This window comes from Salegentibacter mishustinae, assembly GCF_002900095.1.
In the GTDB taxonomy this organism is placed as follows: Bacteria; Bacteroidota; Bacteroidia; order Flavobacteriales; family Flavobacteriaceae; genus Salegentibacter; species Salegentibacter mishustinae.
Map to the genome: position 1 here is coordinate 1,499,455 of NZ_LLKN01000002.1, position 115,343 is coordinate 1,614,797.

Annotated in this window: 115 protein-coding genes and 1 pseudogene (2 of these 116 only partly in view); 60 read left to right on the forward strand and 56 right to left on the reverse strand. The window is 36.2% G+C overall.

All coding sequences use genetic code 11. The annotated features are described in order from the left end of the window. Positions 1-50 carry the 3' portion of a dicarboxylate/amino acid:cation symporter gene (locus tag APB85_RS09705; RefSeq protein WP_057483165.1) on the forward strand. The gene continues 1,303 nt to the left of window position 1, outside the view, so 50 of the gene's 1,353 nt are visible here — the last part of the coding sequence; its start codon lies beyond the left edge, outside the window; its stop codon occupies positions 48-50. Here the strand turns inward: APB85_RS09705 and APB85_RS09710 are convergent. Both APB85_RS09710 and APB85_RS09715 read right to left on the reverse strand, forming a co-directional pair. Further along, a complete protein-coding gene (locus APB85_RS09710; protein WP_057483166.1) occupies positions 47-460 on the reverse strand; it encodes a thiol-disulfide oxidoreductase DCC family protein in 414 nt (137 codons plus the stop codon). The two genes, APB85_RS09705 and APB85_RS09710, sit on opposite strands and share 4 nt — an antisense overlap. A 1-nt stretch (position 461) precedes the next feature. After that, positions 462-2,648, reverse strand: a complete 2,187-nt coding sequence (locus APB85_RS09715; RefSeq protein ID WP_057483167.1) for an endonuclease MutS2 — start codon at positions 2,646-2,648, stop codon at positions 462-464. Positions 2,649-2,694: 46 nt separating this feature from the next. On the opposite strand from APB85_RS09715, the gene APB85_RS09720 reads away from it, so the two are divergent. Then, positions 2,695-3,360 (forward strand): uracil-DNA glycosylase, encoded by a 666-nt coding sequence (locus APB85_RS09720; RefSeq protein ID WP_057483168.1) that lies wholly within the window; start codon positions 2,695-2,697, stop codon positions 3,358-3,360. A gap of 2 nt (positions 3,361-3,362) precedes the next feature. On the opposite strand, the gene APB85_RS09725 is transcribed toward APB85_RS09720, so the two are convergent. From APB85_RS09725 to APB85_RS09755, 7 genes are all read right to left on the reverse strand, one after another. Further along, entirely contained in the window at positions 3,363-3,938 is a 576-nt protein-coding gene (locus tag APB85_RS09725; protein WP_057483169.1) for a hypothetical protein, read from the reverse strand. A 28-nt stretch (positions 3,939-3,966) separates the two neighbouring features. Beyond that, complete coding sequence (locus tag APB85_RS09730) at positions 3,967-4,818, reverse strand: substrate-binding domain-containing protein (protein ID WP_057483170.1); 852 nt, start codon at positions 4,816-4,818, stop codon at positions 3,967-3,969. Beyond that, on the reverse strand, positions 4,815-6,869 hold the full coding sequence (ppk1, locus tag APB85_RS09735; RefSeq protein WP_057483171.1) for a polyphosphate kinase 1: 2,055 nt from the start codon (positions 6,867-6,869) through the stop codon (positions 4,815-4,817). The genes APB85_RS09730 and ppk1 overlap by 4 nt, the downstream gene beginning before the upstream one ends. A gap of 148 nt (positions 6,870-7,017) precedes the next feature. Continuing rightward, the gene (locus APB85_RS09740; protein WP_057483172.1) at positions 7,018-7,887 is read right to left on the reverse strand and encodes a nucleoside phosphorylase; all 870 of its coding nucleotides are present in this window, start codon (positions 7,885-7,887) and stop codon (positions 7,018-7,020) included. A gap of 1 nt (position 7,888) precedes the next feature. After that, positions 7,889-8,821, reverse strand: a complete 933-nt coding sequence (locus APB85_RS09745) for a DUF1835 domain-containing protein (RefSeq protein WP_057483173.1) — start codon at positions 8,819-8,821, stop codon at positions 7,889-7,891. Positions 8,822-8,846: 25 nt separating this feature from the next. After that, on the reverse strand, positions 8,847-9,197 hold the full coding sequence (locus APB85_RS09750; protein WP_057483174.1) for a translation initiation factor: 351 nt from the start codon (positions 9,195-9,197) through the stop codon (positions 8,847-8,849). Positions 9,198-9,200: 3 nt separating this feature from the next. Next, complete coding sequence (locus APB85_RS09755; RefSeq protein ID WP_057483258.1) at positions 9,201-10,151, reverse strand: isopenicillin N synthase family dioxygenase; 951 nt, start codon at positions 10,149-10,151, stop codon at positions 9,201-9,203. A gap of 127 nt (positions 10,152-10,278) precedes the next feature. Here APB85_RS09755 and APB85_RS09760 point away from each other — a divergent pair, with 127 nt between their 5' ends. The 14 genes from APB85_RS09760 to APB85_RS09825 all read left to right on the forward strand — a co-directional run bounded on the left by APB85_RS09760 (position 10,279) and on the right by APB85_RS09825 (position 23,461). Beyond that, a complete protein-coding gene (locus tag APB85_RS09760; RefSeq protein ID WP_057483175.1) occupies positions 10,279-12,285 on the forward strand; it encodes an alpha-ketoacid dehydrogenase subunit alpha/beta in 2,007 nt (668 codons plus the stop codon). 130 nt (positions 12,286-12,415) lie between these two features. Continuing rightward, on the forward strand, positions 12,416-12,577 hold the full coding sequence (locus APB85_RS09765; RefSeq protein ID WP_070055250.1) for a DUF1328 domain-containing protein: 162 nt from the start codon (positions 12,416-12,418) through the stop codon (positions 12,575-12,577). A 94-nt stretch (positions 12,578-12,671) separates the two neighbouring features. Next, positions 12,672-13,151 (forward strand): lipocalin family protein, encoded by a 480-nt coding sequence (locus APB85_RS09770; protein WP_057483176.1) that lies wholly within the window; start codon positions 12,672-12,674, stop codon positions 13,149-13,151. A 15-nt stretch (positions 13,152-13,166) separates the two neighbouring features. Further along, positions 13,167-13,865, forward strand: a complete 699-nt coding sequence (locus APB85_RS09775) for an OmpA family protein (RefSeq protein WP_057483177.1) — start codon at positions 13,167-13,169, stop codon at positions 13,863-13,865. Positions 13,866-13,940: 75 nt separating this feature from the next. Then, a complete protein-coding gene (locus tag APB85_RS09780) occupies positions 13,941-15,068 on the forward strand; it encodes an NAD(P)/FAD-dependent oxidoreductase (RefSeq protein WP_057483178.1) in 1,128 nt (375 codons plus the stop codon). Continuing rightward, positions 15,065-15,784 carry a methyltransferase domain-containing protein gene (locus APB85_RS09785; RefSeq protein ID WP_057483179.1) on the forward strand — a complete coding sequence of 240 codons (720 nt, stop codon included), beginning with the start codon at positions 15,065-15,067 and terminating at the stop codon, positions 15,782-15,784. The genes APB85_RS09780 and APB85_RS09785 overlap by 4 nt, the downstream gene beginning before the upstream one ends. Continuing rightward, on the forward strand, positions 15,781-16,833 hold the full coding sequence (locus tag APB85_RS09790) for a type III polyketide synthase (RefSeq protein ID WP_057483259.1): 1,053 nt from the start codon (positions 15,781-15,783) through the stop codon (positions 16,831-16,833). The genes APB85_RS09785 and APB85_RS09790 overlap by 4 nt, the downstream gene beginning before the upstream one ends. Beyond that, the gene (locus APB85_RS09795; protein WP_057483180.1) at positions 16,827-17,621 is read left to right on the forward strand and encodes an enoyl-ACP reductase FabI; all 795 of its coding nucleotides are present in this window, start codon (positions 16,827-16,829) and stop codon (positions 17,619-17,621) included. Before APB85_RS09790 ends, APB85_RS09795 begins: the two co-directional genes overlap by 7 nt. Positions 17,622-17,628: 7 nt before the next feature. Next, complete coding sequence (locus APB85_RS09800; protein ID WP_057483181.1) at positions 17,629-18,096, forward strand: 3-hydroxyacyl-ACP dehydratase FabZ family protein; 468 nt, start codon at positions 17,629-17,631, stop codon at positions 18,094-18,096. A gap of 97 nt (positions 18,097-18,193) precedes the next feature. Beyond that, a complete protein-coding gene (locus APB85_RS09805; RefSeq protein WP_057483182.1) occupies positions 18,194-19,456 on the forward strand; it encodes a beta-ketoacyl-[acyl-carrier-protein] synthase family protein in 1,263 nt (420 codons plus the stop codon). Positions 19,457-19,562: 106 nt separating this feature from the next. After that, a complete protein-coding gene (locus APB85_RS09810) occupies positions 19,563-19,817 on the forward strand; it encodes an acyl carrier protein (RefSeq protein WP_057483183.1) in 255 nt (84 codons plus the stop codon). Continuing rightward, entirely contained in the window at positions 19,814-20,377 is a 564-nt protein-coding gene (locus APB85_RS09815) for a 4'-phosphopantetheinyl transferase family protein (protein ID WP_057483184.1), read from the forward strand. Before APB85_RS09810 ends, APB85_RS09815 begins: the two co-directional genes overlap by 4 nt. Positions 20,378-20,451: 74 nt before the next feature. Continuing rightward, entirely contained in the window at positions 20,452-21,168 is a 717-nt protein-coding gene (locus APB85_RS09820; RefSeq protein WP_057483185.1) for an MBL fold metallo-hydrolase, read from the forward strand. 271 nt (positions 21,169-21,439) lie between these two features. Continuing rightward, entirely contained in the window at positions 21,440-23,461 is a 2,022-nt protein-coding gene (locus APB85_RS09825; protein WP_057483186.1) for an aconitate hydratase, read from the forward strand. Positions 23,462-23,539: 78 nt separating this feature from the next. Here the strand turns inward: APB85_RS09825 and hpf are convergent, their stop codons facing one another. Beyond that, entirely contained in the window at positions 23,540-23,845 is a 306-nt protein-coding gene (hpf, locus tag APB85_RS09830; RefSeq protein ID WP_057483187.1) for a ribosome hibernation-promoting factor, HPF/YfiA family, read from the reverse strand. Between the two features lie 245 nt (positions 23,846-24,090). On the opposite strand from hpf, the gene APB85_RS09835 reads away from it, so the two are divergent. After that, positions 24,091-24,585: a DUF4251 domain-containing protein gene (locus APB85_RS09835; RefSeq protein ID WP_083482236.1), complete on the forward strand. Its 495-nt coding sequence runs from the start codon at positions 24,091-24,093 to the stop codon at positions 24,583-24,585. A gap of 156 nt (positions 24,586-24,741) precedes the next feature. Here APB85_RS09835 and APB85_RS09840 read toward each other — a convergent pair whose 3' ends face one another. Beyond that, positions 24,742-25,635 (reverse strand): AraC family transcriptional regulator, encoded by an 894-nt coding sequence (locus APB85_RS09840; RefSeq protein ID WP_057483189.1) that lies wholly within the window; start codon positions 25,633-25,635, stop codon positions 24,742-24,744. A 182-nt stretch (positions 25,636-25,817) separates the two neighbouring features. Here APB85_RS09840 and APB85_RS09845 point away from each other — a divergent pair, with 182 nt between their 5' ends. From APB85_RS09845 to APB85_RS17490, 5 genes are all read left to right on the forward strand, one after another. After that, a complete protein-coding gene (locus APB85_RS09845) occupies positions 25,818-27,008 on the forward strand; it encodes an aldo/keto reductase (RefSeq protein WP_057483190.1) in 1,191 nt (396 codons plus the stop codon). Positions 27,009-27,087: 79 nt separating this feature from the next. Continuing rightward, positions 27,088-28,200: an alpha/beta hydrolase gene (locus APB85_RS09850; protein WP_057483191.1), complete on the forward strand. Its 1,113-nt coding sequence runs from the start codon at positions 27,088-27,090 to the stop codon at positions 28,198-28,200. 6 nt (positions 28,201-28,206) lie between these two features. Then, positions 28,207-28,680, forward strand: coding sequence for a cupin domain-containing protein (locus APB85_RS09855; protein ID WP_057483192.1), 474 nt, complete (start codon positions 28,207-28,209; stop codon positions 28,678-28,680). Between the two features lie 20 nt (positions 28,681-28,700). Then, the gene (locus APB85_RS09860) at positions 28,701-29,306 is read left to right on the forward strand and encodes a flavodoxin (RefSeq protein ID WP_103294450.1); all 606 of its coding nucleotides are present in this window, start codon (positions 28,701-28,703) and stop codon (positions 29,304-29,306) included. 4 nt (positions 29,307-29,310) lie between these two features. Beyond that, on the forward strand, positions 29,311-30,441 hold the full coding sequence (locus APB85_RS17490; RefSeq protein WP_057483194.1) for a carboxymuconolactone decarboxylase family protein: 1,131 nt from the start codon (positions 29,311-29,313) through the stop codon (positions 30,439-30,441). 5 nt (positions 30,442-30,446) lie between these two features. On the opposite strand, the gene APB85_RS09870 is transcribed toward APB85_RS17490, so the two are convergent. Then, positions 30,447-31,019 (reverse strand): hypothetical protein, encoded by a 573-nt coding sequence (locus APB85_RS09870; RefSeq protein WP_103294451.1) that lies wholly within the window; start codon positions 31,017-31,019, stop codon positions 30,447-30,449. 67 nt (positions 31,020-31,086) lie between these two features. On the opposite strand from APB85_RS09870, the gene APB85_RS09875 reads away from it, so the two are divergent. After that, positions 31,087-31,308, forward strand: a complete 222-nt coding sequence (locus APB85_RS09875; protein WP_057483196.1) for a helix-turn-helix domain-containing protein — start codon at positions 31,087-31,089, stop codon at positions 31,306-31,308. A 626-nt stretch (positions 31,309-31,934) separates the two neighbouring features. Further along, positions 31,935-32,444, forward strand: a complete 510-nt coding sequence (locus tag APB85_RS09885) for a hypothetical protein (RefSeq protein ID WP_103294452.1) — start codon at positions 31,935-31,937, stop codon at positions 32,442-32,444. A gap of 46 nt (positions 32,445-32,490) precedes the next feature. Here APB85_RS09885 and APB85_RS09890 read toward each other — a convergent pair whose 3' ends face one another. The 8 genes and pseudogenes from APB85_RS09890 to APB85_RS09935 all read right to left on the reverse strand — a co-directional run bounded on the left by APB85_RS09890 (position 32,491) and on the right by APB85_RS09935 (position 39,189). Further along, positions 32,491-33,003 (reverse strand): peptide-methionine (S)-S-oxide reductase, encoded by a 513-nt coding sequence (locus tag APB85_RS09890; protein WP_057483199.1) that lies wholly within the window; start codon positions 33,001-33,003, stop codon positions 32,491-32,493. A 35-nt stretch (positions 33,004-33,038) separates the two neighbouring features. After that, on the reverse strand, positions 33,039-34,283 hold the full coding sequence (locus APB85_RS09895; protein WP_057483200.1) for an NAD(P)/FAD-dependent oxidoreductase: 1,245 nt from the start codon (positions 34,281-34,283) through the stop codon (positions 33,039-33,041). Between the two features lie 149 nt (positions 34,284-34,432). Continuing rightward, a complete protein-coding gene (locus APB85_RS09905) occupies positions 34,433-34,888 on the reverse strand; it encodes a KTSC domain-containing protein (protein ID WP_057483202.1) in 456 nt (151 codons plus the stop codon). Between the two features lie 282 nt (positions 34,889-35,170). Further along, a pseudogene (locus APB85_RS09915) lies at positions 35,171-35,386 on the reverse strand (VF530 family protein). 6 nt (positions 35,387-35,392) lie between these two features. Then, complete coding sequence (locus APB85_RS09920) at positions 35,393-36,694, reverse strand: DEAD/DEAH box helicase (RefSeq protein WP_057483204.1); 1,302 nt, start codon at positions 36,692-36,694, stop codon at positions 35,393-35,395. Between the two features lie 197 nt (positions 36,695-36,891). Further along, the gene (locus APB85_RS09925) at positions 36,892-37,344 is read right to left on the reverse strand and encodes a cold-shock protein (protein WP_057483205.1); all 453 of its coding nucleotides are present in this window, start codon (positions 37,342-37,344) and stop codon (positions 36,892-36,894) included. A 217-nt stretch (positions 37,345-37,561) separates the two neighbouring features. Further along, positions 37,562-38,266: a TVP38/TMEM64 family protein gene (locus tag APB85_RS09930; RefSeq protein WP_057483206.1), complete on the reverse strand. Its 705-nt coding sequence runs from the start codon at positions 38,264-38,266 to the stop codon at positions 37,562-37,564. A 5-nt stretch (positions 38,267-38,271) separates the two neighbouring features. Beyond that, positions 38,272-39,189, reverse strand: coding sequence for an SdiA-regulated domain-containing protein (locus tag APB85_RS09935; protein WP_057483207.1), 918 nt, complete (start codon positions 39,187-39,189; stop codon positions 38,272-38,274). Positions 39,190-39,925: 736 nt separating this feature from the next. Between APB85_RS09935 and APB85_RS17315 the strand changes: the two genes are divergently transcribed. Further along, positions 39,926-40,063, forward strand: a complete 138-nt coding sequence (locus APB85_RS17315) for a hypothetical protein (protein ID WP_160319261.1) — start codon at positions 39,926-39,928, stop codon at positions 40,061-40,063. A gap of 185 nt (positions 40,064-40,248) precedes the next feature. Next, the gene (locus tag APB85_RS09940; RefSeq protein ID WP_057483208.1) at positions 40,249-42,552 is read left to right on the forward strand and encodes a penicillin-binding protein 1A; all 2,304 of its coding nucleotides are present in this window, start codon (positions 40,249-40,251) and stop codon (positions 42,550-42,552) included. Between the two features lie 198 nt (positions 42,553-42,750). Here the strand turns inward: APB85_RS09940 and APB85_RS09945 are convergent, their stop codons facing one another. Beyond that, a complete protein-coding gene (locus tag APB85_RS09945) occupies positions 42,751-44,265 on the reverse strand; it encodes a DEAD/DEAH box helicase (protein ID WP_057483209.1) in 1,515 nt (504 codons plus the stop codon). Positions 44,266-44,422: 157 nt separating this feature from the next. On the opposite strand from APB85_RS09945, the gene APB85_RS09950 reads away from it, so the two are divergent. Both APB85_RS09950 and APB85_RS09955 read left to right on the forward strand, forming a co-directional pair. Then, the gene (locus APB85_RS09950; protein WP_057483210.1) at positions 44,423-45,121 is read left to right on the forward strand and encodes a Crp/Fnr family transcriptional regulator; all 699 of its coding nucleotides are present in this window, start codon (positions 44,423-44,425) and stop codon (positions 45,119-45,121) included. Positions 45,122-45,242: 121 nt separating this feature from the next. Further along, positions 45,243-45,806, forward strand: a complete 564-nt coding sequence (locus APB85_RS09955) for a hypothetical protein (protein WP_057483211.1) — start codon at positions 45,243-45,245, stop codon at positions 45,804-45,806. Positions 45,807-45,862: 56 nt separating this feature from the next. On the opposite strand, the gene cysM is transcribed toward APB85_RS09955, so the two are convergent. Next, on the reverse strand, positions 45,863-46,747 hold the full coding sequence (gene cysM / locus APB85_RS09960; RefSeq protein ID WP_057483212.1) for a cysteine synthase CysM: 885 nt from the start codon (positions 46,745-46,747) through the stop codon (positions 45,863-45,865). Further along, positions 46,747-47,535: a serine O-acetyltransferase EpsC gene (epsC, locus tag APB85_RS09965; RefSeq protein WP_057483213.1), complete on the reverse strand. Its 789-nt coding sequence runs from the start codon at positions 47,533-47,535 to the stop codon at positions 46,747-46,749. Before epsC ends, cysM begins: the two co-directional genes overlap by 1 nt. 476 nt (positions 47,536-48,011) lie before the next feature. Between epsC and APB85_RS09970 the strand changes: the two genes are divergently transcribed. Further along, positions 48,012-49,223, forward strand: a complete 1,212-nt coding sequence (locus tag APB85_RS09970; RefSeq protein ID WP_057483214.1) for an MFS transporter — start codon at positions 48,012-48,014, stop codon at positions 49,221-49,223. Here the strand turns inward: APB85_RS09970 and APB85_RS09975 are convergent. From APB85_RS09975 to APB85_RS09985, 3 genes are read right to left on the reverse strand one after another with little or no spacing between them, the layout of a single operon-like run. Beyond that, entirely contained in the window at positions 49,212-51,065 is a 1,854-nt protein-coding gene (locus APB85_RS09975) for a T9SS type B sorting domain-containing protein (RefSeq protein ID WP_057483215.1), read from the reverse strand. The two genes, APB85_RS09970 and APB85_RS09975, sit on opposite strands and share 12 nt — an antisense overlap. 18 nt (positions 51,066-51,083) lie before the next feature. After that, the gene (locus APB85_RS09980) at positions 51,084-51,605 is read right to left on the reverse strand and encodes a DUF6155 family protein (protein WP_057483216.1); all 522 of its coding nucleotides are present in this window, start codon (positions 51,603-51,605) and stop codon (positions 51,084-51,086) included. Beyond that, complete coding sequence (locus APB85_RS09985; RefSeq protein WP_229792216.1) at positions 51,606-53,849, reverse strand: FUSC family protein; 2,244 nt, start codon at positions 53,847-53,849, stop codon at positions 51,606-51,608. Positions 53,850-54,168: 319 nt separating this feature from the next. Here APB85_RS09985 and APB85_RS09990 point away from each other — a divergent pair, with 319 nt between their 5' ends. Further along, a complete protein-coding gene (locus APB85_RS09990; RefSeq protein ID WP_057483217.1) occupies positions 54,169-55,164 on the forward strand; it encodes an NADP-dependent oxidoreductase in 996 nt (331 codons plus the stop codon). A gap of 82 nt (positions 55,165-55,246) precedes the next feature. Here APB85_RS09990 and APB85_RS09995 read toward each other — a convergent pair whose 3' ends face one another. From APB85_RS09995 to APB85_RS10015, 5 genes are all read right to left on the reverse strand, one after another. Then, on the reverse strand, positions 55,247-55,993 hold the full coding sequence (locus APB85_RS09995; protein WP_057483218.1) for an SDR family oxidoreductase: 747 nt from the start codon (positions 55,991-55,993) through the stop codon (positions 55,247-55,249). A 143-nt stretch (positions 55,994-56,136) separates the two neighbouring features. Continuing rightward, entirely contained in the window at positions 56,137-57,192 is a 1,056-nt protein-coding gene (locus APB85_RS10000) for an ArsO family NAD(P)H-dependent flavin-containing monooxygenase (RefSeq protein WP_057483219.1), read from the reverse strand. Further along, entirely contained in the window at positions 57,192-58,241 is a 1,050-nt protein-coding gene (gene arsB / locus APB85_RS10005) for an ACR3 family arsenite efflux transporter (RefSeq protein ID WP_057483220.1), read from the reverse strand. The genes APB85_RS10000 and arsB overlap by 1 nt, the downstream gene beginning before the upstream one ends. A gap of 66 nt (positions 58,242-58,307) precedes the next feature. Then, positions 58,308-58,640: an ArsR/SmtB family transcription factor gene (locus APB85_RS10010; RefSeq protein WP_057483221.1), complete on the reverse strand. Its 333-nt coding sequence runs from the start codon at positions 58,638-58,640 to the stop codon at positions 58,308-58,310. Positions 58,641-58,836: 196 nt separating this feature from the next. Then, the gene (locus tag APB85_RS10015; protein ID WP_057483222.1) at positions 58,837-59,547 is read right to left on the reverse strand and encodes an SDR family oxidoreductase; all 711 of its coding nucleotides are present in this window, start codon (positions 59,545-59,547) and stop codon (positions 58,837-58,839) included. Between the two features lie 266 nt (positions 59,548-59,813). Between APB85_RS10015 and APB85_RS10020 the strand changes: the two genes are divergently transcribed. The 4 genes from APB85_RS10020 (at position 59,814) to APB85_RS10035 (ending at position 62,199) form a co-directional block, all read left to right on the forward strand. Beyond that, positions 59,814-60,188 (forward strand): hypothetical protein, encoded by a 375-nt coding sequence (locus tag APB85_RS10020; protein WP_057483223.1) that lies wholly within the window; start codon positions 59,814-59,816, stop codon positions 60,186-60,188. A gap of 288 nt (positions 60,189-60,476) precedes the next feature. Beyond that, the gene (locus APB85_RS10025) at positions 60,477-61,094 is read left to right on the forward strand and encodes a YqaA family protein (protein WP_057483224.1); all 618 of its coding nucleotides are present in this window, start codon (positions 60,477-60,479) and stop codon (positions 61,092-61,094) included. Between the two features lie 82 nt (positions 61,095-61,176). Further along, positions 61,177-61,950 carry a DUF1206 domain-containing protein gene (locus tag APB85_RS10030; protein WP_057483225.1) on the forward strand — a complete coding sequence of 258 codons (774 nt, stop codon included), beginning with the start codon at positions 61,177-61,179 and terminating at the stop codon, positions 61,948-61,950. A gap of 90 nt (positions 61,951-62,040) precedes the next feature. Then, positions 62,041-62,199: a YqaE/Pmp3 family membrane protein gene (locus APB85_RS10035; RefSeq protein ID WP_057483226.1), complete on the forward strand. Its 159-nt coding sequence runs from the start codon at positions 62,041-62,043 to the stop codon at positions 62,197-62,199. Between the two features lie 74 nt (positions 62,200-62,273). Here APB85_RS10035 and galE read toward each other — a convergent pair whose 3' ends face one another. Then, the gene (gene galE / locus APB85_RS10040; RefSeq protein WP_057483227.1) at positions 62,274-63,314 is read right to left on the reverse strand and encodes a UDP-glucose 4-epimerase GalE; all 1,041 of its coding nucleotides are present in this window, start codon (positions 63,312-63,314) and stop codon (positions 62,274-62,276) included. Between the two features lie 155 nt (positions 63,315-63,469). On the opposite strand from galE, the gene APB85_RS10045 reads away from it, so the two are divergent. The 6 genes from APB85_RS10045 (at position 63,470) to APB85_RS10070 (ending at position 70,332) form a co-directional block, all read left to right on the forward strand. Continuing rightward, positions 63,470-63,754, forward strand: coding sequence for a DUF3817 domain-containing protein (locus APB85_RS10045; protein ID WP_057483228.1), 285 nt, complete (start codon positions 63,470-63,472; stop codon positions 63,752-63,754). A gap of 3 nt (positions 63,755-63,757) precedes the next feature. After that, on the forward strand, positions 63,758-65,059 hold the full coding sequence (locus APB85_RS10050; protein ID WP_057483229.1) for a mechanosensitive ion channel family protein: 1,302 nt from the start codon (positions 63,758-63,760) through the stop codon (positions 65,057-65,059). Between the two features lie 107 nt (positions 65,060-65,166). Next, on the forward strand, positions 65,167-66,255 hold the full coding sequence (locus APB85_RS10055; RefSeq protein WP_057483230.1) for an endonuclease/exonuclease/phosphatase family protein: 1,089 nt from the start codon (positions 65,167-65,169) through the stop codon (positions 66,253-66,255). Positions 66,256-66,494: 239 nt separating this feature from the next. Next, entirely contained in the window at positions 66,495-68,342 is a 1,848-nt protein-coding gene (locus tag APB85_RS10060; RefSeq protein WP_057483231.1) for a flavohemoglobin expression-modulating QEGLA motif protein, read from the forward strand. Next, on the forward strand, positions 68,339-69,388 hold the full coding sequence (locus tag APB85_RS10065; RefSeq protein WP_057483232.1) for a glutathione synthetase: 1,050 nt from the start codon (positions 68,339-68,341) through the stop codon (positions 69,386-69,388). The genes APB85_RS10060 and APB85_RS10065 overlap by 4 nt, the downstream gene beginning before the upstream one ends. Before the next feature lie 23 nt (positions 69,389-69,411). Beyond that, positions 69,412-70,332 (forward strand): succinylglutamate desuccinylase/aspartoacylase domain-containing protein, encoded by a 921-nt coding sequence (locus APB85_RS10070; protein ID WP_057483233.1) that lies wholly within the window; start codon positions 69,412-69,414, stop codon positions 70,330-70,332. Between the two features lie 118 nt (positions 70,333-70,450). On the opposite strand, the gene APB85_RS10075 is transcribed toward APB85_RS10070, so the two are convergent. Continuing rightward, a complete protein-coding gene (locus APB85_RS10075) occupies positions 70,451-71,593 on the reverse strand; it encodes a lactonase family protein (protein ID WP_057483234.1) in 1,143 nt (380 codons plus the stop codon). Further along, positions 71,584-72,660 carry a magnesium/cobalt transporter CorA gene (gene corA, locus APB85_RS10080; RefSeq protein ID WP_057483235.1) on the reverse strand — a complete coding sequence of 359 codons (1,077 nt, stop codon included), beginning with the start codon at positions 72,658-72,660 and terminating at the stop codon, positions 71,584-71,586. The genes APB85_RS10075 and corA overlap by 10 nt, the downstream gene beginning before the upstream one ends. 227 nt (positions 72,661-72,887) lie before the next feature. Here corA and nhaA point away from each other — a divergent pair, with 227 nt between their 5' ends. From nhaA to APB85_RS17595, 10 genes are all read left to right on the forward strand, one after another. Beyond that, on the forward strand, positions 72,888-74,213 hold the full coding sequence (gene nhaA / locus APB85_RS10085; RefSeq protein WP_057483236.1) for a Na+/H+ antiporter NhaA: 1,326 nt from the start codon (positions 72,888-72,890) through the stop codon (positions 74,211-74,213). Positions 74,214-74,290: 77 nt separating this feature from the next. Next, the gene (locus tag APB85_RS10090) at positions 74,291-76,696 is read left to right on the forward strand and encodes a heavy metal translocating P-type ATPase (protein ID WP_057483237.1); all 2,406 of its coding nucleotides are present in this window, start codon (positions 74,291-74,293) and stop codon (positions 76,694-76,696) included. 60 nt (positions 76,697-76,756) lie between these two features. Further along, positions 76,757-76,951: a cbb3-type cytochrome oxidase assembly protein CcoS gene (gene ccoS / locus APB85_RS10095; protein ID WP_057483238.1), complete on the forward strand. Its 195-nt coding sequence runs from the start codon at positions 76,757-76,759 to the stop codon at positions 76,949-76,951. 2 nt (positions 76,952-76,953) lie between these two features. Next, positions 76,954-79,155 carry a cytochrome-c oxidase, cbb3-type subunit I gene (ccoN, locus tag APB85_RS10100; protein ID WP_057483239.1) on the forward strand — a complete coding sequence of 734 codons (2,202 nt, stop codon included), beginning with the start codon at positions 76,954-76,956 and terminating at the stop codon, positions 79,153-79,155. A gap of 2 nt (positions 79,156-79,157) precedes the next feature. Beyond that, entirely contained in the window at positions 79,158-79,346 is a 189-nt protein-coding gene (locus APB85_RS10105; RefSeq protein WP_057483240.1) for a CcoQ/FixQ family Cbb3-type cytochrome c oxidase assembly chaperone, read from the forward strand. Beyond that, positions 79,343-80,224, forward strand: a complete 882-nt coding sequence (locus tag APB85_RS10110; protein WP_057483241.1) for a cbb3-type cytochrome c oxidase N-terminal domain-containing protein — start codon at positions 79,343-79,345, stop codon at positions 80,222-80,224. The genes APB85_RS10105 and APB85_RS10110 overlap by 4 nt, the downstream gene beginning before the upstream one ends. A 107-nt stretch (positions 80,225-80,331) precedes the next feature. Next, a complete protein-coding gene (gene ccoG, locus APB85_RS10115; protein WP_057483242.1) occupies positions 80,332-81,747 on the forward strand; it encodes a cytochrome c oxidase accessory protein CcoG in 1,416 nt (471 codons plus the stop codon). Positions 81,748-81,822: 75 nt separating this feature from the next. After that, the gene (locus APB85_RS10120) at positions 81,823-82,269 is read left to right on the forward strand and encodes a FixH family protein (protein ID WP_057483243.1); all 447 of its coding nucleotides are present in this window, start codon (positions 81,823-81,825) and stop codon (positions 82,267-82,269) included. Then, on the forward strand, positions 82,270-82,971 hold the full coding sequence (locus APB85_RS10125) for a sulfite exporter TauE/SafE family protein (RefSeq protein ID WP_057483244.1): 702 nt from the start codon (positions 82,270-82,272) through the stop codon (positions 82,969-82,971). 16 nt (positions 82,972-82,987) lie between these two features. After that, on the forward strand, positions 82,988-83,122 hold the full coding sequence (locus APB85_RS17595) for a hypothetical protein (RefSeq protein WP_262506283.1): 135 nt from the start codon (positions 82,988-82,990) through the stop codon (positions 83,120-83,122). Between the two features lie 191 nt (positions 83,123-83,313). Here APB85_RS17595 and hemN read toward each other — a convergent pair whose 3' ends face one another. Beyond that, positions 83,314-84,669 (reverse strand): oxygen-independent coproporphyrinogen III oxidase, encoded by a 1,356-nt coding sequence (hemN, locus tag APB85_RS10130; RefSeq protein WP_057483245.1) that lies wholly within the window; start codon positions 84,667-84,669, stop codon positions 83,314-83,316. 289 nt (positions 84,670-84,958) lie between these two features. Here hemN and APB85_RS10135 point away from each other — a divergent pair, with 289 nt between their 5' ends. The 4 genes from APB85_RS10135 (at position 84,959) to APB85_RS10150 (ending at position 89,132) form a co-directional block, all read left to right on the forward strand. Beyond that, positions 84,959-86,029, forward strand: coding sequence for an AI-2E family transporter (locus APB85_RS10135; protein WP_057483246.1), 1,071 nt, complete (start codon positions 84,959-84,961; stop codon positions 86,027-86,029). A gap of 11 nt (positions 86,030-86,040) precedes the next feature. After that, positions 86,041-86,871 carry a DUF1853 family protein gene (locus APB85_RS10140; RefSeq protein WP_057483247.1) on the forward strand — a complete coding sequence of 277 codons (831 nt, stop codon included), beginning with the start codon at positions 86,041-86,043 and terminating at the stop codon, positions 86,869-86,871. A gap of 116 nt (positions 86,872-86,987) precedes the next feature. After that, positions 86,988-87,866, forward strand: a complete 879-nt coding sequence (locus tag APB85_RS10145) for a cation diffusion facilitator family transporter (protein WP_057483248.1) — start codon at positions 86,988-86,990, stop codon at positions 87,864-87,866. Positions 87,867-87,971: 105 nt separating this feature from the next. Next, positions 87,972-89,132, forward strand: coding sequence for a baeRF7 domain-containing protein (locus tag APB85_RS10150; protein ID WP_057483249.1), 1,161 nt, complete (start codon positions 87,972-87,974; stop codon positions 89,130-89,132). 73 nt (positions 89,133-89,205) lie between these two features. On the opposite strand, the gene tnpA is transcribed toward APB85_RS10150, so the two are convergent. After that, positions 89,206-89,637, reverse strand: a complete 432-nt coding sequence (gene tnpA / locus APB85_RS10155) for an IS200/IS605 family transposase (protein WP_103294424.1) — start codon at positions 89,635-89,637, stop codon at positions 89,206-89,208. Between the two features lie 261 nt (positions 89,638-89,898). Here tnpA and APB85_RS10160 point away from each other — a divergent pair, with 261 nt between their 5' ends. Beyond that, a complete protein-coding gene (locus tag APB85_RS10160) occupies positions 89,899-90,639 on the forward strand; it encodes an NYN domain-containing protein (protein ID WP_057481838.1) in 741 nt (246 codons plus the stop codon). A 66-nt stretch (positions 90,640-90,705) separates the two neighbouring features. On the opposite strand, the gene hisIE is transcribed toward APB85_RS10160, so the two are convergent. The 20 genes from hisIE to APB85_RS10260 all read right to left on the reverse strand — a co-directional run bounded on the left by hisIE (position 90,706) and on the right by APB85_RS10260 (position 111,195). Beyond that, positions 90,706-91,323: a bifunctional phosphoribosyl-AMP cyclohydrolase/phosphoribosyl-ATP diphosphatase HisIE gene (gene hisIE / locus APB85_RS10165; RefSeq protein WP_057481837.1), complete on the reverse strand. Its 618-nt coding sequence runs from the start codon at positions 91,321-91,323 to the stop codon at positions 90,706-90,708. Between the two features lie 139 nt (positions 91,324-91,462). Further along, the gene (hisF, locus tag APB85_RS10170; protein WP_057481864.1) at positions 91,463-92,218 is read right to left on the reverse strand and encodes an imidazole glycerol phosphate synthase subunit HisF; all 756 of its coding nucleotides are present in this window, start codon (positions 92,216-92,218) and stop codon (positions 91,463-91,465) included. Between the two features lie 49 nt (positions 92,219-92,267). After that, positions 92,268-93,005, reverse strand: coding sequence for a 1-(5-phosphoribosyl)-5-[(5-phosphoribosylamino)methylideneamino]imidazole-4-carboxamide isomerase (gene hisA / locus APB85_RS10175; RefSeq protein ID WP_057481836.1), 738 nt, complete (start codon positions 93,003-93,005; stop codon positions 92,268-92,270). A gap of 99 nt (positions 93,006-93,104) precedes the next feature. Beyond that, the gene (gene hisH, locus APB85_RS10180) at positions 93,105-93,686 is read right to left on the reverse strand and encodes an imidazole glycerol phosphate synthase subunit HisH (RefSeq protein WP_057481835.1); all 582 of its coding nucleotides are present in this window, start codon (positions 93,684-93,686) and stop codon (positions 93,105-93,107) included. Positions 93,687-93,766: 80 nt separating this feature from the next. Then, positions 93,767-94,909, reverse strand: a complete 1,143-nt coding sequence (hisB, locus tag APB85_RS10185; protein WP_057481834.1) for a bifunctional histidinol-phosphatase/imidazoleglycerol-phosphate dehydratase HisB — start codon at positions 94,907-94,909, stop codon at positions 93,767-93,769. A gap of 35 nt (positions 94,910-94,944) precedes the next feature. Beyond that, entirely contained in the window at positions 94,945-95,991 is a 1,047-nt protein-coding gene (gene hisC, locus APB85_RS10190) for a histidinol-phosphate transaminase (RefSeq protein ID WP_057481863.1), read from the reverse strand. Positions 95,992-96,112: 121 nt separating this feature from the next. Next, on the reverse strand, positions 96,113-97,396 hold the full coding sequence (gene hisD, locus APB85_RS10195; RefSeq protein WP_057481833.1) for a histidinol dehydrogenase: 1,284 nt from the start codon (positions 97,394-97,396) through the stop codon (positions 96,113-96,115). 1 nt (position 97,397) lies between these two features. After that, positions 97,398-98,261, reverse strand: coding sequence for an ATP phosphoribosyltransferase (gene hisG / locus APB85_RS10200; RefSeq protein WP_057481832.1), 864 nt, complete (start codon positions 98,259-98,261; stop codon positions 97,398-97,400). A gap of 295 nt (positions 98,262-98,556) precedes the next feature. Further along, positions 98,557-99,855: a serine hydrolase domain-containing protein gene (locus tag APB85_RS10205; protein WP_057481831.1), complete on the reverse strand. Its 1,299-nt coding sequence runs from the start codon at positions 99,853-99,855 to the stop codon at positions 98,557-98,559. Positions 99,856-99,865: 10 nt separating this feature from the next. Beyond that, the gene (locus APB85_RS10210; RefSeq protein ID WP_057481830.1) at positions 99,866-100,684 is read right to left on the reverse strand and encodes a prohibitin family protein; all 819 of its coding nucleotides are present in this window, start codon (positions 100,682-100,684) and stop codon (positions 99,866-99,868) included. Positions 100,685-100,696: 12 nt separating this feature from the next. Then, positions 100,697-102,727: a hypothetical protein gene (locus tag APB85_RS10215; protein ID WP_057481829.1), complete on the reverse strand. Its 2,031-nt coding sequence runs from the start codon at positions 102,725-102,727 to the stop codon at positions 100,697-100,699. 77 nt (positions 102,728-102,804) lie between these two features. Continuing rightward, on the reverse strand, positions 102,805-103,551 hold the full coding sequence (gene fabG, locus APB85_RS10220; RefSeq protein ID WP_057481828.1) for a 3-oxoacyl-[acyl-carrier-protein] reductase: 747 nt from the start codon (positions 103,549-103,551) through the stop codon (positions 102,805-102,807). 131 nt (positions 103,552-103,682) lie between these two features. Next, positions 103,683-104,558 (reverse strand): succinate--CoA ligase subunit alpha, encoded by an 876-nt coding sequence (gene sucD / locus APB85_RS10225; protein ID WP_057481827.1) that lies wholly within the window; start codon positions 104,556-104,558, stop codon positions 103,683-103,685. 140 nt (positions 104,559-104,698) lie between these two features. Then, positions 104,699-105,094: a nuclear transport factor 2 family protein gene (locus APB85_RS10230; RefSeq protein WP_057481826.1), complete on the reverse strand. Its 396-nt coding sequence runs from the start codon at positions 105,092-105,094 to the stop codon at positions 104,699-104,701. A gap of 6 nt (positions 105,095-105,100) precedes the next feature. Continuing rightward, positions 105,101-106,030, reverse strand: coding sequence for a UDP-3-O-(3-hydroxymyristoyl)glucosamine N-acyltransferase (locus APB85_RS10235; protein WP_057481825.1), 930 nt, complete (start codon positions 106,028-106,030; stop codon positions 105,101-105,103). A 123-nt stretch (positions 106,031-106,153) separates the two neighbouring features. Next, positions 106,154-106,720: an elongation factor P gene (efp, locus tag APB85_RS10240; protein WP_057481824.1), complete on the reverse strand. Its 567-nt coding sequence runs from the start codon at positions 106,718-106,720 to the stop codon at positions 106,154-106,156. An 11-nt stretch (positions 106,721-106,731) separates the two neighbouring features. Then, complete coding sequence (gene lpxA / locus APB85_RS10245) at positions 106,732-107,517, reverse strand: acyl-ACP--UDP-N-acetylglucosamine O-acyltransferase (protein WP_057481823.1); 786 nt, start codon at positions 107,515-107,517, stop codon at positions 106,732-106,734. Positions 107,518-107,522: 5 nt separating this feature from the next. Further along, on the reverse strand, positions 107,523-108,923 hold the full coding sequence (locus tag APB85_RS10250; protein WP_057481822.1) for a bifunctional UDP-3-O-[3-hydroxymyristoyl] N-acetylglucosamine deacetylase/3-hydroxyacyl-ACP dehydratase: 1,401 nt from the start codon (positions 108,921-108,923) through the stop codon (positions 107,523-107,525). Further along, on the reverse strand, positions 108,913-109,941 hold the full coding sequence (gene lpxD, locus APB85_RS10255; protein WP_057481821.1) for a UDP-3-O-(3-hydroxymyristoyl)glucosamine N-acyltransferase: 1,029 nt from the start codon (positions 109,939-109,941) through the stop codon (positions 108,913-108,915). The genes APB85_RS10250 and lpxD overlap by 11 nt, the downstream gene beginning before the upstream one ends. A gap of 24 nt (positions 109,942-109,965) precedes the next feature. Next, positions 109,966-111,195 (reverse strand): HD domain-containing protein, encoded by a 1,230-nt coding sequence (locus tag APB85_RS10260; RefSeq protein ID WP_057481820.1) that lies wholly within the window; start codon positions 111,193-111,195, stop codon positions 109,966-109,968. Positions 111,196-111,383: 188 nt separating this feature from the next. On the opposite strand from APB85_RS10260, the gene porX reads away from it, so the two are divergent. The 5 genes from porX to APB85_RS10280 form a co-directional block, all read left to right on the forward strand. Further along, complete coding sequence (porX, locus tag APB85_RS10265) at positions 111,384-112,934, forward strand: T9SS response regulator signal transducer PorX (RefSeq protein ID WP_057481819.1); 1,551 nt, start codon at positions 111,384-111,386, stop codon at positions 112,932-112,934. A gap of 83 nt (positions 112,935-113,017) precedes the next feature. Continuing rightward, complete coding sequence (gene tsaE, locus APB85_RS10270; protein ID WP_057481818.1) at positions 113,018-113,422, forward strand: tRNA (adenosine(37)-N6)-threonylcarbamoyltransferase complex ATPase subunit type 1 TsaE; 405 nt, start codon at positions 113,018-113,020, stop codon at positions 113,420-113,422. Positions 113,423-113,703: 281 nt separating this feature from the next. After that, on the forward strand, positions 113,704-113,850 hold the full coding sequence (locus APB85_RS17320; RefSeq protein ID WP_169929155.1) for a hypothetical protein: 147 nt from the start codon (positions 113,704-113,706) through the stop codon (positions 113,848-113,850). Between the two features lie 232 nt (positions 113,851-114,082). Continuing rightward, entirely contained in the window at positions 114,083-114,382 is a 300-nt protein-coding gene (locus tag APB85_RS17495; protein WP_229792198.1) for a hypothetical protein, read from the forward strand. Positions 114,383-114,441: 59 nt separating this feature from the next. Continuing rightward, positions 114,442-115,343, forward strand: the 5' portion of a protein-coding gene (locus APB85_RS10280) for an alanine dehydrogenase (RefSeq protein WP_057481816.1). 298 nt of this gene lie beyond the right edge of the window; 902 of the gene's 1,200 nt are visible here — the first part of the coding sequence; the start codon lies at positions 114,442-114,444; the stop codon falls past the right edge of the window.

Here is a 115,343-nt window from a genome sequence, read left to right on the forward strand (position 1 = left end):
GTAATACAGGGGAAAATAAAACTGAATTAGAGAAAAAAGAAAAAGCTTAATCCAGGAATTTAGATTTTAACTCCGGGGTGGGGATCATACAGGATTCTTTTTTTCCATACCAATTATAGCGGTTCCTGGCTACTAAATTGTAGATACCATCTCGTAAGCCTTCAGGAATAAACAGGAAGTTTTTAAGAAGAGAATATCCGCCGGAAAGTTCCCTGGAAATCTCCAGGGCAGCGGTAGATTTTTGGTAATAAGCTACTCCGGGATCGATTAAGATTATTGAATCAAGTTCCTCGGGATCCATACCTCTTTCTGAAACCAGCTTTTTACCAATTTCACTTTGCAAAGAAGCAAAACGGAAAGAATCTTTTTTGTCGTGTTTAATAATAAAGGTAACTGCGCCGTTACAAAGATTACACACGCCATCAAAAAGAATAATTTTTTTATCTTTTGGTAATTCCATCTTATTTCTTTTTCATTGCCTGCACCAGTTCCAGTTTCTCTACATCTACCTGCGTGGTAAACATCCCGTAGTTTACCGTGGCTTTTCCTTTTTCTATTTTATCTAAAGTCCCTACAGAACGGCTGTCTTCTAATCTAACTCTATCACCTATTTTTGGATTAATCTTTGGTTTATTCGCTTCCTGGCGTTCTTTTTCAGAGATTTTAGCTTTTTCTTCTTTTTTCTTTTTCCGTATTACCGAAACCTCTTTCTTAACTTCTTGCTGAACCTTTTTCTCTTTTTCTTTTTGGATCCTACGTTGCTTAGCTGATTCTTTTTTACGCTTAGAATTTTCTATTTCTACAAACTTTAGAAACTCGCCAATGAGTTCTTTTTTCTTTTTATTCTGAAAATATTTCTCACTCAGTTCATTCACCTTTTGGCCCATATTAATGAGTCGCTGGTTGCTATCATATAATTCCTGGTAGCTTTCCAGCTTCTGCTGAATCCTGCTATTGGTTTCTTCAAGTTTATCCTTTTCCTGCGCTGCCTTTAATTCCTTAGTCTTTAAAGAATCTGTTGTTTTCTGAAGTTTGGAACGTTCTTTCTGAAGCTTCGCAATACTTCTGTCAAATCGAATTTTTCCTTTTTCAACTTTTTTACGCGAGCGATTAATCAGGCTATAAGGAATACCATTTTTTTGAGCCACTTCAAAAGTGAATGAACTACCGGCTTCCCCAACCTGAAGTTTATAAATAGGTTCCAGGCTATTGGAATCAAAAAGCATATTGGCATTGCTCATATTAGGCATCTCGTTGGCCAGCTTTTTTAAGTTTGCATAATGCGTGGTTAGGATGCCAAAAGATTCTTTTTCATAAAAAACTTCCAGGAAAGTTTCAGCTAAAGCACCGCCGAGTTCTGGATCACTTCCGGTTCCAAATTCATCGATAAGAAAAAGCGTTCTATCATCACATTTCCGAAGAAAATAATTCATATTCTTAAGTCGGTAGCTATACGTACTCAAATGGTTTTCTATAGATTGATTGTCTCCAATATCAGTAAGTATTTTTTCAAAAAGACACATCCTACTGTATTCGTGCACCGGCACTAAAATCCCGCTTTGCAGCATTACCTGTAATAAACCCACGGTTTTTAAAGTAATACTTTTACCACCGGCGTTAGGACCCGAGATCACAATAATCCTGTTATCTTTTGCCAGTTCAATACTCTGCGGATAAGTTTTATCGCCTTTCTTCTTATTGCTTAAATAGAGTAGCGGGTGATAGGCATCTTTTAGCTGCATTTCCCGCTCCTTTGTGATTTTTGGCAATAGACCATTGGTCATTTCAGCATATTTTGCTTTTGCTGCAATTACATCTATTTCGCAAAGCAAATTCTGATAATCTATTAAAAGCGGTTTAAAAGGCCGTATTCTATTAGTTAACTCCTTTAAAATCCGTTTTATTTCTTCTTTTTCTTCATACTCAAGATTATTAAGCTCTCGTATATACTGATAAGTGGCTTCCGGTTGAATATAAACTATGCTACCGGTTTTTGAATTGCCTAAAATTCCGCCTTTAACTTTACGGCGGTGCATGGCGCTCACGGCTAAAACCCTAACATTTTCCACTACACTTTCCCGAATTTCATCTAAATATCCGTAAGAATGATAAGTGGTAAGCGCTTTGGCAAAACTGGAGTTAATCTGTCCTTTTACAGAATTAATAGAGCGTCTAACCGATTGCAATAGGGGAGAAGCATCATCTTTTAATTCCCCAAATTTATCGATCACACGGCCAATATTATCTACAATTTCTTTGGTATATTCTACTTCTGCAGTAGTTTTATATAAACTGGGATAATACTCCTCAAATTTTCTAAAAAACTTAATGTGAGTATTTACCGTTTCTGAAAGGCTTGAAATTTTTCTAAAGCTACCAACTTCTAAAATAGAGTCTTCAATTTCTAGAGTGCGCAGCTCGTTTTTAATAGTTTCAAAACCATGATTTGGAATTCGGCTTTCCCTGGTTTTAGAACTTAAATATTCATTGGTTTGGTGAAGTCCGAAAAGTGTTTCATTTCCTGTTTTATAAGGCTGAAGTTTTAAAGCTTTCTCCTTGCCGGGTCCTGTGATGCATAAATCTGAAATTTGTTGACAAACAACAGGAAATTCAAGGTCTATAAGGCTTTTTGGTGCAATTTTAATCATAAATAAATTTCCCTACTTTTGAGGTTCTGCAAATTTACTTAATAAAATGAAGGTAGCGATACACCCCAGCTGGAAAAAAGAATTGGCTGATGAATTTGAAAAAGATTATTTTAAAAATCTTACAGAATTTGTAAAAGCGGAATATAGTGAAAACACCTGCTATCCTAAGGGAAGTGATATATTTTCAGCCTTTGATCATTCTACATTTTCAAATACTAAAGTGGTAATTTTAGGTCAAGATCCTTACCACGGGGTGGGACAGGCTAACGGACTTTCCTTCTCGGTTAATGATGGTATTCAAATACCTCCTTCACTGCAAAACATTTTTAAGGAAATAGCTGAGGATCTTGGAAAGCCGGTTCCAAATTCCGGAAACCTGGAACGTTGGGCGAACCAGGGTGTTTTATTGCTAAATGCTACTTTAACTGTTAGAGCTCACCAGGCGGGATCTCACCAGAAGAAAGGCTGGGAGCAATTTACCGATAGGGTTATAGAAATTATTTCTTCAGAGAAGGAAAACGTGGTGTTCTTGCTTTGGGGTGGCTATGCGAAAAAGAAAGGAGCCAAAATTGACTCCTCTAAGCATCTTATTTTAACCAGTGGGCATCCTTCCCCTTTAAGTGCGAACCGCGGATATTGGTTCGGTAATAAGCATTTTAGCAAAGCAAATGAATACTTAAAAGAAAACGGAAAAGAGCCTATTGATTGGTAATCTTAGAATCTGAATCCAAGATTTACATTAAACTGGCCCACAATGGTAGGGGATTTTTCGGTAAACAAATTTCTACCTATTCCTGCGCCCAGATCTAAAAAGAAACCACCGGTGGAAACAAACTTGCCGCCAACTCCAAATCCAAGTGCGAAATCGGTGTAATCTTGATCTTCATACGAACCGTAACCAGAAGTTGAATCGTAAACATAGGAATCATATTCACCGCTGGAAAGCATTCCAAAACCATGAACATAGAATCCGCGGGAATAGCGGTCTCCGAAGAAATATTTGTATTTTCCTGTTAGCGAAAAATCTTTATAAAAAGCATCATCTACGGCTTCCCTGTCTTTGTTTAGAGCCTGGATGAAGGCCTCGATGGCCCAACTGGAATTTTTGTCTATAATACGCTCATAAGTTAGGTCTAAAGCGCCAAAAGCAACCAGGTTAAGCGCACCGATGCTTAATTCGTTTTGAGTGATATCTCTTTTGTCGGGAGTTTGATTTTGCTCAGCTATGCTGTCTTGTGCAAAAGTTAAGGTAGAAATAAATAAAAATAATGGTAAAAATAAATTTTTCATTTAATGGGGGATGATTGATGAATAATGGCTACAAATTATGAATAAATTCTGAAGTGGGCTGTTTTTTTGAAATTAAATTAAGTTCTAGTAGTTTATCCTGTACTTTTTCTAACTCTTCTTCGGATATTTGTTCCTGACTCCAGGAAGTGATTTCCAACCATTTTTTAATATCTTCTAATTGCTGATCATATCTTTCGGCTAATTTTTCTGCAATTTTAGGAAGATCCTTAAAGCGATTTGTTTCTTTATTTAAAACTTCAAGCATTCTCTTAATACGCTCTGGTTCATTTTTTAAAGTTTCGTTTCTTGCTGCGATAACAAAACAAGGCCAGGGCGTTGGGCAATCTGCCAATCTCCTAAAAACGCGTTTATCTACCAATGGTTTTGTGGTAAAGTGCTCCCACATAAAGTATTGAGCTTTATCTTCTTTTAAAGCTTTTACAGCGCCATCCAGATCCTTTACAATTTCAAATTTAAGATCATCGGTATTCCATTCGTGATTTTGCGCATTTACATAAGACATAAGATGGGAACCACTGCCTTTTCTACTAATGGCGGCCTTTGTATTTTTAAGTTCTTCAACCGATTTATATTTTGAACCGGCAGCCACATGAATCCCCCAGACTAATGGACTCCCAATATAAGTTTGAATAATCTTGCTTTCATTTCCCGAAATAACATCCTTTACAATTCCTTCAGTTAAAATTACAGCAACATCAATTTCCCCCGAACGTAATGCTTTATTCATTTCACCCGTTCCACCTGGAAAATCTTTCCAAATCACATTTAGATCTTTATCCTCAAAAAGTTTTTCTTCAATACATAAATGCCACGGAAGATTAAAATGTTCGGGTACGCCACCTACTTTTATTGTTTTCATAAGCTATGTTTTTCCTGTAAGTAATTATAAATCTCATACTGTGACCGCACCGACTTTTCGTTTTCTCCTTTTTTCACATATTCATTCTTTTCATCGGCATCCTGAATCCTCGCTTTTACATTATCCTTAAGCTGAATATCAAGAATTTCTTTAAATTCCTGTGCAACATCTTTATCTAGAATAGGGGAGAGCACCTCTATGCGGCGCGAGAGATTACGAGACATCCAATCTGCGCTACCGTAATATATCTTTTCGTCGCCTCCATTTTCAAAAATATAAATTCTACCGTGCTCTAAAAAACGATCAACAATACTGGTAATATAAATATTTTCACTTAAACCTTCAATTCCTGGAACTAAACAGGTAAATCCGCGAACCAATAATCTTATTTCTACGCCGGCATTACTTGCTTTGTAAAGTAACTCGATCATTTCGGGATCTTCAAGACTATTCATTTTGGCCGTGATCTTTGCCTTTTTGCCTTCTCTCGCGTTATCAATTTCGTTATAAATGAGTTTAATAAATTCCTGACGGGTGGAAAACGGTGAGATTAATAAGTTCTTTTCCCGTGGAATAATTAATTCTCCCTCCAATACTTTAAATAGGCGAGATAATTCTTTCGCTATTTGTTTATTAGAAGTGAAAATTGCGTGATCACAGTATATTTTGGAAGTCTCACTATTAAAATTCCCCGTACCTATGTATGAATAATTAACCAAATCTTCCCCTTCCATACGCTGTACCAGCATAATTTTGGAGTGAACCTTAATTTTTGGGTAGGAGTAAATTACATTAGCACCTTTTTCTTCAAACTTACGTCCCCAAATTATATTATTTTCTTCGTCAAACCTCGCTTTTGCCTCTACGAATACAGTAACTTGTTTTCCATTTTCTAAGGCTTTTAGTAACAAACTGGTTAGTCTAGACTCATCTGCCACACGGTAAAGAGATATTTTAATTGCAGTTACGTCTTTATCCTTAACCGCTTGTTCCAGAAATTTTTCAACGTAGGAAAAAGACATATATGGGAAATGAACCGCCTGGTCTTTTTCTGAAATTGTCTCGAAATAATTCTTGGAATTAGTTAAAACTTTGTGTTCTATTTCGGGCATTTCCTTATAGTGCAGCTCGGGATTATTTGTAGGATCGGGGAAGGAAAAGAAATCGTTGAAATTATGATATTTTCCACCGGGCATCATATCTATTTTTCCCAACTTCAGAAGTTTTCTTATTTTCTTATGAAGAAAATCTGGCATTTTAGCATCATATAGCAAACGGGTAGGCTGGCCATCGGTTCTTTGAGCCAGGGAATCATAAATTTTTTCAGCTAAGACTCCTTCATAAATATCTTCAATATAAAGCTCGGCATCTCGTGAAAGTTTAATTTCATAAACACCTTCTATACTTTGATCTTTAAAAATATCACTTACCTGACTTCTAATAATTTCGTCTAAATAAGTGATTGAGTTCTCTTCACCATCACCTTCAAGTTTAACGAATCTTCCGCAGGCATCTACGGGAATATTTACAAGCCCAAGCTTTTCCTTATTCGTAAAGCTTACCACCAGGTATAATTCGGCATTTTCCAGGAACAATTCATTTTCTTCTTCAAGATCAATTATTTCTGGTTTGATATGCTCTTTTATTTTCTGCTGAAAAAAGTCAGCCGCAAATTCTTTTTGAACCTTATTAAAATGATCGGCATCTATTAAATAAATTCCATTTTTAGCAAGTTCTGGTAGAATTTGTTTCTGGTAGATTTCCCCAAATTTATGTTGCTGAAGTTTAACCTCTTCAAGAATTTCTTTGGTGGTTCTTGTGGGTTTTAAAGCGAGTTTTTTGCGAATACTTTTCTCTACACGCTTCATTTGCCGAAGCTGCGCCACTCTTACTCTAAAATATTCGTCTAAATTTGATGAAAAAATGGCCAAAAAACGAATCCGCTCGTAAAGCGGATTGATCTTATCTTCAGCCTCCTGTAAGACTCTCGCGTTAAAACTCAACCAGTTAAGGTCTCTATGCCTTAATGGAATTTCTTGTGGTTCCTGCATTATTGATTAGTGGTTTAATCAAAAATACAAATAAGGGCAGAGGTTTGCTTTTAATATTGTGTTAAATGCTCACGACGGGAGATTGTAATAAAATTAGGTAGATAGCAATTCTTTACTAATTATTTTAACCCAAGAAACCGGAAAAATTTTATTTTATCAATTGTTCCAAACTGTACTTAATCAAATCGTCTACCACTTTTTTAGGATCTTTTGAGAAAGTTCCCGCAGTGCGATTAGCAATAATAGCATTCATTGAAAGTGCATTATGACCAAGCAATTTCGATAAACCGTAAATGGCTGAAGTTTCCATTTCAAGATTAGTGACCTTTTTATTATTAAAAGAAAATGAGGCCATTTTATCATTCATTTTGTCATCTTGTAACGCTAAACGTAAAATTCTACCTTGTGGACCATAAAACCCTATATTGGTACCCGTAACCCCTTTATGGACGTCGGGACCTTCCATTAGATTAATTAAATTTTCACTGCCGTCAACAACGTAAGGCGCTGCTTTTTGCTTAGACCAGTCTAAATGTTTGATGAACGCCTCAGCAAATTCCTTATTCTGCACATGCTCACTATCATAAAAATGCAGAAGTCCGTCAAAACCAATGGCGCTTTCACTAATTAAGAAAGAATCTACCGGAATTTCCTCCTGAATAGAACCGCTGGTACCAATTCTAATAATATCAAGGCTTGTAGTTTCCTTTTTTAATTCCCGGGTTTTAAAATCTATGTTTACCAGCGCATCTAGTTCGTTTATTACAATATCAATATTATCAGGTCCTATTCCTGAAGAAATTACACTAATGCGTTTTCCTCTATAATAACCGGTTTGGGTATGAAATTCTCTTTTTCTTACCTTAAGTTCAACTTTATCAAAATGTCTTGTAATTCTTTCTACACGATCTGGATCGCCTACAGTAATTACAGTATCCGCAAGATGCTCTGGTAATAAGTTTAAATGATAAACGCTACCATCGGGATTTTGAATAAATTCTGAAGCTTTTATTGGCATATTATAGTTTTAAAACCTTGTGTGAATCTGAGTCGTATAAAAAATCGTAAATTTTGGCTCCTCCATAGTACTCATCATTTATAAGGTCACGGTAAAAATTCTTTTTCTTTTCTAGAACATCGATACCATCCTGGGTTAAGATGATCTTATCATTTTCCATAGTATAGAAAATCTTTAATTTTTCCAGCACTCTTTCCATTTGAGAATCGCTGTATCCATAGTAACCCTGGTACTGTAAGGCATAACCCAATAACTGATTATAAGAGGTTATATGATGATTTTTAACTAATTTAAGCACGTTTTTTTCCAGGGAATTAATGCCTGTTCTGCTATTAGGGAATCGCTCAATATGAGCCCTCATGCAGCTGGAAAGGTATTCGAAATTGGAAGTTTTCTTTATTTGTTTCTTTAGTTTCAAGGGATCGTTACTACAATAAAGTTCCCAAACCAGGCTAGCGATCTCTAGATCTTGTTCTTTCAGCTCAATTTTATGCTTAAAATGATTCAATAAATTTTTTTCTGAAAGGCTCGAAAGTGGTAAAAATTCATCTTCTCCTTTAAGACGCTTGCTACATACCAGGTAGAAGGGAACTTCCTTTTTATGTTCCAAATAAAAACTTATAGCCGCTATCATATTGATATGGCAAAAAAGATCGAATTCAAACCAAAGTACTACGTGATCGTAATCTTTGGCTGCTTTCAATTTTTTAAGCTGAGAAACAAAGCGCTCCTGATAATTTTCGGCAGAAATATCGTAAGCTTCCTTTAAAAACTTTTCACGTTGTTTAATGAATTCTTTAGATCCAACCTCTTTAGTACAGGGGCCTTCGCATAATAATTCCCGCCAAACAATAATTTCGCCTGGGAGATTAAGTTCTTCAACCTGTGCAGTTAAACTATCTCCATTTACTATATGTAAAGCCTTTTTAGTCATAGGGGGAAATTAATACAGGTAGCTATTAACCACCTACTCGTTTTACATTATATCCATCTTTTTTGAGAAGTTCCATAATTTTTTCACGATCATCTCCCTGTATTATTATCTCACCATCTTTAGCCGAACCACCAACACCGCATTTTTTCTTGAGTTTTTTGCCCAGAACAACTAAATCATCGTTAGTTCCCTGGAAACCTTTAATAATGGTCACGGTCTTTCCTCCACGTCCCTTACTACTAAAATGAGCTTCTAAGTACTGGTCTTCGGGAGCTAAAGTTTCATCGGATTCTTCCTGCTCGTTTCCATCAAAATCATCATTTGTAGAAAAAACAAAACCACCCAAATCCTCAAGTCCGAGTTTTTTCTTGGCCATAATTTATTTTTTTAGGAGTCCGATTTCAACCAGGCGTTGATGTAGAAAATCACCGGCGGTAATATCTTCGTATTGTTTTGGGTTTTCTTCATCTATACATTCCTCTAAACAATCTAAACGCATTTCGCTTCTAGGATGCATAAAGAAAGGAATAGAATATCTTGGTTTGTCCCATTGGTCCTTCGGTGGGTTGATCACACGGTGAATGGTAGAACGTAATTTATTATTGGTATGTCTTTCTAACATATCTCCAACATTTATTACCAACTCATCTTCCTGCGGTACAGCATCAATCCATTCTCCATCTTTTCTTAAAACCTGTAAACCTCCTGTAGAGGCTCCCATAAGTAAAGTGATAAGATTTATATCACCATGAGCACCTGCTCTAACCGCACCTTTAGGCTCCTCGGTAATTGGAGGGTAGTGGATAGGTCTTAAAATACTATTTCCGTTGCTCGCCCAATGATCAAAATAATGTTCTTCCAGTCCAATATATAAAGCTAATGCTCGTAGTACATAAATACCGGTTTTTTCCAGCATTCGGTAAGCTTCAATTCCAACTTTATTGAAATTTTTCAGTTCAGCTACCTGTACGTTTTCAGGGTATTCTTCGGTAAGATTGGCATCGGCTGCCGGTTCCTGGCCAAAATGCCAGAATTCTTTAAGATCACCTTCTTTTTTACCTTTGGCGTGTTCTTTCCCAAAGGAGATATAGCCACGTTGCCCGGCAAGGCCTTCAATCTCATATTTTTTCTTTACCTCTAATGGAAGGTCAAAAAAGGTCTTTACTTCTTTATATAAATTTTCTTCTAGGTCATTATCTAAAAAATGGTTTTTTAAAGCTACAAAACCAATTTCCTCATAAGCCTTCCCAATTTCATCAACGAATTTTTGTTTTCGTTTTGGATCTCCAGAAATAAAATCAGCAAGATCTACGCTGGGAATATTATTCATCGCCATAATATGCTTTCTTTTTTGATAAATTAACACACAAAGTTAAATAAAAATACGGGAGCTGCCGAGGCTTTTTATATTTCTTAGCATTTATATTTTTGGTTACATTTGATAAACAAACATTCTTATGCAGCCAAATTCTTCAGTACAGTCACCTATAAAATTTGAGAGAGAAAATCTTTCTTCAGCTCAGTTATTAGATCTATATGTAGCTCTTTTAAAGCCTCGATTAATTGAGGAAAAAATGCTCATTTTACTCAGACAGGGAAAAATCTCAAAATGGTTTAGCGGAATAGGCCAGGAAGCTATTTCGGTTGGAGTGACAAAAGCATTAAATCCTGATGAATATATTCTACCAATGCACCGAAACCTGGGTGTGTTTACAACGAGAAATGTTCCTTTAAACCGACTTTTCTCGCAATGGCAGGGAAAGCAAAACGGCTTTACAAAAGGTCGTGATAGGAGTTTTCACTTTGGAACCCAGGAATATAAAATTGTTGGGATGATCTCTCATTTGGGCCCTCAACTGGGTGTAGCCGATGGGATTGCTCTGGCACATAAACTAAAGAAAGAAAATAAACTTACCGCGGTATTTACCGGGGAAGGAGGCACCAGTGAAGGCGATTTCCACGAGGCGCTTAATATTGCTTCGGTTTGGGATTTACCGGTTATGTTTTGCATAGAAAATAACGGATACGGGCTTTCAACGCCTACTAACGAGCAATACCGCTGTAAAGATCTTGCCGATAGAGCTAAAGGCTATGGAATGGAATCCTTTATTATAGACGGGAATAATATCATTGAAGTTTATTCTAAGGTTTCTGAGATTGCGGAAAGTATAAGAGAAAATCCCCGTCCCGTTTTACTGGAGTTTAAAACCTTTAGAATGCGTGGCCACGAAGAAGCAAGTGGCACTAAGTATGTACCTGAAGAATTAATGCAATTCTGGGAGCAAAAAGATCCTGTAGAAAATTTCAGACAGTTTTTAAAAGAAGAAAATATTTTAAATGAAGATCAGGAAATTCATTCTAAAGATGAAATCAAAGCTGAAATAGACCTTAATTTAAAGGAAGCAAATGAAGAAACTCCTATAGAATTCATTAAAACTAAAGAAATAAGTGATGTTTACCAGGAGTTTATATATCAGAAAGTTAACCCTGGTAGTAATACTGAAAATGTTCGCTTTATAGATGCTATAGCCCAGGCTGTAAAACAATCTATGCAAAGGCATAATTCCCTGGTTTTAATGGGGCAGGACATTGCAGAATATGGCGGCGTTTTTAAAATTACTGAAGGCCTTATATCGGAATTTGGTAAAGAACGGGTAAGAAATACGCCTATATGTGAATCTGCAATTGTTGGAACGGCCATGGGACTTTCTATTAGTGGAATGAAGGCTATGGTAGAAATGCAGTTTGGGGATTTTGTGAGTTCCGGTTTTAATCCTATTGTAAATTACCTGGCCAAAAGCAATTATAGATGGAATCAAAATGCCGATGTGGTTATAAGAATGCCCTGCGGCGCTGGGGTAGGGGCAGGACCATTTCATAGCCAAACTAATGAAGCCTGGTTTACTAAAGTTCCGGGATTAAAAGTTGTTTACCCAGCTTTTCCTTACGACGCTAAAGGTCTTTTAAACACTGCTTTTAATGATCCCAATCCCATCTTGTTTTTTGAGCACAAGGCATTGTATAGAAGTATTCGCCAGGAAGTTCCGGTAGACTATTATACCTTACCATTAGGTAAAGCCTCAATTTTAAAAGAAGGGGGAAAACTTACAATTATCACTTATGGCGCCGGGGTTCACTGGGCTCTTGATACTATTGATGAAATGGAGTTGGAAAATGTAGACTTGATTGATCTACGCAGCCTTCAACCATTAGATAAAGAGGCTATAATGAATTCGGCTAAAAAAACAGGAAAAGTATTAGTACTAACCGAAGATTCAACTTTTGGAAGTTTGGCTTCAGAAATTTCAGCAATTATTTCAGAAGAATGCTTTGAATATCTGGATGCGCCTGTTATGCGTTTGGGCAGTGCTGAAACCCCAATTCCTTTTGCGGCAGCCCTTGAAGAAGGCTATCTTCCGAAGACAAAATTAAAAGAGAAAATACAGCAATTAATAGACTATTAATAATAAAAAGCTATTAAATTAATGATTTTAAGATTTCTTAACAGTCACGTTGTTAAAGTATTAATAATCTTTTGTCTCGGTTCCAGACCTACTGTAATTTAGATCATAACTAATCAAAAAATCTAATATTATGATACGTTTAATCGTTATTTTCTTAATCATTGCTTTGGTAGCTGCCATCTTCGGATTTGGTGGAATTGCAGAAGGTTTTGCTGATATTGCTAAAATTATATTCTACATCTTCCTTGTTTTATTGGTGATTTCGCTAGTAAGTCGATTATTCAGAAGATAAAAATAAATTAAATTATAAAATAAAAATCCAATGTATTGCGCCAGATGATAATCGGCAAACATTGGGTTTTTGCGTATAACCCAAATAACTAACAATGAAAAAGATATTTATACTTGGCTTTGTAGCCGTACTTTTGGCAGCTTGCGGTCCAAGCAAAACCGCAAAAGAAGCCAGAAAAACCTTTAATGGAAACTGGACACTTACAAGCGTAACTTACCCTAACAGTTCTGGTGAATTTGATGTAACCTTGTTGAACGATGCGAATGCCTCTTGCTTCGAAAATAGTACCTGGAATTTTGTTTCCAACAATAATAGAGGCGCGTACTCAGTTCAGGGTGCTAACTGCAGCCAGGGTCAGCGTTATTTTATCTGGTCTATAGACGAGGAAAATACTCCTGAGGGAATCTATGATTTCTTATTAAAACCAACTGACGAAGATTATAACTCAACTACAGGAAACCAGGGGTTCCGTATGAATTTAAAATCACTTTCAGAAAACCAAATGGTATGGGAGCAATCTGTAATGCTAGAAGGCTCTCCGTTTGTGATTAGAATGAATTTTTCTAAACTTTAAATAAATCAATTTACTATGAAGACTACTATAAATAGAATGTTTGCGATATTTTTTGCAGCTACTTTACTAATTAGCTGTGATGCTGTAAAAAATGCGAATAATAAACAAAAAGGAGCCGTAATTGGCACTACAGGAGGTGCTGCAATTGGTGGTGTAATTGGAAATAATACCGGAGATGGAAATACCGCACTTGGAGCCATAATTGGTGGAGTTGTAGGTGGTGCTGCCGGCGCTATTATTGGCGATAGAATGGATAAGCAAGCCAAGGAAATAGAGCAGGAAATTCCCGGTGCCGAAGTAGAACGAGTGGGGGAAGGGATTAATGTAACTTTTGATGAAAGTAGCGGTGTATATTTTGATACGGAGAAATACAACATCAATTCAAAATCACAGGCTACACTAAATAAATTAGCTGATATTTTTAAAGAATATCCAGATTCTAACATTCTTGTCGAAGGTCATACCGACAACACAGGAAGTGAAACTTATAACCTTACCCTTTCTAAAAATAGAGCCCAGGCTGTAACCAATTATTTAACAAGTCAGGGATTAAGCAGTGGCAGGTTAAATACCAAATGGTATGGTGAATCTCAACCAAAATATGATAATTCAACTGCCGAAGGTCGTGCTAAGAATAGAAGAGTTGAATTAGCAATTGTGGCTAATGAAGAAATGAAAGAAGAAGCCAGAAGAAAAGCCGAAGAACAGAATTAATCCTTAAGTTCTCAAACAAGTATTAAATCCCGGAAATTTCCGGGATTTTTTTATGCTTTTATTTATCTTCAACCAATGGCAGATTTTCAAGTAATTATTGTGGGGGCAGGACTGGCGGGTTTAACTGCTGCCATTCATCTTTCTCAAAAAGGAAAAAACGTCCTGCTTATTGAAAAAAAAGCCTATCCGCGCCATAAAGTTTGCGGTGAGTACCTGTCTAACGAAGTGCTGCCTTATTTTAATTCGCTTAATATTGATCTTGAAAAAGATTTGAAGCCGGTAAAAATTAATAACCTGCTTTACAGCACCCAAAATGCTAAATCTATTGAAGCGCCATTAAATCTTGGAGGTTTGGGACTAAGCCGCCACGCTTTAGACCATTATCTTTTCAATAAAGCTGAAGAAAGCGGTGCTAAAACTATGTTGGATTCTGTTGAAAATATCAACTTTAAAGATGATGAATTCAATCTAAGGCTATCCTCGGGGAAAGAACTTACTGCAAATATTGTATTAGGTGCTTTTGGAAAAAGATCTAATCTGGATAAAAGTCTTAAACGGGATTTTATACAGGAAAAATCGTCCTGGCTTGCCATTAAAGGTCATTATAAACTACCTGATTTTCCTGAAAACCTGGTAGCGCTCCATAACTTTAAAGGAGGTTATTGCGGATTGTCGAAGACGGAAGCGGGCGTAGTGAATGCCTGTTATATGGTATCCTACGAAAGTTTTAAAAAGTATAAAAATACCGAAGAATTCAAAGAAAAAGTACTACTTCAAAATGCATATTTAAAAGGGTTCTTTAAAAATGCTAAACCGCTTTTTAAAAAAGATCTTAGTATCGCCCAAATTTCATTTCAGGAAAAATCATCGATTAAAAATCATATTTTAATGCTGGGTGATACTGCGGGACTAATTCATCCGCTTTGTGGGAATGGAATGGCAATGGCAATTCATAGTGGTAAAATTGCTTCGGAAGCAATTCTGAATAATTTCAAAGGAAAACATATTGACCGAAAAAATCTTGAAAATGAATATCGGGAGAACTGGAAGGCCAATTTCAGCAAAAGGTTGAAAACCGGCCGAATGCTTCAAACAATATTAATAAATCCAATTTTAGCGTCAACTTTACAAAATCTGGTAAAAAAATTTCCGTACTTGTTAGGGAAAATCATCAGTAAAACTCACGGGAAGCCAATAATATGAGTATAGATACTTCAAAAAGAACCAACGCGGTTGAAATCATGGACGATTTTGACCTGAAAGGCCAGGAACTCGATAAGACTTTACGGGATCTTGACAATATCAATAAATGGCTGGGCGGAAATAAGATCACTTTAGATGCGATTAAGGCGATCATTGAAGATCAACCAAAAACGAAAGAAATACATATTGCCGATGTTGGTTGTGGCAATGGCGCCGTACTAAGGGAAATTGCAAAATGGAGTAGAAAAAATAGTTATAATATTAAACTTACCGGTATTGATGCAAATACTCACGCCATTGAAATTGGGAGAAAATTATCTTCAAATTATGCGGAAATAGAATTTTTGGCTTTAGATATCTTTAGTGAAGAATTTAAGGCTTTTAGTTGCGACATTATCTTATGCACCTTAACTCTGCATCACTTTAAAAATAAAGAGATCATAGAATTACTAAAACTTTTTAATCAGCAATCCAGGATAGGCGTAGTTATTAACGATTTGCATCGTTCTAAAGCAGCTTACAGGTTATTCCAGGCCTTTTGCGCGGTGTTTATCAATAATGAAATTGCTCGTAAAGACGGACTTATTTCCATTTTACGCGGATTTAAGAAAGATGAATTGAAAAGTTTTGCAGAAAAAATTCCTCAAACCAAACATCAAATTAGCTGGAGGTGGGCATTTCGCTACCAGTGGATTATCCAGAAAGAAAAAATATGAGTGTAAAAATTGTTGGCGTTGAAAAAGAATTACCAGAGTATTCCCGGGAAACCATAGATATTCTTCCGCTCGTCGAAACCTGGCTGGAAGGCCAGGAAGATCGTTATCGCAGAAAAGTACTGAAGATCTTTGAGGGCGCTGCAGTAGATAAACGTTATTCTATTATGAAACCTGAAGAGGTTTTTACGGCCACCTCCTTTGAAGACAAGAATAATATTTATGTGAGGGAAGTAAAAAAATTAGGCAAAAATGTACTTCAGAAAGCTTTAGAGCAAAATGCCTGGGAAGCAAACTCTATAAATTTTATCATCACCGTAAGTTGTACCGGGATAATGATTCCTTCTCTGGATGCATACCTTATTAATTCTTTAGAATTAAGCCAGGATGTTACACGTCTACCCGTTACAGAAATGGGCTGTGCCGCAGGAATTTCAGGAATAATCTATGCCGCAAATTTTCTAAAAGCCAATCCCGGAAAACGTGCCGCAGTAATCGCGGTAGAAAGTCCTACGGCTACTTTTCAGTTAGACGATTATTCTATGGCAAATATGGTAAGCGCCGCTATTTTTGGCGATGGCGCAGCTTGTGTTTTATTATCTTCAGAAGAAAATGCTCCAGGCCCCAAGATTTTAGGTGAGGAAATGTATCACTTTTACGAAGCTACGCATCTAATGGGTTTTGATCTCACCAACCACGGCCTTAAAATGATCTTAGACGAAAGCGTTCCACAAACCATAGCATCTCATTTTCCTGAAATTGTGCATCCATTTCTAAAAAAATTCAATTCTAATATTGAAAAGGTAGATCATCTTATATTTCACCCGGGTGGAAAGAAAATTGTGCAAACAGTTGAAGATCTTTTTGGTAACTTAGGGAAGAATATAGATGAAACCCGCGAGGTGCTGCGCCAATACGGGAATATGAGCAGCGCCACAGTACTTTATGTACTGCAGGAATTTATGAAAAAACAGCCAAAACCTGGCGACCAGGGCTTAATGTTAAGTTTTGGACCCGGCTTTTCGGCACAAAGAATTTTATTGGAATGGTAACAGATTTTAAAGATCGTAATTATTGGGCAATTATTCTGGGCGGAAGTACAGGTCTTGGTTTTGCAACTGCTCGAAAGCTAGCGCACCACGGCATGAATATTATAATTATCCATAGAGATAGACGCGCTGATATTGCTGAAATTGAAGAAGCTTTTGAAGATATTAGAGAACAAGAAGTAAAATTTGAAAGTTTTAATGTTGATGCTACTAATGCTGAAAAACGCTTAAACCTTATTCAGGAAATTTCGAAAATACTCGGGAAAGAAGGCAAGATTCGAACTTTAGTGCATAGTATTTCTAAAGGAAACCTGAAGCCAATGACCGGTGATGAACCCACTTTAGAAAATATAGATTTCCAGATCACAATAGATGCTATGGCCATTAGTCTTTACGATTGGACAAAAGCTATTTTCAAATCAGGGCTTTTTGCAAAAGATGCCAGGATTATTTCTTTTACCAGTGAAGGCAATAAAAAAGCCTGGGCCAATTATGCTGCGGTTTCAGCGGCAAAAGTTGCGTTAGAAGCAATAACCAGAAGTATTGCCTTGGAATTCGCTTCTCATGGTATTAGGGCAAATTGTATTCAGGCGGGAGTTACGGTTACCCGTTCTTTTCAAATGATTCCCGGTAATGAAACCCTGCGTGTACACGCTTTGAAGCATAATCCATTCAAAAGGCTTACGGTTCCTAACGATATTGCGAATGCTGTCTATTTACTAAGTAAAGACGAAGCCAGTTGGATTACCGGAACCATTATTCCCGTTAATGGCGGGGAACATTTAAAATAAATATTGCGTGAATTATAAAAATATCCTCGAAAAACTGCCGTACACCAAACCATTTCTATTTGTAGATGAGTTGCTGAAAGTCAACGAAAATTCTGCCGAAGGTCGCTATACCTTTCCTGTAGATTCCTTTTTCTATAAAGGACATTTTAAAAACAATCCCGTAACACCCGGCGTAATTTTAACGGAATGCATGGCGCAAATTGGTGTGGTTTCCCTGGGAATATTTCTGCTTCAAGATCAGGTAAATGAATCAAAAGAAATTGAACTTGCATTAAGTTCTTCGGAAGTTGATTTTTACCTCCCGGTTTTTCCCGAGGAAACGGTAAAAGTAGTTTCAGAAAAGTTATTCTTTAGATTCAATAAGTTAAAATGTGAAGTAAGAATGTACGATAAAACAGAGAAATTGATATGCCGCGGAAAGATCGCCGGCATGATAAAGAGCAAATTAACTGAGGACGTTTCCAAACAAATTTAAATTAGAAATTCACTTTTAGTTTCGGGGTATCCCGATGCTTCGGGACGAAGTAATTAAATCTCGATTATCGAGTAAAACTGTTTAGAAAGCTTTTTTAATGAAAAAACGAGTAGTTATAACAGGAATGGGAGTGGTTGCACCAAATGCAATAGGTTTGGCCAATTTTGAAGATGCGATTCGTAAAGGAAAAAGCGGGATTAGATTTGAAGAAGAACTGGAACGTTTAAAATTCAGTTGCCAAATTGCGGGAAAACCACAGGTTTCAGAAGAAAAAATAGCCGAATACTTCACGCCCTTACAATTACGCGGACTTAATTCCAGCGGGATTGTTTACGGGGTAATTGCAGGAACCGATGCGTGGCGGGATGCGGGACTTAAAATTGAAGAGACCGAACAACCAGATTGGGACAGCGGAATCATATTTGGTACCGGAATTTTAGGAGTTGATAAATTCCGCGAAGCCATTCATTTAATTGATGCTGGTAAAACTCGAAGATTAGGCAGCACCAGCGTGATGCAAACTATGGCAAGTGGGATTAGCGCTTACTTGGGCGGAATTTTAGGTTGTGGCAACCAGGTGACTACAAATTCGTCTGCTTGCACAACGGGTACCGAAGCGCTACTTATGGGGTTTGAAAGAATTGCCTCTGGGAAAGCGAAACGAATGCTGGTGGGCAGTTGCAGCGACCACGGACCTTATGTTTGGGGAGGTTTTGATGCAATGCGTATTTTACCATCAAAATATAATGAAAAGCCTGCCGAAGCATCCCGGCCAATGAGCTCATCAGCTGCAGGTTTTGTACCGGGAAGTGGAGCAGGAGCACTGATGCTTGAGGATTACGAAACGGCTCAAGCTAGAGGCGCAAAAATTTATTGCGAGGTTTTAGGAGGAGCTACCAATAGTGGTGGACAACGTGGTGGTGGCAGTATGACCGCCGCTAATAGTGAAGCGGTAATTAAGTGTATTAAAGATGCTATACAATTTTCAGGGATTTCAGCAGAAGAAATTGATGTGATTAATGGGCATCTTACTGCCACGACCAGGGATGCGTTGGAAATTGAAAATTGGAAAAAAGCCTTGAAGAATGATGATTTTCCGTATATAAATTCTTTAAAAGGAATGACGGGTCATTGCCTGGCAGCTTCAGGAAGTATAGAATGTGTGGCTAGCGTGCTTCAAATAGCTAAAAAATTTATTTTCGGAAATACGAACTGCGAAGATCTTAACCCTGAAATTTCAGCATTGATTTCCGAAGAAAAAGTTCCGCGTAAAACTTTAGAAAAACCTGTAAATATCCTGGTAAAAGCCAGTTTTGGTTTTGGCGATGTAAATGCAGTGGCTATTTTTAAAAAGATATAAGATTAGCTTTCAAATAAAATTATACATAAATGAACCCAGCCTGAAGCTGTACATAAATACGGCAATACACTGGCAAATTCACCCATAGAAACATAAATTTAAATAGATGAAAGAAAAAGAAATACTAGACTCCCTGAAAAAAATTGTGAGCCCTTATGTTCAAAGAAAAGAGGGACTGGAAAATTTTAATGAAAAAACCGATTTTATTAAGGACCTGGAAGTAAATTCGGCCAACCTGGTTGATGTGATTTTAGATGTGGAAGATGAGTTTGATATTGAAATAGACAACGATTCTATGAGCGGAATGTTGACTGTAGGCGATGCGAAAAACATTATTGAGCGTAAACTGGCTTCAGCGTGATAGGTAACGACATCGTAGATTTAAATTTAACCCGTCTTCAAAGTAACTGGGAAAGGCATGGTTATCTTCAGAAATTATTCACGGAAGATGAGCAAAAGTTTATCGTCAACAGCAATAATCAGGAATTAAATGTTTGGTTACTCTGGAGTATGAAAGAAGCGGTCTATAAAGCTGTACAGCGAAAATATAAACTAAAGCGGTTTTATGATCCGAAGCAATTTGTTTGTTCTCAGGTTCAATTAACTCCGGAAAAGGCAAGGGGCGAGGTTTACTTTAAAAATGAAACCTTTAAAACAACTTCAGAATTATTTCCGGATAAAATTCTTAGTTATACCGCTAATACCGAGTTTTCATACTTTTCAGAAGAAAAAAATACGCGGTCCCTGCTATTACAGAAGGTTTCTGAACATTTCCTTATTCCCTTAGATTCTCTTAACATTACTAAAACCGGCCAGGGTATCCCTTTAATAACTTATCATGGTGATAATCTGCAAATTCCATTTAGTCTTTCTCATCACGGGAATTATTCAGCCTATGCGCTCTCGTTAAATATGTCCTAAAACCTGATTTGGACATTGTGAAAGCCTCACCTTATTTGTATCTTGAAACAACTAATTATAAAACGATTTTGATTATGAAGACTGTTGATAAAATGGAAGTGCTGCACAGCCAAAGTGCCGAATTTGTTCAAAAAGGTGAAACCGGGAAATTTTTAAAATTAATACCGGATACTTTTATTATAAAAGGTGAAGAAAAAGATGGCGTTTTTAACCAGGGTTATGCCATTAGACATATAAATAGACAGGATATTTTACTTATTGATGTAGTTGAAGAAACTACCAAAGATGCGGTAAAAAAACTGGTAAATGATGGTTATAAAATTAAAGGTATTTTAATTACCTGCGATCATATTTTAAAAGATGCCTACGTCGATTTAAAAACAATTTCTGAAGATGCCGGGGACGCACCAATCTTTGCACATCCACGCAATAATTTTAAAGACAGTTTTAAAACAAAAGATATCACCGAAAGAAAAGGTGTGCTAAAAGATTTTGGCCTAAAAGTATTTGATCTGCCTGGAAACGGTGGAGCTTCGGTTATTATTTATTCTGAAGTTAACGATGGCATGTTATTCCCGGGCGAAGATGCTGAGGGTTCTCCATACGATTCTGATCTTAATACCTTTAAAAGACCAAAAATGGATAAATCTAACGACGATTTTGGTTTAGCCGGTAGCTGGAGCGCTTTTGATGAAGAATTTGCTTATTTATTCCCTAGAAAAGGAAAACCGGGCTTTAATATAGAAGAAGGCCAACAAACCGATATTTTAAATTCACTAAGTAAGAAATAAACATATAATAAGCTGTTTCGAAAATAACCGGTAGAATATTTCACAACCAAGAGTTCAGAATATTTCAATGGTTATTTTTCAAACGGCTTTTTAGAAACTGCCATAAATAGGGAAGGAGTGCCTTCTATATTTATGGCTTTTTTTATTAGCGGTTTCAGCGTATCGAAGAGGTGGCAAGCTCTTCAGTTTAGCATTTAAGATATAAGATATTGTTAAACGCACCGCCATTCTATAGAAATTGTAATAATTTAAAGCTTAAAATTAACCAACTATGTCTAAATTAAACGTAACACAAAAATTAATTAAGGAGCATTTACTCAAAGGAGAAATGATTCCGGGAAAAGAAATTGGAATAAAAATAGATCAGGCTTTGCTTCAGGATGCTACAGGAACCCTGGTGCAACTGGAGTTAGAAGCTATGGGATTAGATAAAGCACAAACAGAAGTCGCTGTTCAATACGTTGACCACAACCTACTGCAAACCGATTTTAAAAATGCCGATGACCATTTGTTCTTACTTTCGGCGGCCCAAAAATTCGGGCTTTGGTATAGTAGACCGGGAAATGGTGTTAGTCACCCTGTACATATGGAACGCTTCGGTAAGCCGGGAAAAACCATGGTTGGTTCAGATAGTCATACCCCGGCGGCAGGATCTTTAGGAATGCTTGCTATTGGGACCGGCGGACTTGATGTTGCGGCCGCAATTGCGGGTCAGCCTTATTTTGTGAAAATGCCCAAAGTATGGGGCGTGAAACTTACCGGAAATTTACCAGATTGGGTTAGTGCTAAAGATGTGATACTTGAAATGTTGCGCCGCCACGATGTTAAAGGCGGAGTTGGAAAAGTAGTAGAATATTATGGTGATGGTCTTAAAAACTTAAGCGCTATGGATCGCCACGTTATTGCCAATATGGGTGCAGAACTTGGTGCTACCACCACCGTTTTCCCTAGTGATGAAGAAACAAAAAGATTTTTAAAGTCTCAAAAGAGAGAAGATGATTGGAGAGAATTACTGGCCGATGAAGGCTGTGAATACGATCTTCACGAAGAAATTGTATTAGATGATCTTGTGCCCCTTATCGCATTGCCAACCAGTCCCGGAAATGTGGTGCCGGTAAGCGAAGTTGCAGGGAAACCAATTAGCCAGGTGGTTATTGGTTCTTCAGCAAATCCGGGATTAAGAGATTTCTGGATCGCGGGAGCTATTGTTGAAGATAAAGCGGTAAGCAGTGATGTATCTTTTGATATTAATCCAACCTCAAGACAAATAATTCAAAATATGATAGATAACCGGGCTTTTGCTAACTTGATAAAGGCAGGAGCACGTTTCCACCAATCTGGTTGTATGGGTTGTATAGGTATGGGACAGGCACCGGCATCTGGCACTATTAGTTTACGTACCATGCCAAGAAACTTCCCGGACCGTTCGGGGACCAAGGACGACCAGGTTCATTTATGTAGCCCGGAAACTGCCGCAGCTTCAGCATTAACAGGAAAAATAACTGATCCACGAGATCTGGAGAAGCTTTATGATATGAAATATCCGAAGTTTGAATATCCTGAATTTCATATTATTAAAGACGATATGTTAGTTGCACCGCCAGAAGACGGTTCTAAAATTGAACTTCAAAAAGGCCCTAACATTAAATCGCTTCCATATATTGAACCTATGCAAGATCATTATAGCGTTCCTGTAATGCTAAAAATGGGAGATAATATTTCTACTGATGAGATTTTGAAAGCAGGAGCAGAGGTATTGCCTTTTAGAAGTAACCTGCCAGAAATTAGTAAATTCTCTTACACGGTAATTGACGAAACCTTCTATGACCAGGCAATGAAAGCTAAAGGAGAACACGGTGGGCATATAGTTGTAGCAAAAGATAATTATGCACAAGGTTCCAGTAGAGAACACGCGGCTATAGCCCCAAAATACTTAGGCCAGGTAGCGGTAATTGCCAACAGTTATGCAAGGATTGCATGGCAGAACCTGGTAAACTTTGGAATTCTTCCGTTAGAGTTTATCGATATTAAAGATTTTGAAAAAATTGAGCAGGACGATCAGGTGATCTTCAAGAATCTTAGAGAGGATATTAAAAACCGAAATAACATTAAGGTTATTGTGAAGAAAGCCAATGGTGACAAATTAGAGTTTGAAACCAAGCATAGTATGAGCGATAGGCAAATTAAGATCTTAATGAAAGGTGGAATAATTAACGAATTTAAGGAGCGTATTGAAGCTAACGAACTTGGCGAAGGCCAGGCTAAGGATGCCGACGAAAGCGAAACAAAATAAACTTCGAAATATTGTTATAAACAAAAACCCTGATGCATTAACATCAGGGTTTTTTATGCGTTAAAAAGAAAATACTTCTTAATTAGAATGTGTTCTCATCTGGCTTTTCTTTTTGGCCAATTGCTTATCAAGATCTTTAACTGTTTCTGCCGTAGCTGATTCAAAAGAATCTTTATTAGATTCAGCAAAAATTTGAGGGCCAGGAACACTTAATTTAATATTACAAATAAATCCGTTTGGATCCTGTGCTTCTTCCTTTTTAAAATAAACCTGTGCTTTAACGATAAAATCGTATTTCACTTCCAGTTTATCTAATTTTTTCTGTGCGAATTCCTGTAAGGCCTCGCTTTTTTCGAGTTTTACAAATTGATATATTGCTTCCATAAATAATTTTATTTTGTACCTCCAAGAAACCTATTATTAAATGATTATACAAACAATTAAGTGATTCTTAGCAAAGGTTTAAGATTAATTTTTAGTAACAGGTTCGTGAAAAATTAAACTGGGCAGCACTAATTATTTATCAAAGCTTTGAACTCCAAAGCTTCGAAATTAGAATTTAAACTTCTTTTAAGAATATACTCAATTTAAAGATTGTAACTTTATTTAAGACACTGATAATAAAACTAATGAAAGGCTTCATATTTAATTTACTTCTTATAATATCATTATTTGTATTTCAGGGCTGCGGTAGCAGTATGAATTCAGCTAAGGTTACTAAAACCAAACAATTAGTTGATAGTCGAAAATTTGAAATACAACATGAATGGGTAAATCCGATGTCTGGGAATCGAATTAACCTGATTGGAAATCCTAATTTTATAAGATTAAAAAAAGATTCGGTGAATTTGTTTCTGCCATTTTTTGGAGAACGTTTTGCCGGTGGCGGGTACAATGATGAAGGAGGTATAATTTATAATGGTCCATTAAAAGATCTCGAAGTAAATAGTGATAAGAAAGATACACAGATAATTAAATTTTCTACCAAACAAGATACTGAAGATCTCGATTTCACTATTACGGTTTATCCTGAAGGAGATGTTAATACCCGGGTCAATAGTAGCCATAGATCATTTATTTCTTACCAGGGCAAAATAGGTGAGCTTAAAGAAAGGGATGATTAGTAAAGCATAGATAAAAAAAAGAATTCTTCAGTATGAATTATTCTATTTTACAAGTATCCAATGTAGAATGTTCATAAATACTATTTATATCTTAATTGACAAGTGTTGAGAGAATATTCCAAAAAGTATGTTCATAACCCATGTTCATGAATGAGACTAATTCAAATTCCTGTACTCATTTGGAGTATGACCAGTATTTTTCTTAAACATCCTGTTGAAGTGCTGAGGGTATTTAAATCCTAATTCATAAGCGATCTGGCTAATGGAGCTATCGGTATCGAAAATCCGGTCTTTAGCAACATCAATTAATTTCAAATGAATATGATCCATAGCCGATTTACCGGTTTCCTTTTTCACCAGGTCTCCGAAGTAATTTGCAGAAAGATTTAGATGATTAGCAAAATAACCAACAGAAGGCAGGCCGTATTTCTGAGGGTTTTCAGACTGAAAATAATCATTCAGTAAACCTTCAAATTTGGACACTATACCCTGATTCAAATTTTCTCGGGTTATAAATTGCCGGTCATAGAATCGTTCACAATAATTAAGCAATAATTCAATATTACTGGTAATGATAGTTTTACTGTGTTTATCAATATTTTGATCGAGTTCGTAATCTATCTTCAGGAATAATTCGGTAATGATCTGCTGCTCTTTTTCAGATAAATGCAGGGCCTCATTAAGGTCGTAGGAAAAGAAGGAATACGTATGAATCTTGCTTGCAAGCGGTGTGCCTTTGATAAAATCAGGATGAAATAATAGGGCGAAACCTTTTGGGTTATAATCCTTGGCACTTTTAATACCTACAACCTGGCCTGGTCCCATAAAAACCATGGTTCCTTCTTCGTAATCATAAGTATTTCTACCGTATTTCAATTCACCACAGTTCACTCCCTTCAAAAAGATCGCATAAAACTCAAAGCTAAACTTCCCACTTGACAAGGGTTTTGCTGTTCCGCTATCAAAAGATGTGATTAAAGGATGCCTGGTTTTAATCTCTTTAAGAGCATTGTATTGGGCAATACTTTCAACTTTCAATATATCTTCCATAGTTCTTGCTTTTTTACTTCAATACAAATATATCAATCTGTGTTTTAAGAAATTGATCTCGTGACTAATATCAGTAATTATGGTTAGAATATCAGTAATCTGTATACCAGATATACCTCTAGATTGGGGGATATTTGTATTAAGATTTTTAGTAAAGCAGTAATAACATATAATATATAATTATGGAAAATAGAGATTCTAATAGTTTTCAGAATGGGAAAAGCTTTAGCCGAAGGAAATTTTTAAGTAGTTCTACTATAGCTGGTGTTGGGCTTAGTTTGAATCCGTTTTCAATGTGGGCAAATACAAAAGGTAATGACACAAGCCAGGGAAAGATTAATAAATCTCAACAACAGAATATAAATCCGGATAAAAGAAGACTTGGAAATCTGGAGGTTTCTCCACTTGGTCTAGGAGCCCTTTCTGTGGTTGGGTTTTATACTGGCAGGGTTCGCGATCAATACAAGGTAAATAAGCTTTATCGGGAAGCTTATGACAATGGAGTTACATTTTTTGATACCGCAGAGGTCTACGGACCATTGATCAGTGAAAGACAGATAGGTGAAGCGGTTGAGCCGTTTAGGAAAGATGTGAAGATCGCTACAAAGTTCGGTTTCGATATTAATCCTGAGACCGGCGAACGAGGAGGATTAGATAGTAATCCAAAAACCATTCGCAGAGCCGTGGAAGGTATGCTGAAAAGGCTAAGAACCGATTATATAGACCTGCTATATCAACACCGGGTAGATCCTAATGTTCCAATTGAAGATGTTGCTGGTACTGTTCAGGATTTGATGAAAGAAGGAAAGGTGCTTCATTGGGGATTATCTGAACCAGGATTAAATACGATTCGTCGTGCTCACGCCGTGGAACCACTTACCGCGATCCAGAATGAATATTCTCCCTGGACGCGCAATCCAGAATCTGATGTGTTGCCCCTTTGTGAAGAATTGGGAATAGGTTTCGTACCATGGTGTCCCCTGGGTTATGGTTTTTTTGCCGATGCTATTAACGAAAATACCAGGTTTTCTGAAGGTGATTTTCGCACCATTCTACCACGAACAACTCCTGAAAACATACCACAAAACCTCCAAATTCTTTACTATATTGAGGAATGGGGTCTTCGAAAAAATGCAACACCAGCGCAAATAACCTTAGCCTGGTTACTGGCTCAAAAGCCCTGGATAGTTCCAATTCCCGGAACCTCTAATTCTGTGCACCTCAGGGAAAATTTAAGAGCTAATGAAATTTCATTCAGTAAGGAAGAATTAAAGGAATTTGATCTGGGTCTGTCTAAAATTGAAATTGTAGGAGCACAAAATGCAGAGCCTGTTATGGCTGCTATGGGGGTTGAAGCACCAATAAAGAAATAGATTCTTTTAGGAAGAATAATTATAAAATCTAACCTTTCCTGATACTTTTACTAAATTGTAGAAAACTGAACAATATAAAATGAAACTGCTGTACCAAAAAATAAGAATAAGCTTTATACTAGGAATATCTCTATTTCTTTGTTCTTGCTTAGGATCTAAATCTATTTCCACCGATGCAATTGTTTTAAAAAAACAAGGAGGTTTTGCCGTGGGAGGAACAGTAAAGGAGAGTCCGGGAACATTTGATCCTATAGAACATGGAGCTTTCAATCCCAGCAATCAAAGTACTGAAGGCCAAACCCTGCATGGAGATCATGCTACCGTATATTACCAAATTCCGGTAAATGCTAATGAATTTCCTTTAGTATTCTGGCACGGCTATGGGCAGTCTATGAGGACCTGGCAAACCACCCCTGATGGCAGAGAAGGTTTTCAAAGTATTTTTCTGCGGAAAGATTTCCCGGTTTATTTACTGGATCAACCTCGTCGAGGTCTTTCCGGGCGAAGCACAGAACCTACTCGTATAAGTCCAGCTACAGATGATCAACTTTGGTTTGGCATTTTCAGGCTTGGCTTAGGAAATAATTTTTACCCAGGAGTTCAATTTTCTAAAGATCCTGAAGCTTTAGATCAGTTTTACCGCCAAATGACCCCGGATACTGGGCCCTTGGAAATTGATGTAAATATCGATGCCGTTTCAGCATTGTTTGATAAAATAGGTCCTTCAGTACTTGTTACACATTCTCATAGCGGAGGACAGGGATGGCTCACGGCCCTTAAAAACGATAATATTAAGGCAATAGTTTCCTATGAACCAGGAAGTAATTTCGTATTTCCTGAAGGAGAAGTGCCGGAACCAATGCCTTATCTCGGTGGAGAGTTGAGTGCCAGGGGTGTTCCTATGGATGAATTCAATCGCCAGACAGAAATTCCAATTATCATCTATTATGGGGATTATATTCCTGAGGAACCTGTGCAGAATCCTGGAAAAGAACAATGGAGGGTTGCACTGGCTATGGCCAGGAAATGGCGTGATACGGTAAATAAATACGGGGGAGATGTGACTTTAGTACCACTTCCTGAAGCAGGATTAAAGGGTAATACCCATTTCCCCATGTCAGACCTTAACAATAAGAAAGTAGCGGAATTAATGTATAGCTGGCTAAAAGAAAAAGGATTAACTAAAAAATAGAATAAAATGAAAAATCTAATCACAGTATTATTATTTATTGTTCCAATATGTGTTTTTGCTCAGGAGGAATCTTATTCAGTCTCATCATATCTGGAGGAAGGCACCAAAGCTCCTAATACCCATTATTTAGGAGAGGCCTGGTTAAATGGATTGCTGGAGGTTGAGGGAGATTTAAATTTTCATATCACCAAGGCCACTTTCAAAGCAAATTCTACTCTGGACTGGCATAAACATGCCTCTACCCAGGTGTTGATTTATGTTGAAGGCGAAGGCTACTATCAGGAAAGAGGAAAAGCCCCTGTTATCCTAAAAGCTGGTAACGTGATAAAATGTGAAAAGGAAACAGAGCATTGGCATTCATCCACCAAAGACAGTGATGTAACTTATCTGGCTGTGTATGGAGGAGAACAACCCACTACCTGGACCGAGGTACTCACCCAGGAGTATTATGATAAGGTAGCGGAAAAGCTGAAAAAATAAGTCTTTAAATAATAATTGAAATGAAAATTGTTCAATCAAATAAACTCTTTGGTCTATTTGTAATCGTCTTTATGATTATTGGTATTCAATCTAATGCCCAGGAAAAAATCGCCGTTGTTTATTTATCGAGAACAGAAAATACAGAAGCTGTAGCTAAGCTTATTCAGGAAAAAGTTGGGGGTAATTTAATTGCCTTGGAAAAGCAAGATCCATACCCGGAGAATTATCAGGAAATAGTTGCTCAGGTAGACAGGGAAAATGAAGAAGGATACCTACCTCCTTTGAAAACTAAAATTGAAAACCTTAAAGACTATGATATTTTATTTGTTGGTTTCCCTACCTGGGATATGCAAATGCCGCCTCCCATGAAGAGCTTTTTAACTGAAAATGATCTGAGCGGTAAAACTGTAATCCCCTTCAATACCAATGCAGGTTTTGGGGTAGGTCAGGGATTTGACCAGTTAAGAGAATTATGTCCAGATAGTAAGATCCTGAAAGGCTTTTCGGTAGAAGGAGGATATGAAAAGAAAGGGGTTTTACTGGCGATCAAAGGAGAACGCAAGGAGAAGGTCGAAGATCAGGTTATAACCTGGTTAACCAGCATCGGGTTATTAGAAAAATCATAGAATTATGAAATTGAAAACTATAAGATTAATTATTACTTTATTCATCGCAGCAAATCTGTCTGTTTTCGCACAAACAGAATCTGAGGAATTAAGTCCGGAAGAGTATAGCATAGCCAGAATTTCTGCGGCTACCGCGAAGGGTGATCTCGAAACCTTAGAGGATGCGTTACATGAAGGCCTGGATAACGGGCTTAGCATAAATAAGATTAAGGAGGAACTTGTTCATCTATATGCCTATTGTGGATTTCCGCGAAGCCTTATGGCGATAAATACCCTGACGGAAGTTTTAGAAAATAGAAAAGACAGGGGGATTAAAGATGAAACAGGAGAAAAACCGACTGATTTAAAGAATGGTGATAAATATGAAATTGGAAAGGAGGTTCTTGCTGAGCTATCCGGAGTTGAAAACAGGCCAAAGGCGGCCTATGCTAAAACCGTACCGATCATTGAGGTATTCCTGAAAGAGCATTTGTTCGCAGATATTTTTAAAAGAGGCGTATTGTCTTTTAAGGAAAGGGAGATAGCCACCGTAGCGGCATTATTAACTATGGGAGATCTTGCTCCAATGGCTAAAGGTCATATGAATATAAGTATGAGGCTGGGAGTTTCCCAATCCCAAATTTTGCAGATCCTGAAAATTATTGAAACCGATGTCGATAAAAAAACAGCCCAGGTAGGCAGGGAACTTTTAGCTGAAATAACTCCTGATTATAGTTTTGATAAAGCCGATTACTCTGAATATCTGGATTCAGAAAAAATATACCCTAGGGGAGAAAAGATCACAAATCCTGTTTTCACCGGTACGGCCTGGTTAGAAATGTTGGTAACCGCAGATGAAGTTAACAGGAATTCAGTAGGAGTGGTCACCTTTGAATCAAAAGCTAGAACCTTCTGGCATCAGCATCCTAACGGACAGATCATTTTAGCACTATCCGGAAAGGGATATTACCAGGAGAAAGGTAGTGCGAAGAAAATTCTGAAAAAGGGAGATGTTATAAAATGTCCAGCAAATACTCCGCACTGGCATGGAGCAAGTCCAGATGAGGAATTTGTCCAGATTGCCATTACCAGTAGAGTTGACGGTCCGACTGAATGGTTTGAGTCGGTTTCAGAGAAAGAGTATAATGTGGATTGAAAGGATTATTTGAGATAATTAATAATGTTAGGATCATAATTAAAGGTTTTAATCCTCCAAGAGTCGTCTCTTTCTATCCAGATAAGATTCTTCTTTTGGAGTGTATTTATAATAGCCCAGGTATCATAATCATTCAAATTATTATTGAATATGTGGCGATAAATTTTAAATTTGGTTTTTAGCTTAACTATTCCGCTAAGAACCCTTAACTCTTCCATATTCAATTTATTTATCCTGGTTTCCGTAGAATCGGGTAGGGCTAGTCCTCTTTCTAAATAAGGTGAAAAGTCATTACAATTTTCACAAATAAGTTTAGAGGTTAATACAGCCTCTCTAAATTCTTTCCTACTATTAACTTCCTTTTTAATTGTCATTTGGCATAAGGCGCAGGGCGTTAAGTGTAAAACACAATGGGAATTTGTTAGTATATCTTTAATTTCCACTCTATTTGAATTCCGTTTATCTGAAAATTCAGAAGGTAAGGGTGAAAAACAGCCATTTTTGTATGACCAATATTGAGATATTGGTACCAGTAGTTCTTCTGGTGTAGAACTCCCTATTATAATTTGATAGTTCATACCTGTACAAATAATGACATTTAAGTCATTACAAAAATGATGAATTCTTTGGACTTTTCATAATCTTATGGGAAGTCGCTTAAAGAATGAAAAATTACTACAAAAAATTTCTATCCAGTTAAAACGGCATAGAGAAAAGAAGGAACTTACCCAGGAAGATGTTTATAATGATACTGGGATTCATATATCTAGGATTGAAACCGGTAAAGTAAATATTACTGTTAGTACTCTTGCTGCCCTTTGCGATTATTTTGACCTCAATCTTTCTGAATTTTTCGACAAATTATAAATTTAATCAAACTAGCTTTTCTCAATTTTCGTAATTTTTAAATACGGTTAATTGCTGAAAAACTGAATTTCTTTCAGAATAATCATAAATAATTTTAGAATTTTTATTTATAATAATTTCTTTTTCGAATTCAATATTTATTGACTGATAGAAATCCAATAATAATTTAATAGAATTTAAATAGCTATATTGAGTTCTGTATGATTTGGACTTTAATTTCAGAATGTAGAATTTCAATGGCAAATAACAGGGAGTAAAATCCTGTATAAGAATTGGAACCTGATTATTGCTTTTAAATTGTACTGATATAATTCTCATAATAAGGAAAATAGAGATTCTACAATTTAAGAAAAGTAAATTAAACTTTGATAATCAAAGAATAAACTAACAAGAATATAAACGTTGGTTACATTGGGTTCAATTTTACATAATATAAATTATAGTGCAAATAGGTGTGTCTGTTTTTTTAACCCAAGTTATATAAGATGTTCATTATTATAGGATAATTCAATTATCACTTAAAGCTTTAGTTATTCCTAAACTTCTTATTTAACAGCAAATTAAAATTATCTGGGTTTGGTTTTTATAATTTAGTTAGACTAACTAAAAAAATTAAAATGAAAAGTATGAGAATTTATGTAATGTTTTTAGCCCTTGTATCTATTGGGTTGACAAGTTGTAATGATGGATCTACTAAAGAATTGGCTCAGCAACAGGAAGAATTGAAAAAACAAAATGACAGCATAATTGGTATGCACGAAACGCTTACTGCGAAAAATAACGAGCTTAAAACACAACACAACCAGGTTTCGCAACAATTACGTGGATTGGAAAAACTGGAAGATTCTACACAATTGGAGAAACTTACCAGCATTGAAGCCAAAATTAGAAACCATGGAGCTAAGCTGGCTTCTCACAGAGAAATGATTGAGTCCCATAATGAGCTTGGTCAAAACTTTGGAGAATTATCTACCGATGCAAAAAAGAAGCAACTTTCTGAAATGCAGAAAACTCACGATCGTATAATGAGTGAACAGAAAGAAATGAAATCTGAACACGATATTATAGAAAAACAACACCAATCTATAAAAGATATGATTGCTAAATCTGCTTCCGGAGATGAATCAGAAGACTAAATCTAAATTTGCTTAGAATTTATAAAAAATGGCTATCTAACTTATTTTAGGTAGCTATTTTTTTATCCTCTTTCAACGAGGTATAAAATTTTTTCTTTAAAAGCTCCAGTTTAGGACTTATAAAATTTTGACAAAAAGGTTTATCGGGTCCTTTTAAATAATAATTCTGAATTTCTTCACGAGAATTTTTAAAAGAAACGAAGGGCAATACTTTGGTAATAATTTCTTTTTCAAAATCTGCTCTCAAATTATTTAAACTTGCTAAAGCTTCAATTTTATCGCTTTCATTATAGTAATAAATGGCAGATCTATATTTATTACGCATACTGTGGTTTGAAGTGCTCTGATGCGTATGCAAATGAATTTCAATTAAACTTTTCAGGGAAATTTTATTACTATCGTAATGAACAATTACGCCCTCCGAATAATCGACATTTTTAGCTTTAGATGCAACATAACCCTGTTCTACCTTTAGTACGCCTACAACTTGTTGAAAAACAGCTTCGGTACACCAATGGCAACCTCCTCCAAAAGCTATTTTCTTAAGTGTTGTATCCATAATTAAAAGATCTTTTTAGTTCTCTGATAATTAACTCAATTCTTCAAAGCCTGGATTAGCCCCAAAGCTGCACGTTCACCGGAAAGCATGGCCGCATTTTGAGAAGAATTTAAAAGTTGATCTCCAGCCAGGAATATGGTATCGGTTAATTGAGTTTCGGTGGGATCTATTTCGTAATGTAAGGGATTAATTTTTGGCAGCGCTTTTTTAATAAAATAGTGTTTTAAAAATCGTGCGTCCCCTACTCCACAGTAATTCTTTAAATCCTGCGCAACTTTTTTCAGTAACTCAGTCTCAGATAAATCGGTTTGTTTTACTACTGTAACTGAAAGTAATTCCTTTCCACCATTAGATTCAGTCGCCACACTGGTATGATAAAAGATATTATTGATAATAGCATCTTTATCTGTAATTAAGCCAATAATGGGCTTCTCTATAGTTCGCTTTTCGGTTTCAAAATAAAAATTATGACAGGATTTCCATTGGGTTTCCTGGTTTTTCAAATTACTTACCAGCGAACTGGCTTCAGTAGCAATTATGCTAGCATTGGTTGTAATAGCTTCTTGACTCTCCAATATAATTTCGCCTTCTTTTACTTCTTTTACCGGCGTATTAAAATGGATTTTAGTATTCTTTAGTTGTCTTGCCAGGTGTTTTGAAATTTCTCCCATTCCTTTCTTTGGAATTACCGCGAGGCCTTCTCCGAACATCTTAAAAACAAATTCAAACATTCTGCTAGAAGTTTCTAAATCTGGTTCCAGGAAGATTCCGCTAAAAAAAGGTTTAAAGAATTTCTCTATAATTTCCCCGGAAAAACCTTTATCCTGAAGGCATGCTAAAGTGGTAGTTTCCTTTCTTTCAAAAATATCGGTAACCGATAGCTTTTTTAGATCGGCATAAAGACTTAATATCTTTAATTTATCTGGAAAGCTGCCAATGCCTGAGAAAACTGTAGGCAAAATTAAAGATGAAGCCCGCAATGGATCGCCAATTGTTTTAGGCTTAGCGTTTTCATAAATTACTGCGCCCGGTAATAATTCCTGTAATTCTAAAGATTCATAATCTAAATACTCCAGGGCTTTTGGATAAGCGCTAAGCAAAACCTGAAAACCGCGATCTAATTGGTAACCTTCTACCAAGTCGGTTTTTATTCGCCCTCCAACACTATCTGAAGCCTCATATATTTCTGGAGCATAACCGTGATCTTCTAGCACTTTAGCAGCGATTAGTCCGCTAAGTCCCGCACCTACAATTTTTACTTTATATTCAGATTTCTCCATATTTCATCTTTATTTTCTCAAAAATACAGTTTTTAAAAAAGACCTGAAGATGCACAATTGTTAAGGCAGCACTAAGATTTAGCTTCAATAAATAAAAAACCCACAGCATATTATTTGCTGTGGGTTTCATATAAACAATAAGGTTATTCTTAAGCAGTTTGTAGCTCAAGATCTTTTTTCGATTTTCTATATAAAAAAGAATTGTAAATATTCCTTTTAGCGAATCTTACCTGCTTATCTGAACTTATGAATTTGATAAAAAGTTTTTTGTTTACTCCAAAATACTCATAGGTAGTACGGTTTGTAAAAGATATTTCCAGAAGATTCCCTTTATGCTGATAGTCTGCAATTCCGGCTTCGTTTATCGTTCTGTTATATTCCTCCAGGTTAGCTTCTATAGTTTGCGGGGCAATACTTACTAAAAAGTGGTAACCATCAATAATTTCTTTACTTTTTACTTCAGCTTCGGCGTGCTTTTCATCGGTTTCTCTAAATTTATCGGGATGCCATTCTTTAACCAGGTTACGGTAAGTGCTTTTAAGTTGTTTAAGATCTATCTCTTTTTCAACATTAAAGAGCTTTTTATATTGATTTACACGCTTCATTACTATTAATTTTAAATAAGCGGCAAAACTACTTCTTTTTATTGGATAGTAAACAGATTATTTTCAAGGTGTTTTTTTACTTTATTTAAAGGTTCTGGATATAGATCCAATCGAGTAACTCGTAGGTGATTATGCCCGAAATAATAGCGACTAGCAGTTTTATCCAATTAAGCTTAATCCAAATAATAATTTTTTTCATCAAAATACCTTCCTGATTTTTCTCAAATCCAATCCTTAAAGGTATTTTGAAATCTTGAATAAATTTTACGGGAATCCACATTCCTAAAATGAATCCAGATATAATTGTTCTACCTTAGTTCTGGCCCAGGGCGTTTTTCGTAAAAATTTTAAACTGGATTTTATGGATGGATCCTGAGTAAAACATTTTATATTTATTCTTTTACCCATTTCTTCCCAACCCTAGCGGTTTACCAGAAATTCAAGAATATCAGCAAGCTTTACGCCGTGAAGCTGATTATTTGGTTGTTGACTTTTCATAAACGCTTAAACATATCGCACTCTTACTTTTTTCTTTTTTAGCTTAGAATTATTGAGCAAGCCAATAAGTTCTTCCGCTTTTTTCTCCGGTACAGCAACAAATGCACAATCTTGCTTAAGTTCAATAAGGCCTAGTTCATCTTTTTTAAGATTTCCCTGTTTAAGAAAAAGGCCGGCGATATCTCCTTTTGAAATTTTATCTTTTCTACCTCCGGAAATAAATAGCGTAGTTTTTGCAACAGCATCGGTGTTGCTTTTTGCTTCCTGGATTTTATAATCATTGGTTTCAATAAAATCGGGCAGTTTTTTTTTTTCAGAAAGCACGTAGGCAATACCTTCCTGATGCATTCTTGCCGTGCGCCCGTTTCTATGCGTAAATTCTGAAGCTTTGAATGGTAATTGATAATGAATTATAAAATCAATTTCGGGTACATCTATACCTCTTGCAGCAAGATCTGTAGCGATAAGCAACCTATGAGTTCCATTTCTAAACTTGATAAGAGATCTTTCCCTGTCCTTCTGCTCCATTCCTCCAGAGAATATACCGTGTTCAATTCGGTTTTTATTTAGATAGTCACTCACTTCAGCAATGCTGTCTTTATAATTACAGAAAATAATCCCAGAACCTTTGGCTTTTCCAGACAGCAAATTAACCAGGCTTTCAAGTTTCTTTTTAGGGTTTATATCAATGGTCTTCACCTCCAAAGAAGGTTGTTCTCCTTTCAAATAGTCAATGTTCTTAGGCTTTCTTAGACCAACAAACGCCGGAACCTCGATATTTTGCGTAGCAGATGTAAGAATACGTTTTTCTAAACCTGAAAGTGCTGATATAATTTCTTTCATTTCATTCTCAAAACCGACTTCCAAAGATTTATCAAATTCATCTAAAACAAGAGTTTTGATGTATTTTGTAGCAAAGGTTTCTCTCCTAAAATGGTCGGCAATTCTTCCCGGGGTACCAATTAATATTGCAGGGGCGTGTTGTAGTTCTAATTTATCTTTAGAAAAAGCTCTGCCGCCATACACGGCATTCGCTTTAAAGCCGGCTCCCATTTCCCTGGTAACTTGCTCTATTTGAATAGCCAGTTCTCTTGAAGGCACTAAAATTACAGCCTGCACCTCTGCCAAATCTGGATCTAAATCTTCCAACAAGGGTAATAAGAATGCTAATGTTTTTCCTGATCCGGTGGGTGATAGTAAAACAGTATTTTGATTTTCTACAATTGTTTTATAAGCTTCCTGCTGCATAGCATTAAGCTTAGAAATCTCCAATTTTTTCAGGATTTCCTGTAAATTCTTAGTTTGCATGTATATGAGAATAATAAAGTCTTATATCGACTTTAAAGGGAAGCACCCGTTTAGGCGATAAAATATGAGTTTCTTAAGGGTAAGATACAAGTGCAATTAAAACTGACTTCAGAGTCTGTTTTGTTTATTGTTCACCTGTAAAAAAAAAGAAAGGTTCAGCAATATCATATTACCGAACCTTGTATGTGGTTAACGAATTATTGCTGTTTTACACGAACAGCATTCATTCCTTTCATTCCTCGTTCCAATTCAAAACTTACCTTGTCGTTTTCATCGATCTCATCGATCAACCCGGTAACGTGAACAAAATATTTTTCGTTATTTTCTGAATCAATAATAAATCCAAAACCTTTAGAATGATCAAAAAAGGAAACTTTTCCTTTTCTCACTGGATCTTCCTCTGGCATGTCTTCTTTTTTCGGAACGCCAATTTCTATACTTTCGGCTTCAACTTCCACTTTTTGAGAAGGATCCGGTGGAGTATCAGTAAGATTCCCGTCAGCATCTACATACGCGATCATATCTTCAAAGCTACCTCCTTTGTTAGAATTCTCTTTGCGCTCTTGCTTCTTAAGCTCCTTTTCTTTTCTCTTTTTTATTTTCTTTTTTTCTTTTTCAGTCTTACTGAATGTCTGCTGCGATTTGCCCATTCGTTATGTTTAGTTAATAATTAGGTGAGTAAGCTTGGAATTACCTGAAGAGATTCCTGGTAGTGATAAGGCATCTTAAAGCCATCTTTCTTCAATGAAAGTAAAGAATCCCTATAAAGGATACCGCTTAAACTTCTACAAAGATAAGTGATAGAAATTAAATTACTTAATTTGAAGGGGATAAATAATTCTTGATTTCCAAAATTGCCTTTACCTCCTATTTTTTACGCTTCTTTTTATCCCACCAAACGTATAAAATAAAAATAGCCAAACTAACTAAAGATCCCCATAGAAGCCCGGTTTTTAAACCATCTGTACTCTTTCCTATAATTGCTATAAAAATGGTAAGCGGGGCAATACCTACAAGAGTGGCACCAATAAAACGCCAATAGCCCATTTTTAGTATTCCTACCACGAAGCTTATGGCATCGTTAGAAAGAAACGGATTTATCCTGGTTACAATAACTGCCCAAAAGCCGTAATCTTCAATAAAATCTTCAATTTTAATTTTATTTGAAGGCCCAATTAATTTCTCAACGATCACCGGGCCAAAATAGCGTCCAATAAAATAACCAACGCTTGAAGCTGTGAAAATAGCTGCAAAAATAATTAAGCTTCCAAAAATAGGCCCATAAGCCAAAATGGAAACTACCATTAGTGCTACCGATGGGATTACAATTAAAAACATTTGTGCCACCATAGCCAGGATAAGCATAGTTGGCCCCATCCATCCAAAATTTGAAACCCAATTCGTAATTCTTTCTTCGTCATTACTGGTTAATACAGTCCAGGCTTCAGTTAAAAAATTCCGAACCCCGGGAATAAAAAAATAAGCTGCTACAAGGCCAATTATTATAATTCCTGAAACAATGAGAGGAGCTTTACTTTTTTTTACTGAAGTAGTTTCTACAGAATCAGCCATATAGTTTAATTATTTTCTAGTTTAACTCTTAAAATATTTGCGGGTTGTCTTCGGCTTTCATTAGAGATATACAAACGATTCTCTTCATCAAAATCCAGAGCTTCAGGTTGGGGAAAAGTTTCGGTATTTAAAATATGAATTTTAACCTCATTACCTTCCTCATCTAAAATGATCAATTTAGGCTGATTTCCTTCTAAAACATATAATTCTCCGGTTTTAGGGTGAAACCTAATGGCAGAAGGCCTAATTATTCTAGAGGACCTCCCTCCTACTAAATTCCTGTATATTTCATCGTTACCATCAAGAGTGAAATGCCTTCCCTTTTCCAAGCTTTTGGTAGAAAGATCAAAGGCATAAATTCCTTTAGTATCTTTTCGGTTATTATATTCTTTTACCGCAAATAGTAAGCGATTATTTTTTACATCTATTTCCAGGCTTTCTGCTTCATTTATATCTAATCCTGAAATTTGATAAGTATCAATTTTAGGAGCTTTACCTCTAAAGTTTTTAATCTCATAGATTTTACCATCGCTGCGTAGTACGTAAGCCGTATCTTGTGCAACGGCTAATCCCTCGTAATCACCAGATTCACCAAACTCTATCCTGGAAGTTATTTTTGATGTCTCTAAATTGAAAATAAAGATCACACCATCTTCATCCTGTATACAAGCCATTTCATTATTTCCTAAATAACTTAACCCGGAAATTTCATTAAGTATAGATGGTAATTCCCATTTTTCTTCAATAGTATAGGTTTTATTGCCATCATCAAAAGATATATAACTGTTGTTTTTAAAAGTCCAATATATAAGTCCGGCCAGAATAAAGATTGCAGCTATAATTCCAAAAATAATTCTATTCATTTTCATAACTATCCTAAAGTAGGTTTCTAAAATAGGTTTATTCTGAAGCTTTGCCTGCATAATTAATTATTATTAACAGAGTGCTTTAAAATTTAGCTTAAAAGATTGGCTGCAAACGGCGCTAAAACCTACTTAATTGTTAAAAATAAGTTAATTTAGTACTATTTATAGCATAGTACTGTAACAAACAAGATTCAGGACAGTCTATTAGATATAACCTTTAAAATTTATGAAATATGAAAACTTTTGAAACCATCAGCAGACCATTCTTTAATCAGGAAAAGAATAACACCAAGAAAAACTGGAGCAGTAAAAGACGCTATTTAAAATAACCTCTAAAAATTAGAAACCATGAAAACTTTCGAAACCATCAGCAGACCATTCTTTAATCAGGAAAAGAACAACACCAAGAAAAACTGGAGCAGTAAAAGACGCTATTTAAAATAATCTTTAAAAATTAGAAATCATGAAAACTTTCGAAACCATCAGCAGACCATTCTTTAATCAGGAAAAGAATAACACCAAGAAAAACTGGAGCAGTAAAAGACGCTATTTAAAATAACCTTTAAAAATTAGAAATCATGAAAACTTTCGAAACCATCAGCAGACCATTCTTTAATCAGGAAAAGAACAACACTAAGAAAAACTGGAGCAGTAAAAGACGCTATTTAAAATAATCTCAAAAAATTAGAAATCATGAAAACTTTACCGACCACCCGTCCATTTTTAAATCAAGTAAAAACCAATAATCGTAGCAACTGGGATATTAAACGTCGCTACTTTAAATCTTAAGATTATGAAAATTCACGAATATATAAACCGAAACTTTGCAAGCACCCGGGAAGCCCAATTATACGGCAAGAAACCAAGTAGTAAATTCCAGGAGAACTTTACCAGGAACAACTGGTGCTTAAACCATCAGCCTATTAGTTAATCTTAAAATAGATCCACTATGAAGTGTAATAAAACTTAGCCGGCACAATTTAATTTGTGACCGGCATTTTTTATATCTCTAAAATTCAATTTCTCTGAAAGTCTGAACTTTAAAAACTTAAATAATCTTTAAATATATAATCCTATTTGCATGGTATTTGTTTATTTGTAGCAATTAAACCTACTATGCTAAACAAGATTAAAAGAAATCCCAAAATAAAATGGGCTTTGATAGTGCTGGCAAGCCTTTTTACCATCTTCTTATTATTTTTTGCCAGTATTTATTTTGGAGCCTGGGGCGAACTCCCCTCCCCTACCGAATTAAAAGAACTTAAACAAAACAGGGCTACCGAAGTTTTGGCCAGCAATGGTGAACTTATTGGAAAGTTCTACGTTTTCGATAGGCAACCAATTACTTATAAAGAACTCCCTACACATTTAATTAACGCACTTGTAGCAACTGAAGATGCCCGGTTTTTTGAACACGATGGCATTGATAATCGAAGTCTTTTAAGGGTATTTTTTAAATCTATTTTGCTTCAGGACGAATCTGCCGGCGGTGGGAGTACCATAAGCCTTCAATTGGCCAAAAATATCTACGGGAGAAAAGATTATGGCCCATTAGGCATTGTTGTAAATAAATTCCAGGAAGCGATTATTGCTAAAAGACTGGAAGACGTATATTCAAAAGAAGATATTATCAGGCTTTATTTCAACACCGTTCCCTTTAGTGATAATACCTTCGGGATAGAGAGCGCGGCTATGAAGTTCTTCGGAAAACATACTTCAGAGATCAATCTTGAAGAAGCCGCCGTTTTAGTAGGAACATTAAAAGCTTCCCATTCATATAACCCCAGAATTTTTCCTGAAAGAAGCCGCTTGCGAAGAGATGTAGTCCTGGAACAAATGGGGAAATATGAATATTTAACTGAAGCTGAAGTTAAGGAAGCAAAGCAAAGAGAATTAGTGCTTAATTATAAGAATTACAGTCATGACAAAGGTTTGGCGCCATATTTTAGAGCACAGGTAAGAAAAGATGTAAGTCAAATCCTGGATACGCTTAAAAATAAAGACGGAAAGAAATTCAATATTTATAGAGACGGTTTAAGTGTGCACACCACCCTCAATTATAAAATGCAAACTTTAGCTGAAGAAGCTTTAAAAGAACATCTTAAAGATTTACAAAAACAGCACGAAGCGGCCTGGGGAACAGCTGCACCCTGGTTAACTAACCAGCAAATTGTAAAAGATGCCCTTAAAAAAACATCAGCCTGGAAAAGGCTCGAAAAAGAAGGGAAAAACGATAGTCAAATAATGGCGGAACTAAATAACACAAAGCCTATCGAATTATTTGATTACGACAAAGTTGAAACCAGAAATGTAAGCACTAAAGACAGTGTTGCTCATTATTTAAAATTTCTAAATGCCGGAATGTTGGCTTTAACACCTCAAACCGGTGCGGTGCAAGCCTGGGTTGGAGGGATAGATTTTGAATATTTTCAGTACGATCATGTTTCGCAAAGTAAACGCCAGGTTGGTTCTACTTTTAAACCATTTGTTTATACAGCCGCCCTGGAAAATGGTATAGAACCCTGTGAATATTTTTCAGCCAGGGAAGTAACCTATGCGAATGGCTGGACGCCTTCCAATTCTGGTAGCGATGAGGATGATCCTCATATGAATTATAACTTAAAGGAAGCCTTAAGTAAATCTATGAACACCATTGCGGTAAAAGTACTCATGGAAACCGGGATTGAAAATGTGGTAAACCAGGCTAAAGCTATGGGAATTAATTCAGAGCTACCGCAAGTACCGTCAATCGCTTTAGGAACAGCTTCTCTAAGTTTAACCGAACTAACCGAAGCCTATACTCCTTTTGTAAACGAAGGAAAAACTAGTAGGGCTTTTTATATCACAAAAATTGAAGATGGCGAAGGCAATATTTTAGCCGAATTTAAACCTGAAATCTCAAAAGATCGTTCTATTTCTGAAACCAACCGGAAGATCATGATAGAAATGATGAAGGCCACGGTAAACGAAGGTACCGCTACAAGATTAAGAACAACTTATGGTTTAAGAAACGATATCGCCGGAAAAACCGGAACAACTCAAAATAATAAAGATGGTTGGTTTGTAGGCATTACTCCTAACCTGCTTGCTGTAACCTGGGTTGGGTCTGACGATCATAGAATTGGTTTTAGAAATACCTATGTTGGGCAGGGAGCAAATTCAGCCCTACCGATTTTCGCAAAACTCATGCAAAAAATGAATAGCGAATCCGGTTTTAATGAAATAACCCAGGCGAGATTTAGACCCGTTTCCTCAGAAATTAAAGAAATGATGGATTGTGATCCTGAAAAGAGAGATGGCTTCTTTAAACGTTTATTTGGGGGCGGAGATAAAGATGAGCCGAAAAAACAGGAAAAAGAGGAAAAGAAGAAAAAGAAAGGCTTTTTCAAGCGTTTATTTGGCGGGAAAGACAAAAATTAAAAGAGACTGTTCCAAAAGTCTAAATTTCGTCAAGCTGAACTTGTTTCAGCTTCTAACTTGTTTTGATTAATAGAATATTAGAGAAAGGCATTTCTGTTACGAAAAGCAGTTAATCCAGGGAAAATCAACAGTGAATTCACATAAAAAAACCGGTGAATTTTACAATTGCACCGGTTAAATAATTTTAGATAGATATTTTTAGAATTCCTTATTGATAGCCATTCTTAGCTTTCGGGAATAATCTTCTTCTAACCAATCGCGATAATTCTTGGTACTTTTACTAATACAATAAGAGTACTGTTTAATTCTGGAAGAAATATCGTCTTTAAGTTCTTTAGCCAAAATTCGGGCATCAAAAACATCTTCAGAATTTTCTACGCACATTTTTACGTGTTGATCCATAGACCATTCTAAAACTGCTTTAGATCTTAATCCTTTTTTGATCACTTTATCGTAAGCCTCTTCCACATCAAAATCTACATCCTCGGTATTTGAAAACTGCTCTCTTATTTCCGGAGGCATCACGTATTTAAATTCTCGCTCTATTTCTTCATCACTCAATAGATTTTCAAAATAGAAATCTGGAGCTCTAAAAATTTGTTTCCAGTCTACCGGCGCACTCCATTCCCCAAATCGAGCCAGGTTATTACCCAGATCTATAACGTTGAATTCAGATTTTCCTGGCAGCACCCTGGAGCCACGTCCAATCATTTGAAAATAAAGGGTTAGTGATTTTGTGGCCCTGTTTAATACAATGGTTTCTACCGTAGGTTCATCAAAACCGGTAGTAAGAATACTTACCGAAGTTACAATGGCATCTGGGGTATGCTTGAACCATTTAAGAATATCTTTTCTATCTTGTTTACTGGTGGTATTGTCCAAATGCCGAATAGGTAAACCGGCATTTCTAAAGGTTTCATAAACTTCTATTGAAGTATTGATACCGTTATTAAATATTAGTGTTTTCTTTCCCCGGGAGCGCTCGTAATAAGCATTTAGCAGTTTTTCCTGCATGGAAATATTGGAATAAAGTTCCTCAGAAGATTTTACGGTATAATCTCCATTCATTCCAACCTTTAAACTGGTAAGGCCTACGTTATAACTATATGTATTTGCCCGGGCTAAAAAGCCTTTTTCAATAAGCGAGCCTATGGAATCACCAACGATTAATTCGCGGTAATTATCTTTCATAGGTAACTTGATATTAGAACTAAGTGGCGTAGCGGTTACTCCAAGAATAAAGCACTTTTCAAAAAATTTAAATAATTTTCTGAATGAATTATAATGGGCCTCATCTATAATAACCAGGCCAATATCCTTAATTTCTAATTTTTCGTCGTGCAAACGATTATTAAGGGTTTCTACCATAGCCACAAAGCACATATAGTCTTCCTGGTCTGGTAATTCTTTAACCTTAGAGTTTATAATCTTATTGCGCACGCCAAAACCATCCAGCATATTAGAGGTTTGCTTACACAACTCTATTCTGTGGGTTAGGATAAGCACTTTCTTTTGAGTTCGCTGAATATACTCCCTCACCATCTGCGAAAATATAACCGTTTTACCTCCACCCGTAGGCAATTGGTAAAGCAGGTTATAATGCTCAGGATGCTCATCTATCACATTAAAGATTTTGTCTATATCTTTTTGCTGATAGTCATAAAGTTCCTTATCAACTTTTTTGTCTTCTATTCCAAAGGTTTCCACCGCCATAATTTTTGTTCAAAACTGCAAGTTTGCAAAAATAGCTGATTTCTTAGGTTTAAAGAAATATTTAGGACAGAAATACGAATAAGCACCTTAAAAATGATTAAATTTAAGTGTCATTTTCCCTCCCTCCGGTAGGTTCATTTTTTCAAATTATGTGATTATGAAGCTGAAAGGAGGAGCAAACGGAATTGGTTATAATACCATAAGCAATAATATTCTTTTTAAGGATTTTGATCAAAACATCCTGTTAGATATTGCTTCAAATTTCGTTGAAGAAACCTGGCCGGCACACACTTGCAGTAATTGTTCCAACTTAAGGCACAAATTTCATATTATAATTTCTGGACGTTTAAAAGTATTCCAAACCGACAAAGAGACCGGCCGGGAGTTTACGTTATTTCTATTAATTCAGAATCAATTTTTTGATGTGATTTCTTTAGTTGATAACTGCAATCATAAGATTTATTACGAATCTTTGGAGGAAGTAAAAATGCTTTCCACTCCTACTATTACCATGCGTAAATGGTTAAAAATGTATCCCAGGCTTAATGAAAGATTACTTACCTATGTAAGTCAGCAACTCTTAAGCGTGGAAGATTACGCGGTTAATCATACTTTTTTTGATATTCCTGCCCGTCTTGCGAGGCTTATTTTAAAAAACCTTAATCATAAATCACAAAAATTAGAGTATATAAATGATCTCTCGAATGAAGAGATTGCCAATTTAATAGGCTCTACGCGGGCAGTGGTAAACAGGCATTTTCAGGATTTCAAAAAGGAAGGAATTCTAAAAATAGGTAGAAAAGAAGTAGAAGTTATTAACCTTCCTCTATTGCTAAAAAAAGCAACCAATCAATAATTAAATAAATAAGTTAAATATCGTTAAACTCTGGTTTAATGCTACTTAAGTAGTTTTACCTCGAGTAATGCTAGATTATCTTTGGTGTTCAATTATTTATTAATCTCTAAATGAAACTATTATGAAAAAGCTAATCTTAAGCTTATTGTGTTTTGCCATTGCGGGGATGGTTTATGCACAAGGTATTATTAAGCTAGACGAATTAAAGATGGAATTTAATCCTACATCTTTAGAAATCGATGAGTCTTCAAATTCCCTAACATTTAAGGTTAGCGAAGACTATATAGGGCAATTTCATGCGAACCCTTTGAAATACGCTAAACAAAACTTCAGTATTGAAGATTTTATTGAGGCCAACCAGGGTAAAGATTTTAATAAATACACCGTGACCTTTGTTACTAGCAAGGGTACTTTAAGGGTGCATTATAATGAAGATGGAGAAATCACTTCCAGCAGTCAGCGCTTTATAGATGTTAATCTTCCTTATAAATCTATTGTAGAAATTTTAAAAGCTAACGAAGGATATAAGATTATAAGTACTAAGCATTTAGCCTATTCAAAATCCAGCTGGACTCCTGATAAGGAATTTTACAAAGTAAAACTTGAAAATGGAAAAAACAGGAAAAATGTGAAAATGAATGTTAGCAGAGATGCCTCAGGCGTTGCGGTTGCTACTTTAGAATAAAACAGGGTTTTTATTTTTACTCCGGAAGTTGTGTTTATCAACTTCCGGAGTATTTTTTAGTCAAAAATATTAGAAGATAGATAACGGTCTCCACGATCGCAAACTATACTTACCACAATACCTTCCTCCAACTCGTTACATAATCTAACAGCGGCAGCAGTTGCTCCTCCACTGCTCATTCCAGCGAAAATGCCTTCTTCTGTAGCGAGCTTTTTGGTCATTGCCACAGCATCATCTTCGCTTACTTCCATAATACGATCTACCTTTTTTGGCGTAAATATTTTAGGTAAATAAGCTTCCGGCCATTTTCTAATTCCCGGAATTCGAGAATTATCGGTTGGTTGCACTCCTACAATTTGAATTTCTTTATTTTTTTCCTTCAAAAAGGTAGAAGTACCCATAATAGTTCCCGTTGTTCCCATAGAAGAAACAAAGTGGGTTACTTTATGCTTGGTATCGTTCCAAATCTCTGGGCCCGTAGTATTATAATGCGCCTGCCAGTTATCGTTATTACTAAACTGATTGATCATAAAATAATCGCCACCCGCCATTTTCTCTTCCGCATAATCACGGGCGCCTTCAATACCTCCATCGGCATCGGTAAGTGTAACTTTAGCACCATAGGCACGCATAGTTTGTACGCGCTCTATTGTGGAATTTTCAGGCATCACCAATTCAATATCTAGCTTAAAAATTCTGGCTACCATTGCAAGGGCTATTCCTGTATTTCCGCTAGTGGCTTCAATAAGCTTGGTTTCCCTGGTGATATCACCTCTATCTAAAGCGCTTTTAATCATATTATAAGCGGCGCGGTCTTTCACACTTCCGCCCGGATTTTGGCCTTCCAGCTTAAAATAAAGCTGAACCTTTGGATTATCAACTAAAGTTTGCGCTTTTACTAAAGGTGTATTTCCTATGAGATCTAATATGGAATCGTTCATTACTTACTCGTATTTTTTATATTGATTTGAGGAGTGTGGGAAACCATGGAATTTTTCGGCACAGAAGCGGTTAGCCACACATTTCCTCCAATGATACTATTGGCTCCAATAGTTGTTTCCCCGCCTAGAATAGTGGCGTTGGCATAAATAGTCACATTTTTTTCTATGGTAGGATGCCTTTTAATATTTTTTAAGTTACGATCTACATACAGTGCTCCAAGCGTAACTCCCTGGTAGATCTTTACATTATCTTCTATAACTGCAGTTTCTCCAATAACTACTCCTGTTGCATGATCTATAAAAAATGGAGTACCAATTTGAGCACCGGGATTAATATCGGTCCCTGTGAGTCCGTGGGCACACTCGGTCATTAAACGTGGTACAAGCGGAAGTCCGAATTTATAAAACTCATGACTAAAGCGGTAAATAGCAATGGCAAAAAATCCTGGGTAAGAAAGAATAACCTCTTCTATAGAATTTGCCGCAGGATCGTTTTTTGAGATCGCTTCGGCGTCTTTATTGAGTTTTTTTAAGATTCCGGGTAACATATCCAAATAATCCTGCCAAATGTCTCTACAGGGCGTATCTGGCTTCCAGCAAACCAGGTCTGCCAGTTCTTCAAAATCTTTTCCTAATTTCTTGATGTTCTCCTCTACCGGCGTCTCTTCATCAAACAACGTGTAAAAAAGATTTTTGGTAAAAGCTTCGGTTTTTTCTTTTATACTGAATTTTAAATTCGGTAGTTTTTTCTGTGCTTTTATCTTCTCTATAACTTCACTCTGACTCATTTAAAACTGCAATTTTAGAATGATATTCTTTGTTTTATTTCAAATGTAAACAATAGCAAATCAAATTGCATTTAAATTATTATAAATGCTTTCAATAAGCTTATATGATTTCTATTAGGTTTTTATTTTTTAGAAATTCAAAGACAAGTTAACAATTTCACAATTAACTAAAAACCAGATCCTTATATTCATATCTTTATTATGTTAATCAATTAAATTTAATAAAATGGCACAGCCAGGAAAACACAAAATGGAAGATGCAAAGAAGGAGCCCAAAAAACAGGCAGCACCTAAAAAGCAACCAGCCAAACACGAAAAATCCAAAAAATAAATTGGATTAAGTTTTAAATGAAAAAAACGTCAGGCCACCTCAAAAGGGTGGCTTTTATATTTTATAGGAATTTAAAGCTATTGGCTATTAAATTTTTTCTCTGTAAGCTTACCTTTGCCACTTTGAAAATTTTGAAAAACATACTTTGAAGGAATATTTTAATTTTTTAAGCGGAAATTTTAAGAAAGTTAGTTTTGGATGGTTGCTTACCTTTTTATCAAGTTTTGGCCAAACCTTTCTTGTTTCCCTATATGTTCCCGAAATTGTTAAAGCCTTTGCCATTACCGAAGGAACTTTTGGTGCCATATATGCCGGTTGTACCGTAGCGGCTTCAATAATTATGTTAAGCGTTGGCCATACCGTAGATCATAGACCGGTAAAAAAAGTTACGGCCTTTACCGTCTTGAGCCTGGGACTATCCAGTATTTTATTGGGACTTTCCTATCATATTGCGTTACTTTTCGTGGCTTTAATCGGACTTAGGCTATGCGGCCAGGGGCTAATGAGTCATATAAGCATGACCATTATCTCTAAGTATTTTGATAAAAACCGCGGAAAAGCACTTAGTATTTCCTCATTAGGATATTCAATGGGAGAAGCTGTGTTCCCAATAATTATCACGTCAATAATAGCCTTTTTTGATTGGCGCATTGCCGCAATTGTTAGTGGTGTGGCTTTATTATTATATTTAATAAGGTTGAAGTTTACTAATCTCCTGGATTTTGACAAACAACTTTCTACCGAAGGAAAACCATCTACCTGGTCGCTTCTAAAAGGTTACAAAGGTGTAGTTTTCGATAAGCGCTTTGGCATTATGATGCCTGCCAGTTTTATTTTAAGTTTCACAAACACGGCTATCTTCTTTTATCAATATGTTTTTGTGGAAGATAAAGGTTGGTCACCACAACTCTACGCTACTTTTTTCACGGTTTATGCGATTTCGAGATTTTTATTCTCCCTACTGGGTGGAACCTGGGTTGATAAATTTAGTGCTAAAAAAATGTTCAGGATTTATCTTATCCCAATGACCTTAGGTTTAATCCCTTTTGCATTAATGGATAGCATTATTGGAGCACTTCTATTTTTAATTACTGCAGGAATTACCGGCGGAATGGCAGGCACAGTTAAAACTTCTCTTATTGCCGAAATTTACGGAACCGAAAAAATGGGCGCCATAAGAAGTGTGTTTACGATGTTTATGGTAATTAGTACTGCTTTAGGTCCTTTGCTGGTTGGATTTATGATTGATGGTAATTTCGATTTTAGTACTATTATCCTTCTATTATTTGCTGCGATGCTATTAATTAGCCTAAACTCACAACGAATAAAGAATATCACAAAAGTCTCAACGCTTTAAACTAAAGGATCCTATAAGGGTTTTAAAACCCTCAATTATAATGTGATACCAATAATCGTTAGATGGAAGAGCGCGGCTTTCTAAGGTACCATTCCAATTAAAAGTTTCCCCTGTTCCCGCTTTTAATAATTTTCCATAACGATCAAAAATTCTTATTTCTGAAGAAGGAAAATATTCGAGCCCGTGTATGCTGAAGGTATCATTATAACCATCCCCATTAGGTGTTATAAATTTTGGAATCACAATATGAGGAAATTCCCTGGTTACCGTATTACAGGCAGAAAGATCACGCATATAAATCGTATAAATTCCACCGGGAACAGCAGTGAATATATTTGAAGTTTGATAAGAATTACCGTCTAAAGAATATTCAAAATCCCCTTCATTCGCAGGAGTTACAATAATATTCCGCAAATCGGAATTCACGCTTTCAATCGCCGCAATATCTACCTGGTTAACTTCAAAATTCTTCGCGGTAGAACAACCTTCGGCAGTGGTAAGAATCACACTATAATTCCCGGGTGTATCTATTTCAATTTCTTCTGTAGTCTCGCCGGTAGACCATTCGTAAGTAAGTCCCGCCAAACCAGCCTTCAGAATAAGATTTCCACCATTACAAAGCTGTAAAACTTCATCATCTACCTGCGGACTTTCGTTTATAGTAAAATTAATAGCTATTCTTGAACTGGGTTCACACTCAAAGCCTTCATTAATAGCTTCAACATAATAAACCCCTTCTGATTCTGGTAAATAGGAATCGGTATTTTCGGCGATAAGGTTATTATTTTCATCATACCAATTTGCGGTTTCATTTTCTTCAACTTCTACACTCAATTCAGGAATTTCCTCGTCGCTACAAATACTAACATTGCCATCACCTTCCGGTGGATTAGGAGTCTCTAGAATATTTACAGTAAAGATCTCCGAGACAGAACTGCATAAATTAGTGTTTAAATTCACTGGATCTTCAGCCACTTTTACCCTAAAATATCGAGTTGTATTTAAAGCTGAAGTATTGTAAACTTCATCATTTTCACCCGGTATATCGCTCCAATTTTCATTATCATTACTTTCCTGCCATTGGTATGCGTGTGAGTTGTATACCGAAAAATCTGGCGTAGCTTCAAGGCTAAGACTTACCGGAGCATCTTCAGCACAAACGTCTAATCTGTTAATTCCATTTTCTGAAGTTACTGTAGTAAGATCGCCGCAAGACCTAAAGATTATATCATCTATAGCCAGGTCATTTCCGCAGCCGCCTTCTCCATTATTAAACATTTTAAGAATAACTTCCTCCTGCCCTGGTTCAGTTTGAAAAGTAAGCGCATATTGCTCCCATTCGGGGGAATTTAGCGAGGGAATATTCTCGGTGTTTCCTTCTTTTAATAAATTGGAATCGGTTTCGTCCCAAATCTCAAACCGAACATTTATAGGAATTCCTCCATTTTCACAAACCATACTGGACCTATCGTAAACATTCATTAAAAAAGCTGAAAACTCATAAGTGGTATTTTCGCAAAGTCCGGAAATCTCTGTTCGGTAAAAACGGCCGGAATTGAATGAAGCATTTACAATTAAAGCATTACGGTTAGAAATCGTATTAAGTGGTAAACTCGAATGCCAGGAAGTAATAAAATTCCCGATCTGGTTGGATACCGTATACTCCCCATCTTGAGGATCCTGGTTTACATAGCTATAATTGGTAGTGCCTAACGGAAGTTCTGTAGCGGCTTCAAAATCTTCGTGAAAAATGGGATCGCCCTTACTGCCTTCACAAAAACCTAGCTGGGCATAACTGTAATTGCAAAGAAGAAGTAAAAAGAAAAGAAGTGAAAATCTCATTTTCTCAAAAGTACGTAATTACGGTGCATCCTGAAATTGCATTTCAATTTTTTCAAACCTGTAAGCATTAGGCCAGTTCTGGCTTTCGGCTTCGGCAGCAATTTTTAGAATTCTAAGTTTGAATTCTGCTAAAATTCCTTCCTTCAGAATAAACTTCACGGCTTCTTCAAAAGATTTGAATATACTTTTACAGAAAGCCTCTTTTAAATTGCTTTTTTCCTCAGCAAAGGTTTGGGCAATTTCAATATTGAAAAGCATTAGATCTGCGGTTAAATGCGGTTCTACACCAAGTTGCTTAAAATGTTTGATTTCTTTTTGCGCAACAGATCTTCGGGCTTTTGGTTTACGCCTGGTTTCCGGAAAATATTCTTTAGAAATCTTTAGTTTAGACTTTCGCATTAATTCTTCTTCCCTTGGATTAAACACAAAATCGTAAAAAACTTTTACAGGCTTAAAACGCTCATAGAGATCTACGATTTGCTCCTCCAATTGTTCTTTGTCTAAATCCTGGAGGTATTTTTTTAACTGGCGTTTACTCATTTAGCTGAATTTTGTTTTCGCTATGGTTTTTTGAAGATTTTCTGAAATTTCTAATAACCATTGTACCTGGCTGCTCACCAGTTGCGCTTCCTGCAATCTCAGTTGTACATCTCTTTGATCATTTTCGGGCTCTTCTTTTAATTGATTTTCCCTTTCTGCAAGTAGCTTTTTATAGGTTTTAAGTAAAGCTGAAGCCGCCTTTTCGGTTCGGGCAGGATCAAGGTCTTTTAACTCCTGAGTGTCTTCGAGACCTTTTTTAGCATTTTCCAGGTTTGTACAAATATGAGAAACAAAAATCTCGAAATTTTTGGAAGCAGCTGTAGTTTTATGGTTTTGAATAAAGGTTCCCAAAGAAGCCAAAGCCGAAAGGAAAGTTTGATTTAAGCCCACAATTTTATAAAGTTGGCCCAATTCTTTTTGTTTGAATTTTGGCTCCTGTGTCATTCTTTGAAAAGACGCGCTTAAATTCCCCATTTCCAGAAATGCTTTTTTCCTTGAAAGTTTATAAGACGTTGGTAAAGTTCCTTTCTCGTGGTAAAAATTATCAATTTCTTCCAGGTATTTTTTATTTGCGCTAATACTTTCTTTAATCACACTCTTAATGTGTTGTGACTCCCAGGCCGGCCACAGCAGAAGATTTCCCAGGGCAGCCAGGCCGGCTCCCAAAATAGTATCTATAACCCGAAACTGAATTACATTGAAAACATCTGATTTTAAAAGCGAGTAAATAAAAATAATACTTAGCGTAATAAACACCGCCGCGGTACGATAATTTCGTTGTAATAATGAAAAAGCCAGCGTAAGGGAAAACAACCCAAGAATACCATAAACAACCTGGTTTTTAATTACAAAAACAATTCCCAGGGCAATTACAGCGCCTATTAGTGTTCCTACAATTCGCTGTTTAGATCTATCTTTGGTAAGTCCGTAATTAGGACGCATAATCACTACGATGGTAAGGATTATCCAGTAAGCGTTTTCAAATGAAAAATATAATCCGATGCTAAACCCTATTAAAACTACAATGGCAAGCCTTAGAGAATGTTTAAAAATTGGAGAACCAAAATTAAAGTTCTCTACAAGTAGTTTGGGGTCATAATCCTGCGGAGTGATAAACTGTGAAACTTCTTTATTTTTTAATAAACCCGGTTCCCGAGTATCTAAATTATGTAAAACCCTTACTATGGTATTGATCTTTTGTCCCTGTTTTTCTAAATAATCGAATAGATTTTGAAGTAGAAATGCCTTTTCGGTATTTTCTGAAGAAATAAGCATGCGCACTTCTTTAAAGTTTTCTTCTATTCCTCTTAAATACTCCCGAATTTCTTTGGTGGAAGATTCTTTCTTCTTCTCAATAATTACCGAAATTTCATCCAGCTGAAAAGCGATCTTTTTAATTAGTTTTTTAAAGCGTTCCAGTAATTCCCGGTCTTCCCCCAGGACTTCATCCATCTTTTTATAATCTACCGGATTGGCCATCGCCAACTCTAAAATATCTACCAATTCTATAAAAATTAGCAGTCTTTTACGCGCATAATTGGAATTCCCGGAAGCACGCCTGGCGGTAATGAGTAAATTCCGAAGACTTTCGTGTTTCTCATTAAGATCACTTTGAAGTAGAAATAATTCTTTCTGAAGTTTTTCTCTTTCGGCGGTTTCGGTAAGTAAATGCGCCCTTGTTTTCAGGTATTTGGCAGTTAGCTCCAGACATTCGGCTAAAAGTTGCTCCGTATGGTGTTTCGGGTTTATGGAAGTCCAAAGATTACTCAAGAGTAAATACCACAAACCGCCACCTGTAATAAGAAGGCCTCTTTCCCACGGAAGAATTTCAGTAGAGATATTCGCAAAACTCAATACAATGGCGAATAAACCAGCAAAAGCCACCAGGGAAGCTCTAAAACCATAAACAGCCAAATAGGCAATGCCGAACATTAAAAGGCCTAAAAGTGGCAAAACCAGCCACAGGTATGCCGAAGCATAAGCCATAATTACAGAAACAATTCCGGCAAGTGAGGCTGCTATAATTACTCCAATATTTCTGTGTCTAAAACTTCCGGGGATATCACTGGGTGAACTTAATAAAGCGCCCATTGCCAGGACGGTGCCTATCTCAAAATTTCCCAACCAAATAAAAATTCCAACGGGTGAACCTATAGCCACTGTAAGCACCATAGCTTTAGAAAAGTCAGTGCTTCTTAGGTATTTGAGGAATTCCTGCCAGTAATTAGGGATAATATTGGGCAAATCTTATGCTTTTATTTCGGTAAAGTTACGGTGTATTATAGATTATCAACCAATACTTTAAGAAATGATAACATTTGCTCGATAATCGAGACTTAAATACGGCAGGACCTATCTAAATATCATTTCCATCATTCCGGCATTTGATGCTTGTTCAGAACTAATTTTTAAAAAATTCATTATAGTTCTTATTAGAGGTAATGATTTTAAGTTTAAATTAATAAATGTGAGTTGCAGGGTTCTGATCTTCGCAGTAATTTAAACAGTAAATGAAATCTCGAAATATAAAATAGGAGATCAATAAATTAAAATAAGATTTAAGATGAATAAGAGCATACTATTAAAAAACCGACCAAAAGGAAAGCCAGCGCTTTCAGATTTTGAAATTATCGAAATTGAAAAGCCTTCACCTAAAGATGGAGAAATTTTATTGCAGACGAAATATATTTCGGTAGATCCTTACTTACGCGGAAGAATGCGTGATGAAGAATCTTATATTCCTCCTTTTGAATTAAACAAGCCCATAGAATCTATGTTGGTTGCTGAAGTTATTGAAAGCAAAAACAAGGATTTTAAGACTGGAGATGTTGTGAGCGGAATGTTGAAATGGGAACTTTTTCAAAAACACACGGGTGAAAATTTGAATAAAATTGACACTAATTTGGCCAAACCAAGTGCCTACCTGGGCATTTTAGGTTTAACCGGTCTAACCGCTCATTTAGCATTGAAACATATTGGAAAACCTGAAAAAGGAGAAACTCTTGTTGTTTCAGGAGCCGCCGGTGCCGTAGGAAGTGTGGCCGGACAAATTGGAAAAATTAAAGGCTGCAGAGTTGTTGGAATTGCAGGAAGTGATGAAAAGATTGATCATATAAAAGAGAAATTCGGCTACGATGCAGGGATCAATTATAAAACCACAGACAATATGCAAAAAGCCATTGAGAAAAATTGTCCCAATGGCGTAGATGTTTATTTCGATAATGTAGGTGGTGAAACCCTGGACGCAGTAATGATGAATATTAATCGTTTTGCCCGAATTATAAATTGTGGTGCGATTTCTATTTATAACGAAAAAGGTATGCCAACCGGACCGAGACTTGAAGGTATTATGATCAAAAAAAGTGCTTTAATGCAAGGCTTTTTAGTGCGTAATCATTTTGAAGAATTTGAAAGTTCTATTAAAGAATTAGCAGGATGGTTAAATGAAGGAAAGCTTAAATACGATGAAACTATTGTAAAAGGTTTCGATAAAACTCCGCAGGCATTTCTAGATCTTTTTGAAGGAAAAAACACCGGAAAAATGGTGGTTGAAATCTAGAACATTTAAAAAAGCAGACCTAAAAAAAAGCGTGTTTGGCAATTCTTCCAAACACGCTTTTTTAATTGATAAGGAGCTTAATTTATTGCTCCTGTTCTGTTGGCATGATATATACATCATTAATGTTAGCTCTTTTAGGCTGACTTAAAGAATAATAGATTGCTTCAGCAATATCTTCTGCCTGTAGTGGAGTTAACTCTTTAAACATTGGCTCCATATCTTTCTTGATCTCATCATCGGTAATGGTATCTGTTAATTCTGTAGACACAAATCCTGGATCTATTGAAGTTACGTTTATTCCGTAATGAGGAGCTAATTCTGCTCTAAGTCCTTCAGTAAACATTTTTACCGCTGCTTTGGTAGCGCAATAAACAGCTCCACCAGGGTAATATTTATGTGCTGCACTAGAAGAAATATTAATAATATTTCCGCTTTTTTGCTCCATCATAGTTGGTAGCACTGCAGAAACACCATTGGTTACTCCTTTAATATTTACATCTATCATCTTATCCCACTCATCGGTATGCAGATTCTTAACGTAAGAAAGTGGCATTAAACCGGCGTTGTTTATAATTCCGTCAATGCTTCCAAATTCTTCTAAAGTTGAGGAAACAACTTTTTTAAAATCTTCTTTGTTAGTAACATCTGCCGGAACAACTAAAGCCATTCCACCATTTTTAACGATCTCATCTTTTAAAGAATTTAATCTATCTTCACGGCGTGCACTTAATATAACATTAGCGCCTTCCTGAGATAATTTTTTAGCGGTAGCTTCTCCAATTCCACTAGAAGCACCGGTTATAATAATTGTTTTTCCTTTAATACTCATAATCTAATTTTTTTTGGTTTTACTCAAAATTAATGCAGAGTATAGTAACCACCCAGCAATTTTAGATTTTTAGTATGGGTTTAACTGCATAGGCTAACATGCATCAATATTTGACTCTAAAAGCTCTTAAAAAATTGGGAAAATTAGTCTTGTAAATACTCGGTGATTTCTTTTACGGTAGCCCGGGCACTACGTCCCACGCCAATTAAAGTAGCAGAAGCGTAGCCGGTCCACCCACCATAACCCACTAACCAAAGTCCGGTAATATTATTAGCTCTGGTTCCATCTGTTTTAATTTTACCCTTAGCATCTGGTTCCACCAATTTGTTTAAATGATCTGTAACATAATGAAAACCGGTACACCAAATTATAAGGTCAAAATCCTCTTTTGTTCCATCTTCCCAAATTACGCCATTCTCGGTAAACTCGGTGAAACTCCCTTTGGTTTTAAGCACGCCCCTTTCCCGGGCTTCCTTAACTGTGGGCACCATAAGGATATTACCAAGGTTATAAGCTGCGGGATCAAATTTCTTTCCTTCTTTTTCGGCTTTATATTTTGCAGTGGCCACATTAAAAAGTACTCTGCCATCTACATCGTCTGGCAAATATTCGGGATCTTTTAAAGTTGCCCAACTGGTATTCGTTACTTTAGAAACTTCGGCTAAAATTTGTGCTCCGGAATTTCCTTCCCCAACAATAAGCACCTTCTTATTCTCAAGCTTATCGGTATTTTTATATTGAGCTGAATGAATTTGTTTTCCGCGGAAAATATCTATTCCTTTTACTTTCGGAATAAATGGCGCTTTCCAGGTTCCGGTTGCTGAAATTACTGTTTTTGCTGAAAAATCTCCTGCTGAAGTTTTAAGCTTAAAAACACCTGATTCTTTTTCTACATTTTCAACTTTTACCGGACGCTTCACCGGAAAATCATAACGTTCTTCGTACTTGCACAAATAATTAATTACGTGATCCTTGGGCGGAAATCCATCCTCGTTCTTAGGCATTAACCAACCGGGAAGCGAAGACTGATCTGCCGGAGAAAAAAGCCGCAAAGAATCCCAGGTTTTTTGCCAGGCACCACCACAGTTTTCCTGCTCATCAAGTATTAAATAATTCAGTTTTGTTCGTCTTAAATAATAAGCACAGGCGAGTCCGCTTTGGCCGCCTCCAATTATTATAACGTCGTAAACTTCAGCCATTATGCTAATTTTTCTTTAGGATAATATTTCTGTTTCAACCAAAACGCTACACTTACTAAACCAATTAAAACCGGAACTTCAACCAAAGGCCCAATGACTCCTGCAAAAGCCTGGCCGCTATCAATTCCGAAGACAGCAATTGCTACGGCTATGGCAAGTTCAAAATTATTCCCGGTTGCGGTAAATGAAATAGAGGCATTCTGCTTATAACCTGCACCGAAATATTTAGAGACAAAAAAGCTTATAAAAAACATCAGAATAAAATAAACTACCAGCGGAATAGCAATTAAAACAATATCTACCGGGATCTCCACGATGGTTTCACCTTTTAGGCTAAACATCACTAAAATTGTGAACAAAAGCGCAATAAGCGTTAGCGGTGAGATTGCCGGAAGAAATTTTTCTTTATACCAGGCTTCGCTTTTGGCTCTAACTAAAATAACCCGACTTAAATAGCCCGCCAGGAATGGAATACCGAGATAAATAGCAACGCTTTTAGCAATTGTACCAATAGAAATGTCTACAATAGCGCCTTCAAACCCAAAATATGGCGGTAAAACGGTGATAAAAATCCAGGCATAAAAACTATAGAAAAACACCTGAAAAATGCTGTTTAAAGCAACCAAACCAGCACCATATTCGCTGCTTCCTTCCGCGAGATCGTTCCATACTAAAACCATAGCGATACAACGGGCAAGGCCGATTAGAATAAGTCCAACCATATATTCGGGATGATCCTGGAGAAAAATTATGGCGAGAAAGAACATTAAAATGGGGCCTATAATCCAGTTTAGTAATAAGGAGACACTAAGAATTTTTACATTTTTAAAAATCTTAGGTAAATATTTATAATTCACCTTGGCTAAAGGCGTATACATCATTAAAATTAAACCTATGGCAATAGGGATATTTGTTGATCCAACGCTATAGGAATCTATAATCCCGGCACTTTGTGGCATATAATAGCCAATGGCTACCCCTATAAACATTGACAGGAAAATCCATACTGTAAGATATTTATCGAGGAAATTCATCTTTTTTCGAGCCATAACAAAAAGAATTTTTTATTCTATAAGTAAGATTTGAGTTGAAATTTTGGATACCCAGTTATTGCTTTAGCAACACTCATCGTTAGGAGAAATATTAGAATCAAGAAAAGTGGCAAAAAGTTCTTTGACATGGTTCCATTTTTCAGGGTTTATACAGTAACAAACCCGGGTTCCTTCTATATCTCCTTTTATAAGTCCTATGTTTTTCAGCTCCTTTAAATGCTGTGAAATTGTAGGCTGCGCCAATCCCACTTCCTGAACCAGGTCGCCGCAAATACAGGATTTTGATTTTATAATTTCCTGTAGAATGGCAATTCTGGCAGGATGTCCCAGAACCTTAGCGATTCCCGCCAGTTCGTTTTGCAAGGGGCTAAATATTTCCGATTTTGTAAGACCCATTTTAATTGTTTATTGCAATATTACGATAAAAGAAATGATAAAAAAAGAGGCTGTCTGGAAAGTTCATAAAATTGTCCTCCTGAATTTATTTCAGGATATAAAATGTTTATAGTTAAAACAAATTAGAAGCTGAACCAAGTTCAGCTTGACAAAAATTATACTTTTCAGTCAGCCTCAATTTATGTTATTTAAAAAATTATTTTTTAGGTGGTTGCGATGGTCTTACCTCTATCTTACTTGGTAAGGTACGCTTATTCATTTTTAAAAGATCTACCACTAATTCCCCAATATCTTCGGGTTGAATTTTCCAGGCATCTTCTGCATTTGGAGTGTGATCGTTAAAATGAGTAGCCACAGAACCCGGCATAATGGTACTTACATTAATTCCTTTTTGTCTAAGATCTAACATCACCGCCTGGGTAAAACCTGTTAAGCCAAATTTACTGGCATTATAAGCCGCTCCTCCTGCAAAAAAGTTAGTTCCCGCAAGACTGGAAATAGTAATAAGATATCCTTTAGATTTTTCTAAAGCAGTTAAACTGGACTTTACGCTATAAAAAACTCCTGTTAAATTGGTATCTATTGTTTCCTGCCATTTCTCTGGAGATAATTCGTCTATAGATCCAAAATGTCCAATTCCAGCATTGGCCACCATTACATCAAGTTGCCCAAATTTATCTATTGCCGCCTTTACGGCTTTTTCCTGACTTTCGTAATTTCTAACATCAGCTTCAAGACCTAAGGCGTCAGTTGCGTTTAGTTCTTTAGCGGCTTTTTCAGCAGCATCTTTAGAACGGCTTGTTATGGCTACTTTCATTCCCAAATCTAAAAGTGATTGGGCCACGCCGTATCCAATTCCTTTACTTCCACCGGTTATAAATGCAACTTTTCCTTTTAATGAACTCATAGTATTTTTTATTTTTTTGATTGAGTTAAAGCTACTAAACAATGTAATTTTGCTGAAATCTATAGAACTAAGATATTGTTAATTTTAATCGAACTGGAACAGGCGGGTTTGTCGCCCATTATTTTTCGGTTTAAATAATCTTTATTACGATGCCCATGCTTATTACCTAATTGATTTGCACTTAATTTCTTTGTTAAAATGTTTTATAAAACCACGAAAGCAGTACATTTGCAAAAAATAGTATAACCTGATTAACTTATTTTCTCTTGAATAATATTAAAGCCCAAAAATTACTCAATAAGATTCAGCGTGATTTAATGCGCAACGGAATTATTACCAACACTTTGGTAAACGACCTGAAAGAATTAAGACCCCTTGTAGTAGAAGAAGGGCAGCCTTTACTGGCTAAAGTGATTAGGTTAACCTATGAACACGTAGAAGCTTACGATTCTTTTAATATCGCCATCCCCGGGGATGATCCGGTAGAAGAAGGAGAAGAAGCTCCGGTACAGGAAGAAACAACCGGGCAGGAAAGCCTGGATTATTTACTTTCGTTAATGGCCGACCCTTCCAACCGTGTAAATGAAATTGAATTGCGTGAATACGTAAACGCATTCAATGAATATGCTGAAGAAAATTAGATCGTAACTTTTAAAAGTATTGCGGCCTGATATTTGAAAGATATCGGCATAACATCTTATTGAAATATCTAGATAAGAAATAACTTTTTGGGGTAATCCCACAAGACGCTAAGTTGAGATAACTAAAAGATTCGGCATATATGTCGAGACATTTATATCTCACTTAGTAAGTAAATTACTTCGGAGCAAGCTCTCGAAGCACTATTATTGAAAAATATAATTTGATTTCGAGGCGAGCCTCGGAGCGTTCAATCTCGATTATCGAATAAATTGCTAAAGGAGAATTTGATGAAGAAAGATGCGAAATCTAAAAAGAAGTCGCGCATACGCTTGTTACACCAGTATTATAGTTATACCGGTTTTTATAGTTTTGTCTGGAAAAGCGTTAAAAAGGCAATTTTACCTATCGTTCTATTTATAGCTGCACTTTGGGCTATAGATAGGTATGTTCTTGATATAGAACAAATGCTGATTACGGTTACCGAAACTTATTCTCCATTAGGTATTATTAGTGTCTTCTTTGCTTCAGAATCCTTACTGGGATTAATTCCGCCAGAATTATTCATCGCGTGGTCCGGTAAATCTGCAAGTCCTATTCTATACCTTTCTTTATTAGCGCTTGCCTCCTATTTAGGTGGAGTCATATCTTACTTTATGGGAAGATGGATGACCAAAATTCCTGCAGTACACGAAGCTATTGAAGTAAAAATGGCGCAGCATATTAAAAACACTCGAAAATGGGGTGGATTTCTAATTATTGTAGGAGCTTTATTACCTATTCCTTTCGCAATGACGAGTATTGCGGCGGGTATTATCAAATTTCAATTCCCCAGTTATTTAATGTTTGGTTTATTACGCTTTGTGCGTTTTTACCTTTATGCATTGGTGATTTTTGAAATGGTCTAAAAGTTTAAACTTTTCCCAAGTTTTCTTCTGTCTAAGATCAAAATCATAATTTTAAGCAACTAACCTTAAAATTATATTTAATATGGATTCTAAATTGAAGAAAATGGCTCGCGTTGGCTATGTTGCCAAAGCTACCGTTTACGGGATTACGGGAATACTTACCTTTATGGCCGCTTTTAATATGGGCGGGCAAAAATCAAGTAAATTACAGATCATTGAATTTTTAGAAAAGCAACCTTTTGGTAATGCTTTACTTGTTTTAATTGGCCTCGGCTTACTATGTAATGCAGCCTGGAGATTTATTCAGTCTTTGAGTGACCCTGAGAATATTGGAGATGACAAAAAAGGCAAGGGTAAACGAGTAGCATACTTTATAAGTGCTGTTATTTATTTAGGTTTATCTGTTTATGCCTTTATGACGCTGATAAACGCCGGTTCTTCTAGCGGAAGTTCTGGAGGCGGACTCACAGGAACTCTTGGGGTTGTAGTTTTTGCAGTAATTGGCGCCGGACTGGCCATAGCCGGTATCTTTCAGTTTAAAAAAGCGAAAACCAAAGAGTTTTTACAAGATTTTGGCTATGATTCTATTAGCGATGAAAAGAAAAGAAAGACCATTAAAAATACCGGTTATCTTGGCTTGATTGCACGTGGAATTATCTTTGCCGTGCTGGCTTATATCTTTATAAGAGGAGCCCTGGCATCAAATACTTCAAATATGAAAGGTACTACCGATGCATTTTCATTTTTACAGGAATCACAATATGGCTCATGGTTAATGGGAGTAGTAGCTGCCGGTTTTGTTTGTTATAGTATTTATGTTTTCATGCTGGTCAGGTATAGAAAATTTAAAGCATGATGTTTTGTTAAACCCCTACCAAGAACTCGTTAAAACTAATTATTGGACTGATATTTCTATGTAATTTCGATTGAAATAACCAATAAAAAAATAATTATGTTAACGATCATTTTGAATATTCTATTACCGCCATTAGCCGTATTTATGAAACACGGTTTAGGCGTAACCTTTTTAATAAGTTTATTACTAACCGCGCTAGGATGGATTCCAGGTGTAATTCACGCTTTTATTGTGAATGGTACGCGGTAAGTTATAAGGAAGGCATAAAAAAGGTCTGGAGAAATCTCCAGACCTTTTTTTATGTTTAAAATTTAATGATAAAACTAATTATCTTCTTTTTCTCTTCTCACCACTTCTTTTTGCCAATCCCAGGCGCTTTTTAAAGCTTCGTCTAAATGCTTTTCAGTTTTCCAACCCAATTCTTCGTTGGCCTTTTTGGTATCGGCGTAGGCGGCAACAATATCGCCTTCTCTTCTACCTACAATTTTATAAGGTAGTTTTTCTCCTGTAGATCGCTCAAAAGAATTAATAACTTCTAATACCGAACTTCCTTTTCCTGTTCCAAGGTTAAAAACTTCAAAATTCCTCTTTTCCCTATTTTGTTGAAGTCGTTCTAAAGCCACCACGTGGGCTTTTGCCAGGTCTATAACGTGAATATAATCACGTATACAAGTACCATCTTCGGTTGGATAATCATCTCCAAATACCGAAAGTTCTTTTCGTTTTCCAATGGCGGTTTGGGTAATAAAAGGAATTAAATTTTGCGGAGTTCCTATGGGTAATTCTCCAATTTCTGCACTTGGGTGGGCTCCAATAGGATTAAAATATCTAAGGGAGATCGCTTTAAAATTCTTATTTATTTTAGCCGTATCAGTGAGGATCTCCTCCCCTATTTGCTTAGTATTTCCGTAGGGAGATTCAGCTTTTTTAACCGGTGCATTTTCGGTAATAGGCAAAGTATCGGCCTGGCCATAAACGGTACAGGAAGAACTAAAAATAAAATAAGCATTATCTTTTTGCTGTAATTCCTGAAGCAAATAAATTAAACTAGATAGGTTGTTTTCGTAATAAAGCAAAGGATTTTCAACACTTTCACCAACCGCCTTAGAAGCAGCAAAATGAATTACCCCTTCAATATCGGGATATTTTTCAAAAAAATCTTTTACTTCGTTTTTATTACGAAGGTCTATATTTTCAAAAGCCGGGGTCTTTTGTGAGATTTTAGTAATTCCCGCAAGCACATCTATAGAAGAATTAGACAAATTATCTATAATCACTACTTCGTGACCTTTTTCCTGAAGTGCTACCACCGTATGAGAACCTATAAAACCAAGTCCGCCGGTTACCAATATTCTAGAGCTCATTTTTTATCTTTTAATTTCATTGCAAATTAAAAAAAAGGAATTTCTTAAACCTGCCAAAAAATATTAATTCCTATCATTAAATATTTTAAGGAAAACAGCATTCTAAAACACTAAATTCTCTATAAAACCTATCTTTGCAATCTAAATTTTAAATTATGTCCCTCGAAAAGCAAAAAAAAGTTTTTAAATACGTGAGTATCCTGGAAGGACTTTCTTTCCTTTTATTACTATTTATCGCAATGCCGCTTAAATATATTTGGAGTATGCCGCAAATGGTACAACAAGTAGGAATGGCTCATGGGGTGCTTTTTATCGCTTATGTAATTGGTGCTATTTGGTTATTTAGACCACTAAACTGGAATTTTAAAGAATTATTAGTAGTTCTTGGTTGTTCGCTGGTTCCCTTTGGTCCTTTTTACGTTGAAAAAAAATATCTGTAACCTATGGATTTAGAGGAAGGATTTAAAATTTTAATTTGTCTTTTTGAAAATTTTCTAATAGACCAGGGCGTAAACTCTACAGTAGCACTTTATCTAAATTTGTTACTGAATATCCTTATCCTTATTCTTATTATAATTGGGGTAAATTACCTGATCAAAAATTTTGTGATCACAACTTTCAAAAATTTTAGTGATAAAACCACCACTTCTTTTGACGATTACCTTATAAAAACCAAGTTTCCCAAATATATAGGACAAATACTTCCTATACTTATAATATATCTTACCGTTCCCTACATTTTACTTGAGTTTCCCCTGGCAATTAAAGCCTTCTATTTTGTAATTGACATATATATTATACTTCTTATTGTTTGGGTTATAAGAAGCATTTTGCGGGGTACAAAAGGCTACCTAAGAACCTTAGAATCTTTCCATGACAAACCGGTAGAGAGTTATATACAAGTAATAATGATTATTGTTTGGTTATTTGCACTACTTTTTATTGTTGCAGAAATCACCGGTAAAGACGTTATTAACTTTATTATTTCTTTAGGTGCAGCATCTGCGATCTTATTGCTCATCTTTAAAGACACCATCTTAGGATTTGTGGCCTCTATTCAGGTTAGTGTAAACGATATTGTGAGAATTGGCGACTGGATTACTTTTAGCAAATATGGCGCCGATGGTACGGTAACCGAGATCACCCTGGCAACCGTTAGGGTTCAGAATTTTGACAATACATTCACCTCTATTCCTACCTATAGTTTAATTTCTGAATCTTTTCAGAATTGGCGTGGAATGCAGGAATCTCCGGGAAGAAGAATTAAACGCTCGGTTTTTATTAAACAGAATTCTGTAAAATTTATTTCTGCTGAAGATTTTGAAAAGTATAAAAACATACAAATAATTTCTTCTTACCTGGAAGACCGGCAGAATGAGATCAATGAATATAACAAAACTCACAAAGTTGACACAAAACTTCCTTTAAACGGAAGAAACCAAACCAATCTGGGAATTTTTAGAAAGTATATTGACACTTATTTAAATAACCATTCTGCTGTTCATAAAGAGATGTACATTATTGTAAGACATCTACAACCTACAGAACACGGTATTCCTATTGAGGTGCTTTGCTTTAGCCGGGATAAACGTTGGGAGAATTTCGAATATATAACCGCCGATATTTTTGATCATGTAATTGCTGCCGTTTCTTATTTTGACCTTAAATTATATGAGGCTCCTTCGGGTGACGATATTCGGGAATATTTTTCTAAAACTTATGGCCAGGGAATTGATTCTAAATAAAAATCATTTTTTTTCGAACTAAACGCATTAGCAATTTAGTTCACTATTAACAGGTTATTTTAATTAATCGCTTATCTTTCCCCGGCATAAAGCCAACCAATAAAATTATGACATTAAAAGGATTTCTTCAGGTTTTCGGGATTATAGCAGTTGTAATGACTCTTATTCCACTCATTGCAGCCGACTTTTGGTGGATAAGAATTTTTGATTATTTGCATATTCAACTAACCCTGCTTACCCTTACCGCAATTGCGGCCTATTTTATAAGATTTGATATTAAGAGAACCGAAGATTATATTTTTATGGTCGTGCTTTTAGCCTGTTTTCTATTTCAGATGGTGAAGATTTATCCTTATTTTCCTCACGGAAATTACGAAGTTGGCGATGTTTCCGAAGAAAATTTTAGCAATAAGTTTAGTCTTTACACGGCCAATGTGTTGCAAAAAAACGAAAATCCAGATTTGGTTATAGCAGATATTAAAAAACAAAATCCGGATGTTTTACTCTTCACCGAGACTAATACACGCTGGAAGAATGATCTTGCAGAAATCACTGCCTCATATCCTTATAAGGTTGAAGCTCCGCTAGATAATACTTACGGAATGTTATTCTATTCAAGATTACCGCTTAAAAATCCGCAGGTTCGTTATTTGGTAGATGATAGTATTCCTTCTATTCACAGTATCCTGGAATTAAGATCTGGTAAAGAAATCATGTTTCACGCTATTCACCCCACACCTCCAATGCCGCAACACAACCCTTCTTCTACAGATAGGGATGCAGAAATGATAAAAGTGGCATTAATGGCCAGAGATTCTAAACTGCCCGTTTTAGTAGCAGGAGATTTTAACGATGTGGCATGGTCTGCTACCACTGCCCTATTCCAAAATGTGGGTGGTTTATTAAATACTAGAATTGGACGTGGTTTCTATAATACTTTTGATGCCGGTAGCTCTATAATGCGCTGGTCCCTGGATCACGTTTTTGTAACCGAAGAATTCAGGGTTGCCGATTTTAGACTGGGAAGCAAAATAGATTCAGATCATTATCCGCTTTATATAGAACTTAATCTTGAGCCTGAAAGAGCCGAAGAACAAAAGCCAGAACCTGCTACGGAAGAGGAGTTAAAGAATGCCCGTGAGCAAGTTGAAAAAATGCAGGAGAAGGCTAAAGAAGATGCTCAGGAAAAGAAATAGGCCAATCACACCCTATTCTTTTTAATTTATAACTATTCACTTCTTAAGACTTTTTCAGCATTTAAATATTTTTTATCTAATCTCTTAAATAAAACCCAAAGTAAGTTTATGAGTTAGTATTCCCTAGTTTTCTTTCTAAATTTAATTATTGTCTAACCATGTGTAGAGCCATTATTCGGCTACAAAACAGCGGTTTTAGTTCAATAATATTCAATTTAAAATTTTAGAAGAAACCCAGAATGCTGAATATATCTGAATTATCGGAGAAATCAATTAAAAAAATTTTAACAATCCTTGAGGAAGAATGCAAAATAAGTGCTTCACTTCCGGGAGGGGGGTTAATTCATATAGAAGATAATTTACCTTATCTTATCGTGTACCGTAAAAGGAATAATGATGAAGGTACCGAGCGAATAATTGTTAGCGAAGCCTCTTATCTTTTAATTGGAGATAAATTTTTTGAAGCCTACCAAAGACTTGTTTATGCATTAGCCGATAAACTTTCTACCGAATTCAAATCCTATATGGTTTTTGAAATCTATACGGGAGAACCTAACAATTGCTTCACAATAAAAGCTCCTGCACAAAAACTGCCTACATCGGTAAAAGCGCTACAAAGGGAACTCAATAATATAAATGAAACATTTTCTGGCCTCTACTTAAAGGCCAAGATAAAAGATACACCAAATCGCCAAAAAGAAGGTGACCAGGAAATTTTAAGCATTGATGAGGCAAAGAAATCCGGGGCGGTAATTGTAGGACTCGAAATTCCTCCGGTTTTTCGAGATGAAAACAACGAAGTTTACCCTGTTTTCCTTAGACAATTTAAAGACTATCTTATTACCAGTATTCATAAAGCAATTTACGATTATGTAAGGGTACAAACCACCAGCGGGGTGGGAAGTTATCTTGCTTTAGGTAGAAAACACTTAAAAGAAAAGGTATTTGAAATAGATAGAGCGCTTGCAAAAATAGAACGCTCTTATCAGTTTCTATGGCTGGTTTCCCCTGCTAATATTCAGGATATAAAAAACACTTTCTTTGAGAGTAATTATGAAAAGGTTTTAGATTATCACTACCGCTTACTCCCAATAGACCCAGACTTATTAAAAAGGGAGCTATTTAATCTTAAAATTGAAGAAATTGATGATCCTGCCATGTCCCATATTTTTAGGGAAAAGCGGGAAGAACTAGATCAGCAAATCACTATGCTAAGTGAACGCGGAACTGCAAATTTCTTCTACAACAGTATTAGGTTGTATAAAGGATTAAGTCCTAAGCTAAGCGAAGAAGCAGGAGAAATCTTAAGAGAGGTTGATGAAACTAGTGAAGATGAAAATGCCGAGTTTATTGATGCCAAAGGCTTTAGTAGCCTTGCCCGCCGGGAATTCGATTATTTCGCTGAACAGGATAAAAATTTTAAGAGTAAAGTTCATATTCGAAAGGATGTGAATATTATGATGGTTAATAACGGCGAGCTTTATGTTCCGGCCGATTATAAAATGAATAAAACCGAAGCAACTGCGCTTATTCAGCATGAAGTTGGTACGCATGTGCTTACTCATTATAATGGAACCCAACAACCTTTAGAATTATTAAGCAGCGGCCTCGCAGATTATGATCCACTTCAGGAAGGTCTCGCTGTGATGTCAGAATATTTAGTAGACGGACTTACCGCTAATAGATTAAGAACTTTAGCCGGAAGGGTAATTGCGGGGTCGGCACTAATGGAGGGTGCCGAGTTTCCGCAGCTATTTAGATTATTAAAAATGGATTATGGCTTTACCGCCGAAAGAGCTTTTAATATCACTTCCAGGATTATGCAGGGAGGCGGATTTCTAAAAGATATTATCTATTTAAAAGGTCTTGTACAACTTCGTGATCATTTACAGCAAGGTGGTGAATTTGAACCGCTGCTCGCAGGTAAATTTGGCCTGAAACATACCAAAATAATTAACGAGTTAACCGAAAGAAAAGTATTAAAACCTGGCGCACTGCGCCCAAGCTATTTATTAACCGAAAATATTACCAATAAATTAAACCTAATCAGAGAGGGGCTTCCCCTTTCAAAAATGATAAACCAATGAAAATTTGCTTTGTATTAAACGATATTGAAAATGAAAGTTGCGGAACTTCTGTAATGCTCATGACTATGGCTCATTCAAGAGGCCATGAAGTTTATGCTATGGGCGTGGGTGATTTCAACTTTCATCACGATGCTCCAATAAGCATTAATAGTACACAAATACCAAAAAATACAAAAACCAAATCTCCAAAAAAGTTTTTAGAAGCTTTGCAAAGTTCTAAAGCCAGAAAAAAGAAAATTACAGCAAAGACTTTAGATGTGCTTTTTATTAGGAATAACCCTACCGAGGAAGATTCTGGCCGGGAATGGGCTGAACAAGCCGGTGTTGCTTTTGGACGAATGATGCAGCAACAGGGAGTTTTGGTATTAAATGATGCCTATGCCCTTTCCAACGCTTTTATAGATAAACTATATTTCGAAGAACTTCCTGCGGAAATTAAACCCGATTCTCTAATTACCAGGAATAAAGAAGACATTCTAAAATTCTGGGAAAAGAATAATAAAAAGATCGTTTTAAAACCATTAGAAGGATCTGGAGGACAGAATGTTTTTCTTGTTGATGAAAATGAAAAAAATATCAACCAGATCATTGAAACTATCAGCCAACAGGGTTATGTAATTGCCCAGGAATTCTTACCGGCCGTAAAAGATGGTGACGTTAGAATTATTTTAATGAATGGTCGTGTAATGGTAAAAGATGGCAAACAGGCTATTATTAGGCGTGTAAGCGGGGAAGGTGAATTCCGTAGTAATTTTGCACTTGGTGCCACGGCCGATAGCAGTGACCTTACTCCTGAAATGCAACGTATTGTAGATCTTACCGCTCCAAAACTAATTCGAGACGGACTTTTTTTCGTAGGTCTTGATGTGGTAAAAGATAAATTAATTGAAATTAATGTGTTAAGTCCCGGGGGGATGGAGCATTTTAAAGATATAGGACTGCCAGAATTTTCTGATACGGTTATTGAAGCGATAGAGCGTAAAGTGGAATATAAAAACCTTTATGGGCATCAATTTACCAACAGGGAAATTGCCTGTATGGAATAAATAAAATTTAAAAGGAACTTATTATGAGCAACAAACCAGATAAACATATTCCCAGAATAATTGGGAAATATACCAGCAATAAAAAAGGACCTTTACTCTTTGTAACCGCCGGAATTCACGGTAACGAACCTAGCGGTGTAAAGGCCCTGGAAGAAGTTTTTAGACAACTGGAAAAAACTAAACCCGAAATTGAAGGAACACTTGTTGGTGTCTCCGGAAATCACAAAGCCTTAAATCAAAATAAGCGTTATATAGATGAAGATCTAAATAGGGTTTGGACCGAAGAGAACATAAAACAAAAAAAGAATGAAACCCACGAGCAAAAAGAAATGTGGGAGATTATTGAGATATTAAATAAATTCCCGGAGAAAGATTTCACTAAAAGGTATTTCCTAGACTGCCACACTACCTCATCGGCAAGTTTGCCGTATGTTTCGGTGCAGGAAGTAAATGATAATAATAATTGGGCGCATAATTTCCCAACTTTTATTGTACGCGGATTTAGCGATATAATTACCGGCGATATAGATCATTATCTAAGCCGAATAGGAATGACAGGTTTTGTTTTTGAAGCAGGGCAGCATGAAGATAAAACTTCAGTTGAAAATCATGAAGGTGTGATCTGGCTGGCTCTAAAAGAAGCCTGTAACCTGGATCTATATAAAATTAAGACTTATCCAGAGTGTGTAAATCGTTTTGCCGAAAAGAATGCCCCGGAGCAAAAAACTTTTGAGTTGGTACATCGCCACGGACTGGAAGATTCTGATAAATTTGAAATGGAACCTGGATATGAGAATTTCCAGAAAATTAAGAAAGGTGAACTTCTGGCAAAACAGAACGGAAAAGAGTTGAAAAGCGAATGGGATGCGAGAATCTTTATGCCACTTTATCAATCCCAGGGTAATGATGGCTTTTTTGTTATTGAAGAAGTTGAAGTCAAATAGTTGAAATCTCTAAATCTTTCTGAACTCATTCCAGAATCTAAGGCTGGAAATTAAAAGCAGACCTCACAGATTTTTGAAACCTGTGAGGTCTTTTTTGTAAGATATTTCTTTAGTTGAATTAATTTTCGGCAAATTCTACACAAACAGGTGACATTACTTCAATAGGAAGCAAATGCTCTTCCAGTTTACCTGTTTCTAAATTAACCTTGAAGCTGCTAATTGTGGAAGTGTCCTGATTGGCTGCGTAAAGAAATTTCCCGTCTGGAGAAATTGCAAAATTTCTTGGAGTTTCCCCTTTGGTGGGGTAATGACCAATAGCACTTAATTTCCCTGAATTCTCATCTACTTTAAAACCGGCGATACTGTTATGCCCGCGGTTAGAAACATAAACAAATTTTCCTGAAGGATGCAAATGAATATCCGCTCCGGAATTTTTACCATTAAAATCTTTAGGCAGGCTGGAAATATTCTGAATAACTTCCAGGTTTCCATCATCTTCAATTTCAAAGACACTAATTGTAGAATTTAGCTCATTCATGGAAAAAGCGAAGTTTTCCTCTCTAGAAAAACTAAAATGCCTTGGGCCAGAGCCTTCTTCTAATTGCACGAATGGGTTTTCTTTAGGGCTTAATTTTCCGGTTTCTGCATTAAAATTATAGATCCAGATCTTATCGTTTCCAAGATCGGCGATATAAGCAGTTTTGTTATCTGAAGAAATCGAAACCGAATGTGCGTGTGAAGCTTCAGGATTTTCTAATTGTACTTTTTGCTGTTTTTCAAGAAGACCATCTTCTCCCCTTTCATAAACCATCACCACGCCTCCCATATAATTGGAAACGAAAACATACTTCCCAGATCTATCTAATTCAATATGGCAGGGCGCAAAACTTTCAGTAGAGATTTTACCGAGTTTTTCCAGGCTATTGTCTTTATTTCTTTTATACGAATAAATAAATCCAGAATCAGCATCTTCGCTTCCCAACTCACTCACAGCGTAAAGATTTTCACCGTCATCAGTAGCTTTTACAAAACTGGGATTTGTGATTTCAGCTACTGTTTTTTCTGGTTGTAAACTTCCATTTTCAGGATTCTGCATCGCCAAAAATATTCCTTTAGCCTTTCCATCTACGTGGCCTTCTTTTTTGGTGTAAGTTCCTATATAAACAGGAACCTCAGTATTTTGAGCGGCACAGCTTCCGGTTAAGATAACTGCAAGAGTTATTAAAGTAAATCTTATCATAGTTCTATTGGCTAAAGCCATTTTTTACGTTTAAAATATATAATCATTAGGATAAATATGGTGATCATTACTCCCCAAAGTACAAAGTAACTATATTCCCACTGCAGCTCGGGTATGTATTCAAAATTCATCCCATAAATACCCGCTATAAAAGTTAGCGGAATAAATATAGAGGCCATAATGGTTAAAACCTTCATCACCTCGTTCATTTTATTGCTAATGGTAGTCATATACATATCCATAAGTCCCCAGGCCATTTCTCTATAAAGATCTATATTTTCTGAAACTTGAAGGATATGGTCGTGAAGGTCGTTTATATAATTCCTTGTTCGGTTTTTTATAAGTTCATTCTGCATATTTTGAAACCTGGAAATCACCTCTTTAAGTGGAAACACTGCTCGTCTAACCCTCAAAATTGCTCTTTTAAGATCCTGGATTTCATAAGTAATATCATCACTTGGCTGACTTTCAAATAATTGTTCTTCCAGGGCTTCAACTTTTTCGCTTAACTCGTCTACTACCAGAAAATAGTGGTCTACAATGGCATCTAAAAGTGCAAAAACAAGGTAATCTGAACCGTTACTACGTATACGCCCATATGATTTTTCCAAACGGCCTCTAACACCATCGAAAACATCACCCCCGGCTTCCTGAAAAGTTAGTACATAATCTTTTCCAAGAACAAAACTTATATGCTCATTAACCAGTTTTCCATCCTGGTGATAAAGCATTTTAGCCACGATAAATAAATAATCTTCATACTCATCTATCTTTGGGCGCTGGGTAGTATTTACTATATCTTCAATAATTAAAGGATGGAGATCGTAATATTTCCCAAGTTTTTCTATTTCAGCGGTATTACTTAATCCGTCTATATTAAACCAGGTTATGCGATCTTCAGCTTCAAATTTAAAAGCATCTTCAGTAGTCGAAGAAGTAAGTCTCTCGAAGTTGTTTTTATTGTAATCTATTACTTCAAGCTTAGTTTCGCCCGATGGTTTTCTACCTACGTAAGTTACCGTTCCCGGAGGTTGGTTAACAGATTTCATCTTAGGCCTAAGAAAACTTTGGGTTAGTTTTTTCACCATAATTCCTACTTTGTAGGCCTAAAGGTAATAAAGTTTTGTTGTGCCGAAATATTAAAAATTTACTGAAGGAAATATTTGAAACTAAATTTGAGAAAAGAAAGGTTTGTAAGCATAACCTAAAAAATGGATTATCTCTAAAAAACTGAGTTATATCATATCTAGATCTTTAAAATGGTAATAGTTTTATTAATACGTTTCCAGTAAGAACTCTTTAGCGCAAGACTATTATGAAAAAGTCTAAACTCGATATATACCTTTTACTCCCAATCAAAAATTTTATCGAGAAAAAAACCTCCGTAGGTTTATTGCTTATTTTTTCGGCCCTTCTTGCTATGATCGTAGCTAATTCTCCCTTATCTGATGCCTATCATAGTCTTTGGAAGCAATATATTTACTTAGGAATAAATGATTTCGTAATTAAGAAAAACCTATTGCATTGGATTAACGATGGACTCATGTCTATTTTCTTTTTTATGATTGGGCTGGAACTTAAACGCGAAATACTGCAAGGGGAACTTTCAAGTTTTAAGAAATCTATGCTGCCTATAGGAGCTGCCATTGGAGGGATGATTTTTCCAGCGCTTATTTTCTTTTATTTAAATACCGGTTTAGATTCTGTTTCTGGATGGGGAATTCCTATGGCTACAGATATCGCATTTGCCCTTGGTATTCTATACCTGCTTGGAGACCGTGTTCCTTTTCCTCTAAAAGTATTTCTAACCGCCATCGCTATTGTAGATGACCTTGGCGCCGTGCTGGTGATCGCATTTTTTTATACTTCAGATATTTCTATACAAAGCCTTGCCATTGCAGGGATCTTCCTACTCATTCTGGCTGCAGCCAATTTAATAGGGATTAGAAACACCTTATTCTATGCCGTAATGGGAATTGGCGGATTATGGCTGGCAATTTTACTTTCAGGAGTGCACGCCACTATTGCGGCCGTTTTGGCAGCTTTTGCAATCCCCAATACAAAACGTATAAACACCCCGTTATTTCTTCGGAAATCTAAACTCCTGGGGTATGAAATACAGCAAGAGTTTAGAAACAGGAAGAAGAATCCCAAAGAGGCCGAAGAAAACATTACGCATACCATTGAAAAATTCGCTTCTTTAACCGAAGATGCCACTCCCCCATTACAACGATTGGAACATGCACTTCATCCATTTGTAAGTTTTGTGGTACTGCCAATCTTCGCATTCGCAAATGCCGGCGTGAGTCTTGGAGAAACCTCCTTCGATTCGGTTATAAGTCCGGTAATGATCGGAGTTGTTGTAGGATTAATTTTTGGGAAATTCATCGGGGTGGTTTTATTCTCCCGACTTATGGTTTGGTTTAAGATAGCAGATCTTCCCAAAAAAGTAAAATGGAAACACGTTTACGGAATTGGTTTTCTCGCGGCTATTGGTTTTACCATGTCACTCTTTATCACCGATCTCGCCTTTGAGAACGAATATTATATGTCTCAGGCAAAAATAGGGATCTTAATGGCTTCTTCAATCGCAGGAATTACCGGGTACTTTTACCTAAGAAAAATTGGTAATGGAAGCTAATACACTCAAACCTGATTCCCATCATATTATCTACGCTTAATTTCCTGAAAATTTGCAGGTAAAATACATAAAAAAGTATGAGCAGCTGTTTTCACTGTGGTGAAGAATGTAAAGAAGAGCACCATGTTTTTCAGGAAAAAGATTTCTGTTGTCACGGCTGTAAAACCGTTTTCGAAATCTTAAATGAAAGCGATCTTACCTATTATTACGATCTTCAGGAAAAACCAGGAATTTCCCCTGCTGCCTCAGAAGGTAAATTCGATTTCCTCGACAATCCTGAAATAGCCGAAAAGCTATTAGAATTTAATGAAAATAACACTCAGATAGTAAATTTCCTGGTGCCATCTATGCACTGTAGTTCGTGTATTTGGGTTTTAGAGAATCTTGGGAAACTAAACCATGGAGTAAAATCGGCACAGGTAGATTTTCCAAAGAAAACAGTAAGAATAAGTTTTTCTTCGGAAAAAATAAGCCTTAAAGAACTGGTTTATCTACTCAGCAGAATTGGCTACGAACCCTATATTTCCCTGAAAGATTATGATGAAAAGGATCATAAAGTAAACCGAAGCTTAATCTATAAGCTTGGTGTTGCCGGATTTGCTTTTGGTAACGTGATGTTTCTTTCTTTTCCCGAATATTTTGAAGTGAAAGAGTTTTGGCTGGATCAATTTAAATATTTATTCCGCTGGCTCATGTTCGCTTTCTCATTGCCAGTAGTTTTTTATTCGGGATCAGATTATTTTATTTCAGCATTTAAAGGTTTAAGAGCTAAAATCTTAAATATAGATGTTCCCATTGCTTTAGGAATAGCGGTACTTTTTATAAGAAGTACTACAGAAATACTATTAGACCTGGGAACTGGTTTTTTTGATAGTCTTACAGGCCTGGTTTTCTTCTTGCTTTTAGGAAAGTTTTTTCAACAGAAAACCTACTCCTACCTGTCTTTTGAAAGGGATTACAAATCTTATTTCCCTATGGCGGTTACTCGTTTAACGAAAAACAGTTCCAAAGAAACTATAGAGGAACAGGTACAGGTTTACAAAATAAAATCTGGGGATCGTATTTTAATACGAAATGGCGAATTAATCCCAATCGATGCGGTTTTAATGAAAGGAGAAGCCAATATAGACTACAGTTTTGTAACCGGCGAAGCCGAAGCCGTTAGAAAGGAATCTGGGGAAACACTCTATGCCGGTGGAAGACAACAAGGCGGAATCCTGGAAATTGAAGCGATAAAGGCTATAGACCAGAGTTACCTTACCAAACTCTGGAGTAATGAAGTCTTCAAAAAAGATAAAAAAGGACATTTTCAAAGTTTAATCAATCAAATTAGTAAACGCTTTACCGCCGGGGTTCTAAGCATTGCTTTTCTTTCCACTTTATTTTGGCTGGTTTATGATCCTTCTAAAGCCTTAAATGTTTTTACCGCGGTCTTAATTATTGCCTGTCCTTGTGCAATTGCCTTGGCAACACCGTTCACGCTTGGGAATTTGCTTCGAATCTTCGGAAGAAATAAATTTTACTTAAAAGAAGCCAATGTAATTGAACAAATAGCAAAAATTGATTGTCTGGTATTTGATAAAACCGGGACGATTACCTCAAATAAAAAAACCGAGGTTTTTTACGAAGGTTTAAAACTTAATGCAGAAGAAGAAAGCTTGTTAAGTAGCAGTTTAAGAGCTTCTGGGCATCCATTAAGTAGGCAACTCTACCAGATCCTGGATAAAAACAATATTCAGAGTTTAGATGAATTTAATGAACATACCGGGAAAGGAATTAGCTCTGGAAGCAATGGCAGTAAGATGAAGATTGGATCAGAAACATTTGTAAAAGAAAATGTTACTGAAACCAAAGAGCTTAACAAAACTACCGTACATATTAGTAGCAATGAACAATATAAAGGCTGCTATGTTTTTAAAAATTCCTACCGTGAAGGTCTTGCTGATCTATTTAAAGAATTAGGCGAAAATAAACAGCTTTTTATCCTTTCTGGAGATAATGATGGTGAAAAAGAAAGGCTGGAAAATATGCTGCCTTTAAATACCAAATTTTACTTCAATCAAAAACCAGACGATAAGCTCAATTTTATAAAAAAGCTTCAGCAAGAAGGTAAATCGGTTATGATGATTGGTGACGGACTTAACGATGCCGGGGCACTTGCTCAAAGCGATGTTGGGATCGCAATTTCAGAAAATATTAACGTTTTTTCTCCAGCTTGTGATGGTATCCTGGAAGCTTCTAAGCTCACCAGTCTAAACAAATATTTTCAACTTTCAGAAAAAGGAATAAAAATCATTAAATGGAGCTTCGCGCTAAGCTTATGCTATAATGTAATTGGCCTGGCTTTCGCAGTCACAGGGAATTTAATGCCGGTAATCGCGGCCATACTTATGCCTTTAAGTTCTATTAGTATAGTAGCCTTTACCACCGTGGCCACAAACCTTGCCGGGAAGAAATTAAAACCAGGATTAGCCGAAACCTGATCTAGATCATATTTTTAATTTTAACACAGTTTTAAGTTTGCTTAAAATAATTCAATAGAAATGAACATCATTTACCTCTTACTAGCTTTAAGTGTATTGGTAGCTCTCATCTTCTTTATCGCCTTTATTTTTTCAGTTAAAAAAGGGCAGTATGACGATGTTTACACACCATCGGTAAGGATGTTATTTGATGATGAATTAGTAAAACAAAAATCTGATAAATCCAGTTCCACCAAAAACAAGAAATCTAATTAACTATGGAAGTAGAACAGTTTCATTACGATAATAAAATCGTAAAAAAGTTTACTATGGCTACCCTGTTCTGGGGTATAGTAGGTATGAGTGTAGGGCTGTTGCTCGCCTTTATGTTTTTATTCCCTAACATAACCGATGGAATTCCATGGTTAAGTTTTGGTCGGTTAAGACCTTTGCATACCAACGCGGTAATATTTGCCTTTGTTGGAAATGCAATTTTCGCCGGGGTATACTACTCTACCCAGCGTTTGCTTAAAGCCAGGATGTTTAGCGATTTCTTAAGTAATTTCAACTTTTGGGGCTGGCAGGCTATAATTGTGGCAGCGGCGATCACCCTGCCTATGGGTTTTACCAGTTCTAAAGAATATGCCGAACTTGAATGGCCAATAGATATTGCTATTGCCTTGGTTTGGGTTGCTTTTGGAGCAAACCTTATTGGTACAATGATCAAGAGACGGCAACGTCACCTATATGTAGCTATTTGGTTTTACCTGGCCACATTTGTAACCGTAGCTGTACTTCATATTGTTAATAATATTGAAATTCCTGTAACAGCCCTTAAAAGTTACTCTTTTTACTCTGGAGTACAGGATGCTTTAGTACAGTGGTGGTATGGGCACAATGCGGTGGCATTTTTCCTTACTACGCCTTTCTTGGGCTTAATGTATTATTTTGTACCCAAAGCGGCTAACAGACCGGTTTACTCTTACCGACTTTCTATTATCCACTTCTGGTCTCTTATCTTTATTTATATCTGGGCTGGTCCACACCATTTATTATATTCAACTTTACCAGATTGGGCGCAAAACCTTGGGGTAGCCTTCTCTGTAATGCTTTTATTCCCATCCTGGGGTGGTATGATTAACGGACTATTAACCCTGCGTGGTGCCTGGGATAAAGTACGTACAGATCCTGTTCTTAAGTTTTTCGTGGTAGCTATTACCGGTTATGGAATGGCAACTTTTGAAGGCCCTATGCTTTCGCTTAAAAACGTGAATGCTATTGCACACTTTAGTGACTGGATTATTGCTCACGTGCACGTTGGCGCACTTGCCTGGAATGGATTCCTAACTTTTGGTATGGTTTACTGGTTGGTACCAAGATTATTTAAAACGAAACTCTATTCCATCAAATTAGCAAACGTTCATTTTTGGATTGGGACACTTGGTATTATTATCTATACCCTACCAATGTATGTTGCAGGATTCGTTCAGGCTTCTATGTGGAAACAATTCAATCCTGACGGAACTTTGACCTACGGAAACTTTTTGGAGACTGTAAGTTCAATTATCCCAATGTACTGGATGCGTGCAATTGGAGGTAGTTTATACATTGTAGGAGCTTTTATTTTACTCTATAATATTGTAAAAACCGTTAGACAGGGAAGTGCTGTTGAAGATGAGTTAGCTGAAGCTGCTCCACTTCAAAAGGTAACCCGTAAAAGAACAGCTGGAGAAGCTTACCATTCCTGGTTAGAAAGAAGACCGGTAAAACTTACCATCTTCGCTACTATCGCGATCTTAATAGGTGGTATCGTTCAAATTGTGCCTTCATTAATGGTAGATGAGTATGTGCCGGTAATTTCCAGTGTAAAACCATATACTCCATTAGAACTTGAAGGTCGTGATATTTATATAAGGGAAGGCTGTGTAAGCTGCCACTCACAAATGATAAGACCTTTTAGAAGTGAAGTAGAACGTTATGGTGAATATTCAAAAGCCGGTGAATATGTTTATGACTATCCTTTCTTATGGGGTAGTAAACGTACCGGTCCCGACCTTATGCGAGTTGGTGGAAAATATTCCGATAACTGGCACCTAAACCATATGTATGATCCTCAGAGTACTTCTTCAGGTTCCATTATGCCATCTTACAAATGGATAGTTACAGATGAGCTTGATAAAAGCGATACTGAAGCTAAAATGAAAGCTCTTAGTACCCTTGGCGTACCATATACTTTAGAAGAGATTGAAAATGCTCAACAATCAATGACAGAGCAGGGAATTCAAATTGAGAAAAACCTGTATGCCGATCCAGATTTTGTAGATACCTATGAAGCCGAGAAAGAATTCGCAGCTCAAAACGGTAATGAATTCGTAGAAATGCGAAACCGTGAAATTGTAGCGCTTATCGCTTATCTACAACGCCTGGGTACCGATATTAAAGCTAAAGATGTAGAAGTTACAAACACTAAAACCAACTAAGCATGTTTAAATTCGTAAAAGGTCATATGGAAAGTATAGACGGGGTAATGATCTACCCGTTGATTTCCTTACTAATATTCTTCATCTTTTTTGTAGTGCTTTTCCTTTGGGTAATTACCGCAAAAAAGAAAGACATAGAAGAGGTAAGTAACCTACCCTTAGATACTAACCAGGAAAATCAGGAATTATGAAAACTACATCATACTTACGAATTGCGGGTTTTTTAATTCTTGCCCTGGTTCTAATAGAACTAACAATAGAAACAGAAAGTGGTTGGGCAATTGAACAGTATCCGGTTATTTGGGGAATTCTTGCGGTGGTGCTTGTTATAGCAATCGCTATAGAAGTCTCGATCACCGCTTTAGAAAATATGGTTTTCCGAAGTTTAAAACCAGATGCGCAAGAGCGTTATACCAAACTTAAAGCTGAAAATTCTGAAAAACAGTTTTCTGGCATAAAGAAATGGTATAAAAAGATGCTGAATCAAAAGCCTATTGAAAAGGAAGAAGAAATTCTTTTAGATCATAATTACGACGGCATCAAAGAACTGGATAACGATCTTCCTGCCTGGTGGTTGTATGGTTTTTACATCAGTATCATATTTGCTTTTGTCTATATGGGTTACTACCACATTTTTGACGGTGAAACCCAAAGAGAAGAATACCTTGCTGAGGTAGCAGAAGCCAAAGAAGAAATTGAAGCTTACAAGGCAGCAAATCCAGATCTTATAGACGCCTCCTCTGTTGAATTATTAACCGAAGCATCAGATCTTAAAGCTGGTGAAGAAATATTTATGACTAGCTGTATGGCTTGTCACCGCGCAGATGGTGGTGGTGCTATTGGCCCTAACCTTACCGATGAACACTGGATTCTTGGTGGTGGAATAAGCAACGTTTTCCAAACAGTTTCTGAAGGAGGCCGTGATGGAAAAGGAATGGTGGCCTGGAAATCTGAATTAAGTGCGCAGGAAATTGCCCAGGTGGCTAGTTATGTAATAAGTCTTGAGGGAACTAATCCTACAGATCCTAAGGCTCCCGAAGGTGAAATTTGGGAAGCCGAAACAGAATAAGTAGAGTAGATTACCTCACAACATTGAAATAAAAAAATAGATTTTAGAATATCCCGACTCTTCGAGACGGAGTACTGAATCTCGATTATCGAGTAAAAAAGAAGGTTTTGGAAAATAAGGAAAAATTCAGGGATAAAATAGCCACAGCAGGCGAGGCAGGTAAGAGACTATGGGTTTTTCCGAAGAAACCTTCTGGAAGATTTTATGAGTATAGAAAATACGTTAGTTATGTATTGCTCATTTTACTTTTTACCGCTCCATTTGTAAAAATAAATGGCAACCAGTTTTTAATGTTTAATATTCTGGAAAGGCGTTTCAATATTTTTGGATTTCCTTTCTGGCCACAAGACTTTCATATTTTCGTGATCATGATGGTAATCGGGGTGGTTTTTATCATTCTTTTTACTGTAGCCTTTGGTAGGATCTTTTGCGGTTGGCTTTGTCCGCAAACCATTTTTATGGAAATGGTTTTCCGCAGAATTGAGTATTGGATTGAAGGCGATCGTGGGAAACAAATTCGTTTGGACAAACAAAAATGGGATGCCGAAAAAATAAGAAAACGTTCCTTAAAATGGTTCGTATTCTTTGTGATCTCGTTTTTAATTGCCAATGTTTTCCTGGCCTACTTAATAGGCAGCGATCGGTTGATTCAATATGTAACCGCGGGACCTTTAAATCATTTAAGCACCTTTGTTTCCCTTATTATTTTCACGGCGGTCTTTTATTTTGTTTTCGCCTGGTTTAGGGAGCAGGTTTGTGTTATTGCCTGCCCTTACGGGAGACTACAGGGCGTACTTTTAGACAACAAATCTATAGTAGTTGCCTACGATCACAAACGTGGTGAAAAAGAAAAAGGAAGAGCTAAATTTAAAAAGAACGAAGACCGGGAAGCATCAGGAAAAGGCGATTGTATAGACTGCTTTCAGTGTGTGCAGGTTTGCCCAACAGGTATAGATATTAGAAACGGCACGCAACTGGAATGTATAAACTGCACCGCTTGTATAGATGCCTGTGATAATATGATGGAAGCTGTAGATCTTCCTAAAGGATTAATTCGCTACGCCAGCGAAGAAAATATTGAAAAGAAAGCAAAATTCAAATTTACTCCAAGGTTAAAGGGTTACAGTGTAGTTTTAGGAATTTTAACCGCTGTTTTGGTGGGGATGTTATTTGTAAGAAGCGAGGTTGAAGCCAGAATTTTAAGATTACCGGGGCAGTTATATGAACGAAAGGCCGATAATATTGTTAGCAATGTTTTTACTTATAAACTGGTAAACAAAACTACAGCCGATTTTGAAGATATTGAATTCAGGTTGTTGTCTCACCAGGGCGAAATAAAACCGGTAAAACAATCAAATATTATGGTGCCGGGACAGGAATTAACCGAAGGTACACTGTTTATAGAGATCCATGCCGCTGCACTCGAAGATGAGAAAGAAAAGTTAAAGATTGGTATTTACAGTGGTGATAGATTAATAGAAACTACCAGTACTATGTTTATGGGGCCACGTAGTTTTAACTAAACTAGCATGATGCTGAATGCTAAGAACTGATTTTAATTTGATAGTATCCCAATTTTGGGTAAAAAAATATACAAAATGAAGATAAACTGGGGAACAGGGATCGTAATTGGAATGGCACTTTTTATAAGTTTCATTATGTATCTGGTAATAAATATGCTTACCGATAAAAAATTTGATCACGATTTGGTGACTGAAGAATATTATCAGGAAGAATTACATTATCAGGAGGAGATTAATGCGGAAACCAATGCATTCTCGCTGGAAGAAAATATTACAGATAAACGCGTAAAAGATGGTTGGCTTATAGAGTTTCCAGAAAACCTGGAACTTTCTAAAATTTCAGGGAATCTTAATTTTTACCGTCCATCTAATGAGAAACTGGATTTCAATATTCCACTGGAGCTAAGCTCGCACCAGGTATTTATAAAAAACGAGCAGTTGGTAAAAGGTCGTTGGAATATTAAAATTCACTGGGAATACGAGGAAACACCTTATTTGTATAAAAACGAAATTGTTTATTAAATGTTGATTTCGGCATTAATATTTGGACTGCTTGGAAGTTTTCACTGTGTGGGAATGTGTGGCCCTATAGCATTTTTATTGCCGGTAGATCACAAGAACAATGTTAGAAAGCTTGGGCAGATCTCACTTTATCATTTTGGCAGATTAAGTTCTTACGCGATCATCGGACTTTTGTTCGGATTGCTCGGTAAAAGTTTTAGTCTTTTTGGACTTCAACAACAACTTTCAATTCTGGTTGGAGCTTTAATGATCTTGGTCATTCTGCTTCCTTATAAAAAGTTCAGTAAGTATAACGGTTCAAAACCTATTTTTAAAATTGTTTCAAAAATAAAGAGTAATCTTGGGAAGCAATTAAAACGAAAGTCACCCGATACTTTTTATACCATTGGTTTTCTAAACGGTTTTCTACCCTGCGGACTTGTTTATATGGCAGTATTTGGCGCTATAGCATCGGCTACAGCCCTGGAAGGAAGTTTATATATGGCCGTTTTTGGGCTGGGAACAATCCCGTTAATGACAACCGCAATTTATTTAGGCAATTTTATCAATCTAAATATTAGATCTAAAATTAGAAAAGCGGTTCCCGTTTTTGTGATCCTTATAGGCCTATTATTTATTCTTAGAGGAATGGGGTTGGGAATACCTTACCTCTCCCCTATGGAAATAACTCCAGAAATAACAGCAACACAAAGTTGCCACTAACCTAAAAACACTTGTTATGAAATTATTAAACACAATTGCACTGGTAAATTGGGAAATGGGAAGTTTTCTTATTGCTATTTTCGGTGTTGTTTGCGCCGGCTTGATTCTAATCGTTTTTAATATGATAAACAGCGGAAAGGATAAAGAGTGAAAACTTCGCAACATGTTTAGGAATTATTATTGGAAAAAATAATTAGATTTCGAGACATCTCGACCCTCCCAACCAGCATTAAATATCGACTATTCAGTTAACTATTTTACTCTTAGTTTAAAATGAAAGAATAAAAAAGTCCGTTTGGAAATTCTCCCAACGGACTTTTTACTTCGGTTTTAACACTTAAATTAAACCGTCATTGAAAAGAGTTGCGTGTCAGGTTTCTTCGCCTGCATTCTTAGATCAAAAGCCATACAAATGTTTCGAACAAAGGGTCTTCCTTTTTCTGGAATAGTTAATGCATTTTCCTTAAAGTTTACAAGCCCATCTGCCTCCATTTCTCCTACTTTGGTAAGCACCTCTGGTAATTCTTCAAAATAATCTTTTGAAGATTCCCAGCTGGTTTCTAAATGACACATTAAATTGAGAATATGTTTTCTTATAATTAGATCTTTTTCATTTAAAATATGTCCACGAAAAACAGGAATAATTCCATCGGCAATAAGACTCTGGTAAGCTTCTACCGATTTTTCATTCTGTGCGAAACCATACCAGCTATCGCTTATGGCAGAAACGCCCAAACCAATCATAGAAGCTCCGGAAGAGGTAGTGTACCCCATAAAGTTTCTATGTAATTTTTTTTCTTTTAAAGCTTTATATAAAGAATCGGTTTTAAGCGCAAAGTGGTCCATCCCTATTTCTACATAACCGGCAGCTTCCAGCATTTGCTTTCCTACTTCATACATTTCCCGTTTTTCATCGGCGGCAGGAAGATCTGAGTCTTTAAATCCACGTTGGCCATTTCCTTTAATCCAGGGTACGTGCGCATAGCTATAAAAAGCAATACGATCTGGCATTAATAATTTCGTTTTTTCTATGGTTTCAATAATATCGTTTTTGGTTTGAAACGGTAAACCAAAGATAATATCGTGTCCCACAGAGGTAAAACCGGCTTCCCGGGATTCTTCTGTAGCTCTTTTTACATTTTCAAAGGGTTGAATTCTATGAATTGCCTTTTGTACTTTCTCGCTATAATCCTGCACGCCATAGCTTACACGTTTAAAGCCTAAATCTGAAAACATTTTTAAATGCTCTTTCGTTGTATTATTGGGGTGACCTTCAAAACTTAATTCTGTTTCACAATCTTTGTTAGCTTTCCGAAATAGCATATTCAGTAAGAATTTAAGGTTCTCGGAAGCAAAGAAAGTGGGTGTCCCCCCTCCTAGATGCAATTCCCTAATTGTAGGCTTTTCACCAAGAATCTCAAGATAGAGATCCCATTCCCGCAACAGCATTTCTATATATGGAGATTCTACTTCGTGCTTTTTTGTAATTCGTTTATTACATCCGCAAAAGGTGCACAAACTCTCACAAAAAGGTAAATGAATATAAAGGCTTATTTCTTTATTCTCACTAAAACTACGTTTTAAACTTTCTTTCCAGGCAGCCAAAGAAAAACTATCTTCCTGCCAATAAGGAACTGTTGGATAACTTGTATACCGTGGCCCCGGCACATTATATTTACTAATTAAATTTGTGGACATATAAAGTGTGATTTTCTACAAAAATATTTCACTTTATTTCTAATTAATATGAGAAGAATCAGCTTCCAGGTAAACTTCTTTTAGAGGATTTTCAAGAATTTTTTAATCTACTTATTACTAAGCTATTACTTCTTTTTACTTGAAGCCACATTTCAGATTGTCAAAAAGAATCTGTAATTATTTATTAAAAAGTTTAAACCTTTGCAAAATTTATCCTGATTTACTGTACTTTATTTAATGGTTAGCGAACTTTTTCTATCTTCAATGTTTCAAACCAACTAACCAAAAAATGAACAAGGCACACAAAACATTGCTTTTTCCCTTAGTAGCCCTTTTAGTAGGCGCCTACTTTCTTTTCTCGGGATTGGCTGAAGCAAAAGGCTTCCTGGCTCCCCTGGTAACGGCAATAATCCTGGCGCTTTTATTAATTCCACTAGGTAATTTGATAGAAAAAAAGCTTAATCGTACTTTTTCCTCTTTACTAAGTACCATTTTATTATTTCTATTTTCAATCGGAGTTTTTGTGCTGCTCTCTTTTCAAATTAAAAGTTTTGTAGACGATTGGGGCAAAATTAAGGCAACCATGGCCCCAAAAATAGAACAGCTACAAAATTACGCTTACGAGCATACCGCTTTAAGCAGTAAAGACCTGGAGACTTATAAAGAAAAGAATGATATACAAAGTATGTTAACCTCCAGCGGAAATTCGGGAGAAAAAGCATTCAATTTTATTAATTCGGTCACCAGTTTTATTAGTAATTATTTACTCACATTTATCTATATATTTTTTCTGCTGAATTATAGGAAACGTTTTAAAATCTTTATTCTAAAATTATTTTCCAATCAGCGGAAAAGAGAAGTAAAACAAATTATCAACGAAACTGCTCGGGTAGCCCAGTTTTACCTAAGAGGAAAATTAATCTTAATTGTTATTCTCTCCATTCTTTATAGTATAGGCCTGGGAATTTCTGGCGTAAGTAATTTTATTTTAATCGCCGTTATTGCTTCTTTTCTAACTTTAATTCCATTTATAGGAAATATCATAGGAATGAGCCTTGCTTTAATTTTTGGTTATCTCACCCAGGGCGAAACCAGCATTTTAATTGGAGTTATTCTCACTTTTACGCTAGTACAATTTATAGAAAGTTATGTTTTAGAGCCATTCATTGTTGGTGATAAAGTTGATATTCATCCATTTTTTGTGATCCTTGCCATTATTCTCGGTAATATGATTTGGGGCGTTATGGGAATGATTTTGGCTATTCCGGTTCTAGGAATTATAAATGTGATTTTTAATCACGTTCCTTCATTAAAACCCTTCGGCTTTTTACTAAGCACCGATAATTCAAACGAGGATTAACTAATTTTAGAATGCAAAACCGTGTAGCAAAACAATTTGAAGGATTTTTAAATACACCGGCTCTTTGGAAAAACTATTTCCAGGAAATTCAACAGTTTGAATTACCGGAAATAAATGATCCGCTACAAAAACCTATAGCTGAAGATCTACCTTCCCTTTCTACTAATTTTGTAATGGGTAAAAGGGTAGAACGATTTTTTGAATGGTTAATTCGGCAAAATCAAGGCTATAAATTACTGGCAGTAAATATGCAGATTAGTCGGAATAAGATCACTTTGGGAGAACTTGATTTTCTATTAAAAAATCTTATAAACCAACAGGTGTACCACGTAGAAATGGTGTATAAATTCTATGTTTACGATCCATCTTTTACCGCGGAAAATCAACGTTGGATTGGCCCAAACCGAAAGGATACTCTATTACAAAAAACCGAAAAATTAAAGGAAAAACAGTTCCCACTTCTGTTTAAACCTGAAACAAAAGAACTTCTAAGCTCCCTTAATTTAAATGCAGAAGAAGTACTTCAACAAAGCTGTTTTAAAGCCAATTTATTTGTTCCAGGAGAACTTCAGAATAAACAATTTTCAAAAATCAACAATGATTGTATCGCTGGAATTTGGCTTCATTATAAAGAGTTTAAAACTTCCAGTTACAAGAGTTTTCAATATTATGCACCTAAAAAGCAAGATTGGCCAATACTGCCGAAATACGGTGAAACCTGGTTTAGTCATTCAGAAATAATACAACAAATAGAGATTTTATTCGAAAACAAAAAAGCGCCATTAATCTGGGTAAAAAAACCGGGAAATAATTATGAGCGATTGTTTGTAGTTTGGTGGTAGTATCGTGCTGGATTTTCCGAATAGTTAAAGGAGATTATCTACCAGCATTTATAACTTGATTATCGACTAGAATTATATTATTCCATTAAATTTGCAATCCAAATCAAATTCCCAGCATGAACCAGAACACAAGTGAAGCGATAAAAGCCTCCTGGCTTAGCATTTTTGGAAATGCTTTGTTAGCAATCGCTAAATTTGTAACTGGAATATTTGGAAATTCTTATGCGCTTATCGCCGATGCGATAGAGTCTACCACCGATGTTTTCTCTTCTTTTCTCGTTTTACTTGGCCTTAAATATTCCAGTAGGCCACCAGATGAAAATCATCCTTATGGTCACGGAAAAGCCGAACCGCTTATGACCTTTGCGGTGGTGGGATTTTTAGTGGTTTCAGCAACCGTAATTGCTTACGAGAGTATTCAGCATATACAAACCCCGCATAAAGTTCCGGAGCCTTACACCCTTATTGTACTTGGCGCAATTGTTATCATTAAAGAATATTTTTATAGAAAAGTATCTAAAAAGGGAGATGAAACCAAAAGCACTTCTTTAAAAGCTGATGCCTGGCACCACCGTAGCGATGCTATTACCTCTTTAATGGCATTTATAGGGATCTCTATAGCACTATTTATGGGTAAAGGTTATGAAACGGCAGACGATTGGGCCGCGCTCTTTGCTTCGGGATTTATTATTTATAACGCTTATCTTATTCTAAGACCTGCTTTAGGTGAAGTAATGGACGAGCATATGTATGATGATATGATTGGCGAAATCCGGGAAGTGAGTATTAATGTTCCCGGAGTTTTGGATACCGAAAAATGCAACGTTCGTAAAACCGGAATGATTTATCACGTAGATCTTCATATTATCGTGAATGCTGAAATAAGTGTTAAAGAGGGCCACGATATTGCTCACAATGTAAAAAATGAACTCCTCGCTCATTTTCCTGAAATTTTCGACGTACTTATTCACGTAGAGCCGAATATAGAAATTTAAAGCAGCATCTTAAGAAAGTTTTAGCGTTAAAGCCCTGCTAAACCCCATTGGTTTATAGGAAAATCAACTTATCTTCATTAGTGAATTAACCAAAAAAATGAAATTATGAGTTTGATAAATGATAAGGATTTGGAGAAATTAATGAACGTACAGGATAAAACCTGTGTTTCCATATTTATACCTACCCAACGTGCCGGTAAGGAAGTTTTAGAGGAAAAAAATAAAACCCATTTAAAATCTCTTTGGAAAGAAGTTGGAACCCAACTTAAAGAAAAGGGATTAAGTGAAGATAAAATTGCAAAAATAGGAAAGCCTATTGAAGCTTTATTGAGTGATAAATCTTTTTGGAGACATCAAAGCGACGGACTTGCGATTTTTGCGGCAGAAGATTTCTTCGAAAAATATACCCTTCCGGTAAACTTTGAAGCCCATACTTATATTTCCGAAGAATTTTACATTAAACCACTAGTTCCAATGTTTAATGAAGACAGCCGTTTTTATTTACTGGCGCTTCAATTGGAAGATGTAGAGCTTTATGAAGCCACAACTTATAGTATTGGAAAAGTAGAAATAGATGACCTGGTACCTTCAAGGTTAGAAGAACGGGTAGGATTTGACTATAAACAAAAACACCTGGACTTTAAAACACAGAATTCTGGCGGAGAAAATACAATTTTCCACGGTCATGGTGGTGCTAGTGAAGAAGTACGGAAAGAAGAGATTAATAGGTACTTTAGAGCTATAGATAAAGGATTGGATAGCGTGCTACACGATGAAAGAGTTCCATTAGTAGTTGCTACACAAGACTATTTATTTCCTATTTATGAAAAAGTAAATACTTATAATCATTTATTTGAGAAGGTAATACCCGGAAACCCATCAGATACCGATATGTTGGGCTTACACGAAAAGGCTCTTAAAATACTTGAACCTGAACTGGAAAAGACAAAAAGAGAAAAAACGAAGAAATTTAATGAATTGAATAATACCGATAATACCGGGGTTTCAGTAACCGATATTCTTCCTGCAGTTCAGCAAGGTAAAGTGGATACATTATTTCTGGAAAACCGAAGTGAAATTTGGGGAACCTATAATGATGAAAATATGAATGTAACCATTCACGACGATCAGCAAAATGGAAATTATTCATTAATGAACTGGGCTGCGAAAAAAGTCTTAAAACAAGGTGGTAATGTTTTTCTTATTCCAGAAGCACAAATGCCAGATAAAAATTCAAAAATAAATGCACTTTATCGCTTTAATTAATAAAGTATAACTAAACCACTCTGCACTAAAAGTGCAGAGGTTCATTAATACTGGGGACTAAAAGTCCCCTTTACTATTCCAATATAAAATTGGAATTATCACTCGAATCACGCCGGTGATGTTCCAAGTATTCATTGACCATTTTATCGGTAATATTACCAGTACTCCAGACTCCATAACCACTTGACCAAAAATGTTGTCCCCAATAACGCTCCTTCAATTTTGGAAATTCTTGTTGAAGTTTCCTTGATGTACGACCTTTAAGTTTTTTCAATATGCTACTTACATTCAATTTTGGAGCATATTCGATGTGCATATGAACGTGATCCGAACTAACTACTCCTTTAAGTATTTCTATACCTTCAGCTTCACATATTTGGATTAAAAGTTCACGACAACGAGTTTGAACATCTCCTCGGAGTACCTTGTAACGATATTTTGTAACCCAAACAATATGACACGTTAAATAACTAACCGTATGAGAGCCTTTTCTTTGATAACTCATAATACGAAAATATAGATTTTTTCGCACTACTAAAGTGCTGCAATAAAATTGCAGGGTTTAAATCCCATTTTTGAGACCAATCAAAAAAAAGGAAGACGGCTCTTAGCCGTCTTTTTTATACAAAAAAAGTATCTTTACTCGATTATTGAGATTAAATGCTCTATTTCGAAGAGTCGGGATGTCTCGAAATCAAATTATATTTTATAATATTCAGGCTTTAGGAGCTTGCTTCAAAGTAGTTTACTTTAAACAACAGATTCTATGGAAACCAACCTAGCGGTACTAATTGATGGCGATAATATTCCATCAGCATATATAAAAGAAATGATGGAAGAAATTGCTAAATACGGCAGTCCTACTATCAAAAGAATTTACGGCGACTGGACCAAACCTCATTTAGTAAAATGGAAAAATGTATTGCTGGAAAACGCTATTAATCCCATTCAGCAATATGGATACACTCAGGGAAAAAACGCTACAGATTCAGCGATGATCATCGATGCAATGGATATTTTATATTCAGATAAAGTAGATGGATTTTGCCTGGTTTCCAGCGATAGCGATTTCACCAGGCTGGCAACACGACTGCGTGAAGCCGGAAAGAATGTTATTGGAATTGGTGAGAAGAAAACACCCGAGCCCTTTATTGTAGCCTGCGACAGGTTTATTTATATAGAAATTTTAAAGAATTCTGATAAAGATAGTGACCAAAGCAGCGAAAAAGGTGGAAAAAGCTCTAAAAAGAAAAATGTAGATAAAATTACTCCTAAGGTTGTTCGTCTTATCTCCCAAACTATTTCAGATGTTGCAGATGAAGATGGATGGGCGTTTCTTGGCGATGTGGGAAGTTTACTTCAGAAGAAACAACCTAATTTTGATTCTCGTAACTACGGCTTTCAGAAATTAACTCCAATGATTCATTCAATAGATAAATTTGAAATTGAATCGCGTACCAACCAAAACAGTAAATTCAAACTTATTTACGTTAGAAATAAAGACTAGTTAAAAAAATAAAATCCCCTTTTATATCAAAAAGGGGATTTTTTATTGTGTGTTAAGTGCTATAATCTAATGTCTTTTTTCTAAAACTTCGGCGATATCTTTTAAAGAGTATCCTTTTGCTTTTAGCAAAATTAAATAGTGAAAAAGTAAATCGGCACTTTCGTTCAAGAACAACTCTTCATTATCATCTTTAGCTTCAATTACTGTCTCAACAGCCTCCTCACCCACTTTTTGGGCAATCTTATTCATTCCAGCATCAAAAAGCGAAACCACATAAGAGTTTTTATCTTCTCGTAACTCAGGCTCCACCTCACTCATTCTTTTGCGTTTGGCGATAATTCCTTCCAATTGAGAAAGAAAACCAAAATTAGGCTCGTTATCCTCTGCCCAGCAAGTATCTGTTCCTTTGTGGCAGGTTGGCCCTTCAGGATTAACCGAAATTAGCAAGGTATCATTATCACAATCATTTTTTATACTGACCAAATGAAGGTAATTGCCACTTTCTTCACCTTTGGTCCATAAACGTTTCTTGGTCCTACTAAAAAAAGTGACTTTCTTGGTTTCATTGGTTTTTAAAAATGCTTCCTCGTTCATATACCCCAACATCAACACATTTTTAGTTGATGCATCCTGGATTATCGCAGGTACAAGTCCGTCGTTATTTTTATTAAAATCTATATTCATGTTTATTTTTTTAAAACGTCATCCTGAATTATTTTCAGTGCCTGCCCCGATTTTTATCGGGGATCTAATATACCAGAGCAGAGAACAAAGATTTTTCTACTCTATTCTCTTTTTTCTCTTTTTTCTCTTTTCTTGAATCTTAAAGTCTAACTTCCACTCCATTTCTACGAAGTTCTTCTTTTAAATCTTTAATCTCGATTTCTTTGAAATGAAAAACACTGGCTGCAAGTGCCGCATCAGCTTTTCCTTCAATAAAAGTATCGCAAAAATGCTGCATATTTCCGGCACCACCAGAAGCGATTATTGGAATATTTAATTCTGAAGATAAAACTGCCAGGGCTTCGTTTGCAAAGCCTTCTTTGGTTCCATCGTTATTCATAGAGGTAAATAATATCTCCCCGGCACCACGTTCTTCAACTTCTTTAGCCCATTGAATTAAATTGATATCAGTTGGTACTTTTCCGCCAACCAAATGCACCAACCATTCACCGTTTACCTGCTTGGCATCTATCGCTACTGTAATACATTGACTCCCGAATTTAGCCGCAAGCTCATTAATTAGATCGGGGTTTTTTACTGCCGAAGAATTTATAGAAACCTTATCTGCACCATTTTTTAGCAATATATCCACATCTTCCACCGATGAAATTCCACCACCAACCGTAAACGGGATATTTACTTTTTCAGCAACCCGTCTCACTAAATTGGCAAGGGTTTTTCGTTTCTCTTCAGTAGCCGAGATATCAAGAAAAACCAATTCATCTGCACCAGATTTTGCATAGATCTCAGCCAGTTCCACGGGATCACCGGCATCGCGTAAATCTATAAAATTTACGCCCTTAACGGTTCTTCCATCTTTAATATCCAGGCAGGGTATAATTCGTTTTGTAAGCATTTTAAAAGTTTTGTATTGAATAAATACTTTTTGATTCCCCATATGGGGGCTAGGGGGCTATTATAAATTTCTCTAATTCTTTCATTTGGATACGGCCTTCGTAAATGGCCTTTCCTATTATAGTGCCTTCGCAGCCAAGTTCAGCCAGTTCTGGCAACTCGCTAAAGGTAGAGATTCCTCCGGAAGCTATAAGTTTTAGTTTTTTATCTTCTGATGAAGTTTCTTCCAGAATCCTCCGGTAAAGTTCAAAGGAAGGGCCTTCCAGCATTCCATCTTTAGAGATATCGGTACAAATTACATAGTTTATACCTTCTTCCTGGTATTCCTGAATAAAAGGGATCAATTCTTTATTAGATTCTTCCTGCCAGCCGCTAACCGCAATTTTTTCGTTATTCGCATCAGCTCCCAGGATTATTTTTTCCGAACCAAATTTCTGAATCCAGGATTTAAAAATATCTGGATCTTTAACCGCGATACTTCCACCGGTAATTTGGTGTGCACCACATTCGAAAGCGATTTGTAAATCCTTATCGGTTTTTAATCCGCCGCCAAAATCAACTTTTAGGTTGGTTTTTGAAGCGATCTCTTCCAGGATTTTATGGTTTACGATATTTTTTGATTTGGCACCATCTAAATCTACCAAATGTAAATACTGAATTCCGTGTGCCTCAAAATTCTTAGCTACTTCTAGCGGGTTTTCATTATAAATTTTCTTGGTATTATAATCACCTTTAGAAAGCCGAACACATTTACCTTCAATTATATCTATAGCTGGAATTATTCTCATTTAAAGTACGAAGTTAGAAGTTTTTTTATCTGTTTTTTGCAACGAATGCACGAATATAATTTTTCGCAACGCCTCCTCCCCCTTCGGGGGTTGGTGGGCTTATATTTTTAGAAAATTTCCCAGAATTTTCTCACCCGCATCGCTACTTTTCTCGGGGTGAAATTGTACACCATAAAAATTATCTTTCTGAATAGCCGAAGTATATTCTACTCCATACTCGGTTGAAGCTATAGTTTCTGCGCATTCCTTAACATAAAAACTATGTACTAAATACACGAATTCTCCTTCTGAAATTCCAGTAAACAACTCTGACCTTAAATCATAAATTTTATTCCACCCAATTTGCGGAACTTTTAATTGGTTCTCAAATTTCACCACATCAGCATGAAAAATTCCAAGTCCGTTTGTATCTCCTTCCTCGCAATAAGTACACATTAACTGCATTCCGAGGCAAATTCCCAAAACCGGCTGTTTTAGTGTAGGAATCACTTTATCTAATCCCGTAGACTTTAGCATTTTCATTGCGCTGCTTGCCTCGCCCACGCCGGGGAAAATTACCTTGTCTGCTGATTTTATTTCTTCGGCATCACTGCTTAAAATAGCCTCATATCCAAGTCGCTGTATGGCAAATTTGATACTTTGAATATTACCCGCTCCGTAATCTATTATTACAATCCTCATATTCTATTGTTGAGTATTAAGTATTGAGTTTTGATTTTCCTTAAAATATCAAATTACTCAATACTTATATCTAAAATCTTTTAAAGCATTCCTTTAGTTGATGGAAGTATCATTTTTTCAGCATCGCGCTTTACCGCTACTTTAATCGCTTTGGCAAAAGCTTTAAAAATCGCTTCAATTTTATGATGCTCATTTTGCCCTTCAGCTTTTACATTAAGATTGGCCTTCGCGCCATCGGTAAAGGATTTAAAGAAATGATAGAACATTTCAGTAGGCATTTTTCCAACCATTTCTCGTTTAAATTCGGTTTCCCAAACTATCCAGTTTCTACCGCCAAAATCTATGGTCACCTGCGCCAGGCAATCGTCCATAGGCAGACAAAAACCGTATCGTTCTATTCCAAGTTTATTGCCCAAAGCTTTGCTAAAAACCTCTCCAAGCGCAATTGCCGTATCTTCTATGGTGTGGTGCTCATCAACCTCCAAATCTCCCTTAACGTTCACGGTAAGGTCCATTTGACCGTGACGTGCGATCTGATCTAACATATGGTCGAAAAATGCAATTCCAGTAGTGATATCAGACTTCCCTGTCCCATCTAAATTTAGTTGAATAAAGATATCGGTTTCACTGGTTTTCCTTGAAATTTCAGCCGTTCTATCGTTTAACTTCAGAAATTCATAGATCTCTTTCCAACTACTGGTTTTTAAAGCAATAGTTTCTTTAACCTTTTCCTGATCGTTTTTAACTTCGTCGTTTGCTAAATCTTCGTGAGTATCTATAAAAATGCCTTTTCCGCCAAAATTATAAGCAAATTCAATATCTGTAAGTCGGTCGCCGACCATAAAGGAATTCTTTAGATCGTAGTTTTCTTCGTTATTTAGATATTTCTCCTCTAAAAGTCCGGTATTAGGCTTCCGGGTGGGAGAATTATCTTTTGCAAACGTGCGGTCCATTAGTACTTCCTTAAACTCCACTCCTTCATTTTTAAAGGTTTGCAGAATAAAATTTTGAATAGGCCAAAAGTCTTCTTCAGGATAGCCTTCTGTTCCCAGACCATCCTGATTAGTGACCATTACCAATTCGAAATCCAGTTCTGCGGCAATTTTCTTTAAATAATACAGAGCTTCCGGATAAAATTCCAGCTTTTCAATGCGATCAACCTGGTAATCTTCGGGCTCGTGAATTAATGTCCCATCGCGATCTATAAATAATACTTTTTTCATAATCTATTTTGTCATTTCCGCGGAAGCGGAAATCCTTATTCTATATTTTTTAAAGCTTCTATTAACTTTTTGTTTTCCTCTCCAGTCCCAATTGTAAACCTTAATGTATTTTCACAAAGCGGTTGGGTAGTTCGATTTCTAATTACGATACCTTTTTCTAATAATTGGTCATAACGTTTAGTAGCGTCATCTACTTTTACTAATATGAAATTAGCATCTGAAGGATATATATTTTCGATGAAATTCACTTCAACTAAAGCTTCACTTAAAATAACTCTTTGTTTGAGTAAATCAGCTATTTCAGAATCCACTTCTTCCTTATTCAGCACACGATCTAAAGCTCTCAACTGAGTTAATTCGTTTACATTATAAGGTGGTTTTATTTTATTTAAAATCTGAATAATTTCTACGGAAGCATAGCAAATCCCCAATCTAATTCCTGCCATTCCAAATGCTTTTGAAAGCGTTTGAGTGATCACCAAATTTGGATATTCCTTCAATTTATTGAGCCAGCTTTCTTTGTTTGAAAAATCAATATAAGCTTCATCGATAACTACCAGACCATTAAAATTTTCGAGAATATATATGATCTTTTCTTCTGAAAATGAGTTTCCGGTAGGATTATTAGGCGAACATAAAAAGATCATTTTTGTATTTTGGTCTACCGAATCAAGGATCTCTTCAACATTGGGTTCAAAATCTGAATTCAGTAAAACTTCCCTATTCTCAATATTATTAATATTAGCCAGGACCTTATACATACCGTAAGTTGGTGGCAATGTGATAACATTATCCTTACCCGGTTCGCAAAATGCTCTAAATAATAGGTCTAAAACTTCATCGCTGCCATTGCCTAATAAAATATGTTCTGTAAAAACATTTTTAATTTTCGCTAATTCAGTTTTTAGGCTGCGTTGTTGCGGATCTGGATATCGGTTTACATCAGTTTGAAAAGGATTTTCATTGGCGTCCAGAAAAACCATTTCTGAGCCTGTAGACTGATATTCATCCCTGGCGGAAGAATAAGGTTTTAAACCGGCCACATTTGACCTTACCAGGTTATTTATATTGAATTCTTTCATTTTTCTCTGAGGCATTCAGATTATCATTTGCGTCACCCTGAACTTGTTTCAGGGTCTAAGATATGGACTGTTAGAACATATTAGATTCTGAAATAAATTCAGAATGACAATATTTTTAGTATTACTTTAATTCTTTTAATCGTAATGTCACCGCATTCTTATGCGCTTCCAAACCTTCGGCTTGTGCCATCAATTCTATGGCAGGACCAATTTCCTTAATGCCTTCTTCTGTTATTTTTTGAAAGGTCATACTCTTCATAAAACTATCAAGATTTACACCGCTGTATTGCTTGGCATAGCCATTAGTTGGTAAAGTATGGTTTGTTCCTGAAGCATAATCTCCCGCACTTTCAGGGGTATAGTTTCCTATAAAAACCGAACCTGCATTCTGAATTCCTTCAGTAAAAAAGGCCTCATCATCAGCACAAATAATAAAGTGTTCCGGCCCATATTCGTCTATTAATTCCAGTGCATCTTCTTTCTTTTCTACAAAAATTAGCCTGGAGTGAGCTATAGCCTTTTCAGCAATACTTTTTCTAGGTAAAACCTCCAACTGACTTTCTACCTCTTTCTCTACCTCCTCAATTAGATCTTTAGAAGTTGAAACCAAAATTACCTGGCTATCTGCACCATGCTCTGCCTGGCTTAAAAGATCTGAAGCAACAAAAGCAGCATTGGAAGAATCATCAGCAACAACAAGAAGTTCAGAAGGGCCCGCAGGCATATCTATCGCTACATTATGGCGAGTTGCTAATTGCTTCGCAACGGTAACAAATTGATTCCCAGGTCCAAAGATCTTGTAAACTTTAGGAATACTTTCTGTCCCGAAAGTCATAGCCGCAATTGCCTGGATTCCCCCTACTTTGTATATTTTGGTAACACCACACAGCTCGGCGGTATATAAAATGGCGGGGTGAACATTTCCGTTCTTATCTGGCGGAGTACAAAGCACAATTTCCTTGCAACCAGCAATATTTGCGGGTGCAGCTAACATTAAAATGGTAGAAAATAAAGGAGCGCTACCGCCGGGAATATATAACCCAACTTTTTGAATCGCCCTTTTTTCCTGCCAACACTTTACGCCATTGGTAGTTTCAATTTCAATCCTATCGGTTTTCTGGGCGGTGTGAAAATTTTCAATATTACTTTTTGCCAGTTTTATGGCTTCTTTCAATTCCTCGGAAACCTCATTTGCAGCAGCACTTATTTCTTTTTCGGTAACCTGAGTATTTGAGAGGTTTATACCGTCAAAAAGTTCGGTATATTTTGAAACCGCGACGTCCCCTTTGGATTTTACTTCAGCAAAAACCTGGTTTACAGTTTCTTCAATATCTTCTACCGTTTGGGTGGGCCTTTTTAAAATATCAGGCCATTCGGCTTTAGTAGGATTAAAAAACTTTTTCATCTTAAAGTACCATTTTTTCAATTGGCGCTACTAAAATACCTTCGGCACCATTTTGTTTTAATTCATCTATAACTTCCCAGAAGCGCTCTTCGTTAATTACGGTATGTATAGAACTCCAACCTTCTTCAGCAAGCGGCAAAACAGTTGGGCTACGCATTCCAGGTAATAATTTGATAATATTCTCTAAATTCTCATTGGGCGCATTTAAAAGTATATATTTAGAAGTACGCGCATTTAAAACAGATTTTAGCCTAAATTGCAATTTCTCTAAGATCTCCTGACGGCCTTCTGAAATTTTAGGGGAGATAGCGAGAACAGCTTCGCTCTTCAGCATTACTTCTACCTCTTTTAGTCCATTTTTAAAAAGTGTGCTTCCGCTGGAAACAATATCACAAATACCATCAGCGAGTCCAATATTTGGAGCTATTTCTACTGAGCCATTAATAATATGCAATTCGGCGGTAATTCCTTTCTTTTCTAGGAATTCATTTACGGTATTAGGATAAGATGTAGCGATCTTTTTACCGTCAAGATCATTAATGCCATTATATTTCATTGATTTTGGTACAGCGAGAGAAACACGACATTTTGAAAATCCAAGCTTTTCGCCCTGTATAATATCTTTACCTTTTTCAATTAAAACATTCTCCCCAATAATGGCTACATCTACCACACCATCTCTTAAATATTGTGGAATATCGCCATTTCTAAGATACATTACTTCTAAAGGAAAGTTACGGGAAGAAGCTTTGAGTTGTTCTTTTCCATTATCTATAGAAATGCCCGCGTCTTTTAATATTTTAAGCGAATCTTCATTTAATCTACCTGATTTTTGAATAGCAATTCTTAATTTTTCCTGACTCATTTTTAATTTTTCTTTTTAAACTTTAGTTGTTGGTTATAAAACAAAAAACCCGTTTGAATAGCTCAAACGGGTTTTAAATATGCTGAAATCACAACACACCAAATTTACCTCGCCTGAGCGCAGTAGTAAATATGATGGTGATGTAATTGAAAATTCTTCATTGTGTTTACAAATCTAAATATAAATTTTAAACTGCAAAACAGCTTTCTTATTTTTTATGAATTGTTTTACTCAATAATCTTCTGAAAATCTGGAAAAATTTAACCTACCAGCATAATTTAGTTGCTGCGCTATACTAATCATCTATGGCGCTAAAAAGCATTTGTCGGAATTTCCAGGCGGTTTCATCACCGGTATTTCCCTGCGTTTGCTTCAACAAAATACCAATTATTTGCTCTTCAGGATCGGCAAAATACTGAGTATTAAAATAACCTCCCCAATCAAAAGTACCGGCACTTCCCTGCCCTCCTGCAATTTCTCCTTTTTTGCTAACTACGCCAAAGGCAATACCATAGTACTGATTTGGAAAATTAAATTTTTCTCCGGTTTGATTTCCCATTATAATATCTACCGTTTTTCGGCTTAATAAACGAGTACCATTGTATTCTCCACCGTTTAGATACATTTGGAGGAATTTGGCATAATCTTTTGCCGTTCCCGAAAGTCCTGCACCACCTGAGAAATAAGTGCCATTTTCTGTTAGCGGATAATTCGTATTATAAAATGTATTCGGAAAATTTTCCCATTTTCCATCCTTTTTATGCTGTATAGCCACTAAGCGATTCTTTTTAGATAAAGGTTGATAGAACCTGGTATCATCCATTTGCAAAGGATCAAAAATCCTTTCTTTTAGAAATTCATCAAAATCCTGCCCTGAAACTACTTCAATAAAATAACCCAGAACGTCCAAACCTAAACCATAAGTGAATTTTTCACCAGGTTCGTGATGTAAAGGTAAAGCGGCCAATTTCTTTACATTTTCTTCAATATTAACTTCTTCCTCAGTGAACAATTCAGTAATCCCGGCTTTTGCATAAATCTTTTTAACACGCCCGTCACTGTCTATCGCTCCATAACCAAGTCCGGAAGTATGCGTTAGCAGATGCCGAATAGTTATTTCATTTTCAGCTGGTGTGGAAGTAAAACTACTATCAGCTTCATTAAAATTCTTTAGAATTTTGGAATCTTTAAATTCTGGGATATACTTTGAAATAGGATCGTCTAAACGGAACTTTCCTTCTTCCCAGAGCATCATTACCGCTGTAGCTGTGATCGCTTTTGTTTGAGAAGCTAATCTAAAAATTGCATCTTTTCCAAGTTCTTTTCCCGAAGCATTAGCTTCGCCGTAAGCTTCGTGAAAAATAATTTTCCCATCTCGGGCGATTAAAGCAACCGCTCCCGGTATCTGGTTTTCTTCAATTGCTGAATGGAGCATTTCTTCAATCTTTTGAATTCTTTCTAAAGACATACCTACTTCAGCAGGAGTAGCTGATTCCAGTATTCCAGAATTATTAATGGAAGCCGTTTGGGCAGAAATAGCAAGGCTTCCTATAAAAATAGAAAGCCTTGCTATATTTAAGAAAATAGATTTCATTCTATATATTTTAATTTCCTCCACCTAAAATTAAAGGCATTCCATCTTCACCAGAACCTATAATCACGGTTTTCGAGTTACCAGATTTAGCAAGTTCAAGTGTTGCCTGAATTCCTTTTTCTTTTAAGATATTGGGTGTTAAAGAAGCGTTTAAGATTTCGTTCGCACGAGCTTTACCTTCGGCATCAATTCGTTGACGTTCGGCTTCCTGTTCAGCTTTGGTTAAACGAAACTCATACTCTAAAGATTCCTGTTCCTGGCGCAGTTTACGCTCTATCGCATCTTTAATATTTGGCGGAAGTGAAACGTCACGTACCAAAACCTCATTAACCTGTACATACTGGTCTTGAAGTAAAATTTGAGTTTCCTCTAAAATTTCTTTCTGAATAGCTTCCCGCTTACTGGCATAGAGTTGCTCAGGATTATACCTTCCAACCACCGCTCTAGCCGCCGATCTAACTGCGGGCTGAAGCAAACGTTGAATATACTGTTCTCCTTTTTCACGGTGTAAACTTCCAAGATTTTCATAAGAAGGTTGGAACCAGGTAGAAGCATCTAGCTTAATTTCAAGTCCGTTAGAACTTAAAACCTGCATTTTCTCCTCAAGAGATTGCTGTCTAACTTCATAAATATACACTCTGTTCCACGGAGCTACAAGGTGAAAACCTTCGTTTAATGGCGGTTCATCTGTAACCACACCCCCGCCAAAAGTTTTATATAAAACACCGGCTTCACCAGAACCAATAGTAACCGTAGATTTAGCGACAAATATTATTAAAATTACGATTCCTATTAGAATAGGAATTCCGAGCTTGGGTAATCTTTCCATATATAATTGTATTTAAATTAATCCTTTGTATTTCCTGAAAAACCATTCTGCGGCAAGTATTGAGACAAGCAGAAATAGAAGGTAATACCAGTCTACCAAAGGTACGTTTTTTTGCCGGCTTTTTTGGATGGGTTTGTATTTATCATTGCTTAAAAGGCTATCTATTAGTTCTTGAATTTGATTTGGATAATAAACCTTAGTTTTAGAATTTTCAGCTAAATCTTCCATAGCATTTTTGTTAGCTGAAATAAATTTTTGCTCCATATTATATGCTATAACTTCGAAGCTTCCAGAACGGGAAATCCGGCTTCCGGCTTCGGTAATTTTAAAACTATAAGTACCTGGAGCTAAACTTCCTAAATCAACTTCGTAGACGTTATTCTTTAAAATAAATTGAGACTCAATATTTTCTATTGAATCTGCAACTGAAATATTCAAATTAGCATTGGGATCAAATTGATAATTTTGATCAAAGAAACTAGCGGTAATCTTAACCGATTCATTCTCATAATAAAATGATTTGTAATCTAAGGTTAGCCGTTCGCGTTGCTTTGCCGATGCCAAATTTTGAATAAGTTTTCCAAAGAAATTGTCGAACTTCTCAAAAGATTTATTTTCCAGAAAACTGGCAGAGCGCCATCTCCAAATATTTTCTCCAAAAATAAAAGCGGTTTTATTTTGCCCGCTACCCTGTATGGCTATTAAAGGCTGTGAAGTTTCTAGATTTTCAATTTCCTGAAAATAGATGCTTTCTATATTATTGCTTTCAATACTAATTTTACCAAATTTATCTTCTAGCGGAGGAAATTCAGGAAAACCTACTTCCTCGAATTGAAATTGATTAAAATTAGGGTTTTTTACCGCGAAAATTTCCTGCGTTTGATTGGTAAAATTTTTTCTCACAAAATCCTGAATACTATTGAGAAAATTCCAGTTAGTTTTTGTTCCCGATATTATTAGGTAGTTTTGATTATTTTCATCCAGATCTTGAAAAATCGATGTAAATCCCGAAGTTGGCTGATACAGAATAACCAATTGGTAATCTTTAATATTTAGCAGATCGTCTTGAATATACTTAATATCAAGTTGCCTTTGTTTATTGGTTTCAACAGCTTTTTTAATAGCTCCCAGATCTGGATGAGGAAGAGCACTTATCAGCAAAATCTTACTTCGCTCGTCTATTACTTCTACCGCAAAACTTTTAGCATTATTCGCCGTGTTCTTTTCGGTTTCCAGGGGTACAATTTCAGCTTCATAAGAAAGAACTCCTAATTTTGAAGCTGGTAATTCTGCCTGGATAATAGTGGAATTATTTTCTGAATCGAGAGAAATATTTTTAGAATAAATGGCGTTCTCCCCTGCTTTGATTACAAAATTTGTATTTATGCTTTCTTCACCGGAATATGAAATAAAAGCCTCTACCGGAAAGCGGTTATTTAGAAAAGCATAGCTATTCACGTTTAGGCGCGATAACTCTAAATCTAGATATTGCGTAGTATCCCCTACTAAAACAGGATAAATATTTGTTTTATCATCAGGTTTAAAATATTGATAATTTCGTCCGGAGGTTTGATTTCCGTCAGAAATTAAGGCAATGGCAGTTTCCTTACCTCTGGATAATTCTTTAATCGATTCTAATGCTGAAAAAATGTTGGTTTCAGATTCATTGAACTTATTATTTTCTCCTGCTTTAAGGTCATTTCCGAAGTTATATTGGACAAGTTCAAAACGCTGTTTTATCTTTTCGTTAGATTTCAACTTTTCAAGAATTGAGTTCAGGGTATCTTCCTGCGACAAATGTTTTATAGATTCAGAATCGTCTACCGCAAGTACCAGGTTAGGTTTTTCTAAAGTATAGCTGGTGAAAGTGAATTTAGGATTGATGAACAACAAAAGCAGCACAAAAACGGAAAGAAAACGCAATGCAAAAAGAATATAGGCATCTTTACCTCTCTTTTTTGTTTTATATAGGTATTGAAAAAAAGCAAACCCCAGCGCGAAAATTGCAGCCAGGGTGATAAATAAAATTGTTGATAGATCCATTAAAGTTAAGATAGTTAATCGTTACTGGCTAAAAGTTAAAAGTTCTATTAACAATTAACTCCTAACTACTAACTTATCTAGGTGTGCATTCCGCCGTCTACGTGAAGCACCTGGCCGGTAATATAGGAACTGAGTTCACTCCCAAGAAAAACACAAGCATTTGCGATATCCTCCGGGCTTCCGCCGCGTTTTAAAGGAATTGCCTGTCTCCAGCCATCCACTACTTTCTCGTCTAACTTTTCGGTCATTTCGGTTTCGATAAAACCGGGAGCGATCACGTTTGTTCTAATATTTCTAGAACCTAATTCCTGCGCCATAGATTTAGAAAAACCTATAATACCAGATTTAGAAGCCGCATAATTAGCCTGACCCGCGTTTCCGGTTACTCCAACTACAGAACTCATATTAATAATACTTCCTTTGCGTTGCTTCAACATAGTACGTTGTACCGCTTTGGTCATATTAAAAATAGACTTGAGGTTAACTTCAATTACCTTATCAAAATCTTCTTCGCTCATTCGCATCAACAAATTATCTTTGGTGATACCGGCGTTATTTATTAAAATATCGATACTTCCAAAATCTTCTGCCACATCTTTAATAAGCTGCTCTGCTTCCTTAAAACTTGCAGCATTAGATTGGTAGGCTATTGCCTTTACGCCAAGTTTGCTCAATTCATCGGCTAATGCGTTAGCTGATTCGGCGGAAGAATTATAGGTAAAAGCTACATTGGCACCGTGTTCAGCAAATACTTTCGCTATTCCTTTTCCTATTCCACGGCTACCACCGGTTATTATGGCATTCTTTCCTTCTAATAATTTCATATTTGTAAAAAGATTGATGTTAATTAAACAGTTTCAAATATAGCAAAAGCTAATACCAAGAAATAAAAAATCCTCCTGTATTTAATGAAGCACTAAACACAGGAGGATTCTAATATTATCTAGAAAATATTCTAGCCTTTCATAACTTCGGCTACTTTTTTTCCAATCTCTGCTGGAGAATCTACAACGTGAATTCCATTTTCTTTAAGAATAGCTTTTTTGGCTTGTGCAGTATCTTCACTTCCACCAACAATTGCTCCTGCGTGACCCATTGTACGGCCTGCTGGTGCAGTTTCACCAGCTATAAAACCTACAACCGGTTTTTTGTTTCCGTTTTCTTTAATCCAGGTAGCAGCATCAGCCTCTAATTGACCTCCGATTTCACCGATCATAACGATACATTCGGTTTCATCATCATTCATCAATAATTCTACAGCCTCTTTGGTAGTAGTTCCAATAATTGGATCTCCACCAATACCAATAGCGGTAGTAATTCCAAGACCTTGTTTTACAACCTGGTCTGCAGCTTCGTAAGTTAAAGTACCAGACTTAGATACAATTCCTACTTTCCCTTTTTTGAAAACAAAACCTGGCATAATACCAACTTTCGCTTCTCCAGGAGTGATTACACCAGGACAATTAGGACCTACCAAACGGCAATCTCTATCCTGAATATAATCGTAAGCTTTTACCATATCTGCAACTGGTATACCTTCAGTAATTGTAATAATTACTTTAATTCCAGCATCTGCAGCTTCCATAATTGCATCTGCAGCAAAAGCTGGCGGTACAAAGATTATAGAAACATCTGCTCCTGTTTTTTCCACAGCATCAGATACAGTATTAAAAACCGGTTTGTTAAGGTGTTTTTGACCTCCTTTACCTGGAGTTACACCTCCAACAACGTTGGTTCCGTATTCTATCATTTGTTCAGCGTGAAAAGTACCTTCGCTACCGGTAAATCCCTGAACTATTATTTTTGAATTTTTATTGACTAAAACGCTCATAAATTTTTTGATTTTTGCGATTACAAAAGTAGGTTTTTAAAAATAAAACCTAAAGTTTTTTGAATGTTTATTAGGCTTTTAGTCTTAAAATAGAACTAAAGTTTTAGCCTAAAACTATATTATTTGAGAAAGCTAAAAATTTAAGACCAGGGACTTTCGTCTATCTCTTCTCCAAGCTGGGAGATTTGAACACCCTTAAAAAGTTTTTTGTCTTTTAATTCCCAGATAGCCATGAAATGGGCTAGTGGCATTTCTTCATCGGGATTTTCTATGGTTTTCACATGGTACGTAAATTGAATAGCAATTTGATGGTCTTCTTCTACAAGCTTTTCAACTTCGGCTTTTAACTCCTCAAAGTTTTTTGCCATATCATCTCTAAGATTCAGAATCTCATTAAAATCAAGCTTTTTAAGTCCGGTGGTACCGTACCAGGTAAGATTTACATTGGGATGTAAGTAATTGTCTAATACTCCTTCTTCGCCTTTAAATAGCGAAGTATAAAAATTCTCAACAATCTCTTTACTTTTTATGCCCATAGTTTTTTATTTTAATTTTTCCAGCAATTTAGGTAATTGCCTTAAAAGTGCCAACTCTTTTAATTTAGCTCTCGATTCCATTGCAGGATTACCTGTATATATTTTGTTAGCCTTGGTAGATTTAGTGATTCCGGCCTGGCCCATGAGAATACCGCCTTTTTCTACCGTGATGCCGCTGCGCATCCCTACCTGGCCCCAAACAGTTACTTCATCTTCAATAATTACAGCACCTGCAATTCCTACCTGGCTGGCGATAAGGCATTTTCTACCAATAACAGTATCGTGGCCAACCTGGATTAAATTATCCAGTTTAGTACCTTCTTTTATAGTTGTATCTCCAGTTACGCCTTTGTCTATAGTGCAATTAGCACCAATTTCAACATTGTCTTCTATAACCACACGGCCACCAGATCTTAATTTATCAAAACCTTCGGGCCTCGTTTTATAATAAAAAGCATCACCACCCAGGACAGTTCCCGAATGAATAATCACATTATTTCCTATAACCGCGTTATCATATATACTTACATTAGAATGAATAAGGCAATTACTACCAATTTTCACATTATTTCCTATAAAAGTATTTGGTTGAATATGCGTGCCTTCCCCTATTTGAGCTGAATCTGAAATGGATTTACCAGATTTCTGAAAAGGTTTAAAATACTGGGTAAGCTTATTAAAGTCTGAAAAAGGATCTTCTGAAATTAGTAAAGCTTTACCCTCAGGACAATCAACTTCTTTATTGATCAAAATTACGGTAGCAGCAGAATTTAAAGCTTTATCGTAATATTTTGGATGATCTACAAAAACAATATCGCCCGGTGTTACTACGTGAATTTCATTCATTCCTTTTACTGGAAAATTAGCGTCCCCAATATATTGAGCATCTATTATAGTAGCTATTTGTTGCAGCGTATGTTCCTGTGGAAATTTCATATACTAATTTAAAAAATTAGTCATCCTGAATTTATTTCAGGATCTAACGTGTTTACTAACAAAACATATTAGAAGCTGAAACAAGTTCAGCTTGACGAAAAAAGTTTTTGGAAAAAATATGAACTACTCTTTCATTCTTTCCTTATAAGTACCCTTGTCGGTTTCAACTTTTATTTTGTCGCCTTCATTGATAAATAAAGGAACATTTACTTCAGCACCGGTTTCAACGGTTGCTGGTTTCGTGGCGTTTGTAGCTGTATTTCCTTTCACTCCCGGTTCGGTATGCGTTACTTCAAGTACAACGCTTGCAGGCATTTCTACGGAAAGAGGTGCATTATCTTCAGTATTGATTATCACAGTCACCACTTCGCCTTCTTTTAATAGTTTTGGCTGATCTAAAGCTTGTTCTACAAGACGAATTTGGGTATAATCTTCAACATTCATAAAATGATAAAATTCACCATCATTATATAAATACTGAAATTTATGAGTCTCCACACGAACATCTTCAATTTTATGCCCAGCTGAAAAGGTGTTCTCTACTACTTTTCCAGTAGTTACACTTTTAAGCTTGGTACGTACAAAAGCAGGACCTTTTCCAGGTTTTACGTGTAAAAATTCAATTATCTTATAAATATCGTGGTTGTAACGAATACACAATCCGTTTCTAATATCACTTGTACTTGCCATTTGAATCAGTTTTAATTTGAACTAAAGTATCCTTTCATGATACCTCGTTGCGAGTTTTTAATGAATTCTAATATTTCGTCCCTTTCTGCGGTTGCCTGCATTTCAGCTTCAATAATAGCAACAGCCTGGGTGTTATTATAGTTTTTCTGATACAGAATTCTATAAATATCCTGTATCTCACGTATTTTTTCGGTAGTAAAACCTCTTCGGCGTAATCCAATAGAATTAATACCTACATAAGAAAGCGGTTCTCTTCCTGCTTTTACAAAGGGTGGTACATCTTTTCTCACCAAAGAGCCGCCGGTTACAAAAGCGTGTCTACCAATGCTACAAAACTGCTGAATCGCCGCCATTCCTGCAAGAATCACATAGTCTCCCACGTTTATATGCCCGGCAAGCGTGCTGTTGTTAGAAAAGATACAATTATCTCCTACAATGCAATCATGCGCTATATGGCAATAAGCCATAATCCAGCAATTTTTCCCGATCACGGTTTTCATTCGGTCTGTAGTTCCCCTATTTATGGTTACACATTCTCGAATAGTAGTATTATCTCCAATTACTGTAATAGTATCTTCGTCGTCAAATTTTTTATCCTGCGGAATAGCAGAAATAACGGCTCCCGGAAAAATACTGCAATTCTTTCCAATTCGGGCACCTTCCATTATAGTTACGTTAGATCCTATCCAGGTTCCCTCGCCTATTACCACGTTATTATGAATTGTGGTGAAAGGTTCTATTACTACATTCTTAGCAATTTTGGCTCCGGGATGGACGTAAGCTAAAGGCTGGTTCATATAATTTATTTTGATTTTACAATTTGCGCCATAAGTACAGCCTCGGTAGCTAATTTTCCATTTACATAAGCATAGCCTTGCATTTGGCAAATTCCGCGGCGAATAGGGGCAAGTAATTCTAATTTAAAGATTAAAGTGTCTCCAGGTACTACCTGTTGTTTAAACCTTACATTATCTATTTTCATAAAATAGGTAAGATAGTTTTCTGGATCCGGAACCGATTTCAGCGCAAGAATACCTCCTGTTTGAGCCATTGCTTCCACCTGAAGTACGCCGGGCATTACCGGTTTTCCCGGGAAATGTCCCACGAAGAAAGGCTCATTCATAGTGACATTCTTCATTCCAATCACGCAACTATCGGTGCAACTGTATATCTTATCTACTAACAAAAATGGAGAACGATGCGGTAAAATATCCATAATATCGTTCACATCCATCATTGGCTTCTGGTCCAGATCTATTTTTGGAACATTATTCCTTTTTTCGGCTTTAATTATTTTAGCCATTTTTTTCGCAAACTCGGTGTTTACATAATGTCCCGGTTTATTTGCAATTACTTTTCCTCGAATTCGGGTTCCTATAAGTGCAAGATCTCCTACAACATCTAGAAGTTTATGTCTTGCCGCTTCGTTTGGATAATGTAAAGTTAAATTGTCCAGAATTCCGTTTTGCTTAACAGCGATATTGTCTCTTTCAAAAGCTTTACGGAGTTTCTTTAAAGTTTCTTCGTTTATCTCTTTATCTACGTAAACAATAGCGTTATTTAGATCGCCACCTTTTATTAAGCCATGATCAAGAAGCGCTTCCAGTTCGTGCAAAAAACTAAATGTTCTTGCATTAGCTATTTCATCCTTAAATTCTGATAAATGGGAAATAGAAGCATTTTGTGTTCCTAAAACCTGTGTACCAAAATCTACCATAGCGGTTACCTGGTACTCATCGGCCGGCATTACTATAATTTCACTTCCACTTTTCTCATCGTGGTAAGAAATCACCTGATCTACTACAAATTCTTCTCTTTCTGCTTCCTGAGCAACTACTCCGGCTTTCTCCAATGCTTCCACAAAGAATTTTGAAGAACCATCCATAATTGGTGGTTCTGAAGCATCCAATTCAATTAAGATATTATCAATATCCAACCCAACACAAGCTGCAAGAACGTGTTCTGAAGTTTGTATTTTTACACCATTTTTTTCCAGGTTAGTTCCTCTTTGGGTATTTACCACGTAACTTACATCAGCTTCAATCTGTGGTTCGCCTTCAAGATCCATTCTTTTAAAAACATAACCGGTATTTTCCGGAGCAGGTTTAAAAGTCATTTTCACTTTTTGACCAGTATGCAGCCCAACGCCTTCAAGAGAAATCTCTCTATCTATGGTATGTTGTTTCGCCTGTTTATATGCCATTCTTAATCTTTTTTTCTAATTGGTTAAGTGTATCTATGGTTTTAGGTAAGTTTTTAAAATGAACATAAGATTTATTAAAATCTCCATAACCGAATGCGGGAGAACCCTGCAGCATCTCATCATCTTTTACATTTCTACCAATACCAGCCTGAGCCTGTATTTTAACCCTATCTCCTATTTGAAGATGGCCAACAATTCCAACCTGTCCTCCAATTAAACAGTTTTTACCAATTTTGGTAGAGCCTGCAATTCCTGTTTGTGCAGCAATGGCTGTATTAGAGCCAATTTCTACATTATGGGCTATTTGTATTTGGTTATCTAATTTTACACCTTCTCTTATAATGGTAGAACCCAGTGTTGCGCGGTCTATAGTAGTACCGGCACCAATATCTACATTATCTTCTATAATCACATTTCCTATTTGGGGTACTTTAGAATATTTTCCATCTTCTCCCGGGCTAAAGCCAAAACCATCGGCTCCAACTATAGCACCACTATGGATTACACAATTATTACCTATAATGGTTTCAGAATAGATCTTCACTCCAGGGAAAACAATAACATTGTCTCCTATTTCTACATTATCCCCAACATAGACATTTGGATAAAGCTTAACATTATCTCCAATTTTCACATCTTCCCCTATATAAGCAAAGGCACCTATATAAATATTCTCACCAAATTTTGCCGAATCAGATAAAAAACTGGGCTGTTCAATTCCCTGTTTATTTAATTTTATTTGGTTGTAATACTCAAGAAGTGTTGAAAATGCCTTGTAAGCATCTTTTACCTTAATAAGTGTTGTAGTTATAGGCTCTTCGGCTTTAAAATCACTATTAACTATAGCGATAGAAGCCTGTGTAGAATATATATAAGAAGTATATTTAGGATTGCTTAGAAAGGTTAGAGACCCTTCCCCTCCTTCTTCGATTTTAGCTAATTCAGATACTTCGACCTCAGGATTACCTTCAATCTCTCCGTCGAGAATCTCTGCTATTTGTGCTGCTGTAAATTTCATTCTGGCAAAAGTAAAAAAAAAGCGTTAATGTTTGGCCTTCGGATAGCACATATAATACTTAACCACGGTTTTTGAAAGCGCTTTTAAATTCAATTGGTCTGATGCTTTGGCTACATCACTAATCTTCCCGTTCTTATGCAGGATGTTTATATTATTGTTTTCACTTTTATAAGCAGTGTTTGTTACTTCGCCGCTAAAAACAAAGTAAGCTGCTTCTTCTGCTGAAATATTTTGTTTTTCCTGAAGTGCTATTTGGCGTTTTTCGAGTTTTTGGGCAGATGGTTTTTTCTTTTTGATCTTTACCTTTAAAAGATCCCGATTAATGATCATTTTACACAAATTACTCAACACAAAATCTTCGTGATCCTGCCACTCTTTCATTGCCGAGACTATATCATAATCATCTAAACGGGCAAAAACCGCTAAGGTTTCCGAAGTAAAATTTTCAGGGCCTATTTTATTATAAAGAAAATACGAAAGCGATTTACTCGCATTCAATTTTTCGCCTTTCTCAATAAGTTCTTTGGCGCGTTTCAGAACCCTGATTAAAAGTTGCTCTGCAACCAAACTAGTTTTGTGCAAATACACCTGCCAGTACATCAATCTCCTGGCAACCAAAAATTTTTCTACCGAATAAATTCCTTTTTCCTCAATCACCAAATCGTCATTAACCACATTTAGCATCGTGATAAGGCGTTCACTATTTATGTTTCCTTCAGCGGCACCGGTATAAAAACTATCTCTCTTTAAATAATCTAGCCTATCCATATCCAGTTGGCTTGAAATTAACTGGTTTAAGAATCTCCTGCTATATGTTCCGCGGAAGATCTGAAGTGCCAGCGTTAAACTTTGGTTAAAGTCACGGTTCATTTCCTCCATAAAAAGCAATGAAATACTTTCGTGATCAACACCTTCTACAATACTGTGTTCCATAGCATGGGAGAACGGGCCGTGGCCAATATCGTGTAGTAAAATTGCAATTTGCAGGGCTTCTTCTTCGGCCTCGGAAATCATAACCCCTTTATGCCGAAGTATCTGCACTGCTTTTTGCATTAAATGTACGCAGCCTATGGCGTGATGAAAACGGGTATGGTGAGCACCGGGATAGACCAAATATGACATTCCCATTTGCGAAATTCTGCGCAATCGCTGAAAGTAAGGATGCTCAATAATACTAAAGATTCGCTCACTTGGGATGGTAATAAATCCGTAAATTGGATCGTTTAGTATTTTAAGTTTATTAGTTGAAGTCAAGCTTTGTAACGTATTAATTTATAACAAAGATACATATATAGACTTTGGAAGCTAAAAAACGGCAATAAAGTTGTAAAAAACAGGGATTTCCGTATAACTTGATAGGAAATCAATAATTAAAAACGACTATTAGAGTCGAAACAAAAATAGAAGAAGCAAACCTCATTTAATGAGTAAAAAGATAAGACATGAATAAGATAAAAATACTTTGGGTAGATGATGAAATAGATTTACTAAAACCACATATTTTGTTTCTGGAATCTAAAGATTATGAAGTTGTCACCAGTCAAAGTGGAACCGAAGCTTTAGAACAGATTGAAGAAGAAAGTTTTGATATAGTTTTTCTTGATGAAAATATGCCCGGGCTTACTGGCCTGGAAACTCTTGCCGAGATAAAGGAAAAAAGAGAAAATCTTCCTATTGTAATGATCACCAAAAGTGAGGAAGAATATATTATGGAGGAAGCCATTGGTTCTAAAATAGCCGATTACCTTATAAAACCGGTAAACCCGAACCAGATTCTGCTTAGTATTAAGAAGAACCTGGATCACTCCCGACTTATTTCTGAAAAAACAACTTCAAATTACCAGCAGGAATTCCGAAAGATCGCAATGGATCTGAGTCAGGTGAATACTTTTGAAGAATGGGCCGAACTTTATCAGAAATTAATTTACTGGGAACTTCAACTCGAAGGTTTGGAAGACAGTGGAATGTTCGAAATTTTAGAATCTCAGAAAAATGAAGCCAATACCCAGTTTTGTAAATTTATAGACAAAAATTATCCTTCCTGGTTTGAAAAAGATGCTGATGCACCAATTATGTCTCACACTATCTTTAAGGAAAAAGTAATTCCTGAAATCACCAAAGATCAGCCTACTTTGCTTGTAGTGGTAGACAACTTAAGATACGACCAGTGGAAAGCCTTAGAACCGGTAATTTCAAATTATTACAAAAAAGAAAAGGAAGAACCTTATTACAGTATCTTACCAACAGCAACGCAATACGCTCGTAATGCGATGTTTTCTGGATTAATGCCTTCTGATATGGAAAAAAGATTTCCGCAATATTGGAAAAACGATACTGATGAAGGTGGAAAAAATAAACACGAGGCAGAATTCTTAAATGAACAACTAAGAAGACTGGGTAAAACCTTCAAACACGAATATCATAAAATCACCAGTTTAAAAGCCGGTAAGAAACTTGCCGAAAACTTTAAAACGCAAAAAGATAACGACCTTACCGTTGTAGTTTATAATTTTGTAGACATGCTCTCCCACTCCAAGACCGAAATGGAGGTTATAAAGGAGCTGGCATCTAATGACAAGTCATATAGATCATTAACCCATAGCTGGTTTAAAAATTCCCCGTTGCTGGATATTATTCAACAGGCCAGGCAACTTGGGTTCAAATTAATTATTACCACAGATCATGGGACTATAAATGCCAAAAATCCATCTAAAGTTATTGGAGATAAAAACACCAGTTTAAATTTAAGGTATAAAACAGGTAAAAGTCTTACTTATGAAGAAAAAGACGTTCTGGCCGCTCCAGATCCTAAGAGTATTCATTTACCAAGCATCAACATGAGCAGCTCTTTTATATTCGCCAAAGGTGATCTTTTCTTCGCTTACCCTAATAATTACAATCATTATGTAAGTTATTATAGAAATACCTATCAACATGGTGGAGTTTCTTTAGAAGAGATGATTATTCCATTTGTAGTTATGAATCCAAAATAGGGGATTAATCCCTGATTTCTAGCAAAATATAGGGCATATTAATTTATTCCCTATCTTTGTTATGCCAAAAATCTATTTTATTAATGTCTATTACCTACAATTTAGCCCAAATTGATGAAGCTGTTGATTATATATTAAAGCATACAAAAAGTAAGGTCTTACTTTTTTATGGTGAAATGGGTGCCGGTAAAACCACCCTTATTAAATCTCTGGCTAAAGCTTTAAAAAGCGAAGATAAAGTGGCCAGTCCCACTTTTTCGTTAGTAAACGAATATCACACCCCCCACGAAAATATTTATCATTTCGATTTCTATAGGCTCGAAGACGAAAATGAAGCATTAGATATAGGTATTGAAGAATATTTAAACTCCAATAATTGGATTTTTATTGAATGGCCACAAAATGTTAGCAGTTTTCTTGAAAAAGAATTCCAAAAAGTGGATATATCTGTAAAAGATGAAAAAACGAGAGTGTTAAATTTATGTTAATTAAATATGAATGTTTTCTTAAAGCGATTAAAATTATGGTGTTAGCAACAAGTTGCGATTACATTATAGTTGAAAATTAAAATTAGGACAAAAACAAAATTATTGACCATTATAGATATTTATTTTTTATTAGTATAAAATATTTTTTCTTGAAATATCCTGATTTTTTTGCTTAAAAAAGGGCGCAAAAGTACGATTAATGTATTAATTTTTAGTGTTTTATAATTTCCTAGGTTTGCTTCAGTAAACAAAACGAAATAACAATATAAAACCTCAATATTATGAAACTTAAAGCAATACTTTTTACAGCAGCAATCTTTGGAGCAAGTTTTTTTGTAACTTCATCTTCTGATAACGATACCAACAATGACCAAATCAAAGAACAAGCTGTCGACAGATCAAAGATCAAAGTTCCTGCTGCTGGGTAGTATAATTGCAGTTACTATAGCATTTTCACCATATTTATTCTATTTATATGAGATTTTCCCAAATGGACCCATTTGGGAAACTTCTTTTTTTACATACGAAAGCAAATATTATGAAGATGTACTAACTGCGGCTTGGACTTATCTAGGAAAAATAGTTCCTCTTCTTTTACTCTTTATTTGGTTTTTCACTTGCAAACATTGGTGGTACCACGCTATATTGGTGCCTATATCTATGTATACCTATCAATTAGTAGTTATTTTTTATGAAGATGCATACTTACAGGTAAATCCCATGGATACTAACCAGCTGGTTTATCTTGCTCCATTCTTCATTGTAGTACTTTCAATTGTATATTTAATTCGTGTAAAGATCTTCGATAGAATTTACGGCATAGATCTTAGTGAGATCGATGAAACTGATGTCTCTGTCTTTTCTCCTATTTCTGAATCCGATCGTCGTGAAGTAAAATCTTTTCAGGAGGAAGAACAATATTGGGAACCGGCCCAGGAAGATTACTATACGCAACTTTAATTAATGCTATTTTTAAAAATAGTCGTAATTTCCATATTCTAAAGTTTTAGCAGTTAACTATGGGCAAACAGGTCTCGCCTTTTACCAAAGAACAATTAATCCCGCAGGAAGAAACCCTCGAAATCTATAAAAACAAGGGACAGTTATTTATTGGAGTTCCCAAAGAAACCTCTTACCAGGAAAAACGCATTTGTTTAAGTCCGGATGCAGTTGCAGCGATAACCGCTCACGGCCACAGAGTAATAATAGAATCTGGAGCCGGAAAATGGGCACGTTTTAGTGATAAAGATTATTCCAACGCTGGAGCCGAAATCACTAAGGACACCAAAAAAGTCTTCTCCTGCCCTACCATTCTTAAAATCGAACCACCTTCTATTGAAGAACTGGATTTAATGAATCCGCAAACCATTTTAATTTCTGCGCTTCAGCTTAAAACGCAATGCAAAGAATATTTTCAGAAATTAGCTACTAAAAGAATTACTGCGCTTGGCTTTGAATTTATTAGGGATGATGATGGGAGTTATCCCATTGTACGTGCGCTAAGCGAAATTGCCGGTACCGCTTCCGTTTTAATTGCTTCAGAAATTATGAGTAATAATGTAAATGGTAACGGCTTAATGTTTGGCAATATTAGCGGTGTGCCTCCGGTGGAAGTTGTAATTCTTGGCGCTGGAACCGTTGGAGAGTTTGCTGCCAGATCGGCCTTAGGCCTTGGTGCTAGTATCAAGGTTTTTGATAGTTCACTTACCCGGCTTAGGAATATTCAAACTAATCTAAGGCAAACATTTTATACTTCTACAATTCAGCCAAAAAATCTCGCTAAAGCAATTAAACGCTGTGATATCTTAATTGGTGCTGTGAGGGGTAAAAACCGGTCGCCGGTGCTTATTACCGATGATATGGTAAGCAGTATGAAACGTGGCGCCGTAATTATAGATGTGAGCATAGATATGGGGGGCTG

What these genes read in the sequence shown, in the direction of transcription:
- APB85_RS09795 (WP_057483180.1), top strand. Translation starts at nt 16,827, where the DNA reads ATGGTAACAGATTTTAAAGATCGTAATTATTGGGCAATTATTCTGGGC.
- hisA (WP_057481836.1), bottom strand. Translation starts at nt 93,005, where the DNA reads ATGAGAATAATTCCAGCTATAGATATAATTGAAGGTAAATGTGTTCGG.
- APB85_RS09895 (WP_057483200.1), bottom strand. Translation starts at nt 34,283, where the DNA reads ATGGAGAAATCTGAATATAAAGTAAAAATTGTAGGTGCGGGACTTAGC.
- APB85_RS10205 (WP_057481831.1), bottom strand. Translation starts at nt 99,855, where the DNA reads ATGAAATCTATTTTCTTAAATATAGCAAGGCTTTCTATTTTTATAGGA.
- APB85_RS09840 (WP_057483189.1), bottom strand. Translation starts at nt 25,635, where the DNA reads ATGGAAGATATATTGAAAGTTGAAAGTATTGCCCAATACAATGCTCTT.
- APB85_RS17490 (WP_057483194.1), top strand. Translation starts at nt 29,311, where the DNA reads ATGAAATTGAAAACTATAAGATTAATTATTACTTTATTCATCGCAGCA.
- APB85_RS09785 (WP_057483179.1), top strand. Translation starts at nt 15,065, where the DNA reads ATGAGTATAGATACTTCAAAAAGAACCAACGCGGTTGAAATCATGGAC.
- APB85_RS09740 (WP_057483172.1), bottom strand. Translation starts at nt 7,887, where the DNA reads ATGCCAATAAAAGCTTCAGAATTTATTCAAAATCCCGATGGTAGCGTT.
- lpxD (WP_057481821.1), bottom strand. Translation starts at nt 109,941, where the DNA reads ATGAAATTTACAGCAGCACAAATAGCAGAGATTCTCGACGGAGAGATT.
- cysM (WP_057483212.1), bottom strand. Translation starts at nt 46,747, where the DNA reads ATGAACGATTCCATATTAGATCTCATAGGAAATACACCTTTAGTAAAA.
- APB85_RS09930 (WP_057483206.1), bottom strand. Translation starts at nt 38,266, where the DNA reads ATGGCTGATTCTGTAGAAACTACTTCAGTAAAAAAAAGTAAAGCTCCT.
- tsaE (WP_057481818.1), top strand. Translation starts at nt 113,018, where the DNA reads ATGTCTATTACCTACAATTTAGCCCAAATTGATGAAGCTGTTGATTAT.
- hpf (WP_057483187.1), bottom strand. Translation starts at nt 23,845, where the DNA reads ATGGAAGCAATATATCAATTTGTAAAACTCGAAAAAAGCGAGGCCTTA.
- APB85_RS10045 (WP_057483228.1), top strand. Translation starts at nt 63,470, where the DNA reads ATGTCCCTCGAAAAGCAAAAAAAAGTTTTTAAATACGTGAGTATCCTG.
- APB85_RS09925 (WP_057483205.1), bottom strand. Translation starts at nt 37,344, where the DNA reads ATGGGCAAATCGCAGCAGACATTCAGTAAGACTGAAAAAGAAAAAAAG.
- APB85_RS09825 (WP_057483186.1), top strand. Translation starts at nt 21,440, where the DNA reads ATGTCTAAATTAAACGTAACACAAAAATTAATTAAGGAGCATTTACTC.
- hisH (WP_057481835.1), bottom strand. Translation starts at nt 93,686, where the DNA reads ATGAGGATTGTAATAATAGATTACGGAGCGGGTAATATTCAAAGTATC.
- APB85_RS09980 (WP_057483216.1), bottom strand. Translation starts at nt 51,605, where the DNA reads ATGAGTAAACGCCAGTTAAAAAAATACCTCCAGGATTTAGACAAAGAA.
- APB85_RS09990 (WP_057483217.1), top strand. Translation starts at nt 54,169, where the DNA reads ATGAATAAGAGCATACTATTAAAAAACCGACCAAAAGGAAAGCCAGCG.
- APB85_RS09780 (WP_057483178.1), top strand. Translation starts at nt 13,941, where the DNA reads ATGGCAGATTTTCAAGTAATTATTGTGGGGGCAGGACTGGCGGGTTTA.
- APB85_RS09835 (WP_083482236.1), top strand. Translation starts at nt 24,091, where the DNA reads ATGAAAGGCTTCATATTTAATTTACTTCTTATAATATCATTATTTGTA.
- APB85_RS10160 (WP_057481838.1), top strand. Translation starts at nt 89,899, where the DNA reads ATGGAAACCAACCTAGCGGTACTAATTGATGGCGATAATATTCCATCA.
- APB85_RS10050 (WP_057483229.1), top strand. Translation starts at nt 63,758, where the DNA reads ATGGATTTAGAGGAAGGATTTAAAATTTTAATTTGTCTTTTTGAAAAT.
- APB85_RS09770 (WP_057483176.1), top strand. Translation starts at nt 12,672, where the DNA reads ATGAAAAAGATATTTATACTTGGCTTTGTAGCCGTACTTTTGGCAGCT.
- APB85_RS10215 (WP_057481829.1), bottom strand. Translation starts at nt 102,727, where the DNA reads ATGGATCTATCAACAATTTTATTTATCACCCTGGCTGCAATTTTCGCG.
- APB85_RS09750 (WP_057483174.1), bottom strand. Translation starts at nt 9,197, where the DNA reads ATGGCCAAGAAAAAACTCGGACTTGAGGATTTGGGTGGTTTTGTTTTT.
- hisD (WP_057481833.1), bottom strand. Translation starts at nt 97,396, where the DNA reads ATGAAAAAGTTTTTTAATCCTACTAAAGCCGAATGGCCTGATATTTTA.
- APB85_RS10150 (WP_057483249.1), top strand. Translation starts at nt 87,972, where the DNA reads ATGAGTTTGATAAATGATAAGGATTTGGAGAAATTAATGAACGTACAG.
- APB85_RS09810 (WP_057483183.1), top strand. Translation starts at nt 19,563, where the DNA reads ATGAAAGAAAAAGAAATACTAGACTCCCTGAAAAAAATTGTGAGCCCT.
- APB85_RS10230 (WP_057481826.1), bottom strand. Translation starts at nt 105,094, where the DNA reads ATGGGCATAAAAAGTAAAGAGATTGTTGAGAATTTTTATACTTCGCTA.
- efp (WP_057481824.1), bottom strand. Translation starts at nt 106,720, where the DNA reads ATGGCAAGTACAAGTGATATTAGAAACGGATTGTGTATTCGTTACAAC.
- APB85_RS09805 (WP_057483182.1), top strand. Translation starts at nt 18,194, where the DNA reads ATGAAAAAACGAGTAGTTATAACAGGAATGGGAGTGGTTGCACCAAAT.
- ppk1 (WP_057483171.1), bottom strand. Translation starts at nt 6,869, where the DNA reads ATGCAGGAACCACAAGAAATTCCATTAAGGCATAGAGACCTTAACTGG.
- APB85_RS10000 (WP_057483219.1), bottom strand. Translation starts at nt 57,192, where the DNA reads ATGGCTGAAGTTTACGACGTTATAATAATTGGAGGCGGCCAAAGCGGA.
- hisC (WP_057481863.1), bottom strand. Translation starts at nt 95,991, where the DNA reads ATGAAAGAATTCAATATAAATAACCTGGTAAGGTCAAATGTGGCCGGT.
- hisB (WP_057481834.1), bottom strand. Translation starts at nt 94,909, where the DNA reads ATGAAAAAAGTATTATTTATAGATCGCGATGGGACATTAATTCACGAG.
- APB85_RS17320 (WP_169929155.1), top strand. Translation starts at nt 113,704, where the DNA reads ATGAAACTTAAAGCAATACTTTTTACAGCAGCAATCTTTGGAGCAAGT.
- APB85_RS10065 (WP_057483232.1), top strand. Translation starts at nt 68,339, where the DNA reads ATGAAAATTTGCTTTGTATTAAACGATATTGAAAATGAAAGTTGCGGA.
- APB85_RS10140 (WP_057483247.1), top strand. Translation starts at nt 86,041, where the DNA reads ATGCAAAACCGTGTAGCAAAACAATTTGAAGGATTTTTAAATACACCG.
- APB85_RS09940 (WP_057483208.1), top strand. Translation starts at nt 40,249, where the DNA reads ATGCTAAACAAGATTAAAAGAAATCCCAAAATAAAATGGGCTTTGATA.
- APB85_RS09955 (WP_057483211.1), top strand. Translation starts at nt 45,243, where the DNA reads ATGAAAAAGCTAATCTTAAGCTTATTGTGTTTTGCCATTGCGGGGATG.
- APB85_RS09790 (WP_057483259.1), top strand. Translation starts at nt 15,781, where the DNA reads ATGAGTGTAAAAATTGTTGGCGTTGAAAAAGAATTACCAGAGTATTCC.
- APB85_RS09945 (WP_057483209.1), bottom strand. Translation starts at nt 44,265, where the DNA reads ATGGCGGTGGAAACCTTTGGAATAGAAGACAAAAAAGTTGATAAGGAA.
- fabG (WP_057481828.1), bottom strand. Translation starts at nt 103,551, where the DNA reads ATGAAATTATTAGAAGGAAAGAATGCCATAATAACCGGTGGTAGCCGT.
- APB85_RS09760 (WP_057483175.1), top strand. Translation starts at nt 10,279, where the DNA reads ATGCAGCCAAATTCTTCAGTACAGTCACCTATAAAATTTGAGAGAGAA.
- APB85_RS10030 (WP_057483225.1), top strand. Translation starts at nt 61,177, where the DNA reads ATGGATTCTAAATTGAAGAAAATGGCTCGCGTTGGCTATGTTGCCAAA.
- hemN (WP_057483245.1), bottom strand. Translation starts at nt 84,669, where the DNA reads ATGTCCACAAATTTAATTAGTAAATATAATGTGCCGGGGCCACGGTAT.
- APB85_RS10235 (WP_057481825.1), bottom strand. Translation starts at nt 106,030, where the DNA reads ATGAAATTTCCACAGGAACATACGCTGCAACAAATAGCTACTATAATA.
- epsC (WP_057483213.1), bottom strand. Translation starts at nt 47,535, where the DNA reads ATGAGTCAGAGTGAAGTTATAGAGAAGATAAAAGCACAGAAAAAACTA.
- APB85_RS10090 (WP_057483237.1), top strand. Translation starts at nt 74,291, where the DNA reads ATGAGCAGCTGTTTTCACTGTGGTGAAGAATGTAAAGAAGAGCACCAT.
- APB85_RS09845 (WP_057483190.1), top strand. Translation starts at nt 25,818, where the DNA reads ATGGAAAATAGAGATTCTAATAGTTTTCAGAATGGGAAAAGCTTTAGC.
- APB85_RS09765 (WP_070055250.1), top strand. Translation starts at nt 12,416, where the DNA reads ATGATACGTTTAATCGTTATTTTCTTAATCATTGCTTTGGTAGCTGCC.
- APB85_RS10110 (WP_057483241.1), top strand. Translation starts at nt 79,343, where the DNA reads ATGAAAACTACATCATACTTACGAATTGCGGGTTTTTTAATTCTTGCC.
- APB85_RS09905 (WP_057483202.1), bottom strand. Translation starts at nt 34,888, where the DNA reads ATGAAGCGTGTAAATCAATATAAAAAGCTCTTTAATGTTGAAAAAGAG.
- APB85_RS09730 (WP_057483170.1), bottom strand. Translation starts at nt 4,818, where the DNA reads ATGAAAACAATAAAAGTAGGTGGCGTACCCGAACATTTTAATCTTCCG.
- APB85_RS10210 (WP_057481830.1), bottom strand. Translation starts at nt 100,684, where the DNA reads ATGGAAAGATTACCCAAGCTCGGAATTCCTATTCTAATAGGAATCGTA.
- APB85_RS10075 (WP_057483234.1), bottom strand. Translation starts at nt 71,593, where the DNA reads ATGGCTTTAGCCAATAGAACTATGATAAGATTTACTTTAATAACTCTT.
- lpxA (WP_057481823.1), bottom strand. Translation starts at nt 107,517, where the DNA reads ATGAACCAGCCTTTAGCTTACGTCCATCCCGGAGCCAAAATTGCTAAG.
- APB85_RS09920 (WP_057483204.1), bottom strand. Translation starts at nt 36,694, where the DNA reads ATGCAAACTAAGAATTTACAGGAAATCCTGAAAAAATTGGAGATTTCT.
- APB85_RS10135 (WP_057483246.1), top strand. Translation starts at nt 84,959, where the DNA reads ATGAACAAGGCACACAAAACATTGCTTTTTCCCTTAGTAGCCCTTTTA.
- nhaA (WP_057483236.1), top strand. Translation starts at nt 72,888, where the DNA reads ATGAAAAAGTCTAAACTCGATATATACCTTTTACTCCCAATCAAAAAT.
- APB85_RS17595 (WP_262506283.1), top strand. Translation starts at nt 82,988, where the DNA reads ATGAAATTATTAAACACAATTGCACTGGTAAATTGGGAAATGGGAAGT.
- APB85_RS10105 (WP_057483240.1), top strand. Translation starts at nt 79,158, where the DNA reads ATGTTTAAATTCGTAAAAGGTCATATGGAAAGTATAGACGGGGTAATG.
- APB85_RS09725 (WP_057483169.1), bottom strand. Translation starts at nt 3,938, where the DNA reads ATGAAAAATTTATTTTTACCATTATTTTTATTTATTTCTACCTTAACT.
- ccoN (WP_057483239.1), top strand. Translation starts at nt 76,954, where the DNA reads ATGGAAGTAGAACAGTTTCATTACGATAATAAAATCGTAAAAAAGTTT.
- APB85_RS09860 (WP_103294450.1), top strand. Translation starts at nt 28,701, where the DNA reads ATGAAAATTGTTCAATCAAATAAACTCTTTGGTCTATTTGTAATCGTC.
- APB85_RS09775 (WP_057483177.1), top strand. Translation starts at nt 13,167, where the DNA reads ATGAAGACTACTATAAATAGAATGTTTGCGATATTTTTTGCAGCTACT.
- APB85_RS10120 (WP_057483243.1), top strand. Translation starts at nt 81,823, where the DNA reads ATGAAGATAAACTGGGGAACAGGGATCGTAATTGGAATGGCACTTTTT.
- APB85_RS10125 (WP_057483244.1), top strand. Translation starts at nt 82,270, where the DNA reads ATGTTGATTTCGGCATTAATATTTGGACTGCTTGGAAGTTTTCACTGT.
- hisF (WP_057481864.1), bottom strand. Translation starts at nt 92,218, where the DNA reads ATGCTTACAAAACGAATTATACCCTGCCTGGATATTAAAGATGGAAGA.
- APB85_RS09890 (WP_057483199.1), bottom strand. Translation starts at nt 33,003, where the DNA reads ATGGATACAACACTTAAGAAAATAGCTTTTGGAGGAGGTTGCCATTGG.
- APB85_RS10060 (WP_057483231.1), top strand. Translation starts at nt 66,495, where the DNA reads ATGCTGAATATATCTGAATTATCGGAGAAATCAATTAAAAAAATTTTA.
- APB85_RS09715 (WP_057483167.1), bottom strand. Translation starts at nt 2,648, where the DNA reads ATGATTAAAATTGCACCAAAAAGCCTTATAGACCTTGAATTTCCTGTT.
- APB85_RS10025 (WP_057483224.1), top strand. Translation starts at nt 60,477, where the DNA reads ATGAAGAAAGATGCGAAATCTAAAAAGAAGTCGCGCATACGCTTGTTA.
- APB85_RS09755 (WP_057483258.1), bottom strand. Translation starts at nt 10,151, where the DNA reads ATGAATAATATTCCCAGCGTAGATCTTGCTGATTTTATTTCTGGAGAT.
- sucD (WP_057481827.1), bottom strand. Translation starts at nt 104,558, where the DNA reads ATGAGCGTTTTAGTCAATAAAAATTCAAAAATAATAGTTCAGGGATTT.
- tnpA (WP_103294424.1), bottom strand. Translation starts at nt 89,637, where the DNA reads ATGAGTTATCAAAGAAAAGGCTCTCATACGGTTAGTTATTTAACGTGT.
- hisIE (WP_057481837.1), bottom strand. Translation starts at nt 91,323, where the DNA reads ATGAATATAGATTTTAATAAAAATAACGACGGACTTGTACCTGCGATA.
- arsB (WP_057483220.1), bottom strand. Translation starts at nt 58,241, where the DNA reads ATGGCTCGAAAAAAGATGAATTTCCTCGATAAATATCTTACAGTATGG.
- APB85_RS09995 (WP_057483218.1), bottom strand. Translation starts at nt 55,993, where the DNA reads ATGAGTATTAAAGGAAAAACAATTATTATAACCGGTGCTTCTAGTGGA.
- APB85_RS09950 (WP_057483210.1), top strand. Translation starts at nt 44,423, where the DNA reads ATGAAGCTGAAAGGAGGAGCAAACGGAATTGGTTATAATACCATAAGC.
- APB85_RS10015 (WP_057483222.1), bottom strand. Translation starts at nt 59,547, where the DNA reads ATGAGTTCATTAAAAGGAAAAGTTGCATTTATAACCGGTGGAAGTAAA.
- APB85_RS09820 (WP_057483185.1), top strand. Translation starts at nt 20,452, where the DNA reads ATGAAGACTGTTGATAAAATGGAAGTGCTGCACAGCCAAAGTGCCGAA.
- APB85_RS09720 (WP_057483168.1), top strand. Translation starts at nt 2,695, where the DNA reads ATGAAGGTAGCGATACACCCCAGCTGGAAAAAAGAATTGGCTGATGAA.
- APB85_RS09875 (WP_057483196.1), top strand. Translation starts at nt 31,087, where the DNA reads ATGGGAAGTCGCTTAAAGAATGAAAAATTACTACAAAAAATTTCTATC.
- APB85_RS09710 (WP_057483166.1), bottom strand. Translation starts at nt 460, where the DNA reads ATGGAATTACCAAAAGATAAAAAAATTATTCTTTTTGATGGCGTGTGT.
- corA (WP_057483235.1), bottom strand. Translation starts at nt 72,660, where the DNA reads ATGGTGAAAAAACTAACCCAAAGTTTTCTTAGGCCTAAGATGAAATCT.
- hisG (WP_057481832.1), bottom strand. Translation starts at nt 98,261, where the DNA reads ATGAGTCAGGAAAAATTAAGAATTGCTATTCAAAAATCAGGTAGATTA.
- APB85_RS17495 (WP_229792198.1), top strand. Translation starts at nt 114,083, where the DNA reads ATGTATACCTATCAATTAGTAGTTATTTTTTATGAAGATGCATACTTA.
- APB85_RS17315 (WP_160319261.1), top strand. Translation starts at nt 39,926, where the DNA reads ATGAAAATTCACGAATATATAAACCGAAACTTTGCAAGCACCCGGGAA.
- APB85_RS10145 (WP_057483248.1), top strand. Translation starts at nt 86,988, where the DNA reads ATGAACCAGAACACAAGTGAAGCGATAAAAGCCTCCTGGCTTAGCATT.
- porX (WP_057481819.1), top strand. Translation starts at nt 111,384, where the DNA reads ATGAATAAGATAAAAATACTTTGGGTAGATGATGAAATAGATTTACTA.
- APB85_RS09935 (WP_057483207.1), bottom strand. Translation starts at nt 39,189, where the DNA reads ATGCAGGCAAAGCTTCAGAATAAACCTATTTTAGAAACCTACTTTAGG.
- APB85_RS10250 (WP_057481822.1), bottom strand. Translation starts at nt 108,923, where the DNA reads ATGGCATATAAACAGGCGAAACAACATACCATAGATAGAGAGATTTCT.
- APB85_RS09870 (WP_103294451.1), bottom strand. Translation starts at nt 31,019, where the DNA reads ATGAACTATCAAATTATAATAGGGAGTTCTACACCAGAAGAACTACTG.
- APB85_RS10055 (WP_057483230.1), top strand. Translation starts at nt 65,167, where the DNA reads ATGACATTAAAAGGATTTCTTCAGGTTTTCGGGATTATAGCAGTTGTA.
- APB85_RS09745 (WP_057483173.1), bottom strand. Translation starts at nt 8,821, where the DNA reads ATGACTAAAAAGGCTTTACATATAGTAAATGGAGATAGTTTAACTGCA.
- APB85_RS10010 (WP_057483221.1), bottom strand. Translation starts at nt 58,640, where the DNA reads ATGGGTCTTACAAAATCGGAAATATTTAGCCCCTTGCAAAACGAACTG.
- APB85_RS09850 (WP_057483191.1), top strand. Translation starts at nt 27,088, where the DNA reads ATGAAACTGCTGTACCAAAAAATAAGAATAAGCTTTATACTAGGAATA.
- APB85_RS09855 (WP_057483192.1), top strand. Translation starts at nt 28,207, where the DNA reads ATGAAAAATCTAATCACAGTATTATTATTTATTGTTCCAATATGTGTT.
- APB85_RS10070 (WP_057483233.1), top strand. Translation starts at nt 69,412, where the DNA reads ATGAGCAACAAACCAGATAAACATATTCCCAGAATAATTGGGAAATAT.
- ccoS (WP_057483238.1), top strand. Translation starts at nt 76,757, where the DNA reads ATGAACATCATTTACCTCTTACTAGCTTTAAGTGTATTGGTAGCTCTC.
- galE (WP_057483227.1), bottom strand. Translation starts at nt 63,314, where the DNA reads ATGAGCTCTAGAATATTGGTAACCGGCGGACTTGGTTTTATAGGTTCT.
- APB85_RS09885 (WP_103294452.1), top strand. Translation starts at nt 31,935, where the DNA reads ATGAGAATTTATGTAATGTTTTTAGCCCTTGTATCTATTGGGTTGACA.
- APB85_RS09975 (WP_057483215.1), bottom strand. Translation starts at nt 51,065, where the DNA reads ATGAGATTTTCACTTCTTTTCTTTTTACTTCTTCTTTGCAATTACAGT.